Origin of the sequence: Chitinimonas koreensis (assembly GCF_014353015.1) — a bacterium.
In the GTDB taxonomy this organism is placed as follows: domain Bacteria; phylum Pseudomonadota; class Gammaproteobacteria; order Burkholderiales; family Chitinimonadaceae; genus Chitinimonas; species Chitinimonas koreensis.
On record NZ_CP060704.1, the window covers coordinates 3,771,664 to 3,884,305 of the forward strand.

The following is a 112,642-nucleotide window of genomic DNA, read 5'->3' on the forward strand; positions in this document are numbered from 1 at the left end:
CTTGCAGCGCCTGCTGGACGCGGCCGGCCTCGCCCGGCCGGACCGCGCCACGCTGGCCGAAGCCTTGCGTACCCGCACGGCGGCCGACTGGCAGGCCGCGCTGGCGGAAGCCGGCGTGCCGGCCGTCCCGGTCGCCGAAGACCTGGCCGCGCTGGCCCGGGATCCCCGTTTCGCCGCATGCCTGGACCTGGCGGGCTATGCCCGCGTCCGTTCTCCCTGGAGCTTCCGATGAATCCTGCCGGCATCCTCGACCTCATCCCCGCCCCGCTGCGCCGCCAATGGGCCGATAGCGGCCTCTACCCGCAGCAGACGGCATTCCAGATGTTCCGCCGGCATGCCGCGGAACGGCCGCAGCAGCCGGCCGTGCTGTCGCAGGGCGAAAGCGTCGGCTACGGCGAGCTGCTGGAGCGGGCGCGCCGGCTGGCGACCAGCCTGCGCCGGCTCGGCATCGTGGCCGGCGACGTGGTCGCCTACCAGTTGCCCAACGGCTGGCGCAGCTGCGCCATCGACCTGGCGGCCGCCGCATTGGGCGCGGTGGCGGCACCGTTCCCGCCCGGCCGCGGCCGGCTCGACCTCGAAGCCCTGCTCAAGCGCTGCCAGGCGCGCGCGCTGGTGGTGACGCCCGAGCACGGCGGACTCGACCTGTGCGAACTGGTCGAGTCGCTGCGGCCTGGCTGCCTGTCCCTGCGGCTGCTGGTCGTCGACGGCCCGGCCCGGCCCGGCTGGCAGCAGCTCGATGCGCTGCTGCAGGCCGAACCGATCGCCGATGCGGCGCTGCCCGATGTCTGTCCGGACAGCCCGGTGCGGCTGCTGGTCTCGTCCGGCACCGAGGCCGAGCCCAAGCTGGTCGCCTATTCGCACAACGCGCTGCTGGGCGGCCGCGGCCGTTTCCTGCGCAATCTGCACGACGGCGGCGGCGAATTCCGCGGGCTCTACCTCGTGCCGCTCGGCTCGGCCTTCGGCTCCAGCGCGACCTTCGGCGCGCTCAGCTACCTGGGCGGCTCGATCGTGCTGCTGCCCCAGTTCGACGTCGGCCAGGCGATCGCCGCCATCGCGGCGTTCCGGCCGAGCCACCTGCTCGGCGTACCGACCATGCTCCAGCGCATCGCCGCCGACCCGGCGCTGGCCGGCATCGACAAGACCAGCCTGCGCGCCGTGGTGAGCGGCGGCGCGGTGGCCGACGAGGCCACCATCGGCCGCTGCCTCGAAGCGTTCGGCTGCGGCTTCGTCAGCTTGTACGGCTCGGCCGACGGCGTGAACTGCCACAACCGGCCGGGGGATGGCAGGGAGGTGGTGCTGCGCAGCGTGGGCCGTCCCAATCCGGACGTTTGCGACATCCGCATCGTCGACGAGGACGGCCGATCCTTGCCCTACGGCGAGGTCGGCGAAATCTGGGCGCGCGGGCCGATGAGCCCGATGCAGTACGTCAACGCGCCGGAGCTCGACGCCGCCTACCGCGATGCCGAGGGCTGGGTCCGCACCGGCGACCTGGGCCGCCTCGACGGACAGGGCTATCTGCAGCTGTGCGGGCGCAAGAAGGACATCATCATCCGCGGCGGCGCCAATATCAGCACGGTGCAGATCGAGCGGCTCGCCACCGCCCATCCCGACGTCGTCAGCGCCGCCTGCGTGCCGGTGGCCGACGCCGACCTCGGCCAGCGGGTCTGCCTCTGCCTCTACCTGCGCGAAGGCGCGCCGCGGCCGAGCCTGGCCGAATGGACCGATTTCCTGCGCAGCCGCGGGCTGGAGGTGCACAAGCTGCCCGAGTACCTGCGCTACTACCGGCAACTGCCGCTGACCCCGGCCGGCAAGGTGGACAAGCGCAGCCTGGCGCAGGATGCCGCCGGCCTGGCGCCGTCGCAGGCGCAGCCATGCTGACCCCGCTGCCTGCCGGCATGCCGAATGCCGCAGCGGTGGCTGCCGCCGAACTGGCGCAGGCCTGCCGCCGCTTCGTCGACCGGCACATCGTGCCGGCCGAACCCGCGCTGGCCGGCAGCGACGCCGACGGATTGCTGGCCGGACTGGCCGGCGCGGCGCGGCAGGCCGGCCTGTGGGGCGCCTTCCATCCCGGCGGCCGGCTGGATCGCCTGCAGGACTACCTGGCCGTGGCCGAGCAGGAAGGCCGCTCGGAATTCGGGCCGACGGTGTTCGGCAGCGACACCGCGCTCGACGCTCGGCTGCTCGAGCGTTACGGCAGCGCCGCCGTGCGCGCGCGCTTCCTGCCGCCGCTGCTGCGCGGCGAGGCGGTCGCCAGCTATGCCATGTCCGAGCCCGACGGCGTCGGCTCGATGCCCTCGACCATCGCCACCACCGCCCGCCGCGTCGACGGCGGCTGGCGGATCGACGGCCGCAAGTGGTTCATCTGCCGCGCCGACCGCGCCAGCTTCGTCACGGTGGTCGCCCGCAGCGGCGAGGACGGCGGCCGCGCCCGCCTGTCCATGCTGCTGGTGCCGGCCGATGCGCCGGGCTTCCGCATCGTGCGCGAGCAGGCCGTGCTCGGCCGCGTGCAGGGGCAGTGCGAGCTGGCCTTCGACGGGGTCCGGGTGCCCGACGACCACCTGCTGGGCGAGCTGCACCAGGGCCTGACCCTGATGCATTGGCGGCTGGGCCTGGGCCGGGTGCTGCGCAGCGCGCAATGGCTGGGCCTGGCCCGGCGCAGCGTCGAACTGATGCTCGCCCGCATCGCCGCGCCGCGCGGCAGGCTGGCCGACCTGGCCGGCAAGCAGCTGATCCGCCGCCACGTGTTCGAGTCCGAACTGGCGATCCGCAGCGCCCGCGCCCTGCTGGCCGAGGCGGCCGGCCTGCTCGACGACGGCGGCGACGGCGAGGTGGCGGTCAACCTGGCCAAGGTGGCCGCCAGCCGCGCGCTGTGCCAGGCCGCCGACTCGGCGGTGCAGGTCTGGGGCGCCGAGGGCTTGTGCGACCGCTCGCCGCTGTCGGGCATCTACCGCGCCGCGCGGGCGACGCGCATCCTCGACGGCACCGACGAAGCGCTGATCAATGCCGTGGGCAAGCAGCTGATCCGGTCGGGCGCCGGGGTACCGGCATGACCTCCACCCTCGCGCCGGCCGCCGTCGCCCGCCCGCTGCTGCGCCTGCTGGTGGTCGCCGCCATGACGCTGCCGATGCTGATCCTCTATGCCGTCGGCGTGCTGGGGCCGTCGCTGCAGCGCGACCTCGGCATCGGCCTCGCCGCGGTCGGCCTGCTGCCGATGAGCTGCTTCGGGCTGGCCGCGCTGCTGTCGCTCGGCGCCGGCCAGGTGGTGGTCCGGCTGGGTTCGCAGCGGGCGCTGGCGCTGCTGTTCGCCTCGGTCGCGCTGGCCTATGCGCTGCTGGCCGGCCTGCCCGGCCTGGGCGGCGTGATCGCCGCCATCGCCGTCTGCGGCCTGGCGCAGGCGCTGGCCAACCCGGTCACCAATCTGCTGATCGCCGAGCAAGTTCCGCCCGCCGAGCGTGCCGGGGTGGTCGGCCTCAAGCAGAGCGGCGTGCAGTTGGCCGCGCTGCTGGCTGGCCTGCTGCTGCCGACCCTGTCGCTGTGGCTGGGCTGGCGCGGCGCGCTGGCCGGGCTGGCGCTGCCGGCCCTGCTGCTGGCCGCCGCCGCCCTGGCGACCCTGCCGCCGGCCACCGCGGCCGGCCAGCCCTGGCGCTGGCTCGCGCCGAACCGCCCGCTGCGTCTCTTGATGGGCGTGCAGCTGTGCGCCGGCATCGGCCTGTCCGCCTTCGTCACCTACCTGCCGACCTTCGCCGCGGGCGGGGCATGGCGCCGCAGTCGGCCGGCGCCCTGCTGGCCGCCTTCGGCCTGGCCGGCATGATCTCCCGCATCGTCCTGACGCCGCTGGCCGCCCGTTCGCGCGCCGAAGCGCGGCTGCTGTTCGGGCTGCTGCTGGCGGCCGCGCTGGCCGTGCTGCTGCTGCGGCAGATGGCCGCCGGCGAGTCGTGGCGGCCCTGGACCGCCGCCGTCGGCATGGGCCTGAGCGCCGTGGCCACCAATGCGATCGCCATGGGCCTGCTGCTGCGCAGCCCGGCCTTCGGCCCGACCGCCATCGCCTCGGGCCAGTTGTCGGCGGCCTTCTTCGGCGGTTTCGCGCTCGGCCCGCTCGGCTTCGGCGCGATCGCCGCCGCGGCGGGCGGCTTCGCCGCGGCCTGGCAGGCGCTGACCGCCGTCCTGCTGGCCGGCGCGGCACTCGCCGCCTGGCTGGCGCGGCAAAGGCCGGAGCAGCCGTGACGGCGGCTGGCGCACTGCAACCCGACGAATTCTGACCGACCAAGAGGAGCACTCCATGCATATCGACATCCATCGCGCCCTCGCCGCCGGCCTGCTGGCCGCGGCCTTGAGCGGGGCCGCCATCGCCGGCGATCCGGCGCAGGACATCCGCGACGTGATCGGCCGCACCTACGACAAGCCCGACGCCAAGGTGGACGTCGCGCCGGTGGTGGTCGAGCAGGACTACGCCGTCGCCGGCTGGCTGCAGGGCGAACGCGGCGGGCGCGCCTTGCTGCGGCAGCAGCAGGGGCAATGGCAGATCCTGCTGTGCGCCGGCGACGGCCTGCGCAGCGCCGACGGCCTGGTGAACGCCGGGGTGCCGGCCGCCGTGGCCCAGCGCCTGGCGGCACGGCTGGGCGGCGCCGAAAAGGGGATCGACGCCTCGCGCCTGCACCTGTTCAGCCTGTTCGGCAACGAGGGCGGCAACGCCAGTCATCACGCCCATCCCTGACCCGCTCCGCCCCCCACCATGATCAAACCGCACATTCTCTCCCGCTCGATCGCGCTGGCCCTGGCCGGCCTGGCGCACGCCGCCGATGCAGTCCAGGAACGCATCGAGGTGGTCGCCAAGCCGATCGTCGAGGACAACCGCATCGACGACTACGCCGCCAGCTCGGCCGTGATCGGCGAGCGCCAGCTGCGCGACCTGGGCGCCGTCGACCTCGCCTCGGCGCTGCGGCGCGCGCCCGGCGTCCAGATCTCGCGCTACAACCCGGTCGGCGCCTTCGGCGGCGACCAGGGCGGCGCCGTGTTCGTCCGCGGCCTCGGGCTGAGCCGCCCCGGCAGCGAGATCAAGACCTACATCGACGGCGTGCCGTTCTACATGGGCCTGTGGAACCACCCGCTGCTCGACCTGCTGCCCATCAACGGCATGCGCTCGGTCACCGTCTACAAGAGCCCCAGCCGGCCGTCAGCGGCAACAACTTCGCGGCCGTCGACCTGCGCGCCAAGCGTGCGCTCGAAGACGGCCTGCATGGCGCCGTGCGGCTGTCGGCGGGTTCCTTCGACACCGTGGTGGAACAGGCCGAGCTGCAGGGCAAGCACGGCGACGTCGATTTCTCGTTGGCGCAGGGCTACGCCCGCTCCGACGGCCACCGCAGCCATGCCGACGGCGAGCTGAAGAACCTCATGGCGCGCGTCGGCCTGCGGCTGGACGCGCACTGGCGGCTGGAGGCCGGCCTGGTCCAGGTCGACAACCGGGCCGGCGATCCAGGCGACGAGCGCCTGGCCAGCCCGGCGGTCGCGCCGCGCTACGACACCGAGGCGACCCTGCTCTCGTCCACGCTGCGCCATGCGCATGGCGACTGGCAGGGCGAGCTGCGGCTGTACCGCAGCCGCGGCGAGGGCAACTGGCTGGACCAGCCGGCGCCGGACGGCGACACCTACAGCGATTTCCGCCTGAGCGGGCTGCGCTGGCAGGAACGCTTCAGTCCCTGGAGCGGCGGCGAGCTGCTGGCCGGCATCGACCTCGACCGCATGAGCGGCGAGGCCCGCTTCGCCCGCGTCGCACCGGCCCCCGCCAGCCGCTTCGAGGCGCCGGACTTCCGCATCGACTCGCCCTACCTGGCCCTGAGCCAGCGCATGGCGCTGGACGAGGACTGGCTGCTGCAGCCGTCGGCCGGCGTCCGCCACTACCGGCACAGCGACTTCGGTTCCGAAACGGCGCCGCAGGCAGGCCTGGCGCTGATCTCGAAGCGGCTGACGCTGTTCGCCAACGCGTCGCGCGGCGTCAACTATCCGGGCCTGGAGACGCCGCTGCTGGCCTCGCTGATCCCGCCGCTCGGCCAGAGCTGGAAGCAGCTCGACGCCGAACGGCTCGACCATGCCGAAGTCGGCTTCAAGTTCAGCCCCGACGCCGCGACGCAGCTGGACTTGAGCCTGTTCCAGGACGAAGTGAAGAACCGCTACGTGTTCGGATTCCCGCCCGAAGTGCCGCCGCCGCCGCAGTTCATCAACCTCGGCGCCTACCGCATGCACGGCGTCGAGCTGTCGCTGCGGCAGGCGCTCGGGACGGACTGGACGCTGTTCGCCGGCCTGACGCTGCTCGATCCCAGCATCGACCACCTGCCCTACTCGCCCAGGCGGTCGGCGACGCTGGGCCTGAACGGCCAGCTCGGCGGCTTGCGGCTGGCATTCGACGCGCAGTACCAGTCCGAGGTGTGGGCGCTCAACCGGGCGCGGCGGCAGGCGCGGTCAACGCCGAGCAGGTGGCCGGCTTCGCCGTCGCCAACGTCCGCGTCGCCTACCCGCTGGCGGCGCTGGGCCGCCAGGGCGAGCTGTTCCTCGACCTGGAGAACCTGTTCGACCGCCGCTACGGCTACCGGCCGGGCTACCCGATGCCGGGACGGTGGGGCGGCTGGGCCTGGCGGCCGGCTTCTAGCGTCCTGCTCCGCCCGGCGCCTTGGCCCGGCATCGGCGCCGGCATGCGCCGCGCGGCCGCCGGGACCGGCTTGCGACCATTTGCCGCAGGAAGCGACGGCGGCCATGGGCTAGGCTGCTCCGCCCTAGCCCGGGGCCGTTTCCGCGCGCCGGCCGTCGTGCCGCCGCAAGCCGCCCGCGCGGCGTCGGGCGATGGGCCCGCAGGCCGCCTGCGGCGCCCGATGCGGACCGGGCGCGGCCATCGCCCCGCCCGGCGCCGGTTTCCCGCGCCATTTCCCTGGATCAGAAGATGAATACCCCGAAACTGCTCTGCCTCATGATCGCCTCGCTCCCCTGGCCGCCCGGGCCGCGGACGGCGAAGCGGCCGACCGGATCGAAGTGCTCGGCGCCCGCCTCAGCCATCTCGAAGCCGCCGCGCTCGGCACCAGCGACACCGCCCGCTCGCTGGCCGATCAGCCCGGCTACAGCGTGAACGCCGCGGGCGGCGTATCGGCGCTGCCGGCATTGCGCGGCCTGGCCGACGACCGCATCAAGATCCTGCTCGACGGCGCCGAATCGACGGCCGCCTGCGGCAACCACATGAACGCGCCGCTCTCCTACGTCAGCCCCGGCCAGGTCGGCAGCGTGCGCGTGATCCCGGGTCTCTCGCCGGTCAGCCTGGCGGCGACAACATCGCCGGCGTCATCGCCATCCAGTCGGCCGCGCCGATCTTCGCCACGGGCGAGGCGCCGCTCGCCGGCGGCGCGCTGACGCTGCAGTCGCGCAGCGTCGACCACGGCCTGGCGGCCAGCGCCTCGGCCAGCCTCGCCGGCGAGCGCCTGAGCATCGCCTACAGCGGCGCCACCAGCCGCGCCGACAGCTACCGGGACGGCAACGGCGACAAGGTGCTCGACACCCTCTACAAGGCCACCAACCATGCGCTGACCCTGGCCGCCCGCGCCGGCGACGGCATCTGGACGCTCAAGCTCGGCGGGCAGGACATCCCCTACCAGGGGTTCGCCAACCAGTACATGGACATGACCCGCAACCGCAGCGCCTTCGGCAACCTCGGCTACGCGGGCGGCTTCGGCTGGGGCCGGCTCGACGCGCGCGCCTACTGGCAGAAGGTGAAGCACGAGATGGGTTTCTTCTCGGACGAGCGCATGGGCATGATGCCGATGAGCACCGAGGGACGGAACGAGGGCTACCGCGTCCAGGCCGAGCTGCCGGCGGCCGAGGGCGTATTGCGCCTGGGCCACGAGCTGCACCGGACCCGGCTCGACGACTGGTGGCCCGCCGCACCGGGCTCGATGATGATGGAGCCCGACCCTTACCTGAACATCAACGGCGGCCGGCGCGACCGGCTCGCTTTCTTCGGCGAGTGGGAAGGCAAGCTGGCGGATCGCTGGAGCGGCACGTTCGGCCTGCGGCACGAATCGGTCCGGATGGACACCGGCACGGTGCAGAGCTACGGCTGCGGCATGATGTGCGCCGAGGACGATGCCGCCGCCGCGGCCTTCAACGCCGCCGACCGCGGCCGCCGCGACCGCAACCTGGACCTGACGCTGGTCGCGCGCCACCAGGTGGACGACACCTTCGGCTACGAATTCGGCGCCGCGCAGAAGACCCGCTCGCCCAATCTGTACGAGCGCTACAGCTGGGGCCGCGGCACCATGGCGATGGCCATGATCGGCTGGTTCGGCGACGGCAACGGCTACGTCGGCAATCCCGACCTCGCGCCGGAAGTGGCCCGGACCCTGAGCGCCACGGCCGACTGGCGCGCGGCCGATCCGCGCGGCTGGCAGTTCAGCGCCACGCCGTTCTACACCAAGGTGCGCGACTACATCGACGCGGACCGTCTCGGCACGTTCAGCCCGGTCGCCGGTTCCACCAAGGCGCTGCTGCGCTTCGCCAACCACGACGCCACGCTCTACGGTCTCAACCTGGCCTGGCAGGCGCAGGCCTGGTCGTCCGGCGCCTGGGGCACCGGCACCCTCAAGGGCAAGATCGACTGGACGCGCGGCAAGCGCGACGACGGCGGCGACCTCTACCACGTCATGCCGCTCAACGCGCTGGTCGCGCTGGCGCACAGCCAAGGCGCCTGGTCGGGCGAACTGCAGCTGGAGCTGGTCGCCCGCAAATCGCGCGTCGACGAACGCCGCGCCGAGGACGTCACGGCCGGCTACGGCCTGGTCAACCTGCAGGGCCGCTATGCGATCGCCAAGCCGGTCGAGCTGATGCTGGGCGTGCGCAACCTGTTCGATCGCCGGTACGATCTGCCGCTCGGCGGCGTGAACCTCGCCGAGGCGGGCGCCAGCGGGCGCGGCCTCGGCCCGCTGGCGGGCCAGGGTCGCTCCGTCGATGTGGGGGTGGTCGTCAAGTTCTGATGCCCGCCAGGGCACGAGGGCTCGCCCCGTGCCCTGCGCCGGCCGCCACGATTTCCCCTGCCCGGCCTGCGAGCACCCTGCCCTGTCCGGCCGCCGCGACGGCGGGCCCGGCGAGTCGAACCGGAGAACCTGCCATGCCTGCCCAGCCGACCCCGGCCAGTCCCGAATCCGCCCTGTACCGCCGCGTCTGGCGCTGGCACTTCTATGCCGGCCTGGTCTGCCTGCCCTTCCTCGCCCTGATGGCGCTGAGCGGCGCGCTGTACCTGTACAAGGAACCGATCGAATCGCAGGTCTACGCCTCGCTGCGCTCGGTCCCGCCGACGCCGGGGCCGGCCCTCGACGCCGAATCGCTGGTCGCCCGGGCGCTGGCGGCCGAAGCCGGCGAAGCCGTGCGCTACGTCGCACCGGCGCAACCCGGCCGCAGCGCCGAGGTCGGCATCCGCACGGCCCGGGGTTCGCTCACGGTCTACCTCGACCCGGCCGGCGGGCGGGTGCTCGGCCGCCTGCGCGACGACCGGAAGCTGATGGAAGTCGTCAAGCATATCCACTCGCTCGAGATCGCCGGCACGGCGGCGAACCACTGGATCGAGGTGGTGGCCGGCTGGGCGATCGTGCTGGTCGTGTCGGGCGTCTTCCTGTGGTGGCCGCGCGGCCGCTCCGGCGGCGTCTACAGCGTGCGGGGACGGCCCGCCCGGCGCATCTGGTGGCGCGACCTGCACGCCGTCACCGGCGTCTTCGCCGCCGCGGCGATCCTGTTCCTCGCCGTCACCGGCATGCCGTGGTCGGCGTTCTGGGGCGAGCGCTTCGGCGAACTCTCCAACCGCTGGGGCGTCGGCCTGCCCAAGTACCTGTGGGGCGAGAAGCCGGAGTCCTCGCCGCCGCTGGCGAGCCTGGGCGAGGTGCCCTGGACGCTGTCGCGGGCGCCGCTGCCGCAGTCCGGGCCGCACGCGGAGCACGCCCCGACGGGGTCGCCGGCCCAGGCGCCGGCGGCCGGGCCGGCCGCGCCATCCATCGGGCTGAACGAGGCGCTGCGGCTGTTCGCCCGGCTGGACCTGCCCGCCGGCACGCCGGTACGGCTGCCGCGCGGTCCGCGCGGCGTCTATACCGCGACGCTGTTCCCCGACGACGTCCGGGCCGAGCGCGTCGTCCATCTCGACCGCTACTCGGGCGCCGTGCTGGCCGACGTCGGCTACCGCGACTACGGCATCGTCGGCCGCCTGGTCGAGTGGGGCATCAGCCTGCACACCGGCCGCCAGTTCGGCTGGGTCAACCAGCTGGTGATGCTGGCCGGCTGCCTGTCCATCGTGCTGCTGGCGGTCACGGCCGTGGCGATGTGGTGGAAGCGCCGCCCGCGCGGCCGCCTGGCCGCGCCGCCGCGCCGGCCCGGCGATCGCGCGGCGCTCGGCGCCATCGCCGTCGCGCTGCTGCTCGGCCTGCTCTACCCGCTGCTGGGCGCCTCGATGCTCGCCGCGCTGCTGATCGACGCCGCGGTGCCGCAGCGCTGGCACGAACGCTTCGGCCTGTGAGCCGAGGGCGGCCCGGCCCGCCGCGGCGACGCCGCCCCGACGACAGCGGCGCCCTGGCCGGCTAGACGGGCTGCAAGCCCTTGCGGTAGCGCTTGAGCTCGGCCACCGATTCGAATTTCTGCCCGAACAGGCTCGACAGGTTGCGCAGGATGCCGCCCACCACGCGGGCCTCGCAGTCGGCGTCGAACGCGATCTGTTCGTCCAGCCAGCGCTCCAGCCAGGCCGGATCGGGCAAGCGGGACTGGATCGTGTCGCGCGGGAATTCCGCCTGGGATACGTGCAGGTTGGTCGGGTGCAGCGGCTTCCCGGCCCGGCCGGGGCTGGCCATCAGCACGCCCAGCCTGGCGAAGGCGGCGCGTGCCTGGTCGCCGAACCGCGCGACCGCGCGCTTCATGTAGCGGAGGTAGGCGCCGGCGTGGCGGGCTTCGTCCCGCGAGAGCAGGCCGTAGATATGGCGGATGACCGGCTCGGTATGCCAGTCGGCTGCGCGGCGGTACCACTGGGTCAGGCGGATTTCGCCGCAGAAGTGCAGCATCAGCGTATCGAGCGGCGGCGCGGGATCGAAGTCGAATCGGACCGCGTGCAGCTCCGCCTCGCTCGGCATCAGCTCCGGGCGAAACCTGCGCAGGTATTCCATCAGCACCAGCGCATGCTTCTGCTCCTCGAAGAACCAGATGGACATGAAGGCCGAGAAGTCCGAGTCGTCGCGGTTGTCGCGCAGGAACATCTCGGTGGCCGGGAGCGCCGACCATTCGGTGATGGCGTTCATCTTGATCGTCCGCGCCTGCTCGTCCGTCAGGCGCGCGGCATCGAACGCATCCCATGGCACGTCGCTCGCCATGTTCCAGCGGGCCGCCTCGAGCGAGGGAAACAGTTCCTGGTAAAGCATCGTGGTTCTCCGGTCGGCGATTGACCTAGCCCGCGCGGAAGCGGCGCCGCAGCCAGGCGACCGGGCCGCCCAGCAGCGGCATGCGCTGCCACAGCTCCCCGGCCGGGTCCCAGTAGTCGCGGTGGGACACCACCTGCCCCGCCAGGTCGAAATGCAGCAGGCTGCTGCCGTGCACGCGGTACTCGCGCCTGCCCAGGCCGAACAGGAAGTCCCAGCTCACGAACAGCCTGCCGTCCTGGGACACCCGCTCCAGCACGACGAAGCGAGGCGCACGGGTGGTTTCGAACATGTGCCGGAACACGCGCATGATGGCCGCATGCCCGCGCACGTCGTTGAACGGATCGGTGAAGCGCGCATCGGGGTGGTAGTAGTTCGGCAAGGCCTGCAGGCTGTCGGGGCTGAGGCTGGCGTACCAGTCGATCAGCGCGTCCTGCGCGGAGGGAAGGTCGGGCTTCATGTCGGCCTCATCAATCGATCGAGCAGCGCGAAACGCCAGCGGTAGGGCAGCATGCTGGCCCACTTGAGCGGCAGCGTGAAGCGCTTGGGGAAGGCGATCTCGAACCGCCCGGCCCCGAGCCCCGCCAGGATGGCCCGGGCGGCCTGCTCCGGGGTCTGCAGCGAGGGCATGGCGAAGTCGTTCTTCGCGGTCAGCGGCGTGCGCACGAAGCCGGGGTTGACCAGGTAGACCCCGAGGCCGTGCGGATGCAGATCGAGGTACAGCAGCTCGGCCAGGTTGATCATGGCGGCCTTGGTCGGGCCGTACACGGTGGCATTGGGCAGGCCCATGTACCCGGCGACGCTCGCCAGCAGGACCAGGCCGCCGGCCCGTCGGGCCATCATGCCCGGCAGCACCGTGCACAGGCCGTAGTAGACGCCGGAAAGATTGGTCTGCACCGTGCGCCCGGCCTGGGCGGGCTCGAGCTGCCAGGCGCGCTGCGGCTGGTAATCGGCCGCGCAGAACACCACCAGGTCGGGCGCCGGCCAGCGCTCGGACAGCCGTCGCCACGCCTGCGCCCAGGCGGCGGCGTCCGACACGTCCAGCGGCAGGACGCATGCGCCGGGGCAATCCCGGGCGACCGTGTCCAGCGCGTCCTCCCGGCGCGCCGACAGGGCCAGGACGGCCCCCTCCCGCGCCAGCGCACGGGCGAGCGCCGCGCCGATGCCGCTCGATGCGCCCACCAGCCATACGCGTCGGCCCTTCCATTCCTGCAGGCGGGGGTTCAGCGGTCCGGGCCACATGGTCAGCCCGCCTTCCGGAAGAACAGCGTCACCTGCCCCAGCTCGACGCCGAACTTGCGCATGCTGGAGCGGTTGACCATCACTTGCGGATCGATCAGGTACATCCAGTCGTCGAAATCGACCGCATAGGTCTCCCCGTCTACCGGCAGCATGAGGGTGTATCGCCATTGCAGGGCATTGCCCGACTGGACGCCGGCCGCCTCGCCGACGACATCGCCGGCCGTTCCCCGCCAGCGGCCGTCGCCTGCCGGCGTCAGCCGCCACACGCGCTGCTGGCGCGTACCGTCCTGGTAGCGGAAGCTTTCCTCCAGCACCAGCTGGTCGCCCTCGGTACGGCTGGCGATGTCCACCTTGAAGCGCTTGAGCACCTTGCCGTCGCGGTCCTGGAACATGCCCCAGGCCTCCACCGGGCCGGCGAAGTACTGCCGCAGGTCCAGCACCGGCCTTTCGGCCCGGTAGTCCTCCACCCGCTGGGTGGCGCACGAGGTCGCCAGCAGGCCGGCCGCCAGGGCGAGCAGCCCCCGGCCGATCGCCGACCGGCAGGCCGACTGGAAAATCATGACGATCTGGCTCATGTGGATACTCCGGTTCGACACTGCGGAAACGCTTCGCGCAAGCGCGACGAGCTCGCCCAGGCGCCCAGCTTCAGCAGGCAGGGCAGGCCGGCGTAGCAGGCGGCGAGCGCCCAGTGGCCGCGGGCGCCGGGCTGATAGCCGAGCAATGCCAGCAGCGGCAAGGCCAGGCCGGTACTGGCCAGCGCGAGCTTGCCCACCGCCTGGAGGACGCCGTAGGCGGCGGTCAGGGGCAGCTCGGGCCGCAGCCGCCGCGCCAGCAGCACGGCCGGCAGGCAGAGGTCGGCCCCGAGCGCCAGGCCGGACAGCAGGCAGACGACGGCGAATGCGCCCGCCTCGCCCTCGCCCAGGCACGAGGCCCACGCGAAGCAGGCGACGGAAAGCAGCATGCCGCCCCGCCAGGCCCTCAGCGGGCCGATCGCCGCGGCGATGCGCTGCCAGGCGGGCAGGCCCGCGGCGGCGGCCAGGAAATAGAGCGCGAGCGACGCCCCGGCCCATGCGGGCGATGCCAGCTGGTCGGCGACGAAGAACAGGACCAGCGTGGACGGCAGCGCGACGGCGACCGCATTGAGCGCATACGGCAGCAGCAAGGGCCGGACGGCCTCGTCTGCGGCGAGCTGCCACCAGGCCAGGTCCGGCGCGCGCGCCGCGGGCTGCCAGGGTGGCGCGTGGCGCAGCAGCGCCGCCATGCCGACGAACAGGCACAGGGCGAAGCAGATCGAGAAGCCCAGCATGCCCTCGGCCGGCGAACCGGCTTGCCGGAGCCAGGCGGGGAGCAGGCTGGCGGCGCATACGCCGGCCAGGCCGGCCAGTTCGCGCAGGGCGCTGGCCTCGAGCTGGAGGCGACGGGAATCGGACAGGCGCGCTCCCCAGGACAGGTAGGCCAGATTGATCGCGCCATGGGCGGCGCAGCTCAGGAACAGGCAGGCCGCGACCCAGCCCAGGCGGGCAGGATCGCTCAGCGATGCCGGCGGCTGCCACAGCGCGGCGAAGACGACCGCCAGGATCAGCGCCGCGATCGCCAGCGCCTCGCGATGGACGCCGCGCGCGCGATACCGGTCGAACCGGCTGCCGAGCCAGGGATCGAGCAGGGCGTCGAACAGCCGGGTGGCGAACAGCACCGCCCCTATGCCGGCCAGCGGCAGGCCCAGTCCGCGCGTGAAGTAGTCCGGCGCCAGGATGTAGATCGGCATCGCGACCATGGCCAGCGGCGCGCCCAGCAAGGCGTAGGGCCACACCTTCATCGCGCGCCCCCAGCAATGCCTTGCGCAGCGACGGCGCCCGCGTGTTCGGGCTGAGCCAGATATCGAAGAAGGCCCGGGCGAAGGCATCGTCGTCGATGGCGGCGGTCTGCCGATCCCCGAAGAAGAAGCGCGCCCCGCGTCCCGGCAGGTACACGCCGGTCAAGGTGTCGCCGGACGACACGTCGACGAATGCCTGGCGCATCCAGCCGCGCCACGTCGTATGCAACTGGTCGCGCGGCAGCTCGGGATGGAGGTGTTCGATCTCTGCGATGCTCCGCTCGACGAACTGCTCCCGGCCGATGGCCGTGAGGTAGCGCAGCTGCAGCGCGAAGGGCCTGGCCGGCGACACCTCGCCGGCCTCGCTCCACAAGCTCGCCTCGTAGATCCGGAAGCCGAACCAGCGGAATTCGCCCTGACCGACGATGCGTGCCTGCGGCAGCAGCGCCTGCCAGGTGGACGCGCCGGCCGGGCCCATCAGCAGCAGTGCGAGGCATGCCGCGCGCCACATGGATCAGGCCTCGCGCTGGAGCATGAACTGGTAGACGTCGATGCTGCCCATGTCGAAGCCCGCCTCGCAGTACTGGAAATACAGGCGCCAGATGCGGATGAACGCCTCGTCGAAACCCTGTTCCCGCACGGCGTCGAGCCGGCCTTCGAAGCGTGCGCGCCAGCGGCGCAGCGTCTCGGCGTAGTCCCGGCCGAAGGCATGCCGGTCGAGCACGCTCAAGCCCTGCCCGGCCGCGCGCTCGGCGAACACCGCGGGCGACGGCAGCATGCCGCCTGGGAAGATGTATTCGCGGATGAAGTCGCTGCTCGCGCGGTAGCCGGCGAAACGCGCATCGTCGATGGTGATGGTCTGGATCAGCGCCCGGCCGCCCGGCTCGAGCCGCTGACGGACGGTATCGAAGTAGCGCGCCCAATAGCTCTCGCCCACGGCTTCGAACATCTCGATCGACACGACGGCGTCGTATCGGCCGTCCAGATCGCGATAGTCGCGCAGCTCCAGGTTCGCCAGCGCGCCGCAGCCCGCCGCGGCCACGTGCCGCTGCGCCAGCTCCCACTGGGCCTGCGAGATGGTGATGCCGTGCACCTGGATGCCGCGGCGGGCGGCATGGATGGCGAAGCCGCCCCAGCCGCATCCGATCTCCAGCACCCGCATGCCGGGGCGCAAGCCGAGCACGTCGACGATGCGCTGGTACTTGGCGGCCTGCGCCGACTGCAGCGACTGCGCCGGGTCGTCGCCGAAGAGCGCGCTCGAATAGGTCCAGCTCGGATCGAGCCAGAGCGCGTAGAAGGCATTGCCCAGGTCGTAGTGCGCATGGATGTTGCGGCGGCTGCCCGCCCGCGTGTTGCGGCGCAGCCGATGGAGCAGCGCATACCACAGCTTGCCCGGCCAGCTGCCGCCGAAGGCGGACGTCAGCACCGCCTCGTTGCGCAGCGCCAGGCCGATGAGCGCCGTCAGGTCGGGCGAATCCAGCCAGCCCTGGCGATAGGACTCGGCAAACCCGATGTCGCCCGACCGGAGGATGGCGGAGCAGGCGCGCCAGTCCGCCAGGCGCAGTTCGGCGGCGTCGCCGCCGTGGCTGCCGTAGCGCAGGACCTCGCCGCCCGGGAGGTGCAGGGTCAGCGAACCGACCTTCAGGCGTTCGAGCAGGGCCAGGAAAATGCGGCCGCCCGCGGGAATGCGCCCGGCGGCGGGCAGCCGCGCGGCGAGACTGGCAAGCTGGTTCATGCTTGGCTTCCTTCTGTATGGGAATGGCTCAGGGCCTGCTCCGGCGGAGACGGCTTGGCGAAGAACGGCACCTTGCGGTACCAGAGCCGCAGGGCCTGCAGATGGATGCGCGCGACGATGCCGAAGGTCAGCAGGGGCTGGCGCAGCACGGCGCCCCACAGCTGCCGGAAGGTGAACGGCCGGCGCCTGCCGCCGACCGAGGTCCGCAGCAGGAGGCCGGCCCGGTCGAAATAGTCGATGCCGACAAACGCGCTGGCCGCGGTGTCGCGCAGGCGGAATTGATAGCGTCCTTCCACCTGGCAGAACGGAGAAACGTGGAAGACCTTGCGGCATTGCAGCACCTGGCCCACGGCGATGGGCGCGGCGCCCTCGGCCGAGAGCAGGTAGCGGTGCCGTTCGCCGAAGGTGTTGCGCACATCGGCGAGCAGGGCGATCAGCTGGCCCGCCGCGTCGTGGCAGTACCAGAAGCTGACGGGATTGAAGGCATAGCCGAACAGCCGGGGAAAAGTCTGGAGCCAGATCGCCCGTCCGCCGGCAAGCCCGCCTCCGCCAGCAGTCCGCGCATCCAGCGGCCCGGCTCGCCGGCGCCATCGCCGTAGTCGCGGCGGCGCAGTCCGACGAGGTGCGGGCGATCCACGCCGAACCACCAGCGGTCGAGCGCATCGAGGCGATCGACATCGAAGCGCAGGCAGAACACCGGGTAGACGAAACGGTTGCGGACCGGCCGCAAGCGCTCGTGCATCACCTGGCCGCAGAGGAGGAAGGCCGCGTCCATCTCAGCACCTCGCCCAGGCGGGCTGCAGGCCGAAATCGGCCGCCACGCGCAAGGCGGACTTCAGCCCGTCCTCGTGGAAGCCGTAACCGGTCCAGGCGCCGGCATACCAGGTGCGGCGGCGCCCTTGCAGCCCGGGCAGGCGCTGCTGGGCGGCCACCGCCGGGGCATCCAGCAGCGGGTGGGCATAGTGGAAGCAGCAGTGGGCAAGGTGTTCGGCCGGGCGGGCGAACGGGTTGAGCGTGACGACGACCGGTCGCTCGAACGGCAGAGGCTGCAGGCGATTGATCAGGTAGCTCACGCACACCGGTTGCCGGCCGTCCGCCTCGGTACGCCCCAGGTAATTCCAGGCGGACCACGCCTTCCTGCGCCGCGGCAGCAGGGCGGGATCGCTGTGCAGCCAGGCCACGTTGTCCTGGTAGCGCACCGCGCCCAGCACCTCCCGTTCGTCGTCGCCGGGATCATGGAGCAGAGACAGGCTGTCCGGCGCATGACCCGCCAGCACGATGGCGTCGAAGCGCTCCACCCCGTGCGCATGCTCGATCCGCACGCCCGCGGCATCGCGCCGCACGCTGCTGACGGGGCAGGCCAGGCGGATGTCCGGGATGGCGGCGGCCATGCGTGCGACGTAGGCCTTGCCGCCGCCCGACACCGTGCGCCATTGCGGACGGTCGTGGATCTGCAGCAGCCCGTGGTTCTGGCAGAACTGCAGGAACGAAGCGGCGGGGAAGCCGAGGATGTCCTCGGCCGGGCTGGACCAGATCGCAGCCGCCATCGGAATCAGGTAGCGGTCGGCGAAATCCCTGCCGAAGCCTTGCCGCCGCAGCAGGTGCCCGAGCGTTTCGCCGCTCTGCCGCGCGGCCGCGAGGTTGGCCTGCGCCAGGCGGTTGAAGCGCACGATGTCGCGCAGCATGCCCAGGAAGCGCGGGGAGACGAGATTGCGGCGCTGGGCGAAAACGGTATCGAGATTGCTGCCCGCCCACTCCATCGCACCGTCGTCGATCGAAACCGAGAAGGACATGTCGCTGGCGTGCGACTGCACGCCCAGCTCTTCGAACAATGCGACGAGATTGGGGTAGGTACGGTCGTTGAACACCAGGAAGCCGGTGTCCACGGGATGGACCTGGCCGTCGAGGTTCAGGTCCACGCTGTTGGTGTGGCCGCCGAGGTAACTGCCTTTCTCGAACAGGCTGACCGCGTACCGGCGCGACAACAGGTAGGCGGCGGAGAGGCCGGCGATCCCCGCGCCTACGACGGCGATGCGGCTACCGGCCGCGAATGAAGTATTGGCTTGCATGCCCGAGTCCAGGTTGAGGCGGCGACCTGACCGACGATCAGCACTTTGCGGATGGCCGGTGCTAAGATTGATACCAGCACGGAAATAACGCTACCACACAGTAAACGAAATTACCAATGAGTATTCTGAGCAAACTCAGCTTCAAGGATCAGGCCTTCAAACTGCGCGAGGACGCAATCCTCGATGCGACGACGCGCATCCTCGCCAGCAAGGGGTTCGACCTGATGACCATGGACGACGTGGCGCTCGAGGTGGGCATCTCCAAGCCCAGCCTCTACAAGCACTTCAAGTCGAAGGAAGATCTGGTGGCGGAAGCCATGATCCGTCTGCTCGATGGCGCCCAGGACTACTGGGCTGCCATGCCGGCCGACAGCGGGCCGCTGCAGAAGCTGAAGACCCTGCTGGAATGGGCCGTGCGGGTGCGGCTGGCGGGCGGCCTCCCCTTCCTGCCGTCCACCAGCCCGCAGGTGCGCGACATGCTCACGCGCAACCTGCGCTACGTCGCGAAGGTGGTGAAGCTGAACGGCACGCTCAAGGACACCGTCAAGCTCGCCAAGAAACAGGGGGAATTACGGCAGGACCTGCCGGACGACGTCATCCTGTTCAGCTACTACGCCCGCACCTGCGATCCCGCGGTGGAGTATTTGAGGATGTACGCCAAGATGGGCGAAGACGAAATCGTCGGGCATATGCTGCGCGTCTTCTTCGAAGGCGTGCAGGCCGGCTAGGCCCAGGCCGTTCCGCGAGAACGGCCGGGCCCGGCGCCTGCCGGCGCCGAGCGGCCGGCTTCGGCCACGGCGGCGCCAAGGCCGCGGCCGATACGATCGCATCGACTCGGCCGGCTTCACGAGCAGGCTTGCCGGCGGCCCCGTGGAAACTACATCGTCGCGCCGGGACGGCTGCCCCTGCCCGCCGCCAGCGCTTGCATGCCGCCGGATAGACAAGGGGTTACGTGCGATACACGTAAGCCCTTGTCTATCCTGGTACATGGGATCGGCGTCGAACCTGCGACCCTCGCATTGCAAAAGAGGGGCGCCAAACCTGATCCCTCGCTTCAGGCGGGACCGGTCCGTTTGCCACGGCCCCTTCCGGCAATGACCGGGCATATTCAAGCCAAGGCTTGCCGCGGCTCCGCATCGCTTCGGCGCGGAGCGGCCGCCGGGCGCACACACCCCGGCAGCCAACTGGCCTAGCGCCACCGCGATTCGATCTCCTTGTATTTGCCGTCCTTCATGATGGCCTCCAGGCCCTGCCCGAACTTGGCCGCCACGGCTGCGCCTGCAGGCGTGGCCTTCGTAAAGGCGATATAGAGCTCGGGCTCGGCGGTGATACCGACCGCCTTGAACTTTCCGGCGAACTCGGTCGGATGCTTTTCGAAGATGCTGTTCGCGACCTTCTCGTAGGCCACGGCATACTCGACGCGGCCGGCGGCCAATTTACGGAAACCGAGCACGTCCTGATTGCCCAGGCTGCGCTGGATCTTCGGATTCGTGTCGAAAGCCTCGCCGTATTCGTAACCGTTGGTCACCGCGACATTGCGCCCTTCCAGATCCTTGACGCCGATGTTCGACTGGCTGGAACCGGCCGGGGCATAGATATTGATGCGCGCCTTGAACATGGCCGGCTTGTGCCAGACGTAGTCGTTCTCCAGCGTACTGTTGCGGGCGGTGTCGAAGCAGCCCGTGATCTTGCCGCTCTTGGCCTCGGCCATGCAGCGCGCGTAGGGCATGACCTCCAGCCGAACGTCCACGCCGGCGGCCTTGAACGCAGCCGTCACGATGTCGACCGCCATGCCTTTCGCCTGCGTGCCCACCTTGCCGCAATACGGGTACCAGTCGTCTTCCGCGCCGATCACGACGGGCGCCGACCATGCGGACGCGCCCAGCAGGCAGAATGCCAGGAAATACGGTCTCATAAGCGCCCCCACGGCTGCACACGATTCTTCGGGATAGCCGATCCCGGGCATGACCGGACGCGCTGCAGACCAACGGTGATCCGCGATCCGTTCCTGCAGCCTCACCGCCGCGCGGGCAGCGCTCGAGCACGATCGCCGGCCGCAGGTGCACCGGCCGTCGAAGGGCGCCGAAAACGACAAAAGGGTTACGTGCGAGATACACGTAACCCTTTGTTTGTCCTGGTGCCGGAGATAGGAGTCGAACCTACGACCTTCGCATTACGAATGCGCTGCTCTACCAACTGAGCTACACCGGCATCACTGTTTCGGCCGGGGCCTGACAGAGCGCGGCATTCTAGCAACGTTTATCGGCGATGGGAACAGCCGCCGCCGCGGCGGGACAAAAAACCGTGGCCGCCGCCGCGCCCGGCCTTCCGGGCGGGCCGGCGGCATGCGCCAGGACCGCCGCGCCAGCCCGCGGCGACACGTCTATACTGGGCCGCCCGTTCGCCGGGCACGCCCCGATCGAGGAAATCCGCCCATGCTCCGCGCCCTCCTGCCCGTCCTCGCCGTCCTCGCCACGGCACCCGTCGCCGCCGCGCCGGCCGACGAGCTGCCGCTCGACCGCATCCGCCTGCCGGCCGGCTTCAGGATCGAGCTGGTGGCGCGCGTGCCCAATGCGCGCGCGATGGCCTGGGGCGAGCGCGGCACGCTGTTCGTCGGCTCGATGCGCGAGGGCAAGGTCTATGCGCTCAAGCCCGGCAGCAGCCAGCCGCTGGTGATCGCGCAAGGCCTCGACATGCCGGTCGGCGTGGCCTTCCGCCAGGGCGACCTGTACGTCTCGGCGGTCAGCCGCATCGTGCGCCTGCCCGGCATCGAGGGCCGGCTCGATGCGCCGCCCAAGCCCGAGGTGGTGCGCGACGACCTGCCCGGCGACAGCCACCACGGCTGGCGCTTCATCGCCTTCGGCCCGGACGGCAAGCTCTACGTGCCGATCGGCGCGCCGTGCAATATCTGCGACCGCGATGCCGACGGCTACGCCAACATCCTGCGCATGAACGTCGACGGCAGCGGCCAGGAGGTGTACGCCCGCGGCGTGCGCAATACCGTCGGCTTCGACTGGCAGCCGGGCAGCGGCAAGCTGTGGTTCACCGACAACGGCCGCGACATGCTCGGCGACGACATCCCGCCCGACGAGCTCAACCGCGCCGACCGTGCCGGCCAGCACTTCGGCTATCCCTATTGCCATGCCGGCGACATCGCCGACCCCGAGTTCGGCGCCAAGCGCGCCTGCAGCGAATTCGCGCCGCCGGCACGCAAGCTCGGCGCCCACGTCGCCGCGCTGGGCATCCGCTTCTACGGCGGCCGCCAGTTCCCGGCCGCCTACCGCGGCCAGGCCTTCGTCGCCGAGCACGGCTCGTGGAACCGCTCGAAGAAATCGGGCTACCGCGTGATGCGCGCCGTCATCAAGGGCGACCGCGTCACCGACTACCAGGTGTTCGCCGAAGGCTGGCTGCAGGACGAAAAGCCGTGGGGCCGCCCGGTCGACGTGCTGGTCGACCCGGACGGCGCGCTGCTGGTGTCCGACGACCATGCCGGCGCGGTCTACCGCATCCGCTACACCGGCAACTGATTCCCTCCCCCACCCAGAACAGGCCCGCATGACGCCGAACCGCTACGACTGGATCACCCTTGCCGCCGTGCTGCTGGGCTGGCTGCTGGTATTGCACCTCGGCGCCGCCGCCGCGTTGCTGGCCGGCCTCGCCAGCTACACCTTCACCCGCGGGCTGATCGACCCGGCCCGGCTGGGCCGGCTCAGGCTCGGCCGGGCCGGCGTGGCGCTCCTGTTCGCGCTGCTGCCGCTGATGCTGGTCTGGGCCGCCTCGGCCTTCCTCGGCCACCACCTGTCCTCGCTCGGCGACGAGACCGCGGGGCTGTGGCAGCGCCTCCTGCTGCAGGCGGTCGAATTGCGCGCCCAACTGCCGCAGGTACTGGCCGAGGCGATCCCGGCCAGCCCGGCCGAGCTCGAGCACCGGCTGCTGGCGCTGCTGTCGAGCCGCGGCGAGCAATTGATGGCGGCCGGCCGCCATAGCCTCGGGCTGGTGCTGGTCACGCTGTTCGGCTGGTGGCTGGGCCTGGCGGCCGCGCTGGCGACGCCGGCCGAGCCGGCCGGCCCGCTGCTGGCCGCCTGGCGCCGGCGCTGGGCCGGCCTCGCCATGGTGTTCGGCCGGCTGGCGCGCGGCCAGTGCTGGGTGGCGCTGATCAACTCGCTGTTCACCGCGATCTTCCTGTTCCTGATCGCGCCACTGGCCGACTGGCACTTCCCGTTCCGCTCGGCGCTGATCCTGATCACCTTCGTGGTCAGCCTGGTACCGGTGGCCGGCAACCTGGTGTGCAACACGCTGCTGCTGCTGATCGGCCTGGGCGTGAGCCTGCCAGCCGGTATCGGCGCGCTGGTGTTCCTGGTGGTGGTGCACAAGCTCGAATACCTGGTCAGCGCGCGCGTGCTCGGCACCGCCAACCGGCTGTCGGCCTGGGAGCTGATCACCGCGATGCTGGCGGGCGAGCTGCTGTTCGGGCCGGTCGGGTTGGTGTGCGCGGCGGTGCTCTACCCCTATATCAAGCACGAACTGCGGCAGGCGAAGCTGATCTAGCGCGCGGCCAGGAAACAGGTAGGAGCGGCTTCAGCCGCGAATGGCAGGCGCGTTCGCCTGCGGTGATCGATTCACCCATTCGCGGCTGAAGCCGCTCCTGCGGATCGATCGCAGATGCGCCACATATGAATGTAGGTCGGGCATAAAGCCCGGCCTACGATCACGGCGCCGGCGCTACAGCCGCCCCTTGAACGGATGCCCCTCGACCCGCCAGCCGGCCTGGCCATAGGCGTCGACGAAGGCGACCTTGAGCTGGGCCATGCCCTGCGAGCAGAAGAACACCCGGCAGGTCGCGTCCTGCCGGCTGGCGGTGACGAACCAGCGCTCGTCGCCGACCGCCAGGCCCCAGCTGTCGACCCGCTTGACCCACAGGTCGGCTTCGCCCATCGCATCGACGATCGCGACGCGCAACTGGGCTTCGCCCATGGTCCCGGTCTGGTAGATGCGTGCCATGGCTGTCCTCTTTACCCGTACCGCCTTGCCTTCGCGGCGCCGCGATACGAAACTGGTCTGATTCCCATCGGAGCCTAGCATGCCCCTTCCGTTCCACCTCGGCCTGCGCGATCGCCGCCACATGGTCAGCCTGATCCGCGACGGCGCGCAGGGACGCGCGAGCCGCAACGTGCTCGGCATGGCCTATCCGCAGGACATGAACCCACGCCTGCGGGTGCTCGAGCAGTGGGGCATGCCCGATGCCTCGCCGCGCCGCAGCATGCAGGCAACCATCGACCAGCCGCTGCCGCGCCGCCACCAGGTGGCGCTGGCGGCGCAACTCAATCCCGCGCTGCAATCGAGCCTGCACAGCGGTTTCGAACCGCAGCCGGTCGGCCGGCACGAGACCGTGCCCGGGGTGAAGGGCCGCGTGCACCTGGGCCCGCACCACACCCCGCTGCAGAACGGCCTGCCGCCGCTGGGCGAGCACGGGCCTCATCGCGGCGGCAGCGCCGCGCCGTCCGGCCGCGGCCGGCAGTCCGGCGGCGGCAAGCCGTCGGGCGGCGGCCGCCGCTGAATCGCCCGCCCCTCCCCTCACACCTCCTCGATCTCGCGGAAGGCGCTGGCGCCGCCGTCGACCGCGAACGGCGCATGGGCGCGGTTGGTGAACACGCTCTGGAAGGTATGGCCGGTACCGCTGCCGTCGTCGGTGCCGACGGTGTCGAAAGCCGTGTCGATCAGGTTGCGGGTCGAGCCGTGGTGCTGCTCGCGCGCCCGCTCGGCCAGGGTCAGGCTGGTCATCTTGTAGGCCCACTTGCGGCCCTTGGCGGTCAGCCCGGCCTCATCGAAGGCGGCGTTGCCGGCGACCGCGTCGCCCTTGCTGTAGTGCTTGATGCCCTGCGCCACCCGCTGCCGGCGCTGGTCGGCATCCAGGCCGTTGTCGGCGAAATACTTCGCGCCGGCCTTGTCGCCGCCGAGCCGGCGGTCGAGCTTGCGCGACAGCGTCTCGTAATCGTAGGTCCGCTCCTTGCCCTTGATCCTGCTGGTCCAGATCGCCGCGATATCGCGGCCGATGTGGAAGGAATGCACGCCGAGTTCGGATTGGCCGTAGTCGGCCTTGCGGTTGACGGCCGGCACGTTGACGTCGGCCCAGATGTCGCGGACCTCCTTGTCGTGGATGCCGCGGAAGGTGGTCGAGGCATCGAGCACGCCGACCAGCGGGTTCACCGTGTCGGCCTTGGTGCCGGTGAACGGCAGCGCGGTGTAGGCCGACACCCGCTCCAGGCCGCGTTTGCCGGGCACGCCGGCAGTGCCGTGCTGGTTGGCGGTGGTCGGGTCGATGCGGCGGATCAGCTGGTCGCTGTTGCGAAAGAAATTCGACAGGTCCGACGTCGAGCTACTGCCCGTCTTGCGGCTCGACTTGCGGATCGGCAATTCGATCTTGAGAAAGTCGCGATGCTTGCCGCCGCCCGGCTCCTTCCCGCCGCCCCCGCCCTTGCCCCGTCTGCTCATCGGCCCTCCTCGTTCAGTGTGGTCCCGGCCCGCGGCGCGGCCGCCGCGCCGCTCAGGCCGGGCAGGCTTCCGCCGCCAGCGCCAGCGGTGAATCGAGCGCAGCGCACAGCTGCGCCAGTTGCGCCAGCGTCTCCGCCTCCGGCGTGGCCGCACCGGCCTCCAGCGGCAGCGCGAAGAAGCGCAGCTCGTCGTCCGGCGCCTGCAGCGGCGGCAACGCCAGCGGCATGAAGCCGGCGCCGGCCAGCGTGGCCAGCGAACGCGCGTTGTCGGCATAGGCCGAGGTGAACAGCCGCGCCACGCCGTCGGCGCGCGCCTGCGCCGCCAGCATGCGCACCGCCGGCACGGCGTAGCCCAGGCCCTGGTGATCGCAGCCGATCCAGAAGTGGATGAAGGCGCTGTCGCCGTCGCGCACATAGCTGACCTCGCCGACCAGGCCGCTATCGGCGTGCATCAGCGCGAAATTGCGGCGGCCGGCTTCGGCCTGCTGCTGCTCCAGCCAGGCCAGCACCGCGGCCTCGTCGGGCAACGCGGGCAGGTCGACCATCAGCGCGATCTGCGGATCGCGGAACTGCCAGGCGAAGGCCGCGGCGTGCGCGTCGCACAAGGGTTCGAGCGCGAGCTCGGGCCGCTCGGGCGAGCTGCGCGCGGCGGCCGTCAGCGCCGCCTGGGCGGCGATGCGCGGCGCGAGCCGGACGGCCAGCTCGCGCAGGCCGGCCAGATCGGGATCGAGCGCCCTCGCCTCCTCCAGGCAGGCGCGCGCCTGCGCCAGCCGGCCGGCGGCGGCTTCGCAGGCGGCCAGCCAGGCCAGGCCGTCGGGCCACGCGCCGCAGCCGTCGAGCGCGACCGACAGCGCCGCACGCACCAGGCCCCAGTGCTCGATCGCGCCGGCCAGGTCGGCGAAGCGCAAGGCCAGCGCCAGGTTGGCGCCGGTCGGGAAGTAATGCGCCCAGCAGGCGTCGAGCGCCTGCCGCCAGCGTGCCAGCTGCGGCGCGGTCCAGGCCTCGACCGCATCGGCCAGCCCTTCGGGCAGCCGCGCCAGCAGCGCCGGATCGTGGCCGGCCAGCGCCAGCCAGGCCGGCAGCTCGGCGGCCAGCCGCCCGGCCGGCGCAGCTTCGAGCAGGCCGGCCAGCGCCGGCTGGTCGGCATCGGCCTGCCGGCCGGCGCGCTCGGCCAGGCCGGCGAAGGCGCCGGCCAGCAGCCCGTCGCCATCGAACAGCGCCAGGTGCAGCCAGCGGCCGTCGGCCAGCTCCGCCTGGCGCACCCTGGCGCCGCGGCCGGCCTGGCGCGCCGCCAGCGCATGCAGGTTCAACGCGCCGTCGCCCTCGCCGCAGCGCAAGGCCGCCAGCTCGGCCACGCCGGCCTCGACCGCGCACAGCAGCAGGCGGCCGCCATGGGCGACGGCGATCCGCGCCAGCCGCGCGTCGGCCTCCTCGGGCAGGCCGAAGCCGGTGGCGTTGAGCAGCGCCAGGTAGCCGTCGGCCACCGGCCGCCACTCGGACGCCGGCGGCGCGCCGGCATAGTCGATGCGGCCGTAGGCGACGCTGCAGGCGACCGAGGGCAGCGCGGCCAGCCGGCCGAAATCGAGCACCACCGCCGGATTGGCGCCACCGGCCGGCTCGGCCTCGTCGCACCACGGCGCGCCGCCCAGCGCCAGCGCCTGCGCCTCGAACAGGCCGGCCAGCCAGGGATGCGCGCGCAGCCGCGCGCCGGCCTCGGCGTCGATGGGCCAAACCTCGATGCGCCACGGCGGCAGCCGCCACGGCCCGGCGCCGGCGCGCACCTCGAGCGCGTTCAACAGCCGCCACAGCGTCTCGCCGTCGTCGCCGGCCAGCACGATCAGCCGCAAGGGCGCGGCCTCGTCGATCGCGCCGACCACGCAGGCGTGCTCCCAGAACTGCAGCGCGAGGTCGGCGCAGCAGCGGGCCAAGGACGGGCTGCACCAACTGACCGGCGGTTCAGTGGCAGGGTTGGCGATATCGCTCATCGTTCATCCTCCTTGTGAATGCGCAGCTCTTGGGCCGGCACCTCTTCCGCGCAGCGGAGCCGCAGCCGGCGAACCGTCCGGCAGCGGCGGCTCAGTCCTTCAGCGCCTTGGCAGCCCGCACGATGTCGGGCGCCTTCTGGACTGCGCCCGCGATGTTCTCGCCCAGCGAACGCGCCACCCCGACCGCACGGATCTGATTGCGCAGATCGACTCGCTGCAAGGTATCGACCGGTCTCGCCATATCGGCGCGCGTGACACCGGTCGGACGTTTCCACCGCTCCAGGCCGAGCTTGGCCGTCTTGTCCATCACCCGGTCGCTGCGCTTGACGAAATCGTGATCGAGCACCGAGGTCGGCAGGAAGGTCGAATCGTCGTGCAGCTTGAACTTGGTCTTCTTCATCTCGGACAGCCGCTTGCGGCCAAAAGCGCGATACTTCGGGTCCTGCCGCAGATGCTCCTTGATCTGGCTGAGCTTCGCGGCGGCCTCGGGTCCGCTGACCGTGTCGTAGCCGTACTGAGACTTCGAATGCGACGGCTTCCTGGCGAAGTAGGCGTCGTCGCGGAACACCGCCGGCCCCTCGGCCCAGGCGTCGAGGATCACATCCCGGCCGCCGCGCTGGCTGCCGGTCTGCAGTTCGGACCAGACGTGGTCGCCCTTGGTCCACGACACGGTGTCGATCCGCTGCCCGCTCCTGAGCCGGGTGGCATGGCTGTGGGTCGACACGTCGCCGTGCTCCTGGCAGTTGCCGGCGCGGACGAATTCGGCGGAAGCCGCGCCGCTGGCGAAGGGGTCGGCGCCTTCCTTGTCGCGCAGATGGGCACCGATGTCGCGACCGATCACCATCAGGCGCGACGACTTGTGACCGCTCTTCTGGATGTCGGTCGTCACGTTGCCGCGCCCGGAGCTGAGCTTCTGGCGGGTTTCGACCACGGTCCGGTGGGCGTCGCGCAGATTGTCCAGGTCGGCGCCGCCGGTGGCGCGCTTGTCGCTGGACAGCCGCATCATGTAGCCGGCCAGATCCATCTCGTGGCCCTGGATGCCGCTGCCGCTCTTGGCACGCCGGGTCATGTCGCTCAGTTCCTGTCGGCGCTCCACCTGCCGATCCTGCAGGAACACGTCTTCATGCGCCGTCTTGATGGCCGCCCTGAGGGCAGCGACCCTGCCCGGCTTCGGCGCCCCGACCATGGACTCCGAGCCCGAGCGCGAGCGTCCCTCCTGCTCCGGCCGGGTCGGGCCGGGCGTACTGCCGCGTCTTCTCATGACGTTTCCTTTGCGGGTTGCGAGCGAGTCGTCGTCGATCCGGGCCTAGCCGCCCGGCATCGCCAGTTCCTTGAACTTGAAGCCGCCGCCGCTCTTGTTGTTGGGGTGGTAGTGGAAGCGCCGGACCGCACCGGTGGAGATTTCCTGGAAGCGGATCGAGCCCGATCGCTGACGCGTGCCGCCCGGGCTCGCCGTATTGGCCTGGCGGTCGGTCGCGGTCTGGTAGCGGCGGCTGTGGATCATCTGGAAATCGCTGTTCTTGAGCCCGAAGTTGTTGGCACTCGGCATTGCCCTCTCCCTTGCGTGAAAAAACCTTCGCGCCGACGCCGGCGCGGCCTACACATGCATGCGGTCGATGTCCTCGTTGTCGTGCTCGATCGAAAAGGCGTCGATGTGGTTGAGCGAGGCGGTGCGGCGCAGCATCGTGTCGCGGATCAGCGAGGGCCGCGTCTCGTCGCCGCTGTACTCGACCTGGCGGAACTTGCCGAAGAACGGTCCGTTGGTATCGGACTTGTGCATCGAGCTCATCAGCTGTTCCATCCCTGGGTCGTGCCCTGGTTGCCCAGCCAGTTCTCCCCGACCATGAAGTGCTGCTTGTTGCCGTGGTCCGGGTTGATCAGCTGCGACACCGGGAAGCCGTGCGAGCGGTCGTCGGACGACAGCCGCGTGCCCATCGGATCGGGCGTGCCGTCTTCGCCGCGGCCGTTGTTCTTGATCTCGGAGAAACCGAACATCGAGGTCGGCCGCTTCTTGTGGTCGAGCGTGCCGATCACCGACTTCGAGCTCTTGTACTTGCGGAAATGGGCGAGGAAGGGGCCGGCGTCGGCATCCGACAGCCGGACGAAGCCGCGCCCGGTGAATTCCGACTTCACCGCGTTGATCGCCGCCCGCTTGCTCGAGATGCCCGAGGTCACCGCCTGCTTGCGGATCTTGCTCAGCTTGAACTTCACCGTCTGGAAGGCGTTGTTCGATACGCTGAACGCATTCTCCTTGCGCTTGGCCTCGAGCCGGCTGGACACGCGGCTCCCGGTCGCCCCTTGCCGCGATTGCTCATGCTGCGCCTCCCCGGGCCGCCAGCGCCCGCTGGCCTGCGCCCAGGCCGCGCTGAAGTCGGCGCGCGAAGGCCACTGGCCGGTCTGCGCCGCCTGGTGCGCCAGGCCCGCCTCGGCGACGGCGACCGGGCTCACCGGGAATGGGCTCGCCGCCGCGCCCCCACGCCCATGTGCGCCAGCATGTGCTGGTAGGAATCCTCCGCCTGCGCCAACCGCACCCGGTTGTAGGGTGTATTGGCCAAGCCGGCGTTCTGCCTGGCGAAAGCGATGCCGAGCGATTGCAGCTGCAGCGCGGTCGATACGTCGCCGCCGCGCAGCGCGGTCAGCTGGTCCGCGCGATACTGCTCGGCGCTGGACCAGCCGGTCTCGAAGGCCGAGCCGTCGGCCCTGAGCTTGCGGCCGGTGCCGGTCCCGGCGTGCAGGCGGTGCACCTCCCGCGCTTCCTGGTAAGCCGGCAGCGGCTGTTCGACCTCGGCGCGCGTAGCGGCGCCGCGCAACTGGCGCACCGATTCGGCCGCCAGCGGATGTTCGGCCTCATGGCTGGCGCCGCTGACCGGCTGGCCGTAGCGCGCACCCAGCCGGGCCTGCTCGCTGCGCCGATAGCCGTAGCTGCCCGGTCCGTAGCGCCGGCCGGCCCCGGCGCCCGCGGCGGCGGCGCCTGCGAACGAGTCGCCGGCCCCGGCTGCCGCTGCGCCGAACGAACCGCCGAAGGCAGGCGCCGCCGGGCCGGCAAAGGAGGCCGATGGCGAATCGGACATGGCGGAGGCGCTGCCGAACGAGCCGCCGAACCAGGCGGGCTCTGCGACGGGCTGCCGCCGCGCCGGCGCGGCGGCCGCAGCCGGCGACAGCGCGCGCCGCATGCCGCCGCCGGCATAGGCTGGCGGCGGCAGGAACAGCGGCGGCGGAGAGGGCGGCGACGGCAGCGGCCCGCCGCGCGGCGCGGCACGGGCCGCCCGCGTCGCCTGCGCCGGCGCGGCGACCGGCGAAACCGGCCGGCTGCGCGCCGCGCGCCGGTCGTCGCCGCCCCCTCCCCTGCATCGCCCGGTGTTCGTCTCATCTTCCGCTCCCGCCGGTCATTTCTTCTTATAGAACGCACTGGCACCGCCGTCCCCGGCGAACGGCGCGTACTTCTTCGACTTCTCCACGTAGACGCGGTTGAAACCGCGGCCCGCCTTGGAGCCGACCTGGTCGAGCGCCTTGTTGACCAGGTTGTCGCCGCTGCCGTGGTAGGTCTCGCGCGCGCGCTCGGCCAGCGTCACGGTGGTCATCTTGTAGGCCCACTTGCGGCCGCGGTCGGTCAGGCCGGCATCGGTGAAGGCCTTCTCTCCGGCCTTGGTATCGCCCATCGAGTAATGCTTGACCCCCTGGGCGATCAGCTGGCGGCGGGTATCGTGGTCGAGCTTCGATTCCTTGCTCCAGTAGGCCTCGCCCGACTTGCTCTGCTTGCCGCCGCCGAAACGCTTGTCGAGCGCCGGCGCCAGCTTGTCGTAGCCGTAGCCGCGGGCGACGCCCTTCTTGCCGCTGATGAACTGGCCGTAGATGTCGTTGCCGACGTGCAGCGAATGGGTATCGGCGCCATGCGGATAGTCGACCCGCCGGTTGAAGGTCTTCATGTTGTCGGCGGTCCACTGGTTCAGCGCGCCCTTGTCCATGGTCTCCCTGGCCAGGTCCTTCTGCGCGCGGTACTGCTTGCGGCCCTCGAATACCCCGGTCAGCTCGCTGCCCAGCGACTTGAAGTTCAGCGCCTTGTAGCCGGCGATGGTCGCCGAGTCGCGCTTGCCGGGCACGCCCAGGCCGCCGCCCTTGGGCTTGGACTCCTGGATGATGTAGGCCATGTTGGCCTGGTGCTCTTCCTCGCTGATGTTGGGCTTGACCCTCTTGCGATAGCTGGTGGCCTGCGGCTTGGCGTAGGGGTTGGAGTCGTCCTTGAGCTGGATCTTGCTTTTCCGTTTCACTGCTGCAGCCTTTCCATATCCGCACGACTAGGGGTTGACTTTCCAATGCGCCGCCGGGCTCTTGCTGCTTACCGGCTTGCCCTTCACATCGAGCGAGGCCCCTGCCCTTCCTTGCCCGGCCCCTTGCCCTGTGCATGGCCGTGTCCGTGCGGCGTCTTGTCGGCGCCATGCCCTTGCGGGTTGTAGCGCTGATAATTCGAGCCGTCGGGATAGAGGGTGTGCGTGTCCTGCCCTTTTTTGCCGAACGACGCCGTGCTGCCCCCCATCGGCTCGATCAGCGCATTAGGCCCTGGCGCGACGACGAAGCGCTGCACCTCGTGGCCGGTGTTGCGGTCGATGGTCGGCCCCGGCGAGCGGCCGCGCTGCTGCGGCGCCGCCAGCAGCGGTGTCGGCGACGATTTCGACGACTGGAGCAGCAAGGGCGCCGACACCGTCGCCGCAGCGCGGGACCGGCCGGTGAAACTCATCGGGCCCACCCGGGCCGTCGCGCGTCGCATGGCAGTCGCCTCCCGTTACTTGTTGCTCTGCCCCTGTTCCAGCCCCAGCAGCTCGAACACGTTCAGGTTGCCGCCGAACTTGAGGAACATCTCGTGGTAGAGCTCGGCGGTGTTCATGTTTCCCCACTCGACCGCGCGCAGGATCAGGTAGGGCACGGGGCTGTGCGGCTCGAGGCTGGCCAGGTAGTCGGCGATCACCGCGAGGCGGTGGTAGGCGTCGGCGCGGCTGCGGATCGGGCCGTCGCCGCTGCCGTCGTCGCCCTCGCCGCCGTCGTGGCCGCCCGCACCGCCGCCTCCGGCGCCGCCACCGGCCGGCGGCTCGGCCTCGACCGGCTTCTCGTCGCGGCTGCGCGGGCTGGCCAGCCGCACCCCGCGCTTGTACAGCTCGCCGGCGATCAGCGCCTGGATCTGTTCGAGCAGGCCCGCCAGGCCGTTGAGGCTCGGCGCCTCGTCGCCCCACAGCTGGTCCAGCGTGGCGGCCAGCATCTCGATCGCCTCGAGCGCGTCGGCCAGCACGTAGTAGTGGGCCGAGTGCGTCTCGGTGGCGGTCGACGACATCGCCGACTGGAATTCCTGCGCCGTCACGCCCTCGATCTCGGTCGCGCCGTGGCGGCCCTTGGCGCGGATCTGCTCGTTGCGCTTGGCCTGCTCGAAATCGGCCCAGCCGAATTCGCGCGGGCCGCGGCCGGCCACCGTGATCGGCAGCAGCCGCACCTGCGGCAAGAGCTTCTCGTTGACCCAGCGCAGGATGTTGGCGCGGTACTCCTGGTCGCCCTCGTCGATGCGCGGGTAGAGCGTGTCCCAGTAGCGCTCGCACAGCGCCTGCATCAAGAGCATGCAGGCCGGGATCGCCTCGAAGCCGGCCTTGGCGATCTGCGCTTCCAGGAGCCAGGCGGCCAGCTGCAGGTCCTTGCTCTTGCTGATCAGCGCGTGGGCCGCCAGGTCGCTGACCTTGTCCCAGTCGGCCTGCTTCAGCTCGTGGGTCCAGATGCCCATCTGCAGGGTCGAGTCGTCCTCGCGGCGGGCCTCGCGGATCGCGGTGTAGACGCCGTTGCCGCGCACCGACTTGCCGGTCGGGCGGTCCGGTTCGATGGGCAGCAGGAGTTCGTCGAGCGGGATGCCGAGCCGGCTCTGGAAGAACTGCTGCGCTTGCTGGAGGAGTTTGGGACGCATGGGCTACACCCTTACCAGTAGAGCGGCGCGGCGCGCGGCCAATCGCGCGGCAGGACAAGCGGCTGGGCGGCCTGGCTCTTCGGATCGAGCGAATTGAGCCCGACCGCCAGGTAGACGCGCGCTTCCATGCTGCGCGGCGGAGTCGCTCCGTCCTGCAGCGGTACCGTGAATTCGAGGATGCTGCGGCTCGGTTCGAGCGGGTCGACCGCCGGCGCGGCCAGCGGCCGGTGCGCTCCGATCAGCCGCAGCAGGCCCCATTGGCCCAGGCCCGGGAAGCTGGCGGTGACGCCGTCGACCTGCATCTCGCCGCCGCGCGCCGCGGCACGCGGCCGCCAGCTCGACTGGCCGGCCCAGGACAGGTCGAGCACCAGCGCCTCGCCCAGGCCCAGTCGAGCTGGCGGCGCGAACCGGGGAACTCGATCTGGCTGGCGCCCGAGGCGACGCGCCAGCCGATCAGCTGCTCGGCCCCCACTTCGAGCCTGGGCAGCGCGCGGAAGCCGAGGTCGAGCCGCACCGGCCGGCTGCCGTCGGCGGCGGCCAGCGTGGCGGCGGCGAAGTCGGCCACCGCGTCGAGCCGGTCGAGGAAGCGGCGGATCTCGTTCCAGCGCGCCGGCTTGAGGCCGTCGACGGCGCGGTGCAGCGCCTCGCGCTCGCCGGCGTAGTCGCGGAAGAAGTCGCGCGCCACCTTCAGGTCCAGATCGCGCGCGCCGGCGTCGGCGAACGGGTAGCGGCCGGCCAGCTCGCGGTTGAAGCGGTTGGCCAGCGTGCGGTAGCGCTCGTAGGCGTCGGCCTCGCGGCGGTCCTGGCAGCGCCACAGGCTCTGGCCGGTCAGCGCGCGGCGGCGCTGGCTGAACAGGTCGAGCCCCACGCCGCTGCCGCCGGCCTTGGCCAGCAGGGTCGCGCAGTTGTCGTAGTCCAGCGGCGCCAGCGTCTTGCCGATGAAGTTCTCCAGCTCGCCCAGCGCGGCGCCGCCGTCCTTGCCGTCCTTGAAGCGCTTGAGCTCGTCCAGCGTGGCGCGCCAGCCGGCGTTGCCGCCGACCGCGCTGCCGGCCGGGCCGTGGTCGAGGTAGCGCACGAAGGGCTCGGCATAGTTGGCCAGCGCCGCGGCGCGTTCGCGCTGGCCGCTCAGGTATTCCTTGACCTCGGCCGGGTCGCCGAGCTGGTAGACCGGCCGCAGGCCGGCCTCGCCCGGCTCGCCGGCCAGCTTGGGCTGGTACAGCTTGCTGGCCTCGGCCAGCGTGTCGATGCGCGCCAGCATGTCGCTGGCGTAGCCGCGCACGCAGTTGTCGAAATGGCCGGCGCCGTCGGTGTAGTCGATCTTGACCAGCTGGTCGTACAGCTTGCCGAGCGGGTCGACCTGGCGGGCGAAGGCGGTGCTGCGCTTGGCCACCACCGATTCGGCGTCCTCGTCCTCGCCGCGGGCGGCGTTGGGCGAGCGCTGGGCCTCGACCAGGGTGTCGTCGAGCACCGCCCGCAGCTGGCGGCGCGCCAGCCGGTCGTACAGCGGCGCGGCCAGGTAGCCGTCGTCGGTGTTGAGCTTGCGGGCCAGCGCGAACACCTGGTAGTCGCGCAGGTAGCCGCTGGCCTGGGCCAGCTGCTCGTCGCGCCAGCCGGCCTGCACCACCTGGCAGGAGAACAGCCGGCGCGGCTTGACGTGCATGAAGGGCAGCTTCTGCAGCGCGGCGAAGCCGGCCACCTCGGGCAGCACGTCGCGGTTGAGCTCGAAGGTGCCGCCGCTGAGGTTGAACAGCGGGCCGTGCGGCACGAACACCAGCCCGGCCATGCGCGCATAGGCCGGCCTGAAGCAGCTGGCCTGGCTGAACAGCTCGACCGGCGCCTCGACCTCGGCCGGGTAGCCGTGCTGGGCATGCAGCCGCTTCAGCGCCTCGCCGAACGGCGCCGCGACCGACTGGCACAGGTTGGACTTGCGGCCGCTGTCGAGCCAGTTGGCGCGCATCCAGCCGAGCCAGTCCTGGAAGGCGACCACGCCGTCGACGGTGTCGACGTTGCCGCGGTCGAGCTCCTGCAGGAGCTTGCCGCCGAGCTCGACCCGCTCCAGCACCTCGTCGTGCAGCGCGCTGGCGATCAGCCGGATCTTCTCCGCCACCGCGGTCTTGAAGTCGGCCGGCAGCTCCAGCTCCTTGTCGTAGGCCACGTGCACGATGGCGGCGCGGTAGGTGTTCTCGGCGCCGATCACCGGCTGCGGCGGCGGCGCGCCGTAGACCGACTGGGTCAGCATCTCGAATTCGCGCACCTGGCGCTCGGCGTCCTCGCTGCCGCCGCCGGGCCGGGCCAGGTCGCGGAAGGCGTCGAGGTCGCGTTCCAGCTGCACCACGCTCTCGACGTACTGGCGCAGGCGGGCGCGGGCGCCGTCGACGGTGGCGGTGGTGCTCAGGGTGTCGTCGAACTGGCTCGGGTTGGCCGCCACCAGCTGGCGGGCGCGGCCCTCGAGCTGGCAGGCCAGGCTCGGCATCACCACCTCGGAGAAGGCCTTGCGCGCCAGCCACTGGCCGGCCCGGTCGATCACCCGCGAGTCGAACCACGATGCCGGGATGGCGGCATAGCCGATGTCGGCGCGGATCGAACCGATCTTCTCCAGCACCTGGTAGACCGCGCCGCGCTCGATGCAGCGGCCGCTGGCCTGGCTCTGCCGGCTGATCGCGTCGACCATGGTGATGGCCTGCTTCATGCTCTCGACCTGGTGCTCCAGCCGCCAGGCGCTGAAGCCCAGCGCCAGCGTCAGGAAGGCGAAGATCGACACGCCGGCGATCTGCGCCTTGCGGATCAGCTGGTTGCGCGACCAGATGCTCTGCCGCACCGGCCGCGCCAGGCCCGGCTCGCGGAATACCTTGTCGACGAACAGGCCGTCGGCGAAATCGACCTCGGCCTTCTGGCCGGCCACCAGCGTGCCTCCCGACTCCATGCTGCCGGTGAAGTAGACGCCGCGGAAATAGAAGCTGGCGTGGTAGGCGCTGGGCTTGAGCACCGTGCCGAGGAAGCCCGCCAGCGGCCGCCGCAACTGGGCGAAGCGCTGCGGGAACAGGAAGAAGTCGTCGGCCGCCTCGATCTGTTCGCGGGTGGCGGCTGCCTCGATCTGCAGCTGGCGCAGGCAGGTGCCGAGCTCCTCGAACACCAGCCGCGCCAGCGTGTCGGTTTCCTCGTGGTCGTTCGGCGACGGGTTGGACCAGCCCCACAGCTCGCTGCGGCGCGCCTCGGGCTGAGCGCTCCAGAACGCGCCGTAGCCGGCCACGCGGTCGCAGCGGGTGACCACCAGGTAGACCGGCAGCACGAATTCGAAGCGCTTCTGCAGCTGCCACAGCTGGCGGTAGCAGCCGGCGGCCAGCGTCTCCAGCGCGACCGGGTCGGCCGCCTGCAGCATGTCGGCCGGCACCGCCAGCACCACCGCGTCGAGCGGCCGTTCGGGCCGGCGGGTGTCGATCGCGTCGAGCACGCGCTGCCAGCGGCGCGCCTCGGGCGTGCCGTCCTCGGCGGCCGGCAGCCGGCCTTCGGGGTCGATCACCACGCCGCCGCTGCAGAAATGCCACTCGGTGTCCTTCACCGGCAGCTGCTTCTCGCGCAGCAGCATCGCTTCGCGGCGGCCGTCGCCGAGCGAGCCGACCAGGCTCGACTTGCCGCCGCCGGGTTCGCCCAAGAGCAGCACCCAGGGGCTGTGGTAGCGCCATTCGCGCCGGGTGCTCAGGTAGCGCAGCGCGTTCATCGCGCCGTCCAGCCAGCGCAGCATCGCCTGCCGCTGCTGCTTGAGCGTGCCGCCCTCGCCGGCGGCGGCCGCCTCGTCGTCCTTGGCCTTCGGCTTGGGCTTGGCCGCCTGCACGATCACCGGCCGCCGCGCGCGCACCAGCAGCCAGCCGGCCAGCACCACCAGCAGCGCGGCGGCCGCCAGCAGCATCAGCGGGGACAGCAGCCAATCGAGGCCGGCCAGCTTCTCGGTGAACGCGCTCAGGTCCATCCCGCCTATCCTCCGTTGCCCATCAGGGTGTGCAGCAGCGAGGTGATCGGCACCAGCGCCTTGAACCACAGCGCGCTCGACAGCAGCAGGTAGACCACCAGGCCGATCGCGGCGGCGCGGTACCACGGCGTGAGCGGCGCCAGCCGGCGGTCGGCGGCGTCGCCCAGGGTGTAGGCATAGGCCTGCGGGAAGGCCGGGCCGGCCAGCAGGTCGGCCGGCCGCCGCGCGGCGATGAAGCCGAGCAGGCGCTTGCGGTATTCGGCCAGCGCCGCCTGGCCCGAACGGCCGCGGTACTCGCCCTTGAAGCCCAGCTGCAAGGCCAGCAGGAACACCGCGGCCAGTTCCAGCTGCAGCTGGCCCCGGCCGCGCGTGCGCAGCAGGCTGGCCAGCAGCTCGAAGAACATGCGGCCGGCCTCGCGGCGGCGGAACAGCGTGTATTCGAGCAGATGCGACAGCCAGTGCTCGGCGGCCGGCCAGCGCACCTCGAGGATGAAGATCTCGTCGGCCAGCGCCGCCATGGCGAACTGGGCGACGCGATAGGCGCGCTGCTCGGCGTCGCCGGCGTGCTCGGCCACGTCGCGGCCCTGCGCCGCCAGCCGCTGGGCCAGCCGGCCGCTGACCAGCGCGGCGAGGTCGTGCGGGCTCGGCTCGGCCGGCAGGTCGCCGGCGAACATCAGCGCCAGCCGGCCGTCGACGATGGCCTGCTTGCACAGCGCCACTTCCTCGTAGAACTCGGCGAAGCGCCCGATCAGGACGCCGTGCGACCAGTCGGCGTCATGCATGGGGGCCATGCTCCTGGGAATGGGCCGGCGCCACGCCGGCCTGGACCAGGCCGGCCGGCGCGGCCTGCGCGGCGGCCGCAGCCGCGCCGGGCGCGCCGCTGCGGTCGCGGTGCAGCACGATCTCGCGCGGGCCGTGGCCGTCGGCCGGGCCCTGCACCATCAGCGTGCGGCCGGCCTGCATCACCTCGACGGTCTGGTCCTGGTGGTCGATGCGCTGGTTGATCAGCTCGTACAGCAGCGCGCCGTCCGACACGCTGAGCCCGCCGGCGCGGCGCGGCTCCAGGATGGCCAGCTTGGCGCCCGGCAGGCGGCGCAGTTCGAGCACCGGCATCAGCTTGTCGCTGCCGATGCGCGCCTGGGTCATCCACTGCCGCAGGTCGCGGTCGGACTGGCCCTCGCGCGGCCGCAGCTCAATGATCAGCCGGTCCGGCCGCACGCCGTCGGGCAGCCGGCGGGCGAAGCAGGTGTCCGACACGCGCTCGAACAGCATCGCCTCGAACGGCGGGCTGATCAGCGCCAGCCGCGACTCGATGAATTCCAGCGCGGCGACGAAGCCGGCGCGGCAGTCGTCGTGGCGATAGGTCTCCAGCACCGGCGGGGTCGGGTTGGTGCCGAGCGCGGCGAACTGGCCGACCATCGCCGCCAGCGACAGGTAGACGTCGTAGGGATGGGCGACGCGGGTGCGCAGGCGCAGTTCGAAGATCGGCAGCAGCGAGGCCAGGTGGCGCGCGACGAACAGCTGCTGGCGCGCTTCCGTGTCGAGCCGGTCGACGTTGTCGTCGACCCGGCGGGTGCCGGCCAGGTCGCGGATCTTGGCGCGGATGGTCTCGGTCAGCGCCCACAGCCGCGCGTCGAGCCGGTCCTCGCCGAGGAAGGCGCCGGCGCTCATGCGCAGCATCGGCGGCTGGTAGGCGCCGAGCCGGTAGTGGCCGCCGGCGTCGCGCACGATCTCCATGATCGGGCACAGCACGTAGCGCGGCGGCACCCGGTCGCCGGCCTGCAGCGACAGGAGCGGCCGCAGCCGGCCGACCTGCAGCCGGCTCTCCATGGTGTTGTCGTCGACTTCGAGCGAACCGGGCTGCGCCTGGTAGCGCTGGATCGGGCTGCCGACCGAGGCGGCGCCCTTATCGCGCACCGGCACCGCCAGGTAGATGCGCAGCGGCGCGTCGCCCGACCAGTCGGCGGTCTTCAGGTCGAGCACCAGCGCGCTGCTGCCGTCGGCGCCCGGGTACTGCACCACCAGGCCGTCGGGCATCACCGCGTGCAGCCGTTCGATGCGCACCCGGCCGCCGGCCAGCGCGCCCTCGTCGAAGCCGAAGTCGATCAGGCCCCAGTAGTAGGGCTGCAGCATGGTCACCTGGTGGCGCAGCTGGTGGTGCCAGTAGAGGTCGTTCTGCTGCAGGTGCTGCGGCGACAGCAGCATGCCTTCGGACCACAGCACGGCTTCGGGCAGTTGGGCGGAAATGTCCATGTCAGGGCTCCGAGATCACGCTGATCTTCTGGTTTCCGAGGCGCAGCACGGCGTTCCGGATCGCGGTCAGCGCGATCGGGTGCTGGCCGGACTTGGCCTGGTAGCCGGCGTAGACGCGGGCCGCCAGCGCCTTCCTGTAGCCGTCGGGCAGCGCGACCGGGTCGACCACCGTGCCGGGCGGCAATTCGAGCGACACCACGCCGAGCCGGCTGCCGACGCCGTCGAGCAGCGCGCGCTTCTGGTCGAACCATTCGGGCGCGGTCTTGGGCAGCAGCTCCTCGGCCTTGGCGTCGTAGACCAGCACCAGGTCGAGCCGGGTGGCGCTGTCCTGGTTGGCGTCGGGCTCGGCGATCACCCGCAGGCTGCGCAATTCGACCCGGTCCGGCCCCAGGCCGACCCAGCTCATCATGGTGGAGACGCCGCTGGAGACGCTCTTGCTCACGCTGCTGCAGCCGGCCAGCAGCGCGAGCGCGGCGAGGGCGAGGAGGAGACGGCGCGTCATGGCGGTCACCCGATCAGCAGCACGCGCACCTGGGCCGGCGTCAGCGACAGGCCGATGGTGTTGGTGCTGTTCTGGATGTTGAGGGTGGTGAGCCGGGTGGCGAAGGCCGGCCCGTGCAGCACCTTGAAGCTGCCGAGGATCGGCCGGTCCGGCCCGCAGATCATCCCGAGGCGACGCCGAGCATGACGCCGGCGAAGTCGCCCAGGCTGATCGTGCCCTGGGTCAGGATGTTCTCGGCCAGCCCGCCGCCGATGATCAGCTGGAAGAACGACGGGATATGGAAGAACGAGAAGGTCAGGTTCGGGTACGGGATCGGGATGGCCAGCGGCGGCGTCAGGCAGACGTCCGGGAAGCCGAGGTTGAGCACGCCGAGATTGGTGTTGGCGAACATGGCGCTTACCCCAGGCTGATCCGTTCGGCGTCGGCGCGCACGTCCTCGTCCGCCGTCACCATGGTCTGGCGGGCATGCAGCCGGCCCAGGCCCCTGGCCGTCATCAGCCAGTTCTCGCAGCGGCCGACCATGTTGCGCGCGCTGTGCAGCAGGCTTTCCAGCACGTTCAGCGTCAGGTCGCGCGCCGACAGCGTGAGCCGGCCGCCGGCCGAGCTCAGCTCGGCGTCGTGCAGCGAGGCCAGCGACAGGTTGCGGGTGGCGCGCAGCTTGAGCGTCGGCGCCAGCAGCGTCAGGTCGGCGCCGCCGGCCGGCTCGACCTGCAGCGCGGCCGGTTCCGGCCGGCTCAAGAGGTGCAGCACGTAGCGCTCGCCGTCGCGGCCGGCCTGCCACAGCACGCGGTCGCCCGGCTCGGGCCGGACCAGGCAGCTGAGCGCCTGGCGCGCCGGGCCGCCGTCGTCGAGCAGCAGGCGGCCGTCGCCGAGCGACAGCGCGACGGTGGCTTCCTGGCCGGCGGCGAACGCTTCGCGCGGCGACAGGCTGGTGGGGGTGCGGGCAGTGGTCATCATGCTGACTCCAGGCTCAACAGGGGCTGCTGGATCGCCAGCAGCTCGGGATCGGTGCCGCGGGCGCGGCGCAGGCGGGCGTCGGCGAAATCGCTGTCGGCGAACTCGGCGCCGTGCAGGCTGGCGTGGTCGAAGCCGGCGCCGCGGGCATCGACCCGCTCGCCGCGCAGGTGCTCCAGCCGGGCGTATTCGAAATCGGCGCCGCGCCAGTCCACGCCGACCAACTGCGCGCGCTCCCACACCGACAGCCGCAGCCTGGCGTCGCGGAAGCCGCAGTCGGCCAGCCGGGCGCGCACGAACAGCGCGCCTTCGAGCATGGCGCCGTCGAAGCGGCAGCCTTCGAGCCGGGCGTCGAGGAACAGCACGTGCGGCGCGTTGGCGCCGTCGAGCCGGGCGCCGGCCAGCCGGGCGCCGTGCAGGTTGGCCGAGCTCAGCTCGGCGCCGCGCAGGTCGGCCGCGCCGAAGTCGACGCCGTCGAAATTGCAGCGCGGCAGCTGCAGGCCGGCCAGGTCCTGGTCGCGCAGGCCGCAGCCGATGAACATCACGGTGTCGGCGGCCAGCCCGTCCAGCCGCGCCGCGGCGAGATCGAGCCCGTTCAGCACGCACTGGCCGAGCCGGGCGCCGGCGAGGTCGAGCCGCGCCGCCTCGCTGGCGCCGAAGGCGCAGCGCTCCAGCCGGGCGCCGGCGAAATCGGCGTCGTCGAGCCGGCACTTCATCCAGGCGCACAGCGTCAGCGCCACGTCCTGCCAGCTGCTGCCGGCCAGCGTGCTGTCGACCCAGCCGGCGTTGCGCGCGCTGGCGCCGTCGAAGCGCGCGCCGTCGAGCCGGCAGCGCACGAAGCTGGCGGCGTCGAGCCCGGCGCCGCGCAGGTCGGCGCCGCGCAGATCGCATTCGATCCAGCGGCTGTGGCCCAGCGCCGCGCCGCGCAGGTCGGCGCCGGCGAAGTCGCCCTGGTGGAAGGCCAGGTCGTCCAGCGCCAGGCCGGCCGCCTGCCAGCCGCGCTGCTGCCAGCGCTGCAGCGGCCGCGCCAGCCGGCGCGCGCGGGCGATCTCGTCGTGGACGTTCATGCCGGCCTCCCGTGCTTGGCCAGGCGGCGCCGCGCCACCGGGTCGAAATCGGTGCCCTCGATGCGGGCCCGGTAGAAGTCGGCGCCGTCGAGCACCGCCTGGCGCAGCGTCGCCTCGCGCAGGTCGGCCTGGCGGAAGTCGGCGCTGCGGCACATCGCCTGCAGGAAGTTGGCGCCGCGCGCGCTGGCGTCCGCCAGGTGGGCGCCGTGCAGCAGGCAGCGGGCGAACAGGCCGGCGTCGAGCCGGGCGGTCTCGAAGCAGCCCTCGCCGAGGTCGCAGTCGGCGAAGCGCGCCTCGGTCAGGTCGGCGCCGCGCCAGTCGACCCGGCGCCAGCCGCTGTTGATCGCGCGCAGGCCGGCGGCGCGCAGGCCGGCCGCGCTGGCGCCGAGCGCCACGCTGCGCTCGAGCGCGGCGCCTTCCCAGTTGCCGCCGTCGAGCTGCGCGTCGAGCAGCACGCAGCGCAGCAGCTTGGCGCCGCGGAAATCGGCGCCGGCCAGGTCGGCCTTGAGCAGCACGCACATGTTCAGCTGGGCGCCGCGCCAGTCGCTGCCGGCGGCGCGGGCCTCGGGCAGCATGCAGCGCGCCAGCGCCGCGCCGGCGAAGCGGGCGCCGGCGAAGGTCGCGTGCGCCATCAGCGCGTCCTGCAACTGGGCCTCGGCGAAACTGGCCTGGCTGAAGTCGGCCTTCATCGCCAGCGTCTGGCCGAAGCTGGCGCCGTCGAAACGGGCGCCGACGGCCGAGCAGGCGCTGAGGTTGGCGCCGTCGAGCCGGGCGCCGGCCAGGTCGGCGCCGTCGAGCCTGGCGCCGCCGAGACCGGCACCGCGCAGGTCGGCGCCGGCGAGGCAGGCGCCGGTGAGGTCGGCGCGCTCGAAGCAGACTTCGCGCAGGTCGGCGCCGCGCAGGTCGATGCCGGCCAGCGCGGCGCCGCCGAGGTCGCGGCCGACCAGCGGCACGCCGCCGAGCAGCCATTGCCGCACCTGCTCGCCGAGCCAGGCGGCCAGCTCGGCCGACGGCACCGGCTCGGTCGGCTCGACCGCCATGCAGCGCGCCTTGCGGCGCAGCGCCGGCATCTGCCGCACGTTGTCGCGCACCTCGGCGCGGCCCTCGGCCGGCAGCAGGCCGGCGGCGATGGCCTGGTCGAGCTGGGCGTCGATCTCGGCCAGCCGCGGGTCGTCGCCGCCGAGCAGGTCCCAGGCCGGCTCGGCCGCGCGCGCATAGCGGCGGGCGCGCTCGGCGGCCGGGTCGGCCGGCGCCTGCGGCTGCGCCGCGCGTTCGGCCTCGAGCGCCGCCAGCTGCGCCTCGCCGCGCCGCTGCGCGCGCTCGGCCAAGGCGGTCGCGCGCGCGACGAAGGCCTCGGTATCGACCTCGCCTGCGACGATGGCCTCGGGGTCGAGTTCGAGCGTGTCGATCTCGGCCAGCATCGGGTCGATCGGCATGGCATCGGCGTCGACGGCGAAGCCCAGCTCGGCCTGCATCTCGGCCATCGCCTCGGCCCGCGCCGCCCGCTTCCACTCGCGCTTGGCCGCCAGCCGGGCTTCGCTGGCGGCGGCGCGGCGGGCGCGCTCGGCCTCGGGCAGCGCCGGCGCCAGCTGGTCCTCGCGCAGCACGTTGTGGGCCGCGCTGGCCTGCTCGGTGCGCAGCCGCAGCACCTCGTGGTAATGGGCCGGCTCGCGCGGTGCGCCGAGCGGCTCGTAGGCCACCATCACCGCGTCGAGGTCGAGCGCGTCGAGGTCGGCGACCGGCACCTCGCCGTGGTAGATGACCACGCCGAGCATGGCCTCGGGCAGCAGCCACACCGTGTCGAGCGCCATCGCCGCCTCGCGCACCGCGCCGCCGTCGCGCTCGCGCACGAAGGCGCGCGCGGCGAAGCCGGGCAGCTTGCCCTCGATCAGCGCGTGCTCCGGATGCAGGTTCTCCAGCCGGTAGGCCTCGTCGCCGCGCCAGGGGCCGTCGTGCCACTGGTCGGCCGGCGCGGTCTGCAGGAAGCGCGGATCGAGGTCGGGAGCCAGGCCCTGGCCGTCGTCGAGCAGCCAGGCTTCGTCGTAATGGCCGGCCCAGCCCAGCCGCGGCGGCCGGCTCGGGTCGAGCGGGCCGAAGCCGGCCGGATCGAGCGCGCGCACATGGCCGCGCACCGGCTGGCCGGCCAGTTCCAGGTTGGGCATCGCGCCCTCGTTGCTGCCGACCCAGCCGGCCAGCGGGTTGCCGGTGTGGCCGCAGCCGTCGGGATTGCGCGGGTGGCGCGGGCCGCCGTAGGCGCGCGCGTCCTCCAGCGGCATGCGGACGAAGGGCTGGGCCGGCGTGGTGCGGTACCACGGCCCGTAGTACCAGCGCCGGTCGCCGACCACCCGGATGCGCTTGTCGACCTTGCCGATCGCCAGCCGCACCGTCAGTTCGTGGACCGGCTCGCCGCCCGGCGCGTGCGCCGCGCCGGCCAGCAGCACCTCGCCGCGCGGCTTGGCATACAGCTCGTCGATCGGCTTGGCCTTGGGCAGCGCGGCGGTGACCGCCAGCCACTGCTCGGCCTCGGCCAGGAAGCGCGGCGCCGTCTCGCCGAGCCGGAAGAAACCGAGCGCGGCGATGGTGAAGCGGTCCTGGCCGTCGCGCCGGTAGGGGCGGAACAGCAGGCCGAGGCTGAGCGGTTTGACGGTCTTCATGGCGCTTGGCCTCCGAATTCATCCACGCCGCCGATCGCCAGGCGCGATCGAGCGAAGCGAGGCCCCTCTGGCCAACCCCACAAAGTCTCCGACTTTGCGGGGACCCCTGGGCGGCGAGGGCGGGGGGAGGCGGAATGAATCCAGGGAGGGCCGCTGGCCGAGCACACGCTGCCGGCAAGCGCCCGGCTTCGCCGGGGCCTGTGCTGCGAGTCGATCCTGGGCAAAGGCAAGAGTCGTCATGGCGGCACTCAGATCACGATCTTCAGGGCCGCCAGCAACTGGATCACCGGGCCTTCCATGTTGATCTCCGGGTTCGCCGCCTTGTTGGCGAAGCGATAGCCCACGATGCCCAGCGAGATGTCCTCCGACACGCCGAACAGGTTCATCTTGAAATCGACCCCGGTCAGCGAGATGTGCGACGACACCCCGGTCGCCGACATCGCGCTGCTCAGGCCCGTGGCGCTGAAATTGGCGGCCAGGCCGACGGCGTCGTTGCTGTTGTTCACCCCGATGGCGCTGCTGTTGCTCTGTACCGCGATCACGTTCTTCGACACGCTGGTGCCGGTGATGGTGGTGAAGTTGTTGACGCTGCCGTTGTGGGTGGTGGTGTTGTTGCTGGTGGCGTTGACCGTGGTGGTGTTGTTGACCGTGCCGTTGTGGGTGGTGGTGGTGGTCGAGGTGCTGTCCATCGTGGTGGTGTTGGTCACCGCGCCGGTGTGGGTGCTGGTCGAGGTGGTGGCGCCGCCGATGGTCTGGGTGCTGATGTTGTCGGCCTTCATCGTGGTGGTGTTGGTCACCGTGCCGGTATGCGTGCTGGTCGAGGTGGTCACCCCTTCGACGGTCTGGGTGCTGAGGTTGTCGGCCTTCATGGTGGTGGTGTTGCTCACCGTGCCGACGTGGGTGCTGGTCGAGGTGGTGGTCTGCTCGACGTAGAGCACGCTCTCGGACTTGCCGAAGCGGCTGTCCGAATAGCTGATGCGGTGGTTGGCCACGCTCGACTGCACCTTGCCGATGCTGCGGCTGAACGAGGAGCCGAACGACTCGTTGACGCCGAGGATGTCGTCGGCCGGGCCGTAGGGGCCGTAGGTCGCGGCCAGGTCCTGGCTAGCGCCGGCGGCGGCCGACTCGGCGGTCGAGAAGCCGTAGTTGGCGCCCTGGCTGTAGCCGGTGTCGCGGAACTTGGCGGTGTTGTAGGCGTTGGTGGCGATCAGCACCGCACGGTTGAGGTTGGCGTCCGACTTGGCGCCGAACGAGACGTTGACGCCGTCGCTGTAGCGCGCGCCGTAGCTGTTGCCGACGTGGGTGCTGGCGGTCCACGACAGCGGCGAATTCGATTCGAGCGGCGTCACCGCGCGGGTGCCGCCGGCCTGGACGATCTGCTGCAGCTCGGGCAGCTCCGATTCGTCGTTGGCGCGGCTGACGATGACCTGGGCGCCGATCTCGGGCGCGGTCTGCATGTGGGCGGCCAGCTTGACCCAGCGGCGGGTGCCGTCCGGATCGGTGGCCAGCCGCACGTAGACGCCCTGGGCGGTCACCTGGCTCTGGCCGCTGTCGTGGTCGAGGTAGTCCTGGGTCTGCGGCGCGAAGTCGCTCTTCTCGTAGAAGCGCCAGCTGCGCGGCGTGTGGTGGTCCGGGTAGTCGACCACGGTGGCCAGCACCGAGCCCTGCTGGGTATCGGCCAGCGAGAAGGCCGACAGGAGGCCGTCGGTCTCGCTGGCCTCGAACTTGTTCTTGTAGCCGCCGTCGAGGCTGGCCTCGTGCTCGACCTTGGTGAGTACGAATTCCTTGCCGTTCAGCGTCGGCCGCACCGGCATCGGCGAGCTGCCGGCCATCTGGTCCTCGCTCATGGCGAAGCGGTAGCCGGCGCGGAACAGCGCGCAGAAGCTCTCGCCCGACAGCTGGCTGGCGGCCGAGCGGCTGGCCTGGCCGGTCATGCGGGCGAAGCGCTCGGCCTCGAGCTTGTCGCTGCCGTACTGGTAGACCTTGTGCTGGTGGAACACCCGCTCGCTGTCGGCGCCGCCGACCGGCGGCAGGTCGACCGGCGCCGCGTCGAACTGCAGGATCGGCGGCACGCCCTCGACCTGCCAGGCCTCGTACTGCCGGGTGAACACCGCGCGCACCGCGCCGATGTTGAGGTTCTGCCGGTAGCGGTAGTCGCTGATCACGTCGAACTGGCGAGGCCGTTCTCCTGCGTGTCGGTGAACACGTAGCGCAGCGGCCGGCCGCCCATCACCTGGTCGGGATAGTCGGCGCGGTTGGCGAACACCAGCTGGTGGCCGCGCGCGTTCTGGCGGAAGTAGAAGTACAGGTGGGCCTTGCCCATCAGCCGGCGGACGAAGTCGTAGTCCGATTCGCCGGCCTGCAGCCAGTCCTGCTGGCGGCTGATGGCCAGGCTGTCGGCCGCGGCCATGTCGGGCACGATGTGGTGGTAGGCCAGCACGTCGGTCAGCGCCTGCACCACCGTGCGGTCGTCGTAGATCTGGTAGCGGTTGGCCAGCGTCAGCCGGTGCAGCGCCGGCTTCACCGTCAGGTGGTAGACGCCCGGCGCACCCATCGCCAGGCTGGCGACGATGCCGTTGAACAGCGACAGGCTCGGCGCCGGCTTGCCGGCGATGGCGTCCTGGAAATCGCGGTTGGACTGGGCCAGCTCGGTCTCCGGATCGGCCAGCCGCGCCGGCAGGTCGACCGCGAAGGTCACCGGCTTGCCGATCAGCTCGTCGAAACGCAGCGTCTCGATCCGCGCGCGCGACTGCGGATCGCGCTTCCACTGGTCGTTGGCGTGCAGCTCGAGCTGGTATTCGAACGGCTCGGACACGCTTTCGCTGCCGGTGAAGCTGACCAGCCGCAGCGTTTCGTCGCCGATGACGGTCCGGCTGTCGATGAAGATCGCCAGGTGCAGGAACAGCGCCGGTTCGGGCCGCTCCACCGTCTCGACGCGGCCGACGCCGATGGCTTGGAAAGGCGCGTTCATGCGGCCTGCTCCTCGAAGGCGGCGACCAGGAAGCAGGCTTCGCGCTCGCGCGTGCGGTCGCCGGCCAGCCAGGCGGTCTGGCCCAGCCGCAGGCCGTAATAGATGCCGCCGGGCACTTCGCCCGTGCGGTCGATGCGGCGCTCGCGCGCGGTCAGCAGCGCCGGCGGCGCCTCGCCGGCCTTCAGGCGCAGGTGGACCCAGGCGTCCTGGCGGCGCTGCAGCAGGAAGCGCAGCAGGCCGGCCAGCTGCGGATAGGCGTCGGAGGCATTGCTGCGCGGCTTGGGCAGCAGGCGGCAATAGCGCGCGTAGTCGAGCGGGCCGAAGGTCAGCCGCACCCGCGCCGCCTGCATCCAGACCCGCCCGCCGAGCCGGGCCGAGCGGCCCAGCGGCTGCGGCGCGCGGCGCAGCGGCGCCGGTTCGGCCGCGGCCTGGCCCAGCACGGTCCGGCCCAGGCCGCCGGCCGGAGGAGCGGAAACCGGTCCGTCGTGCGCCGGCGCGGCGCCGGCCGGCTTGCCGGCCAGCGTGGTCAGGTCCACCGCCGGCCGCTCGCGCCAGGCGCCGACCAGCGATTCGAGCTGCACCGGCGCGCCGACGAAGCGGCCCAGCACCCGGGTCAGCACCGGCGCGCTGTGGCGCGGGTTGGCCAGGAGGCCGGCGAGGCTGAGCCAGCCGCGCTGCGGCAGGCCCAGCTGGTCCAGCTGCGCAGCGAGGCCGGGCGCCGCCATGCCCATGCTGGCGGCCAGCATGTCGGCCATGTCGGTGCGCTCGGGCGGCGCCGAGTTGAGGCCCAGCCGCGGCGCGGCCTTGAGCCGGTAGCGCAGCACGTTGATGCGGTGGTTGAACAGGTCGAGGAAGCGCGCCATCACCGGCTCCTCGTCGCGCATGCGCTCGAGCATGCGTTCGAACAGCACCGAGGGCAGCGGGCCGAGGTAGCCGGCCAGCGCGTAGTTGCCGGTCTCGACCTCGACCGGGCCGGCGCCGCCGGCCGGCTCGCGCAGCACCCGCACCTCGTGGCCGGGGAAGCCCAGCTCGAGGTTGGCGCGGAAGCGCACCGCGGCGTCGAGCGCCTGGCCGAGGTCGCCGCCGTCGCCGCCGCGCTCGCGCAGCAGCAGCCGCACCAGCTGGTAGAAATCGAAGCGCGTCGGCTCCTCGCGCAGTTGCCGCGTCAGAGGACGATCTGGGCGCCGACCATGGGTGGCCATGTCTTCAGCCTTCCTTTGACGTCATGGGTTTCGAGGCTCAGTTCGATCAGCGTGTTGACGCTGGCGTAGAGCGCGAAGAAGCGGCGCAGCACTTCGGCGAACAGGATCGGGCTGCCGCCCTCGAAGCGCAGGCGGTCGATCCTGAGCGTGATCGCCAGGCCCTCGACCGGCACGTAGCGGCCATCGCGGTACAGGTCCTTCACCACCGGCCGCGCTTCCAGCCCGCTCAGGCTGTCGATCTGCTTGGGGCCGACCATGCTGGCGCGGCCCAGGTGCAGGCCCAGCATGCTCTTGAGCGCGTTCATCGCCTGGGCGCCGCCGGTGAGCGAGAGGTGATTGAGCAGCAATTGCGAGATCAGCGCCCAGGGCTGGCCGCCGATCAGCACCGGCGACTGGTGCGGCGTCGGCTTGGCCGCCACCCGCGCGTCGCGCACCGGGCCCGGCCCCTCGAGCCGCAGCTTGTCGCCCAGGCGCAGTTGCTCGGCCAGCCGGCGGTTGGTGCACAGCGCGCGGCCGCCGATGGTCTCGTCGGCCGGCCGCAGCGTGTCGAAGGCCAGGTCGAGGAAGGAGACGTAGGTCTCGGTGCCGGGCACGCTGCGCAGCACGCTCTCGACCCGGCGGGTGACGTAGAAATAGTCCTGCCGCTCGATCAGGCCGAAGTCGTCGAGCGCGAAGTAAGGCGCCACCGGCCGCGCCGGCTCGCCGGGCCGCACCGCGTAGAGCGAATCGACGCGGTAGATCTCGGTATGGCTGTGATGGGCATGGTCGCCGCTGAGCCGGTATTCGTGCTGGGTATGGTCGAGTGCCAGGGGCTCGATCCGCTGCGGGAACAGGTTGATCAGCGGCACGCAGTTGAGCCGCATGGCGTTGGGGCCGGGGTCGAGCGTCTTGTCGACCGCGCTGGTCAACAGGAACAGCAGCTCGGCCTCTTCGCCGAGGTCGCTGAAATCGAGCCCGGACAGCTCGAAGAACAGGAATTTCTCGGGGAAGGCGAAGTACTCCTGCACCAGCCGGTAGCCCGGATGGGTGACCAGGTCGGTCTCCAGCGCCGCCTCGTGTTCCTCGAAGCCGAGCCAGCGCAGCGCGTCGGCGCCGAGCCGGCGCGGCCGGCTGCTGCCGACCGGCAGCGTCGCCACGCCGGCCAGGTTGAGCGCCAAGAGCTCGTACAGCCGCCAGACCTGGGTGTTCTCGATGTCGAGGTAGAAGCGCACCACCGGCATCGACAGCGCCGACAGCGGTTCGGTGCCGATGCCGCGCAGCCGCAGCTTGAGCACCGAATGCACGGCCGGGTCGTCGTCGAGGTCGTAGGCGGTGGTGGAGACCAGGCCGAGCTCGACCACCCGCAGCGGCACCAGCGGCGTCTCGAAGCAGGTGCGCAGGCGGCAGCGCACGTCGCGGCCGTCGTCGTCCTGCGCCACCGCGTGGAATTCGCGGCCGCGTTCGAGCCAGGCGCCGGTGGCGAAGTTGGCGCCGTCCGGGCGCAGCGTGAGTTCGGCCACCGTGAGGCTGGGGATCGGCGCCTCGAGGTGGGGATAGAGCTGGGCCATCAGCGCGTTGGGCAGCAGCGCCGCGTCGCGGTCGAGCTGGTGGCGCAGGCGGCCGGTCAGGAAGGCGAACGACTGCATCATCAGCTCGACCTGCGGATCGCCCGAACGGCCCTGGCCCAAGGCCAGCGCCTGCGCGGCGGCCGGATAATCCCGGCCGAATTCCACCGCCTGTTCGCGCAACTGCGCCAGTTCCGCCTCGAAGTAATCGCGGAACTCGCTTGCCGTCTGCATGTTGACCCCGTGAAAGGTGAAACGTGATGCGCCGCTGCGCGGCGCGGTGAAACGTGATAAAGCCCTTACCTCAGCCCTCCTCCCAAGCTGCGCCGATCCGCCAACCGAAAACCGTCGACCCCACGCGTCGCAGCCGCACCGATCAGCCCGGCGCCAGCCTGCTCCACGTTTCACCTTTCACTTTTCACGTTTCACAGGCCACACGTTTCACCGCCGTTCCGCATCCACCTGCGTCTCGAACCGCACCACCCCATCCGGTCCGCCCTGGTCCAGCACGCCGGACACCACCACCCGGTAGGGCGACAGCGTGCGGCCGGTTTCCTCGAGGCTGATCTCGATGCCCTTGAGGCGCGGCTCGTAGCGCTCGATCAGCCGCTTGAGCCGCTCGGCGTAGCGGGCGATCGGCGCGCCGCCGGCCGCCAGCGCCGGCGTCTCGGGCATCGCGATGTCGATCAGCGCGGTACCGCCCTGCTCGGCCAGCCACTCGCGGCTGCCGACCAGCCACTCGAGCTGGTCCAGCACCGCCTGCGGCAGCATCGCCTCGCGCGAGCGGGCCCGCGGCGGCGACAGGCGTTCGAACAGGAATTCCATGGCGTGCTTTCCCCTGCTGCGGCGGCAGGCCGGATTCGGCGGCCGGTCGGCCATCGAACGCAGGTCGGGCTTCATGCCCGACAGCGAGCTCGATCGCCGGCGCTGTCGGGCATGAAGCCCGACCTACGGTGATACCCGACCTACGCCGATACCCGACCCGCCGAGCGCCGTCGATCAGTCGGTGAAATCGCCGATCGGACGGTTGCGCGCGATACTCCAGCCGGCCGGCACCACGCCGGCCGTCTTGGTATCGGCCAGCTGCACCGTGTACTTCCACAGGATCTCGGTGAAGTTGAGCTTGAACTGCTCGGTCGGCATGTCGTCGGGGTTCGACTGGAACTGGATCTCGCTGATCATGGCGTCGCGCAGGGCCATGGTCAGGATGTTCGCGGTCTTGTCGCCCGAGTTGCGCATGATGTAGATCATGGTCGGCTGGGTCTTGCCGGCGCCGAGCGGCTTGGCGCGCAGGCACAGGTCGAAGAACTTCACCGACAGCTTGTCGACGTACTTCACGCAGGTGAACTCGGTGATGATCGGCCGGCCCGAGGTGCGCGCCGAGTTCGACACGTCGGTGGTCATCTGCTGCTTGATGCCCTGGTGGATCGAGACCAGCTCGATGAAGGCGTTGCCGCTGAAGGGAATGGCCGGGGTGCCGTCGAAGTTCTGCACCGTCGGGTCGCCGCCCGAGCCCCAGTCGGTGGTGTTGACCAGGCTGCCGCCGGTCGCCCAGCCGTTCGCGCCGCCGCCGCCGGGCCCGGTGAACAGCGTCGCGTCCCCGGGTTGTAACAGGATCAAGTCCATGGTTCTGCCCTTTTCCTAGATTCGTAGATGGGGATGGCCGGGATCAGGCCGGCAGCTCGGCGACCAGCCGGATCGAGGTGGTGAGTTCCTCGAGCTGGAAGTGCGGGCGCAGGAACAGGGTGGCCTTGTAGCTGCCGGGCTTGCCGGGCACCTCGGTGACGCTGATCTTGGCCGCGCTGAGCGGATAGGCCGCCTTCACTTCCTGGGCCGCGTTCTCGTCGAGCAGCACGTACTGCGCGATCCAGGTGTTGAGGAAGGCCTCGACGTTGCCGCGGGTGAGGAAGGAGCCGACCTTCTCGCGCATGATCACCTTGATGTAATGGGCGAAGCGCGAGGCCGACAGGATGTAGGGCAGCATGGCCGAGATCTGGGCGTTGGCGTTGGCCAGGTCGGTCAGGTACTTCTTCGGCTGGTTGGCGCTCTGGCCGCCGAAGAAGGCCGCCTTGCTGGTGCCCTTGCAGTGGCAGATCGCCATGAAGCCCAGATCGTTGAGCTCCTTCTCGCGCCGGTCGGTGATCGACACCTGGGTCGGGCAGATCATCTGCACGTCGCCGTCGTCGCTCTTGTAGGTGTAGACCGGCAGGCCCTCGACCAGGCCGCCGCCCTCGACGCCGCGGATCGCCGCGGTCCAGCCGTACAGCGAGAAGGCGTTGGTGATGCGCTCGGCCAGGATGAAGGCGGCATTGCCCCACAGGAAGTTGGCCGCGGCCGGCACGATCACGCCGTCCTCGTCGACCGGGCGCGGCGGGCTGCCGGGCGGCTGTGCGGCGCTGACGTCTTCCTTGTAGTTGACGCCCTCGCACGGCAGCGTGTCCGGACCGTAGGGCAGCCGGATCAGCACGCGCGGCAGCGCCAGCGTGACGTAGCGCGAGTCCTCGCTCTGGCGGAAGGCGCGCCAGTTGGTCAGCTCGATGCTTTCGAAGATCTTCTGCAGGTCGCGCGGCTTGGCCAGGCTCTCGAAGCTCTCGAGGTCGAACAGCTTGGCGTAGGCCGAGGCGATGAAGGGCGCGTGGCCGGCGGCGGCCACTTCGGCGATCTTCGACAGCAGCGTCATGTCGTCCGGATGGCGGCCGAACTCGTAGTCGCCGACCAGCATGCTGAACGGCTGGCCGCCGTAGGTGCCGTACTCGGCCTCGTAGATCATCTTGAACAGGCCGCTCTGGTCGAACTCGACCGCCTTGGTCAGGTCGTCCAGGAGATCCTTCTTCGAGGCGTTGAGCACGCGCAGCTTGAGCATCGTGCTGGTCTCGGTGCGCGAGACCAGGTAATGCAGGCCGCGCCAGGTGGCCTCGAGGCGCTGGAAGGCGGCCGAATGCATGATCACGTCGAGCTGCAGGCCGAGCGCGCGGTCGACTTCGGCGACGCGGTCGTCGATCAGCGCGGCGGCGCCCTTCTGGTGGGCGGTCTGCAGCGGGGCGGCGACGTCGACGGCGAACTGGCCGAGCAGCTCCATCAGCGTCTCGGTCGACTCGGCGTCGAGCACCAGGCCGGCCGGGCCGACCAGGTCGGCGACCTTGCCGGCCGGCGTCACCTTGCCCCAGCTCTTGGGCTCGGCCGTCGCATCGAACAGACCGACCAGCTCGGTACGCGCGGCGGTGCCGTCGCTGCCCATGTCGGTGACCAGGTCGAGGTAGGCCGCCAGCGGGCCGGCGATCTCGGCCTTGGACTGCAGGAAACGGATGCGGGCGCGGCCGTCGTACAGCGCCTTCATCGGCGCGACCTGCTGGATCACCGCCACCGGGCTGAAGTCGTCCATCTTGTGGAACGCCAGCACGCCGGCCAGGTTGCCGCTGCCGCCCGGCAGCACGTTGGGCAGGGTGCCGACCTTGACCTGCGGCGCGATGCCCTCGAGCACCTTGTTGAAGTTGTCGCGGTCGATCTCGACGAGCTTGCGCTCCTTGAGCGGCGGCAGCGGTTCGGCCAGGAAGTCGCCGTTCAGTTCGGCCAGGATGCCGACGATGAAGGGCAATTCCTTCTTCTCCAAAGCGCCGCCGGTTTCGACGTCGTAGGTAATGCGCACACGCGGTGGACGAACCCGCATCAACTTGTCCTGGATGCTTCCCAACATGGTTTCTCTGCTCCCGTTTCCTGAAAACACCACATCGACCGCGACGCGGCCCATGCGGACAGGCGCGCCGTTCTGGAAAAGCTGGACCGCACCGCACTGGGCGGCCGAACCACGCTGTGCAAGCGGCTGGCCGTGGGTACGGGAACAGGCTTGCGACGGGGCTCCTTGATACAAGTCCCGTGCCAGGTCGTGAAAAAATTACAAAGCATTGATTTCATTGAACCCGACGATACGGACGGATCGGCGGGCGGGTGGTTTTCGACCCACCCGCCGCGAGCGGCGCGGGGTATTCGCAAGGCGGGACGCGCTCCGTAGCGGTAGGACGGATTTGCCGCAGCCTGGGTCGAAAACGACCCACCCGGGCGTGCGGCAGGGATGCATCGCACCGGGTGCGCGAGGATGCCGAACGGACCAGCGCGAAATGGACGGGAAACCGGGGAGGCGCGCGATGCGGCAAAGCCTCCCGTGCAGGGGAAAGGGACGGTGCGCGATCGACAGCAAGGGGGCATCCCAAACGAAACGGGCCGCGATGCGGCCCGTCCAGGGAGAAAGGAGAAAGCAGCGATCAGGCCGGCCTGGCCGCCCGCCAGATCCGCCGCCCGGCGATCTCGACGCACTCGAGCTGGCCGCGCCCGACCAGCGCATCCAGCGCGCGCTCGGTCAGCTCGGGGCTTTCCTCGCCCGCGGCCCAGTCGATCCACCAGCGGTGGATGCCTTCGAGCGTGTCGGCCGCCTGTGGGCGGATCGTCAGGTAGCGCAGGATGGCCGCGGCCACCGCTTCGACGGCATCGAGATCGGGTTCGGCGTCGGTCATGGCTGGCCTCGGTCGAGCGTAAGCGCCGTCGCGCAGCATCTCGCCGGCACGCGGGCCGAACGGCCGGCCGGCAGCGGAAACCCGGCGCAACGCCGGCAAGCCGGCGGGCCGGCCAGGGAGCAGCCCGGAGGAATGCAATCGATGTAGGTCAAATGGAATGGAAATCGATCGTCGAAAGGAATCGCGCGGCGGCCGGCTTCAACCCGGCGTCAGGTCGCCGAGCGATTCGGCCGCCATGCCGTATTTTCGGACCAGTTTACCGAATGCGCTCCGATCCTTGCCAGCCAGCCGCGCCGCCTGGCTGATGTTGCCGCCGGCGCGCGCCAGCAGCTCGCCGACGAAGCGCCGCTCGAACTCGGCGATCGCGCGCGCCTTGGCGTCCTTGAAGCAGTGCCGCGCCTCCGTCCCGGCCGCCTCCTTGCCCAGCCGCTGGCGCGCCTCGGCGCAGTACAGCAGCTCGCCCTCGCTCAGCAGGAAGTCGCGGTGGATCACGTTCTCCAGCTCGCGCACGTTGCCGGGCCAGCGATAGCTGGCGATGAAGGCCACCGCATCCTCGTGCAGCGCGCGCAGCGGCCGGCGGTACTGGCTGCACAGCCGGGCGACGAACAGCCGCGCCAGCTCGACCGCGTCGCCGGCGCGCTCGCGCAGGGGCGGCATCACCACGCTCAGCACGTTGAGGCGGTACAGCAGGTCGGTGCGGAACTGGCGCGCCTCGGCCATCGCGGCGAGATCGGCATTGCTGGCCACCACCACCCGCACGTCGGCGCGCGCCTGGCCGCTGCCGCCGACGCGGCGATAGGTCTTGTCCTGCAGGAAGCGCAGCAAGGCGCCCTGGGCGCGCGGGCTCAGGGTGTCGATCTCGTCGAGGAACAGCGTGCCGCCCTGCGCCTCGCCGACCAGGCCGCTGCTGCTGCGCCGCGCATCGGTGAAGGCGCCGCGCTCGTGGCCGAACAGCTCGCTCTCGAGCAGCGTGTCGGACAGCGCGCCGCAATTGACCGGGATGAAGGGCCGGTCGCTGCGCGGCCCGAGGTAGTGCAGCGCCCGCGCGGCCAGCTCCTTGCCGGTGCCGGTCTCGCCGCCGATCAGCACCGTGGCGTCGACCTCGGCCAGGCGATGCAGGCTGTGCAGCACCTGCTGGAATACCGGCGACGAGCCGGCCAGGTTCAGACGTGACAAGCCATCCATGCTTTCCTCCTCGCCCGCGTGGACCCGCATCCCGCGCAGCGCTTTTTAGTCATCCCGCTTTTCCCGCGCCATCGCCCGATTGCCGGTGTCGATTACGCCGGGAAAACAATCCCTGAAGACGGCGCAAGCGCCGCCTTGTTTTTAAAGAATATCGACGGCGATCTGTCAAATAATCAGTAAGGAAAAAAAACGGACAAAGGTAAAAAGAGGTAACACGAATGGGAAAATCGGCCATGCCGAACGGCCGGCCGATTCGGCGCGAAAGCACCGTTGTCGGACAAGCGTGCGATTCAATCGGGGTCGGCCGCCTTGCCCGTGCGATGTATCGACACGGCCGGCCGAATCGCGATTCGAAACAATTCGGAAACATATTTCATGCCGGCCGCCGCCGACATCGCGCAATCCAATGCGCTACCAGGTCTCGCCGATCGCCGCGTAACTGCCGTTGTTGTTGCGATCCCATTTGCGCTCGCCGGTCATGCCGATCTGCAGCTTGCCGTCGTTTTTCTGCTTGCCGGTGGCGATCGGCGTCAGCTCGATATTCACCGGCGTGGCGCTATCGTTGAGGGTGACCGTGTAGTTGGCGGTCACCGAAGCGAATACCGAATCGGTCGGCGCGATACAGCCGACATAGCTGCGGTTCAGCGTGTAATAGCGCTCGCACAGCTGGCTCGCGGCCATCAGCGCCGCCTGGGCGTCGCTGCGGCGCGACTTGGTCAGGTAGGCCAGGTAGTTGGGCACCCCGATCGCCAGCAGGATGCCGATGATCGCCACGACGATCATCAGCTCGATCAGGGTGAAGCCGCGCGCCATCCGTTTCATCGTTCCCGCTCCATTCCGCATGGGGCCGCGGCGCGGCCAGCCTATCGGATCAATCAATGGACTCCGAAGGATCAATAGACCCTGACGTATTCCTGCAGCACCGTGACGCTGTCGCCGCTCTTGCCGTAGCCGATCGCGGTGACCACGTAGTAGTCCTCGCTGTCCGCGCTGCCGCTCGGCAGCTTGCCGATCACGAAGCTCGGCTGGGTGCGGCTGCCGCTCACGGTCGGCGCATTGGTCTCGCCGCTGGCGAGCTTGCAGTTCTCGCTCGCCGGCGTGGCCGCCAGCGTGCAGGACAGCTTGGCGCTCTGGCCGATCGCCTCGCTCCAGTTGGCCGGCACCCCGCTCAGCGCCGCCAGGCCCAGCTCGTCGCCCTTGGCCGACAGCAGCTTCTCGGCGCGCCGCAGGGCGAGCTCGGCGGCGTAGAACGACAGCGTGCGCTCGTGGTTGGCGCCGGCGATGCGCTCGCTCAGCGTGGCGATGCGGGCGGCGAACAGCACGTACAGCGTCAGCGCGATCAGGAAGATCAGCGTGACGATCAGCACGAAGCCGGCCTGGCCGCCGCGCGATGCGGTCCGATGCCTCATGTCGCCCCCCATAGGGTTTGTTGCGCAGGCTGATGGTGGTGGTGAAGGCGCGCCGCAGCTTGGCGCTGCTGACGGTGGCGACCGCGCCGTCGCAGTCGACCACGGTGTAGCGCTGCGCGCCCTGGAACACGTCGCGGCGGCTTTCCAGCATGAAGCAGGCGCGTACCGACACCACCTTCTTCCACATGTCGGTGCCGGCCATCTGGCTGGCGTCGGGCGCGTAGTAGTGGTCGGCCACGCAATCGCCCTTGGTCGAGCCGTAGTTGCAGAACACTTCGCCGGTGCTGGCCGTGTCGTCGACGCCGAGCTTCCATTGCAGCCCCAGCACGTTCACCGGCGAGCCGGTGCCGCCGATCAGGTCCTTCGCCGCGGCGTCGCCGCTGTATTTGCAGGTGATCTTGCCGTTGCCGCTGTCGTAGGCCAGCGCGATGGTCTGGTTGGCCGGCGGCGATGCGGCGGCGAGCGTGCCGTCGGCGCAGTCGCGCATCGCGGCGTCGGCCTGGAAGGTCAGGGTCAGGGTCTTGCTGCCGGCGGCGTACTGGATCGGGCTGGCGTTCAGCGCGGTCGGCAGCAGCTTGCTCTTGCTGGTGTCGGTGCCGAGGTAGCCGGCCTGGCCGACGATGCGCTTGAGGAAGTCCACGCCGAAACGGCCTTCCTCGGCCAGTTCGGCCTGCCGCGTCTGCAGCGAGAAGGCGCCCTGGGTCTTGAGGAAGACCAGCGACACGATGCCCAGCACGATCAGGCCGACCACCATGCCGACCAGCATCTCGGACAGGGTGAAGCCGCGCTGGCGCGATTTCTGGATGAGATGGGTCATGGCGCGGGGAACTCGACGGAGAAGGTGGCCTGGCTGGCGCCGCTGTCGCCGCTCTTCCAGCGCGTGTTGTCGGTCCAGCTGATCGACACGGTGTAGCGCCCGTTGGCGCGCGCGACCGTGCTGCTGGCGTTGGGCAGCTGCTTGATCGACTTGAGGAACTCCTCCTTGTCGGCCTTGGCCACCGCGGCCGTGGCATAGCCGGCCTCGGCGCTGGCGGTGGCGCAGCTGCCGCCGGTGCAGGGCAAGGCGGTGTCGTCGTAGTGTGCGACGGCAGGCACGCCGGTGGTGTCCGAACCGGCCGGCACCGCGAAAGGCGAGCGGTTGGCGTCGATGCGGTCGGCCAGGTCGGCCGCGATGTCGGCCGCGATGCTGCGGTAGTAGGCACTGGAGCCGGCGGCCAATACCCGGGTCTGGATCGAGGCCAGGCCCAGCAGGCCGATGCTGAAGACCGCCAGCGCGACCATCGATTCGAGCAGCAGGCTGCCTTGCTGATTGTTCATGGAATCGTTCTTCATCGGGATCGCTCAGCAGCTCGGCGTCGCGCTCGCGGCGCTGGCAGGCCGCTGCGGGTCAGGCTGATGGTCCGCGCCGCGCCCTTGCGGCAGACGGTGAGCGCCGGCACGGTGCCGCTGGCGGTGCCGACCGCGCCCTTGAACAGCGCGCGGTAGGACGCGCCGGAGGTCGGATCGCTGAAGGTGTAGCCGTCCAGCGGGCCCGATTTCTTCAGCACCGTGCCGCCGTTGTCGACCACCAGCCAGCCGTTCTTCCAGGCCCAGCCCGAGGCGCCGCTGCACTTGCCGGCATTGGTGCCGCTGGCCGCGTCGGCCGCGCAGAAGGTGACGTCCCGGCCCGAGCGGATCGCCTCGGCCCGCGCCACCCGCATCGCGGTGACGATCTCGGCGCTCAGCCCTGCCACCTGCGCATTGCTGACGTAAGCCGTCATCGCGGGCGCGGCGATCGCGTAGATCACCGCCAGGATGCCGATCACCGTCATGGCCTCGATCAGCGAGAAGCCGGCCTGGCCGGCGCGCAGGGTCACGATGGCCGGCTTCATTGCAGGATCTCGCGCCAGGCCACCGGTGCGACCACGCTCCCGAAGTGCAGGCAGATCTGCTTGCCGCTGACCGGATCGACTAGCCAGGTGCAGTCGCCCGTGCTCTCGGTGGTGCAGCCCTTGATGGCGTTGACGGCATAGCCCTTGCGGCAATCGCCGCTGCTGCCGCCGCCCCCGCTGGCCGCGTCGCTGAGCTTCACCACCCCGACGCTGCTCACGGTCTGCCGGTTGCTGAGCTTGTCGCTGCTGTCGACCTTGTTGTCGCCGTTGATGTCGAAGACGGCCTTGGCCGGCGCCTGCCCGGTCAACAGGTTGAATACCGTCAGCCGCCCTTCGACGCCGGGTGCGCAGGCGTCCACGGTGGTGTCGGCCGGCACCATCGACGGGAACAGCACATAGGGTTCCTTGCGCGTCAGCAGGATCGACGGCGCCGACACGCCGCGCTCGCCGCGGTCGGGAAAGTCGAAGTACCAGCCGACCAGGTCGTTGCGCTGGCTGTCCGGCGCCGTGCTGGTGGTGCGGTCGTAGCCGTCGGCCGATTCGGCCGCCACGCCCTGGGCGGTCAGCTGCGTGCGCGAGCTGGTGATCGCCGTGGCCTGCTCCTTGATCACGTAGGCGGTCTGGACCTGCGAGGCGGTCGCCAGCGTGTCGGCCTTCTCCAGGTACTTGCCGGTCTGGAAGGCGATCCAGATGTCGGGGCTGTCGGTGCCCTTGGTGACCACCTGCGGCTGGGCGGTGATCGGCTGGCGCGTGCCCGCGGCGTCCTTGGCGACGTAGAGCGGGTTGCCGCCGAAGGCGACCTTCCAGTCGGCGGCGCTGGCTGTCGACAGGTCGAACTTCCACAGATTGCCCTGCATGTCGCCGGCGTAGGCGTACTTGGCGCGGCCGGCGGCATCGCGGACGATCACCGGCTGGGCCAGGCCCGCCGGCGCCGCGGCGCTGCCGGCGTTGGTCTCGATCACCTTCTTGCTGCCCGACCATTTGCCGGCCGAACGCGTCAGGTAAAGGATGTAGAGCCGGCCCTTGTAGTCGGCCGCGTTGTGGCCGTTGCCGAACACGATGGCGAGGTTGCCGTCCTGCAGCGTGGCGTATTGCGGCGCGCCGAAGACATGGCCGACATTGACGTCGTCGGCGGCGCCGTACTCGAGCAGGGCCAGCGGATTGGCCGAGGTCTCGGCGAAATTGGCGCTGTTCGACAGATCGAGCACGAACACCCCGCGCGCGCCGTAGCCCAGCCCGCCGGCCAGGTAGCTGCTGCTGCCCGCGCTGTAGCTGGCCAGCCCGCCGTCGACGAAATAGCTGTGGCTGTAGCCCGGCGCGGTCAGCTGGTTGAGCTTGCCGAAGCTCAGGTTGGGCAGGTAGGCCAGCTTCTCCTGCCCGCTGGTGTCGAACAGGTGCAGCATGCCGTCGTTGCTGCCGACCGCGACGCCCTGGCTGCCGGCCAGGCTCACCATCACCGGGCTCGAGTCGACGATGTCGCCGAGCAGCGAATCGCGGTCGCGGAAGCGGCCGCCCTGGCTCATCTCGTAGCTGCGCTTGCCGCCGGTCTGGCTGCCGCGCAGGTAGGCGAGCCGCAGTTGGCCGTCGGCGTCGCTCTCGACCTCGTCGGTCTGCGGGTTCTGCTTCAGCACGGTCTTCTGCGCCGCGGTCAGCGAATTCCAGGCGAACGGGATGCCCTGCCCGATCGCGCTGTCGTAGGTCAGCATCACGCGCTCGGTGGTGCGCGCCGTCAGCAGCGCGCCGGCTTCCCAGTTGGTCTGGGTGTACTGGCCGCTGGCCGGGTCGACCGCCAACTGCTCGAGCGTGCCGACCCAGGTGCCGGGCTTGTAGCCGGCGCGGTAGATCGCCGTATCGGTGCTCAGGCTGCTGCCCGAGCTGGCCGCGACGGTGCCGACCGCCGACGACTCGCCGGCGATCTGGCGGAACATCGCGCGGATGCCGCTGGCCATCAGCGCCGGGCTGGAGACCAGGGTGTAGGTGCTGGCCAGCTTCTGCGACTGGTAGGTCCCCTTGTTCGGGTCGTACCACTCGGTGGTGCAGGCGCTGCCGTCGGCGCAGGTGTTCGGATTGTGGTCGCCGGTCGACAGCCAGGCGTAGTCGCCGGTCTTGGCGGTGGTCTCCGAATCGTCGAAGCCGCCGTACTTGGCCGCGGTCCAAAGCCGCCGCACGTTCAGGTTGTTGCCGGTCGATTCGTTCACGTCGACCACGTAGGTCTTGACCCGGAACGGCGTCTTGCCGTCGCTCTTGAGCCCGTACTGGTTGAGCCAGTAGCTCACGCCGAGCATGCCCATCACGTCGTAGCGCGCGTATTCCGGCGTCTTGGCGTCGGGATTCGAGGCGGCGCTCTTCTCCATGGCGAGCACGTCGGCGGTCCACTGCTCGAGCGTGCGGCTTTCGGTCGCCGATTTCGGCAGCGAGGTCAGCGGGTAGTTCGAGCCGGTCCAGTCGGTCGCGCTGCTGGCACTGCCCCAGGTGTTGTCGTCGCCGAACGAGAGCAGGAAGTTGCGCTGGCAGGCCGGGTAGCGGATCGGCCCCTGCTGCGCGTCGGCGGTGCTGGAATAGTCGGCCGGCGCGGCGACGCTCCAGTCCTTGATGACCGGGAAGCCGTCGGCCTGGGTGGCGGTGGTGCTGCCGACGTAGTCCGGATCGGGCGTCTTCTCGCCGCGGAAATAGCGGGCGATCTCGGCCACCATGGTGCCCATGGGGTCGTAGCTCTTGTAGTTGCCGGTCGCGCCGAAGCGGTTGATGTGGTTGATGATGCCGCTGTTGAGCGCGCCGTCGGTGTAGGCGCTGGCGGTGGATGCGGTCAGCGCCGGGTCGGGGTTGTACCTGAAGCGGCCGTAGGCATCCCATTCGGCGCCGGCGTTGTCGAGGTAGGCGTTCTGCGCCGGCGAGAAGTAGCGCAGGCCCATGTCCTTCACCGGGCTGCGCATCACCCCGCCGTAGGCGTAGCCGTCGCGGCGGTAGCTGAACAGGCCCATGCGCAGCAGCTCGTAGTTGTTCTGGATCTCGCCGACCGGCTTGTAGGCGGTCACCGTCCCGACCTTGTAGCTCTGGCAGTTGGCCTCGTTGGGCAGGCTGGTGGTGGTGTTGCGGTCGCAGACGCGGACCTGCACCCGCCGGCCGTAGACCTTGCTGCCGCCCACTACCGTCACGCTGCTCTTGCCGCTGCTCGGCACCGAGAGGTAGTAGGCCTCCTGGTTCAGCGGCGCGAGGTTGTATGCCCCGAAGGCCCGGTGTAGGCGGCCGACACCGTGCAGGTGTACTTGCCGCTGCCGGCGTCTTTGGACGCACTGCCGGCCAGACAGTAGTAATAGGTCGAGCCGCCGGCCGCGACCTCGGTCGTCACCGCTGCGTCACCGAAATAGGCGGTAGTCTCGCGCGTCTCGACGTAGAGATGGGTCTGGCCCGACTTCAGCAGCGAGGACGGCAGCCACTTGTCCGCATCGAGGATCTTCTGCACGCCGCGGCCGCCGTTGCCGCCGGCATTGGCCGGGTCGAGGTAGGAACGCAGCAGCGCGGTGCGGGTGTCCGAGCCGGCCAGCGGCGTGGTCGAGGTGGTGCCGTTGCTGGTCGCGGCGTATTCGTCGGTGCGGTTGCCGCCGGTCAGCGCCTGGCGGAACAGGTCGATGCCCGACATGGTCAGCCAGTTCATGAAGTTGCCGCTGTAGTAGCTGCCGCCGCATTCGTAGAACTGGCTACCCGACACCGTCGCCAGCGCCGCCGGGACGAACTCGTCGCGAGCAGTGTCGTAGCTGTAGCACTTGGCAGGATCGAAATAGCCGGTCTGGCGCGACTTGTAGGCGGTGCCGCCGCCGTCGTTCCAGTTGCCGCCGGCCCGGTAGGCCAGCATGGTGGTCGGCCATTCGACCGACAGCGCCAGCACCAGGTTGGCGGGAACCTTGCTGTCGGTGAACAGCGGGGTGTTGGAGAAGGTCAGGCCATCGGCGGATACGGCGTGGAGCCAGGGCCCCAGCATGAAGAGCCAGGCGATCGACACGCGAAGCAAGCGATTGGGCATGGGAAAACGAAAGAATATATAGTCGTCGTTTTCGAATCCTAAATGGAAAGGCGTACCACGTGAAGGGTTATCGTTAACAATATATTATTTAATCCCGAACTACACAGGGGGTTCAATGCGTGTGCCGGCCGACCCGCGTGTGGTTCCACACCTGCACCACGCGCGGCAGCGGCTTGATCACCGCCTCGAGCGCGCGCTGCTCGCGCCGGCTGCGCAGGCAGCCGTGCAGCGTGACGTAGCCTCGCAGCGTCTCGACCCAGATGCTGCTGCGGGCGAAGCGCGCATCGGCGCGGATGGCGGCCACCACCGCCGCGTTGGTCGCGTGGTCGTGCTTGTAGGGGCCACCCTCCTCGCACTGGCGGGCCAGCCAGCAGCTCACCCCGCGCTCGTGGCGCTGGTGCGCCTCGCGCCGCAGGTCGGCCTCGTCCAGCACCGGCCGCTTCGGCGCCGGACAGGCCGCGTCGCCGCGGACCGCCTGCTCGAACGGATCGTCGAACGGGTTGTCGTCGGCGAGCGCGGCCGCGCCGGCCGCCACGAAGGCGGCAGCCGCCGCAGCGGCCAGCCGGCACGACAGGGAGCGCGGCGCGCGCATGGCCGGGCCTTACAGGTGGGCGCGGATCACCTCGGCCAGCGTCTTCACGCCCTCCTCGATCTTGTCGGGCGAGGCGTGGCTGAAATTCAGCCGCAGCTCGTTCGACACGCGCGGGTTGGCGTAGAAGGGCTTGCCCGGCATGAAGGCGACCTTGCGGTCGAGCGCGGGCTGCAGCAGGCCATAGCTGTCGATGTCGGCGCGCAGCTTCAGCCAGAAGAACAGGCCGCCCGGCGGGATGGTCCAGTCGGCCAGGTCGTGGAAGTGGCGGTCGAGCGCGGCGGCCATGATGTCGCGCTTCTGGTGGTAGAACTCGCGCAGCCGGGCGATGTGCGCCGGGTACTCGGCCGAGGTCAGGAGCTTGTGCATCGCCCACTGGCCCTGGCGGTTGGTGTGCAGGTCGGCCGCCTGCTTGAGCTTGTAGAAGTGCGGCATCAGGCGCTCGTCGCAGGCCAGGTAGGCCACGCGCAGGCCGGGGATGGCGGTCTTGGAGAAGGTGCCGAAGTGCACCCACGGCGCCTTTTCGAGCCGGGCGCAGATCGGCGCGCGGTCGCAGTCGTCGTAGACCAGCTCGCGGTAGGGCTCGTCCTCGAGCAGCACCACGTTGTGCTGGTCGAACAGCTCGGCCACGCGGCGGCGCGTGGCCTCGTCGTAGCAGACGCCCGACGGATTCTGGAAGGTGGGGATCAGGTAGGCGAAGCGCGGCTTCTCGCCGACGATCTTGCGCTCGAGCTCGTCCAGATCGGGGCCGTGCGGGGTCAGGCCGACTTCGACGAAGCGCGCGCCGTAGAGGCCGAAGCACTGCACCGCGGCGAGGAAGGTCGGCGCCTCGACCAGCACCGGCGTGCCGTGGTCGACGAACAGCTTGGCCGACAGGTCCAGGCCCTGCTGCGAGCCGGTCAGGATCAGGATGTTGTCGGCGGTGACCGGCACGCCGTTGCGGCTCATCTCGGCCGCCACCGCCTCGCGCAGCCACTTCTCGCCCTCGCTCGGGCCGTACTGGCTCAGGTTGGCGGGCAGGCCGTCGAAGTCGAGCTTGGGCATCGCTTCGGGCGCCGGCAGGCCGCCGGCGAAGGAGATCATGTCGGGCTGGCTGGCGACGGCGAGGATCTCGCGCACCAGGGAACCCTGCAGACGGTCGATACGTTCGGAGAACATGGGCGTTCCGTAGTGGGGGGAATGGGAATGCGCCGGGCCGGTTGCGAGCGTCGTGCCGCGACCGGGCCGGCGGCGTCCCGGCACCCTGCCGCACGGCGCGGCCGGCGGCAAGGGACGGTCGCAGCGCGCTTGGAGGCAACCGTACCGGGCTGGAGTCGAACTACATGATCCGGCCGGTCCCGGACCGGGGATCCGACCCGGCGCGGAAACAGGAACTGGAACCGGTGGAGCGTCGATGGAATGCAGGTCGGGATTCATGCCGGCAGCGCCCTCGATGGCATCGCCGCCGGAATGAATTCCGGCCTACCGAAACCCCCGCCTACCGGGGAAAACAGTCCGCACTCGCCTCAGGCCGCCCTGCCCGCCTCGCTCTGCATGCGCAGCAGGCCCAGGTGCAGCTCGGCCAGTTCCGGATCGGGCGGGCTGTCGGTCACGCTGAGCAGCGTGGCCAGCACCAGGGTCTCGAATTCGCGGCCGAAGCGCTCGATGATGCGGGCCGGCTCGGGCACCAGCTTCTTGTCGGTCATCACGCCGAAATTGACGCGGTTGTTGTACGACAGGATCGACACGCCCATGCCGATCTCGCCCGACTGCGGCACCCAGAACTGCAGGTCGTGCACCTGGGTGCCGGCCAGGTAGATCGGCTCGCGCGGGCCGGGGACGTTGGTCATCACCGCGGTCGACTTGGTGCTGAAGTACTCGATCGCCGGCTGCTCGACCGCGTTGGGCAGCGCGCCGACCACGCTCAGGAGGCCCAGCGTGATGATCGCGTCGTAGCCGCCCTTGATCTCCTCCATCCGGCGCTTGACCTCGTAGACGCGCTCGATCGGGTTGGCCACGCCGATCGGCAGCGGCAGGAAGACCAGGCCGAAATAGTTGCCGAGCCGGTCGAGCTTGCTCTCCGGCCGCAGGTTGACCGGCACCGAGGCGCGGATGTCGAGGCCGTCGACCTTCTGGCCGCGTTCCACCAGATAGGCGCGCAGCGCGCCCGCCACGCAGGACAGCAGCACGTCGTTGAGCGAGCAGCCGAGCGCCTTGCCGACGTGCTTCACCTCCATCAGCGGCAGCGAATCGGACCAGGCGATGCGCTTGGCGGTCGAGAGCTTGCCCTTGAACTTGGTGCGCGGATCGGCCGGCATGGCCGCCAGCTTGGCCAGGCCCTGGGTGATGCCGAGGCCGGTCTGGGTGTACTCGGCGATCTTGCCCGGATTCATCATCAGGCCGTAGCTGGTGCCCAGCACCTTGGCGTAGCTCTTGAGCACCCCGGCGTACATCTTGGCCACCGGCCGGTAGAGCCGCATGAACGGGTCGTCCGGCTCGCGCTCGCCGGCGACGAAGCGCGATTTCCGGGGCGCCGGCGCGCTGTCGCCCTCGGCTTCGCGGTCGGTCATCCCGAGCAGCACCTGGATCAGGGCGATGCCGTCGGCGATGCAGTGGTGGATGCGCGCCACCAGCGCGGCGCCGCCCTGGTAGTTCTCCACCAGGTGGAACTGCCACAGCGGCTTGCCGAAATCGAGCGGGGCGGAGATGTGCTCGTTGACGAAATCCTCGAGCTCGGCCTTGCCGGCCGCGCCCGGCAAGGCCACCAGGTGCAGGTGGTTGGCGATGTCGAAGTCCGGGTCGTCTTCCCAGTAGGCGTTGGCGCCGCTGCGCACCACCCGCTGCTTGAAGCGCGCGTAGCGCAGCAGGCGGTTCTCCATCACGTGGCGCAGCCGTTCGAAGTCCATCGGACCGTCGAAGAACATGATGCCGGTGATCACCATCAGGTTGGTCGGCCGGTCCATCCGCAGCCAGGCCGTATCGACCGCCGACATCGCCTCGCGACCCGAGCCGAATAGATTCAACAGCATATGTTTCCGCCCCTGCTTGATGAGTGTGTCTGTTCTATGCCGGCCTAGCGGCCGCTCGCTTGACGTGCCCTGCCGGCCGATTATAGAACACAGCGTGGCGCTGCCCGCCAGCCCTGGCGCGACCCGCAGCGGCATCATCATCCGACGCACACCCGCATCGCAGCAATCCGAAGGCAAGAACAACGAGGAGCCCCACCCATGACTTATTTCGTGACCGGCGCGACCGGCTTCATCGGCAGCAACCTGGTCCAGACCCTGCTGAAGAAGCGCAAGGGCAAGATCTATGCGCTGGTGCGCAAGGAATCGCTGGAAAAGTTCGACAAGATCAAGGCGCGCTGGGGCCGCGACGCAGACCGCGTGATCCCGGTCGCGGGCGAACTGGGCAAGCCGCGGCTCGGCATTTCCGACCAGGACGTCGCCGAGCTCAAGGGCAAGATCAAGCACTTCTTCCACCTCGCCGCGCTGTACGACCTCAAGGCCACCGCCGAGGAGCAGCTCGAGGCCAACGTCAACGGCACCCGCCACGCGGTCCAGTTCGCCGAGGCGGTCGAGGCCGGCATCTTCCACCACACCAGCTCGATCGCCGCCGCCGGCCTGTACGAGGGCGTGTTCTCGGAAGACATGTTCGACGAGGCCGGCAAGCTCAACCATCCCTACTTCCGCACCAAGCACGATTCGGAAGGCCTGGTGCGCAAGGAATGCAAGGTGCCCTGGCGCGTCTACCGCCCCGGCATCGTGGTCGGCAGCTCGCAAACGGGCGAGATCGACAAGATCGACGGCCCCTACTACTTCTTCAAGGTGCTGCAGAAGATGCGGCGCATCCTGCCGCCCTGGATGCCGGCGATCGGCATCGACGGCGGCCGCATCAACATCGTGCCGGTCGACTACGTGGTCGAGGCGATGGACCACATCGCCCACCTGAACGGCCATAACGGCAAGTGCTTCCACCTGACCGACCCGGACGCCAAGCGCGTCGGCGAGGTGCTGGCGATCTTCGCCGAGGCGGCCCACGCGCCCAAGCTGACCGTGCGGGTCAACCCGGCCATCTTCGGCTTCATCCCCTCGATGGTGCGCCAGGCGCTGACCTCGCTGACGCCGGTGCGCCGCGTGCGCGACGCGGTGATGAAGGACCTGGGCCTGCCGCCCGACGTGATGAACTTCGTCTCCTACCCGACCCGCTTCGACAGCCGCCAGACCCAGAAGCTGCTGGCCGGCACCGGCATCGCGGTGCCCAGGCTCGAGGACTACGCCTGGAAGCTGTGGGACTACTGGGAACGCCACCTCGACCCGGACCTGTTCATCGACCGCTCGCTGACCGGCGTGGCGCGCAACAAGGTGGTGCTGATCACCGGCGGCTCCTCCGGCATCGGCCAGGCCAGCGCGATGAAGCTGGCAGCCGCCGGCGCCAAGGTCATCATCGTGGCGCGCGACATGGAGAAGCTCGAGGCGACCAAGAAGGAGATCGAGGCCGAGGGCGGCCAGTGCTTCGTCTACTCGTGCGACCTGTCCAGCCTCGAGGCGATCGACGGCCTGGCCCAGCAGGTGCTGGCCGACCACGGCCACGTCGACGTGCTGATCAACAACGCCGGCCGTTCGATCCGCCGCGCCATCGAGAACAGCTACGACCGCTTCCACGACTTCGAGCGCACCATGCAGCTCAACTACTTCGGCAGCCTGCGGCTCACGCTGGCGCTGCTGCCGAGCATGAGCGCGCGCAAGTCGGGCCAGATCATCAACATCTCCTCGATCGGCGTGCTGACCAACTCGCCGCGCTTCTCAGCCTACGTCGCCTCCAAGGCGGCGCTCGACGCCTTCACGCGCTGCGCCTCGAGCGAGTTCTCCGACCGCGGCATCTACTTCACCACCATCAACATGCCGCTGGTGCGCACGCCGATGATCGCGCCGACCGACATCTACAAGAACATGCCCTTCATCATCAGCCCCGACGAGGCGGCCGACATGGTGGCGCAGGCAGTCATCTACAAGCCGGTGCGGGTGGCCTCGGGCCTCGGCATCTTCGGCCAGATGATCCATGCGCTGGCGCCGCGCGTGGCGCAGATCATCATGAACACCGCCTACCGCATGTTCCCCGATTCGTCGGCCGCCAAGGGCGAGAAGGAAGGCGGCCGGCAGGAGCTGAGCGCCGACCAGCTGGCCTTCATGCAGATCATGAAGGGCATCCACCTGTAGGAAGGACCGTCGCGTCGCCGCGGCGGCGACCGGGGACCATGCAGCCGAGGCCTCTGCCTCCTCCGCATCCCCGGCGTCCGCTGCGGTGATTCCTGCCACACCTCAGGCCCGTGCGGCGCGGGCGAGGTATCGCGGCAAGACGAAAACGGTGTAGAACGGCAACGCAGGCGATCCCGGTCGCCTGCGTTTTTTTCATCGGCGCCGGCTTCCGCCGGCCAGGGCGCCCCGCCCGTCTCGAGGATCCCGCGTGCAGGACATTACCGGACCCCGCTTGCGCCGCCTGTTCGCGCTCGCCTTCGTGCTGCTCGCCGCGCTCCACGCAGCCGCGCAGCCGCTGGTGCTGCGCCAGGCGCGCTTCTGGCCCAGCCACTGCGACGCGCGGCAGGGGCAAGGCGACCTGGTCGCCCTGCCCGACCTGTGGTCCGCCCGCGGCGTGCAGGGCCCGGGCGCCAGCTGCTACCGGTTCGACTTCGCCCTGGAACAGGCGCCGGCCGGCAACTGGGCGCTCGAGCTGCGGCGCATCTCGCGCGACCATACCATCTGGCTCAACGGCCACCTGCTCAGCAATCGCGGCTCGCCGCACAGCACCGCGCCGACCCGGCTCGGCTCGATGGCGCGGCTGGCCGAGATCCCGCCGGCGCTGTGGCGCGACGGCGACAACCGCATCGAACTCGAGGTCTCGACCGGCCAATGGCCGCGCGCCGGCCTGGCCGAGCCGCATGTCGGCCCCGACGAGGTGCTGCGGCCGCAGTTCGAGCTGCAGCGCTACTACGAGCGCTCGCTGCCGCAGGCGATCAACCTCACCACCGGCCTCTTGGCAGTGCTGACGCTGCTGATCTGGGCCTGGCGGCCGCGCGAGCGCGCGCTGGCCTACTTCAGCGTGCTGTTCCTGCTCGGCTCGGTACGCAACTGGTACTACTACGCCGATCTGCCGCTGGTCAGCGCCAGCTTCGGCAACTGGTTCTTCTATGCCGCCCAGGTCTGGACCGCCACCCTGCTGCTGCTGTTCTCGGCCGAGCTGTGCGGCCGCCGCAACCGCCGCCGCGACCTGGCCCTGGTCGCCGCCGCCAGCCTGCTGTGCACGCTGTCGGCCATGGTGGGCGACTCGGCCTGGCTGGAACGGCTGCGCGCCGTCACCTACCCGGTGCTGATCGCCACCCTGCCCACCACGCTGTGGTGGCTCTACCGCGGCGCGCGCGCCGCCGGCCCGCGGGTGTTCGCCGGCGTGATGGCCGGCCTCGCCGTGGTGCTGATCGGCGCGGCGCACGACTACCTGGTGGTCAACGACCTGCTCGGCCTCGAGGCCAACTACTGGCTACCGTTCTCGATCCCGCTGGTGCTGGCCGCCTTCGCCGTCTACCAGCTGCGCCGGATGGTGTCGGCGCTGGGCGAGGTCGAGGAGCTGGCCGACCTGCTCGAATACCGCGTGCGCGAGCGCACCCACGCGCTCGAACTGGCCAATACCGCCAAGACGCGCTTCCTCGCCTCGGCCAGCCACGACCTGCGCCAGCCGATGCACGCGATCAGCATCCTGGTCGCCACGCTGGACCAGCGCATGCCGCGCATCGAGCTGGGCCACGTGGTCGACCAGCTCAAACACGGCGTGCAGGCGATGGAGGAATTGCTCAAGGGCATCCTCGACCTCTCGCGGCTCGACGCCGGCGGCGTGCACGCGCGGCCGACCGAATTCGCGCTCGGCCCGCTGCTCGATGCGATCGAGCGCTCCGAAGCGGCGCATGCGCGCGAGCGCGGCCTGGCGCTGCGGGTGCGGCCGAGCCGCGACTGGGTGCGCAGCGACCCGATCATGCTCGAGCGCATCCTGCGCAACCTGGTCGGCAACGCGCTGCGCTATACCGAGCGCGGCGGCGTGCTGGTCGGCTGCCGCCGCCGCGGCGAGCGCCTGCGCATCGAGATCTGGGACAGCGGCATCGGCATCGACGCCGAGCAGCTGCCGCGGGTGTTCGAGGAGTTCTACCAGGTCGGCAACGCCGCGCGCGACCGCAGCAAGGGGCTGGGGCTCGGCCTGTCGATCGTCGAGCAGTACGCGCGCCTGCTCGGCCACCGGATCGAAGTGCGCTCGCGCCCCGGGCGCGGCTCCTGCTTCGCGATCGAGGTACCGGGCGTCGAGGCGGCGCTGCCGGCGGCCGAGCGCGCGGTGCCGGGGCTGGCGGCGCTCAGCGGCGCCTTCGTGCTGGTGGTGGAGGACGATGCCGGCGTGCGCGAAGCCACCGCGCTGCTGCTGCGCAGCTGGGGCTGCCACGTCGAGGTGGCCGACGGCGCCGACGCCGCGGTCGAGGCGCTCGACCTCCACCTGCGCTGGCCCGACCTCCTGCTGGTCGACCACCGGCTCGGCGGCGAGACCAGCGGCCGCCAGGTGATCGAACTGCTGCGGCTGACCATCGGCGAGGCGGTGCCGGCGATCCTGGTCACCGGCGACGTCGCGCCCGAGGTGCTGCGCGAGCTGTCGGACAGCGGGCTGCCGGTGCTGCACAAGCCGATCAACGCGCTGCAGCTGCGCGGGGCGATGGCGGATGCGCTGGCGGTGGAGACGATGCCGGCGGCTTGAGCGGCTGCCCCGATCTCCCCCGAAGGCTGTGCGCACTCCAGCTCCACGAAATGCGACGGATCGGCGAACCCGCATGCAGGCTTTCGCAGGTCGGGCTTTACGCCCGACAGCGCCGCCGATGAAGATCGCTGTCGGGCATAAAGCCCGACCTACCCTGCGCGTCTGATCGGTCGACGCCAATACCAGGCGATCATTCGGCGGGTGCATGGGCAACGAGAATGCCCGGGAAGGCCGGCAGACCGCGCCTCAGGCCTCGAACCGCAGCCCCAGCCGGCTCGCCGCGATCACCGCCTGGGTGCGGGTGGTGACGTTGAGCACGCGCAGGATCGCGCTGATATGGCTCTTCACCGTGGCCGGCGAGATGTCGAGTTCGCGGCAGATCTGCTTGTTCGACATGCCCTTGAGCACCCGGTGCAGCACCTCGGTCTGGCGCGGCGACAGGCCGAGCTCGCCCGGCTTGCCGCTGCGCAGCGGCGCCGCCACGGGGCCCAGCGCCAGCGCCTCGCACGGCAGGTAGATGCCGCCGGCCAGGATCAGCCGCAGCGCGGCGATCATCACGTCGCTCGAAGCGCTCTTGGGCACGAAGCCCATCGCGCCGTCGTTGATCGCCGCCAGGATCACCTCGGGCTCGTCGTGGCCCGACACCACCACCACCGGCAGCGCCGGATGACGCGCGCGCAGTTCGCGCAGCACTGCGCTGCCCGATTCGCCGCCGAGCTCCAGGTCGAGCAGCAGGAGGTCGGGCCGCATGCCCTCGTCCAGCAGCGTGTGCGCCTGCTCGGCCTGGCCCACGCCGACGATGGCCGCCTGCGGGTCGAGCTTGTGCAGGAGGCTGACCATGCCCTCGCGGAACAGCGTGTGATCGTCGACCAGCAGGATCTTCACGGGCGGCGCCGGCTCAGCCGAAATGCTGCCGAAGGAAGGCGCGCACCTCGGTTTCGATGCGCGGCTTGAGCGCCGACAGCAGGAACCCCAGCCTGGCTTCCACCACCACCTCGGTCGCCGCCACCGTGAGCTGGCCGCTGACGCCGGGCCGCTGGAAATTGAGCACGTCATCGTCCCACGCGTACTCCATGCCGAACTCCTGCTTCATCTGCCGCGCCACCTGCTCGGCCAGGTCGCGGGCCTGCTCGAGGGGCTTGTCGTGCGGATACTGGATGCGAAGGGACATGTCGGGTTCTCCTCGGGAAATGGAATGGATCACGGCGTTTGGATACCGCTGCGCCGGGCGGTGTTCCAATTCTAATGGACGGCCGGCCCGCATCGAAGCCAGGTTCGGCGGCAGGCAGTATCGGCCGGGCGCCGGGCAGGCACATCAGCCAGATGACCGGCCCGAAAGGCTGATTACTGCGCGACGGGCGCGAACGGCTGCGGATCGCCGGCCAGGATGCGTTCGAGGATCGTGCTCTCGCGCCGGCGGATGGTGGCGAGGAAGTGGTCGGCGCCGCCCATGTGCAGGAAGGCCGCCACCCCGCGCTCGAGAAAATCCTGCAGCTCGCCCAGGCCGGCCAGGTGGGCCGGGCCGTGCGCCAGCTTCAGCGCCATCTGCACCAGCGGCTTGCGCACCACCACGTCGAGCTCGTGGCCGAGCCGGTCGACCAGCTCGATCTGCTCGCGCCGTTCCGCCGCGTTGCCGCAGCGGCGATAGGCCTCGGCATAGCTGTCGGCGTCGATCCCGGTCACGCCCATGCGCTCGAACAGCATCTCGGCCAGCTCGGCGTCGAGCCGGTGGCTGAGCCGGTTCAGGTGCAGCGCGCGCTCGATCGCGTTCATCGCACGCTCGGGCAGCAGCCGGCGCATCTTGCCGACCACGCGCTCGCCGTCACGGTCGCGCTGGGAGAAATCGCGCGGGCCGTACAGGTCGGTCAGGAAGAATTCGGTCGCCTGGGCATAGCGCGGATCGTTCGAAAGATCGGCATAAGTGGCCGCCAGGCGCTCGGCCTGCCAGCACGCCAGCAGGTAGCGCTCGCGCGAAAGGCCGCCGGTATCGGTCGGAGAGTCGGGAGTAAGGGACGTCATTGTGGCAAAAAGGGAATTGGCAAAAATCCGACAGCGTCGCATCGGCGCATCAGTTCAAAGCCCGGCGCCAGCGGGATTTGAGCGGTCGGAAGCACAAAATCGCGACGTTGCAATACTGCAACAGTGTGTTTTCCGCACCCAGGCCGTCGAAAAAATACTCAAGAAAAACTGGCACTTAGCGCAACTTGTCCTGAATAATGCGAACCAAGGACGACGTATGCATCGCCGAATTATGACCCCAACTCGATGGGAAGAGCCGCCGACGAGCGGCACGCGGGAGAAACCGAATCACCGTCGGCCGCAGCGCGGGCGACATGCCGAACACACCGCAATTCAACTTTGTCTAACAGGAGCCCACCATGGCCAAGTCGCTGAAGAAAGCATCGGAAGAAAAGCAGTACGCCCACGTCATCCTCGAATCCGCCAACCAGATCTGGCTGGCCGGCCTCGGCGCCTTCGCCAAGGCCCAGGGCGAAGGCACCAAGATTTTCGACGGTCTGGTCGAAACCGGTAAGCAAGTCGAGGAAAAGAGCCGCAAGTCGGCCGAGGAGAAAGTCGTGGCAGTCACCAGCAAGGCAACCGAGACCTGGGACAAGCTGGAACAAGTGTTCCAGGACCGCGTGGCCCGCGCCCTGAACGCGCTGGGCGTGCCCAGCAACAAGGATCTGGCCGATCTGAACAAGCGCATCGACGAGCTGAACAAGAGCGTCAACGAGCTGCTGAAGAAGCAGGCCGCCAAGCCGGCCGCCAAGGCCGAGGAAGCCAAGGTCGAAGCCAAGGCCGAGCCGAAGGCTGAAGCCAAGCCCGCCGCCAAGGCCTGATCGACGGCACGTTCGACCGCCGCGGCCGGCCCGGTCATCCGGGCCTGGCCGCGGGTCGGGCCCGACGGGGCGGTGCGTTCATCGCCCGCCCCGTCGTCGTTCGGCCCGTCCGGCCGGTGGATCTCCAGCCGGAGAACCGGCGACGGGCAGCGCGGTCACGAATTGAGTGACCTGCGCACAGGCAGCCGCGCCGCCATGCCGCCGGCGGACACCGCCCGCGCGTTTGCCTTGCGACCGGTTTCGGTGGATATTCGCGCCCGCCGCGCGGATCGCCGCCCAGCTTCTTCCCCTCAAACCAGGCTGGCCCAGCCTCTCGGAAAACTTCCGCCATGTCGTCACCCAAACGTCCGCACATCGGTCTGAACCTCGCCGCCGGCGGCCCGCTGGGCGCGATCTACGAGGTCGGCGCCCTGTGCGCGCTGGCCGAAGCCATCGAAGGCCTCGATTTCACCAAGCTCGACGTCTATGTCGGCGTCAGCGCCGGCGGCTTCATCTCGGCCGCGCTGGCCAACGGCATCGCGCCGCGCGAGATGTACCGCATCTTCATCACCAACGATTCGCGCTCGATCCCGTTCGAGCCCGACCAGTTCCTGCGCCCGGCCTACCGCGAATACTTCCGCCGCGCGATGGCCATCCCCGAACTGCTGGTCGAGGCGTTCTGGGAATTCATCACCCATCCGCGCGAAGTCGGCCTGACCGGCGCCTTCATGCAGCTGTCGCACGCGATTCCGACCGGGCTGTTCGACAACAGCGAGATCGACCGCTTCCTGACCCGCGTGTTCACCAGCGGCGGCCGCAGCAACGACTTCCGCTCGCTCGGCACCAAGCTCTACATCGTCGCCACCGACCTCGACACCGGCCGCTCGGTCAAATTCGGCGGCCGCAACCACGACCACGTGCCGATCTCCAAGGCGGTGCAGGCCTCGGCCGCGCTGCCCGGCCTGTTCCCGCCGGTCGAGATCGACGGCGACCATTACGTCGACGGCGCGCTCAAGAAGACGCTGCACACCTCGATCAGCCTCGACGAGGAAGCCGACCTGGTGATCTGCGTCAATCCGATCGTACCGTTCGATGCGCGACTGGCGCCGCACGGCCACCCGAACAACCGCGACCGGCTGATCCGCGGCGGCCTGCCGGTGGTGCTGTCGCAGACCTTCCGCTCGATCATCCACTCGCGCATGCGCGTCGGCATGCAGCGCTACGCCAATACCTACCAGGGCGCCGACGTGGTGCTGTTCGAGCCGAGCCACGGCGACGAGGAGATCTTCTTCTCCAACGTGTTCAGCTATGCCGACCGCGAGAACATGTGCGAGCACGCCTACCAGCACACCCGCGAGGATCTGCGCCGCCGCGCCGACGAACTCGGCCCGATCCTGGCCCGCCATGGCTTGGCGCTCGATCACGCGGCGCTCGAGGAAGACCGCTGGCTGTCGCGCAAGGCCCACGCGCGCTACTGGCAGCGCTTCGACGACAAGCCGCAGCCCGAATCCTCGATCGACAAGCTCTACTTCACGCTCGACCAGCTCGACCACTACCTGCACGCCGAACAGGAACACTGAGCCGCAAGCAGCGGGCACGACACGCAGATCCCATGAAAAAAGCCGGCAGATGCCGGCTTTTTTCATGGCGGACCCGCAGCGGCCCGGGAGGACTCAATCCTCGAAGTGCGCCTCGACGAAGCGCACATAGGCTGCATGCAGCGCCTCCATGTGCGTGGTCAGCGAGTCGATGTCGCGCGCCTTCACGGCCTGCAGATAGGTCTGCCGCGACGGCGCGTCGGACGGGCGGCTGCCGCTGATGCGCACCACCTCGGCGTAGTAGCGCGTGGCGCGCTTGAGGTTGGTCTGGATCATCTCGAGCAGCAGCGGCCGGTTGGCCTTGGCCAGCAGCACCGCGTAATACTCGTTTAGCCGCTCCATGAAGAAGGTCGCGTCGTGGCCGCGCGGCGATTCGAGATCCTCGGTCAGCGCCTCGAGCTTGGCGATCTGCTCCTCGTCGATATCGGGCAGCGCGATGCGGAAAGCCAGCGATTCGAGCGCGTTGCGGATATCGGCGATGTCGGCCGCCTCGCCCTTGCGCATGCGCGCGACGATGGCGCCACGATAGGCGAAATACTCGACCAGGCCCTCGACCTGCAGACGTTGCAAGGCTTCGCGCAAGGGGATCGGGCTCACGCCGTAGCGGTTGGCCAGCTCGACCTGCTTGAGCTGTTCGCCGGCTTCGAGCGTGCCGTTGTAGATATCCTCACGGATCGCCTGGACGATCTTTTCAACCAGTGTGCTCATCGCATTGAGAGGCCGGACGGCCCACTATATTAAAAATTGATTAAGCGGCAAGTCTAACAAACTCGCCAGTATTTCTACCGGTACAGTCGTTCCTAATTTTTCCGGATACGACCAGGTAGTCGAAAGCAGTACAGCTCGATGCGGGCCGACATGCCCGCGGGATGGGCTACGCCATGGATCGCCGGCCGCCTGGCGGGTTCCCGCTGCACGGGGCCCCGGCGGCTCGGAAGATCATGCGCCGATGGATTATATATATGCAAAAGCTTTATGCGGAATGCAAGCCTGCACGCCGCCGGCATGTCGCCCTGACCCGGCCGGCATGATGCCGCCACTGCAGGAAGCGGACCGGCCCACCCGGCGCGGGGAAAGACAAAACCATGTACACGTATGATACAAGTTGCTCCCCCAAATGGGTTAAGCTTCAATATATAATCTTCTGTCCATGACAGTACGCTAGTCGCAAGCCGTAGCTTGCGTTGCCGATCGCAAGATGCCTCGCGCAGGCGGCACAAGCCAAGTAATATTGCGTTCCGCCTAGAGGAATTTCCTTGATTTATGCTATGTGCATGAACTAGAACGAAATAGCGGCGTCAAAACAACAAGAGCCGGCCACGCGAGATGCTGATCGACAGCGCGCAGATGGTCGCCGTTAAGACGATGACAGGTACACCTGCGGGAATAAGCCATGAAACTATTCGAGAAAGTGTTCAATCCGCGCGATATCCGCCGCAAGCTTGGCATGAACCAGCAAGAGTTCTGGACCAAGATCGGCGTCACCCAGAGCGGTGGCTCGCGCTACGAAAGCGGTCGCAACATGCCCAAGCCGGTGCGCGAGCTGTTGCGCCTGGTGCACGTCGAGCAGGTCGACCTGACCCGTGTCTGCCGCGAGGATTTCGAGATCATCGAATACCTCAAGGAAAACCACCCGGACCTCTACAAGAGTCTGCAGAAAGCGGTCAAGAACAAGGCCGAATCCGAAACCGGCGCCTGATCGCCGGCCGGATTCCGCCGCAGGTGCGCCGTGGGGGTGCGCCTGCGGCCCACCGTCCGCCCCGCCGTGCGATCCGCGGCGCGGCGGTACGCGTTACAGGCTGAGCTTGACCGGTAATCCCAGCGTCTCGATGCGTGCGGCAAGTTCGCGCATCCATACCTCCGGCGCGCGCGACAAGCGCGGTGCTTCGGGTTGGGTAGATTCGCGTGCCAGGCCGTAGAGCAGCACGCCGGCCGGTTTTGCTCCTTCCGCCATCGCCTCCCCCAATAGATCCAGCCAGGCCGCGATCTCCGCGTCGGTCGGCACTCGGCCGTCCAGCGCGAACATGCAGGTCTGCAGCCAGGTCGGGCAGCGTTCGGTCGCGGCCCGCAGGTGGCGCTTGATCTGCGCCGCCGTCAACGCGACCTGGTTGACCTCGCTGTAGCCCGCGCTCGGCGCGCGGTCGTACTTGAACCAGACCTCGCCATTGAGTTCGCCCATGCGCGCCACGGCCGCCTGCACGGCCGGCTTGTAGAGCTGGCTGCCGTTGGTGATCAGCACGAACTTCAACTGGCCCAGCAGGCCGGTGCGCTGCAACTGGCGACCGACGATCTCGATCACCTCGCCGAACTGCCGGCTGGAAGTCGGCTCGCCATTGCCGGACAGCGCGATGTCGTTGATCCGGCGCGCCTCTAGCGGCACGTTGTCGGCCATGAAGCTGCCATGGATCAGCTCGTCGAGCATCGCGGCCAGCTCGCGTTCGAGCAGCGCGAGATCGAGCACCGGCGCGTTGCCGCGTACCAGCTCGGGCACCTGGCAATAGATGCAGCGCCAGTTGCAGGCATTGTTGGGATTGAGGTTCACGCCGACCGACACGCCCCCGGCCCGGCGCGAAACCACCGGGTAGATGTAGCGAAAGCCGAGGATGTCGCGGCGATGGTCGGTGACCGCGAGCGGCACGACCGGTTTCAGCAGGGATTCCGACACTTATTTCTTCTGTTTCTCGCGCTTGATCGGGAAGATGAGCACGGGCACCGGCGCGTGGCGCACCACGCCCTCGGCCACGCTGCCCAGCAGCAGGTGATCGAGGCCGGTCCAGCCATGCGAGCCCATCACGATGATATCAGCCGGCCAGTCCTGCGCGTCCTCGATCAGCGCCGTCGAGATCGAGCCGCCCCAGATTTCCAGCAGCGCGGTCTCGGCCTCGACGCCGTTGTCGCGCATCAGGCCCGCCGCCGATTCGAGCACCTTGCGGCCCGCCTCGCGCAGATTGCCCTGCAGTTCGCCGACGTCGACGAACTCGGCGCCGCCCCAGGTGAACTGGGCGAGGTCGATGACGTGCACCAGGCGCGTGCGCCCGTGCTGCTCGCAACAGAACCTGGTCGCTTCGACCAGCGCCTGGCGCGAGGTGTCGCTGTCGTCGACCGGTACGAGGATGCGTTGGTACATGGCTGACTCCTTGGCTGGGTTCGGTCCACCCTGTTCCCACTATAGCTAGCGGCCGGTTGCTCGGCAGGCGCGGCGCGGCTTACACTGGCCCGCCACGCCACCCGTCTCCGCGCTCCATATGGCCCGCGTCAAGCTCGATCTGCCCGATACCTTCCCGTTCTGCACCACGCTCGAGATCGGCATCGGCCACATCAACTACGGCGGCCACCTGGGCAACGACTCGGCGCTGACGCTGGTGCACGAGGCCCGCCTGCGCTTCCTCAAGTCGCTCGGCTTCGGCGAACTCGACATCGCCGGCCGCGGCCTGATCCTCACCGACGCGGTGGTGGTCTACAAGGCCGAAGCGTTCTGGGGCGAGACGCTGGTGGCCGAAGTCGCCGCAAGCGACTTCAACAAGTACGGCTGCGATTTGCTCTATCGGTTCCGCAAACAGGCCGACGGCCGCGACGTCCTGCACGCCAAGACCGGCGTCCTGTTCTTCGATTACGCTGCACGCCGCCCCGCCAGCGTCCCGGCAATCTTCACGGAAGCACTGGGACTCGACCGAGGGTACAAGTCCAGTACAAGCGTGGAAAATACAACTGATTGAATGACCCGCACGTGGTCATCAGCCCCACGAACGAGCGTCAGCGAGGCCCCCTCGCGGCGGCGAGGGCGGGGGAGTCGGAATGAATCAGGGGAGAGCCGCTGGTTCAGCACGCGCCGAACGCGAGCGCCCGGCTTTGCCGGGTGCCTGCTCTGCAGCTTAGATCCACAGCGAACAGAGCCAATACCAAACAGGCTCGACGGAGACAACGAGATGAAGAAATACAGCCCCAACAGTCCCGAAGCGATGGCTCGCCTCCTGGTGATGCTGATCATGAGCGACGGCAACGTGGACCCGCGCGAGATCGACAGCCTCGAGACGCTGAACATCTACGACGCGCTCGACATCAGCCGCACCGGCTTCATCGAGGTGCTGCACCAATATTGCAACGATCTCTCCGACGAGGCCGACGAAGCCGGTCAGATCCACCTGGTCGACCGCGAACGCATCGACGACCTGCTCGAGACCGTGACCGAGCCCAAGAAGCAGCTGCTGGTCGCCACGCTGGCGCTCGACATGACCAAGGCCGACCGCTCGCTGTCCGAGCCCGAGCTCGCCATCTACACCCATATGCTCGAACGCTGGCACCTGACGCTGGACGACATCGAGTCCGCCTACGCCCGCTGATCTCCGCTTCCCGGCTCGTTCCCCGCGGCGCTGACCGCCGCCGGCCGCCATGCCGGCCGGCATCGCCTATGCTGGAAGGCACGGCCCGATCCGTCGGTGCCGGCCGAGCGCCCGCATCCGACGGGCGCCGCGAGACGAGAAGAGGAGACCGGCACGATGAGCACTTTCCGCGCCTTTCACGACAGCCCCGAAGCGGCCGCTTTCGGCACGCTCGGCCGCAAGTTCGCCGTCCTGTTCGCGCTGCTGGCGATCGAGGCGGCGCTGCTCTGGCCCCTGTTCGGCCACGCTGAGGCGACGCTGCTGCTGGCCGCGTCGGCCGTCTTCATCGGCGCCATGGTCTGGTACTACAACCGCCGGATCGCGCTGCCGCTGCGCCGCATGCGCGAGGCGATCGACGAGATGGCGCGCGGCGAGGGCGACCTGTCGCGCGATCTGCGCATCGACAGCCGCGACGAGATCGGCCAACTGGCCGCCGCCTGCAACCGCCTGCTGGCGCGCCAACGCCAGACGCTGGCCGAGGTGCAGGGCCTGACCGTCCGGATCGCGGTCGAATCGGCCCGCTCGCTGCGCAACATCACCGATTCCACCGCCAGCGCCGAACAGCAGTCGCGCTTCGCCGAGGCGGTGCTGGCGGCCAGCGACGCCGCCACCGGCCGGCTCGGCGAGGTCGCGGCCGAGACCCGCCAGATCGCCGCCACCACCACGCAGAACCTCGAGGTCGCCCGCACCGCCCATGCCGAGCTCGGCGAGGTGAGCACCCACATCCACGCGATCGGCGCCGAGATCGGTGAATTCAGCCGGGTGGTCGACGGCCTCAACGGCCGCTCGGCCAGCATCAAGCAGGTGGTCGACCTGATCAAGGAGATCGCCGAGCAGACCAACCTGCTGGCGCTCAACGCCGCCATCGAAGCGGCCCGCGCCGGCGAAGCCGGCCGCGGCTTCGCGGTGGTGGCCGACGAGGTGCGCAAGCTGGCGGAGAAGGTGCGCGGCGCCACCGAGGACATCTCGGCCAATATCGACGCCATGCTCGGCGACGTCTCCACCACCCATGCGCGCACGCTGTCGATCAGCCGGAGCGCCGGCATCACTCGCGCCTCGGTCGAGCGCGCCGCCGGCCATTTCGGCAAGCTGGTGGTCGATTTCGAATCGTCCAGCCAACGGCTCGGCGGCATCGCCGGCCACGTCGACGAGTTCGCCGAGACCAATGGCGAGATCAACCAGCGCGTCGCCCACATCCACGCCGACAGCCGCACCATCGCCGAGCGCATGCAGCGATCGGCCGCCGCCACCCGCGATCTCAGCGGCGTGGCCGACGAGGTGCAGCAGCTGGCCGGCCGCTTCGTGCTCGGCCAGGGTCCGCTCGACGCGGCGCTGAGCCGGCTGCTGGCGGCGCGCGACGAGATGGCGGCCGGCATCGCCGCGCTGGCGGCCGAGGGCGTCGAGGTGTTCGACCAGCGCTACCAGCCGGTGGCCGGCACCGATCCGCAAAAATACCTGACCCGCTACGCCGAGCGCTTCGGCCCGGTGTTCCAGCCGCGCTACGACGCACTGGTCAAGGCCACGCCGGGCGGCAAGTTCTGCCTGCTGGTCGACGGCAACGGCTACGGGCCGAGCCACAACAGCTGGTATTCCAAGCCGCCGACCGGCGACCGGGCGACCGACCTGGTGAACAGCCGCCACCAGCGCATCTTCAACGACCCGGCCGGGCTGCGCGCCGCGCGCAACCAGCAGCGCTTCCTGCTGCAGACCTATGTGCGCGATACCGGCGAGATCATGACCGAGCTCGACGTGCCGGTCTGGATCGGCGGCCGCCATTGGGGCGCGCTGCGGCTCGGCTTCGATGCCGCGACATTGCTGGCCGAGCCGGTGGGCAGGAAGCCGTAGATAGCCTCGTCGCCGTCAAGCGGCAGCAGCAAGCACAACGGCCGGACTTTCACCGCGGAGGACGCCAAGGACGCGGAGGAAGGCGGGCACCTTCCGGACGACGGCTCCTTCTCGCCACGCGCAGGAGCGGCTTGCCTCTGTGTCCTCGGCGTCCTCCTCGGTGCATCCTTGTTGGTCCGGGAGATCTGGACTCAGGCGCTACTCCGAGGCACGCCAAGGCCCGGGCACCGCAGCGGCCGCGGAACACGAGCGATTGCTTGGTAAAATCGGCGGCCTCCGACCCGGAATCCCACCGATGACCTCATCCCCCCGTTTCACCGGCAGCGACCAGTACATCGCCACGCCCGACCTGATGCTGGCGGTCAACGCCGCCATCACGCTGCAGCGCCCGCTGCTGATCAAGGGCGAACCCGGCACCGGCAAGACCCTGCTGGCCGAGGAGATCGCCCGCTCGCTCGGCAAGCCGCTGATCAGCTGGCACATCAAGTCCACCACCAAGGCGCAGCAGGGCCTGTACGAATACGACGCGGTGTCGCGGCTGCGCGACGGCCAGTTGGGCGATGCGCGCGTGCACGACATCGGCAACTACATCGTGCGCGGCAAGCTGTGGGAGGCGTTCGAATCCGATCGGCAGGCGGTGCTGCTGATCGACGAGATCGACAAGGCCGACATCGAATTCCCCAACGATCTCCTGCGCGAACTCGACCGCATGGCCTTCGACGTCTACGAGACGCGCCAGACCGTCAGCGCGCGCCACCGGCCGATCATCGTGATCACCAGCAACAACGAGAAGGAGCTGCCCGACGCCTTCCTGCGCCGCTGCTTCTTCCACTACATCCGCTTCCCCGACCGCGACACGCTGCGCGCCATCGTCGACGTGCACTACCCCGCCCTGCGCGAAGATCTGCTGCGCGAGGCGCTCGAGCTGTTCTACGCCGTGCGCGAACTGCCGGGGCTGAAGAAGAAGCCGTCGACCTCGGAGCTGCTCGACTGGCTCAAGCTGCTGCTGGCCGAGGGCGTCGAGCCGGCCGCGCTGAAGGTGAGCGAAGGGCTGCCGCCGCTGTCGGGCGCGCTGCTGAAGAACGAGCAGGACGCCAACCTGTTCGAGCGGCTGATCAAGATGGTGCGCGCCCGGCAGGGCTGACGCGCGCGGCGGCCCATCGTCGAAACGGCTTCGGCCGCGAGTGGCCGTCGCCGCACCGGTCGCCATTCGCGGCCGAAGCCGCGCCTACAGGGTGCACCGCGTAGGTCGGGCCTTATGCCCGACGGCGACCTCGATCAACGGCGCCGTCGGGCATAAAGCCCAACCTACCGATCGGATCGCAGCCCTGTATTGCTTGCACGGGCAGCCGCACCAAATGCGATCGACAGGGCGGCGCTCCTGGATGCGCGGCGGCGCGACACAGGCAAACTTGGCCGCAATGCCCACGGCAAGCGAGAATACGTCCGTTCTCCAACCCCGCCCCGGCGGCCATGACCGGCACCTTCCGCAAGATCATCCACATCGATTGCGACTGCTTCTACGCCTCGGTCGAGATGCGCGACGACCCGAGCCTGCGCGGCCGGCCGGTGGCGGTCGGCGGCAGGGCCGAGCAGCGCGGCGTGATCGCCACCTGCAACTACGAGGCGCGCGCCTTCGGCGTGCGCTCGGCCATGGCCACCAGCCAGGCGATGCGGCGCTGTCCGCAGCTGGTGCTGCTGTCGCCGCGCTTCGACGTCTACCGATCGGTGTCGCGCCAGATCCACACGATCTACCGCGACTTCACCGCGCTGGTCGAGCCGCTGTCGCTGGACGAGGCCTACCTCGACGTCAGCGAGTCGCCGCAGCACCAGAACAGCGCCACCCGCATGGCCCATGAAATCCGCGACCGCATCCGCGCCGAGGTCGGCATCACCGCCTCGGCCGGCATCGCGCCCAACAAGTTCGTCGCCAAGATCGCCAGCGACTGGAACAAGCCCGACGGCCAGTTCCTGGTGCGGCCGCAGGACGTCGACGCCTTCGTCGCGGCGCTGCCGGTCGGCAAGCTGTTCGGCGTCGGCAAGGTCACCGCGGCACGCATGAACGAACTCGGCGCGCAGACCTGCGCCGACCTGCGCGACTGGCCGCTCGAGCGGCTGACCCAGCATTTCGGCCGCTTCGGCCTGCGCCTCCACGACCTCTGCCGCGGCATCGACGAGCGGCCGGTGAGCACCGACCAGCCGCGCCGCTCGCTGTCGGTCGAGACCACCTATGTGCACGATCTGCCCGACCTGGCCGCCTGCCGGCGCGAGCTCGAACCGCTGATCGCCGACCTCCATGCGCGGCAGAAGCGCAGCAGCGACGCCAGCAAGCCCTACAAGGCCTTCGTCAAGATCCGCTTCGACGATTTCACCCACACCACCGCCGAATGCCTGAGCAGCGCGCCCGACGCCGAGGTCTGGAGCCATCTGCTGCAGGAAGGCTGGCAGCGCCAGCGCAAGCCGGTGCGGCTGCTGGGCGTGGGTTTCCGCTACGAGGACGAGGAACGCGGCATGCACAAGCAGCTCGCGCTGTTCGACGGCGGCCAGGACGAGGCGCTGCCGTGAACGCGCCCAAGCGCTGCTTCCCGCCGGTGGTCGATGCCGGCACGCGGCTGCTGATCCTCGGCAGCCTGCCCGGCGAGGTCTCGCTGGCCCACGCGCAGTACTACGCGCATCCGCAGAACCGCTTCTGGGAGCTGGCCGGCGCGGTGATCGGCCAGGACCTGCGCGCGCAGGACTACGAGGGCCGGCTCGCCACGCTGCTGCGGCACGGCGTCGGGCTGTGGGACGTGGTGGCGCAGGCGCGGCGCGCCGGCAGCCTCGACAGCAGCATCCGCGACCATGTCGGCAACGACCTGGCCGCGCTGCTGGCGACGCTGCCGCAGCTGGCGGCGATCGCCTTCAACGGCGGCACGGCGGCCACCCTCGGCCTGCGCCAGCTGGGCGACACGGCGCAGCGCTACGCGATCTTCCGCCTGCCCTCGTCGAGCCCGGCCCATACGCTGCCGCTGGCCGACAAGCTGGCGGCGTGGCAGGCGCTGAATGCCGTGCTCGCGCCCCGTGGGGCCCAAGATGCCGCCGTCCCCTAGAACCCGGCATGAGCTCGAATGCCGCTGATCGAAGAGCTGTCGAGCGTAGCGAGGTCCCCCGCCGGCGGGCGGGGCGGAGGGGTGGGATTCGATCAGAGCAAGCCGCTGTTTCAGCACGGATCAATGACAAACGCCCGGGTTTCCCCGGGCGCTGCACTAACCGTCGGCCAGGCATGTCAGCTCGTCAAGCGCTCTTAGGCTTGGCGTAGCACATGATGACGCGCCGCGTGGACGAGATGCCGCCCGCGCCGCGCGTGCCGTGCACCAGCGCCGGCGTGTAGCCGGTCGGGCACAGCATGGCGTCGGTGAGCGGGTTCTTCTTGTCGCCGTTGTCGCTGTAGAGCCCGCCGAACAGGTAGGGCACCGCGGCGCCGGCGGTGTGGCGCCGGTAGCAGTAGGACAGCGCGTGCTGGTTGTTCACCGTCTCCGCCGTGAAGCCGGCCGGGCAGCTGCTGCCGCCGGTGATCGAATTGACGATCGCGTAGGCGCCGTCGTTGTGGTCGGTCCGGCCGTACATGCCGCCGAACTCGGCCACCGGCTCGCCGTCGCCGGTCGGGCGGCCGCAGTAGAAGGCCTGCCAGTCGACGTTGTAGGTGCCCTTGAATTCATAGGCGGTGTAGCCGGCCGGGCAGCTGGTGGCGTTGGTGAGCGGGTTGTCGAAGCTGCGCTCGCCGATGCCGAACATGCCGCCGAAATCGAGCCGCAGCATGCGCGCCGTCTTGCCCGGTTCGTTCTTCAGCGCGTCCAGCGACTGCGCCCACTTGTCCAGCACCTCCTCGGTCGCCGGCCAGTCCTTGTCCGCCACCGGCGCCTGGGCCTTGCGCACGTTGTCGAAGTAGGGCTCGCGGTAGCCCTCGCAGCGGGCCAGCGCGATGCCCTCGTCGCCGTCGGCCTGGGAGCCGGGCTGGCGCTTCTGCACCGCGCTGTCGGTGTAGCCGGTCTCGTAGGTGGTGATCAGGTTCCACGGCAGGCCATGCACCCGCTTCTGCTTGACCGCGCAGTCGGAGATCATGCCCAGCCGCTGGTTCATGGTGCCCAGCCGCCGTTCGTTCATGGTCTTGCGCACGTGCGCGCCGGCGGTCTGCAGGTGGGCGATCAGCACGGCGCGGATCGCCGCGTCGTCGCTGGGCTTGAGCTTGCGCCGCAGCTCGAGCCGGTTGGCCTTGATCTGGGCCGCGGCGATGTAGAGCTGCAGGCCCGGCGCGATGTACTCGGCCATCCCCTGCGGACCGGTGCGGGCCAGCGTGGTATTGACGCCGTTGATGGTCGAATCGGCGCTGACGCGTGCTTCGAGCGTGGTCGGATCGGCACCGTTGCGCCATTCGGTCTCGTAGTCGTTGAGGCTGGTGGTGGCCGCGGTCAGCGCCGCGCTGTCGCCGTCGAGCACGCTGGCGATCAGCTCCTTGCGCACGTTGGCGCTGATGTCGGCCAGCAGCTTCTCGGTGTCGATGGTCTTGGACGGGAACAGCAGCTCCTTGGCCGCGCTGCCCAGCACCGACTTGAGCAGGCCGCCGGCCATGTCCTTGACCGCGTCGATGGCCGGGTTCTTCAGCGTCGGCCTGGCCGGGGCCGGCTTCTTCGCCTTCTTGTCCTTCTTCGCGACCTTGGCGGCGGCGACCGGCGCCGGCTGGTCGGGCTGCGCCGGCGGCGTCGCGGCCGATGCGGCGAGGCTGCCCGCGGCCAGCAGGGGCAGCAGCACGGCATGCAGCCTGGTTCGATTGTTTTTTTGCATCGATCGAGTCCTTTTCTCCATCGGGTCATTGCCATTGCCATTGGCATTTCCCGCCGTTTATCCATACGGTGGGTCAATACCGCTTTTTTGACATCGGCATGCAGCGTGGAGAAATTCGCCGTGCCGACATCGATTCGATCGATTGCGCCGCGCCGGTTTATCGCTTGCTCGATAAAAACCGGAATACGCCCGACTGATGTCCAGTCCATGCAATCAGCCGGCCATGCGCGGATTCAAGCCCGGCCGGAACGGCCGGGGCCAGCCTGCAGGCCGGCGCTGAGCAAGGTAGAGGGCGCCCGCGGACGCTGCCGATCCATTCCGCCTATTTATGGAATTCGCAAGCCGGGTTTAATCGGCCCGCTGTTCTATAGCCGGCCCGATCGGCTTATTCAAGCCGGGCAGGTTTCACCGAGGTATTAATACCCGGCCGATATTGTCGGAATGGAAAAACCGGGGCGATTGCCGCGCGAAAGGCATCGGTCGGCAATCGGGCGATCCAACCGTGATACCCGCGACCGCCGCGGACAAGCCGATGGCGGCGCGACCGCCGCGACGGGCTAGAGTGAAGTGAGCCGCCGTTCCGTAAGCGGTCGCGCCGCCGTGCGACCAAGCATCCATCCCCTTGCCGGAGCCTGCCATGACCCGATACGCCGTTCTTCCGCTGCTCGCGCTGGCGCTGCTCGGCCCCGCCTTGGCCGCCGGGCCGATCGACGCCGCCTATGCCGCCTACCAGCGCGGCGACCTCAGCGGCGCGCTGGCGCAGTACCGCAAGCTGGCCCAGCGCGGCGACGGCCTGGCCCAGTTCAACTACGCGATGATGCTCAAGCGCGGCGAAGGCCCCGGCGGCGGCGTGGACTGGTTCCCCTGGCTGCAGAAGGCGGCCGAGGCCGGCGTGATGAACGCGGCCTATGCGCTGGGCCTGGTCTACGAGAACGGCGACGGCGTGAACCGCTCGCAGCCGGACGCCACGCGCTGGTTCCGCGCCGCCGCCGAGAAGGGCCATACCCAGGCCCAGCTGAGCCTCGGCACCCAGTATTTCCTCGGCCGCGGCATCGAGCGGGACTACCGCGAGGCCGCCCGCTGGTACGAGGCGGCGGCCGAGGGCGGCGACATGGCGGCGCAATACCTGATCGCCTCGATGTACGAGCACGGCGACGGCGTCGAGGCCGACCGCGCCCGCGCGCTGAGCTGGTATGCGGCGGCGGCGCGCCAGGGCGACGAGACGGCCAAGCTCAAGGCCGAGGCGCTGGCGCGGGGGAAGTGAGCGGGATGGATATGCGTCGATGCGGCGGTCCGCGTCATCGTCACGCGAACGTAGGTCGGGCTTCAGCCCGGCAGCGACCTCGGTTCGCAGCGCTGTCGGACTGAAGTCCGACCTACGCGGCCAGGCCTTGTAGGAGCGGCTTCAGCCGCGAATCGGCGAGCGCCCGCAGAACCGGTGAGCGATCGCCGATGCGGCAGTAGAACGCTGAACCGGTTCGCGGCTGAAGCCGCTCCTACATCGCTCCTGCATCGCTCCTGCATGGCATCCCAGGTCGCCGGCGCCGCGCCGACGCGGCCCGGATCGCGCGTCAAGCCAGCCGGAAACTCGCCGCCGCCTCGTTCAGCTCGCGTGCCAGCGCATCGAGCTGCTGCACCGATTCGCGGGCCGCGGCGATTGAGGCGTCGGCCTCGTCGACCATCTGGGCGATGCGCTCGATATTGCCGGCGATGCTGGTGCTGGCCAGGCTCTGCTCGCGCATCGCCTCGGCCACCTCGCGCACCTGCCCCAGCGTGCCGTCGACGCTGTGCCGGATCTCGCGCAGCGCCGTCTCGGCGCGCTCGGTGCGCGCCACCCCGCCGTCGACCGAGCGGCCGACCTCGTCCATCTTGCCGGCCACCGAGTCGGTGTCCTGCTGCACCGCCTGGGTGGTGCGCACGATGTCCTGGGTGGCGACGCCGGTGCGCTCGGCCAGCTTGCGCACCTCGTCGGCCACCACCGCGAAGCCCCTGCCCTGCTCGCCGGCGCGCGCCGCCTCGATCGCGGCATTGAGCGCCAACAGGTTGGTCTGGTCGGCGATCTCCTTGATCACCGCGGCGATGCTGTCGATCTGGCGCGAGCTGTCGACCAGGCCGCGGATCAGGTTGGCCGCCGCGGTCACGTCCTCGGCGATGCGGCGGTTCTCGCCGACCACCTGGCCGGCCAGCTGCTCGCCCTCGGCCGCCAGCGCGGCCGAATTGCGCGAATTCTGCTCGGTGGCGTGCGCGCTGTGGTTGACGTGGTCGATGCTGACCGACATCTGCTCGACCGCGGCGGCGGTGGCCGAGGTGGCCTCGGCCGAGGCGTGCGCGCTGTGCGCGATCTGCTGCATCTGGCCGGTCAGCTCGGCCGAGGCGCGTACCAGGATCGCCGAGGCGGCGTTGAAGCGCTCGACCAGCTTGCGCAGCCCCTGCTGCATGCGCTGCATGGCGGCCAGCAGGCTGTCGCTGCCGCCCTCGACGCGGATCTCGCGGCTCAGGTCGCCGCCGGCGATGCGCGCCACGATCTCGGCCGCGTAGCCCGGCTCGCCGCCGAGCTGGCGCAGGATGCCGCGTCCCATCGACAGCGTGAGCCCGCCGACCACCAGCACCAGCACGCCGCCGATCAGCAGGAAGCTCAGCGCATAGCGCCAGAACAGCGTGTCGATGTCGTCGATGAAGAAGCCGATGCCGACGGTCCACTGCCACGGCTCGAACTTGAGCACGCCGTTGAGCTTGGGCAGCAGTACCTTGTCCTTGGACTTGGGCCGCTCGGTCTGGATCACCACCAGCGCCGGGTTGGACTGCTGCAGCGCCTCGGCGTAGACCGCGGTCGAATAGCGGCCGTCCGGCACCTTGGAGCCGAGATCGACCTTGCCGATCCGCTCGGTCTTCGGGTGGATCAGCATCACGTTGTCGCCGTTGCGGGCGAAGAAGTAGTTGTCCTCGCTGCGCAGCGCGCCGAGCGCCTGGGTGGCGCGCGCCTGCGCCTCCTCGCGGCTCAGCTTGCCGGCGGTCTCGAGCGCCTGGTACTGCTTGAGCATGCCCTCGGCCAGGCCCAGCAGCATGGTGATCTGGCCGCGGCGTTCCTCCATCATGGTCTGGCGCAGCTGCGCCAGGCCGAAACCGGCGATCAGCAGCAGCCCGAGCACCGCCGCCGCGATGATGATCCATACCCTTTGCCTCAACAGCATGTCCTTCCCCTCCCGGATTGATCCATGCGTACCCGGGTCGCGCGAGGTGCGGCGCCGGGCCTCATGGATTGAATAGGATATATCCGGGCCGAGGACAAACACGTTTCAGCCGATCGGCCTGCGCGGGCCATCGCAAAAGCAGCCAGGCAAGCCGAACGCGGACGTGCGCGATGCAGGAGCGGCTTCAGCCGCGAATGGCGGTTTCGTCCGCCGGCAGGCAGATCCACGATCCGCGGCTGAAGCCGCGCCTGCGCCGAGCCTCCGTTCGATGTTTCTCGCCGACACGCAATGAGCGCAACGGAACGTGCCGAAGCGCCACTGGCAGCGAGGCTCCCCCGCGGCAGCGGGACGGGAGGGGTCGATTGAAACAGGGGCCGAGCCTTCGTCCAGCACTCGTGGACCGCGAACGCCCGGGTCTCCCGGGCGCGCCCACCGCCGGTAACCCATGACGACCGGTTCAGCCCGTCACGGGCTCAGCCTACCCGGGTAGCACCACAGCGCGGGACCGAGCGCGACGGCCTCGCTCGGCACGAAGCGGTGGACCTTGCCGTCGCGCTCGAAGCTGCAGGCCTCGCCCGGCGCCAGCGCCGCCGCGCCGAGCAGCATGCCGGGCCGGTAGTCGTTGACCGGGCCCGGCGCGAGGTAGAGCGCCGGCAGCGACTCGTGGGCGATGATCAGCCGCACCGCGTCGGCCTCCTGCGCCAGCCAGCGCACGGTGACGAACAGGCCGCCGTCGGCCTCGCGCTCGGCCCGCGCCAGCCGGCCCGGCCACCAGCCGCGGCCCGGCAGATGCAGCGCCAGCAGGCCGCCGGCCAGCAGCGGGCCGGCGTCGGCCGGCAGCAGCAGCGCGGCGCCGGCGTCGTCGGCATCGACGATCCGGACCGGCCGCAGGAAGGGATCGTGGGCCGGCAGGCGACCGCCCTTCTGGCCGAGCAGGCCGCGGATGCGCAGGAAGTCGAAGGCCGCCACCGCGTCGTGGATGCGCGCCACCGCGCCATTGCGCGCACGGCCCGGGCCGTCGCGCCAGGCCGTCGCCAGCCGGATCAGCAGCTTGGCGGTCGTCGCCGGTTCGAGGAAACCTTCCGGCACCCGGCCGAAATCGTAGGCGGCGCTGGCTTCCTCGGCGGCGGCCGCCGCCTCCTCCAGCCCGTAGCACAGCGCCGGCGCGGCGCTGCTCGGCCCGCCCCAGCCGACCAGGCGGTGCGCCTCGGCCGCCTCGATGTCCATCACCAGCGGCGTGGCGCGGTGGAAATCGGCCGCCAGCCGCACCGCCGGCGCCAGCTGGCGGCAGCACCAGGCGACCGGCGCCACCTCGGCCGCCTCGACCACCGCCAGGCCGTCGTGCAGCAACAGCAGCGTGGCCAGCGAGCGGGCCGGTTCGCGGTCGGCCGCCAGCACCGTGGCCGGCAGGCCGCCGTGGCGGACCAGCGCGAGATAGAGGCTGGCCGCGCTTTCCCAGCCGACCTGGGCAGCCTGCGGATCGAGCAGCGCCCGTGCGGTCAGCGCCAGGCCCTGCCACAGGAAGTGGCCGGCGGCCTGCTCCTGCAGTTCGAGCAGCCGGCCGGCGCCCTTCTGCAGCGCCACCGATTCGCGCACCGCCTCGATATAGCCGGTGTTGGCCAGCTGGTCGGCCAGCAGCGCCAGCGCGCGGCCGATCAGCTCGCGCCGCACCGGGTTGTCGCCGCCGCTGGCCAGCTCGGCCAGGCCGCGCTCGGCCCACTCGCGCGCCACCGGGCCCAGCAGCGCCACCAGCCGGCGCGCGGCCGGCCCGCCGGGCGAGCTGGCCAGGCCTTCGCGCAGCACGCGGTTGAGCGCTTCGAGCGCGCCGCTCACCGGCTGGCCGGGCAGGCGCTCGATCACGCCGCGGGCGGCCTTGATCGGCGCATCGGCCTGAAACACGGGCAACAGTCGTTCGAACATGGCGGTATCGGTACGGGGCCGGCAGGCGTGCCCGGCGGCAGTCAGCAGCGCCTGGCCTTGCGGCAGGCCGCGGCGTGGGCGGATTCGTAACGGTCAAGGATAGCGCGGGTTTCGCCTGCGTCCACCATCGCCGCCAGCGCGGCGTCGAGTTCGGCCCGCCGCTCGAGCCAGGGCGAACCGAGGCCGAGCGCCATCCGGCGCATGACCGGATTGGGCCGCACCCACTCGGCCGGCCGCACCCGGCCGGCGAAGCGCGGGTCGCCGACGATGGCGGCCGCCACGTTGGCGCCGACCGGCACCACGTCGAGCCGGCCGGCGGCCAGCTTGCGGAAATTGGTCTCCACGTCGGGCGCCTCCTGCTTGTCCAGCCGCGCGTCGCCGTCGAATTCGTCGAAATAGCGCACGCCGCGCACCACGCCGATGCGGCGGCCGACCAGGTCGTCGTAGCCGCGCAGCGGCCGGCGGTCGCCGACGCGCTGGTAGAAATAGGTTGGAGAGGCGGCCGCGTAGGGTGGTTCCAGCAGCACAATCGACGCCACGCGCTCGGGCGTCATCGCCAGCCCCATGGTCACGTCGGCCGAGCCCTCCTGCAGCATGCGCAGGCAGCGCACCAGCGGGCATTCGACGATGTCGAGCCGTACCCGCAGCCGATCGGCCAGCCGCTGCAGGATCTCGACATGGGCGCCGCCGAAGCCGCCTGGCGTCACCTCCATATAGGGCGGCAAGGGGCGCAGCGCGAACACCAGCTTGTCCGGCCGGGCCGCGTCGGCAGCCGCCGCCGCCATGCTGCCGGCGGCCAGCCAGGCCAGCCAGGCCAGCAGGGCGGCGAGCGCGGGGCGCATGGTCAGGCCCGCAGGAATTCGGCCGCCACCGCGATCTGGTCGGGCTGCAGGAAGGTCGGCGCATGGCCGACGCCGTCGAAATCGACCCAGCGGGCGCGCGGGCCGCGCTCGCTCATGGCGCAGGCGGTCTCGGCACCGAGCAGGTCGGACTGCGCGCCGCGGGTCAGCAGCACCGGGCAGGCGATGCGGTCGTAGAAGGGCCACAGGTCGACGTCCTTGCCGTCGACGCCCTGGCGGAAGGGCACCGCGATGCCCGGGTCGTAGTTGAGCCGCCAGCCGCCGGCGCCGTCGGGCTTGAGCATCACCTCGGTCAGGAAGGCCCACTGCGCGTCGTCGTGGGGGCCGAACGGCGCCGAGACCGCGCGGATGTAGGCCTCGGCCGCCGCCCGCGTCGGCAGCGGCGGCGCCTTGCCGACGTATTCGCCGATGCGCGCCAGCGCGGCCGCCGACAGCAGCGGGCCGACGTCGTTGAGCACCAGCCGCTCGACCGGGGTGCCCGGCAGGGCAGCCAGCAGCATGCCGATCAGTCCGCCCATCGAGGTGCCGAGCCAGGCCACCCGCGGCACGTCGAGCCGGGCGATCAGCACCAGCATGTCCTGCACGTAGAGCGGCAGCTGGTAGCCCAGCGGATCGCGCAGCCAGTCGCTCTCGCCGCGGCCGACCACGTCGGGCGCCACCACCCGGAAGTCGCCCGCCAGCGCTTCGGCCAGCCGCTCGAAATCGCGTCCGTTACGGGTCAGGCCGTGGGCGCAGACCAGCACGCGCGGATTGGCCGGGTCGCCCCATTCGCGGTAATGCATGCGGTAGACGCCGCTGTCGCGGCCGACGAGCACGTGGGACTGGCGGGGAGCGGTCATGGCGGACTCCTGAGGAATGCTCCGTTATAGCCGGTCTCGCTGGCCGCAGCGATAGGGGACATCCTGATATGGTTGATTAGCGCAACCAAATGGTTGCAATATACAACCATTGCTTCCCCCGCTCGAACGCCGGTTCGAGCCCCCGCCACCGCTCAAGGAAAACCGCCATGCCCACGCCCGCCCCGGAACAGGTCGAACAGATCCGCCACGCCTCGCGCCGGCTGGTGCGCGAGCTCGGCTTCATGCACGACGAGCTGGCCGAATCGGGCCTGTCGGCCTCGCAGGTCCATGCCCTGATCGAACTCGACGGCGGCGAACCGCTGCCCGCCTCGGTGCTGGCCGAGCGGCTGATGCTCGACAAGTCCTCGATCAGCCGGCTGGTGACGCGGCTGGCCGAACTCGGCCTGATCGCCAGCGGCACCAGCGAGGCCGACGGCCGCCAGCGGCCGCTGAGCCTGACCGAGGCCGGCCACGGCCGGCTGGCGCGCATCCATGCCTTCGCCCGCCGCCGGGTCGAGGGCGCGCTGGCCAAGCTGGCCGAGCCGCAGCGGCAGGAGATCGAGCGCGGCCTGGCCGGCTACGCCGCGGCGCTGGCCGACGCCCGCGAGTCGGCGCCGGCCGCCGCGACCGAGCTGATCGACGGCTACCGGCCCGGCTGCCTGGGCCGGATCGTGGCGCTGCACATGCGCTACTACGCGCGCACCATCGGGCTGGGACGGGTGTTCGAGAGCCGGGTGGCGGCCGGGCTGGCCGAATTCCTGCCGCGGCTGGAGCGGCCGGGCAACCGGCTGTGGACGCTGTGGCAGGGCGGCCACCTGGCCGGCTCGCTGGCGATCGACGCCGAGGATCCGGACGGCGCCCACCTGCGCTGGTTCATCGTCGACGACGCGCTGCGCGGCCAGGGCTGGGGCCGCCGCCTGCTGGCCGAGGCGCTGGCGCACTGCGACCGCATCGGCTGCGCGCAGACCTGGCTCGATACCTTCGCCGGGCTCGACGCCGCCCGCCACCTGTACGAGGCGGCCGGCTTCGAGCTGACCGAAGCGCGGCCCGGCACGCAATGGGGGCTGGCGCTGACCGAACAGCGCTTCGTGCGGCCCAGGCCCGCCGCGGCGGGCCGCTGAGCAGGGCCCCGGCTCAGCCGCCCTGCCCCGCCTCGCCCAGCGCGTAGTCGGCGGTATCGCGCTGCAGGCTGCCGTGCGGCGCCGCGCGCAGGTATTGCGCCGGCCAGCCGGCCGCCACGCCGAGCTCGGCCGCCGCGTGCAGCGGCCAGTACGGATCGCGCAGCAGTTCGCGGCCCAGCAGCACCAAGTCGGCCCGGCCGCCGGCGACGATGGCCTCGGCCTGGCGCGCCTCGGTGATCAGCCCGACCGCGGCGGTGGCGATGCCGGCCTCGGCGCGCACCCGCTCGGCGAAGCCGACCTGGTAGCCCGGCGCCAGCGGGATGGCCGCCTGCGCGGCGCTGCCGCCCGAGGAGACGTCGACCAGGTCGACGCCGAGCGGCCCGAGCCTGCGCGCCAGCGCCACCGTCTCGTCCACGCTCCAGCCGCCGTCGACCCAGTCGGTGGCCGACAGCCGTACCAGCAGCGGCAGATGGGCCGGCCAGACGCCGCGCACCGCCTCCACCGTCTCCAGCAGCAGCCGGATGCGGTGGTCGAAGCTGCCGCCGTAGCCGTCGTTGCGGCGGTTGCTCAGCGGCGACAGGAACTGGTGCAGCAGGTAGCCGTGCGCCGCGTGCAGTTCGACCAGCTCGAAGCCGGCCGCCAGCGCGCGCCGGGCGGCGTCGGCGAAGGCCTGCGGGATGGCGGCCAGCGCGGCGCCGTCGAGCGCGGCCGGCTGCGGGTAGTGATCGGCGAAGGCGATGGCCGACGGCGCCACGACCGGCCAGCCGCCTTCGGCCGGCGGCACTTCGCCGCTGCCCGACCACGGCCGCCGGGTGCTGGCCTTGCGGCCGGCATGGGCCAGCTGGATGCCGGCCACCGCGCCCTGCGAGCGGATAAAGGCGGTGACGCGCGCCAGCGGCGCGACATGGGCGTCGGACCAGATGCCGAGGTCCTGCGGGCTGATGCGGCCTTCGGCCAGCACTGCCGAGGCCTCGAAGATCACCAGGCCGGCGCCGCCGACCGCACGACTGCCGAGGTGGACCAGGTGCCAGTCGTTGGCCAGGCCGTCGTGGGCGGCGTACTGGCACATCGGCGAGACGGCGATGCGGTTGGGCAGGGTGACGTCGCGCAGGGCGAGCGGCTGGAACAGGGCGGACATGGCTGGGATCGAGGGCAGGTGAAGGAGACGGTTGGAGCGTAGCGCGCCCGCCGAGTTGCCGGACGGCCGCGACGCCGGGCGCCCGACTGGCCGGGTCGCCGCGCCGATACAATCCATACCCGGCGGGCTGCGCTGTATCGTGCGGCGGCCGGGGCGATCGGCGATGATGCGGCCTCTTCCCTCGCTCCCCGGAATCCCCATGCGCACCGGCATCCTGTTCGCGTCCGCCGCCTATTTCATCTGGGGCCTGCTCCCGCTCTACCTGCGCGCGCTCAAGCACGTGCCGGCGATGGAGATCCTGCTGCACCGCATGATCTGGTCGCTGGTCTTCCTCGCCGTGATCCTGGCGGTGAAGAAGCACTGGGCCTGGCTCAAGCCGGCGCTGTCCGACCGCCGCGTGATGGGCCGCTTCCTGGCAAGCGCCGCGGTGCTGTCGGTCAACTGGTTCATCTATATCTGGGCGGTCAACGCCGGCCGGGTGGTCGACGCCAGCCTGGGCTACTTCATCAATCCGCTGGTCAACGTGATGTTCGGCTACGTGCTGCTGCACGAGCGGCTGCGGCCGGCGCAATGGGCCGCCATCAGCGTGGCCGCGCTCGGCGTGCTGTGGCTCACCGTGCAGGCCGGCCAGCTGCCGTGGATCGGCCTGTTGCTGGCGGCCAGCTTCGGCACCTACGGCTTCCTGCGCAAGACCGCGCCGCTCGGCGCGCTCGAGGGCCTGTCGATCGAGACCCTGCTGCTGACGCCGTTCGCGCTGGCCTGGCTGGGCTGGCTGACGTCCCAGGGCCAGAGCGCCTTCGTCAACGGCGACGCCCATACCCACTGGCTGCTGATCGCCGCCGGCCCGATCACCGCGATCCCGCTGCTGCTGTTCGCCGCCGGCGCGCGGCGCATCCCGATGACGCTGCTGGGCCTGCTGCAGTACATCGGCCCGACGCTGCAGATGGGCCTCGGCGTGTTCCTGTGGCACGAGCCGTTCAGCCAGGCCAAGCTGATCGGCTTCGCGCTGATCTGGTCGGCGCTGGTGCTGTATACGCTGGAGAATTTCTGGGTGGGGCGGCGGCAGCGGCTGGCGGCTGCTTAGGCGGCGGCCTGGATGGCCATGTCGGATGTCATCCCCGTCGATCGATCGGCGACACGCCTGGTAGGTCGGGCTTTATGCCCGACAGTGCTGCCGATCGAGGTCGCTGTCGGGCATAAAGCCCGACCTGCCAGGATTTCTCCGTAGGAGCGGCTTCAGCCGCGAATCGCCAAGTATCCGCCACCGGCCGGGCGCCCGCCTCGGCCATGCGCGGCTGAAGCCGCTCCTACAACTACCGCTCTATTTCCAAGCCGCTGTCGGGCATAAAGCCCGACCTGCCAGGATTTCTCCGTAGGAGCGGCTTCAGCCGCGAATCGCCGAGTATCCGCCACCGGCCGGGCGCCCGCCTCGGCCATTCGCGGCTGAAGCCGCTCCTACAACTACCGCTCTATTTCCAAGCCGCTGTCGGGCATAAAGCCCGACCTACAAGGATTTCTCCACAGGAACGGCTTCAGCCGCGAATCGCCGGGTATCCGCCACAGGCCGGGTGCCTGCCTCGGCCATGCGCGGCTGAAGCCGCTCCTGCAACTACCGTTCTATTCCTAGGTGGATCGTGCCGATCACTGCTCGCCCGGCCGGTACCACAGCTCGGCCCGGTTCAGCGGCGTGGCGGCCGGCAGCAGCGGGTTGCGCAGCTCGATCACCCGCCGGCCGGCCACGTCGAGTTCCTTCAGCGTGCCGCTGTAGGCCTGGCGGAACAGCGCCTGCAGGCTGCCCTTCTTCACCGCGCGCTCGAGCCCGGTCTGCAGCGCCTGCGCCAGTTCCGGCCGCTGGCGGCTGACGAAGAAATACATCGCGGTCGGATAGCGGATCAGCACCGAGGGCTCGATCGCCAGATCGAGGTCGCGGTGATTCGACCACTCGTCCTTCACCTCGATCAGCGAGCGCGGGAAATAGTCGAAGCGGTCGGCCGCCAGCATTCGGAACAGGCTTTCGTACTGGTCGGTGGTCGCCACCTTGAGGCCGTTGTCGCGCAGGATCGCGGTATCGGGCCAGTCGTGCATCTGGCCGGCCTCGAAGGCCTTGAGATCGGCCAGGCCGTGCACCGCGCCGAACAGGCCGATGCGCGCGCGCCGCACCAGGCCGACGCGCCAGCCGAGCAGGCCGCGGTCGAGCGGGATGCGCACCGGCAGCAGTTCACGCTCGCGCTCGACGCTGGTCATGGTCCAGACCAGGTCGACGATGCCCGAGTTGCGCCGCATCTCGTCGAGCGCGCGGCTCTGCACCATCACCATCTCGCTCGGCCGCGGCTGGTAGTCGGTGCCGCTCTCGCGGATGGCCAGGTCGAGCACCGCCTGCATATAGGCGTAATGCGGGTCGCCGGCCTGGGCCTGGTGGCGCAGGTAGATCAGCGGCCGCGCCGTGGCGGCCAGGCAGCAGGCCAAGAGGCACAGGGCCAAGCAATAGCGCATCGCAGTCTCCTCGGTCGGACTGCTTCACACTATAGCCGCACGCCTATAATCGGCCGACCGAAACCCTTTGGATGCCCCGTACCGTGCATTTCGAACACCTGGTCCAGATCAACGATCCCACCAACCCGCTGCTGGCCCCGATCAGCCGCGACCAGCTGTGGCGCGGCCTGATGCGCCGGGTCGAACAGCCGGGCGAATTCCTGGTCGGCGTCGAGCACGTCGCACTGGCGGTGCGCAGCGCGCAACTGATCGAGCGCGAGATGCTGCTGGGCAAGCTGCGGGTGGTCGACCGCATCAGCCTCGAGCCGGGCCGCAGCATCCACTTCGATACCGCGCCGAGCGAACAGCACCAGGGCGGCAGCTTCACCATGACCATCGAGGAGCCGAACCCGGGCGACCTGTTCGTGCGCTTCTCCTACCGCACCGCGCTGCCCGACGGCGTCGGCACGCCGGACAGCGCGGCCGGCGACGCCTATTTCGCCGACTACGTGAAGGCGGCCTACCGCGACACCGACGTCGACGGCATCCGCTGGATCCGCGAGCTGGTCGAGACCGGCGAGCTGTAAGGCCGCGCGCCGACAGCCGCCCGGTTTGCCTCGTAGGTCGGGTTCTACACCCGACAGCGACCTCGGCCGGCGACGCGGTCGGGTATAGAACCCGACCTACCGGCCGCCACCATTGCCGATTCTTGCTGCCGTAGATCGGACTTCAGTCCGGCAGCGCCCTCGACCACCGGTGCTTTCGGGCATAAAGCCCGACCTACGAGTGCGCAACCGGCCTGCGAATCGGGGCGGCAAACGCGCCCTCGTCAATTCCATCATGCAAAGCGAACGGCCCGCCGAATGGCGGGCCGTTCGCATGCTCGAATCGCAGCGATCACTTCTCGACGAAGGCGCGCTCGATCACGTAGTCGCCCGGCTCGCCGATGCGCGGCGAGACCTTGAAGCCGCGCGCATCCAGCAGCGCGGCGGTGTCCTTCAGCATGCTCGGGCTGCCGCACAGCATGGCGCGGTCGGTCTCCGGGTTCAGCGGCGGCAGGCCCAGGTCCTCGCACAGCTTGCCGTTCTCGATCAGGTCGGTCAGCCGGCCCTGGTTGCGGAATTCCTCGCGCGTCACGCTCGGGTAGTAGATCAGCTTGTCGCGGATCACCTCGCCGAAGAATTCGTTCTTGGGCAGCTCGTGCTGGATGTAGTCGGCATAGGCCAGCTCGTTCACGAAGCGCACGCCGTGGAACAGGATCACCTTCTCGAAATGCTCGTAGGTGTCCGGATCCTTGATGATCGACATGAACGGCGCGAGGCCGGTGCCGGTGCCGAACAGGAACAGGTTCTTGCCGGGCTTGAGGTCGTGGATCACCAGCGTGCCGGTCGGCTTGCGGCTGACCAGCAGCTCGTCGCCGACCTTGAGGTGCTGCAGCCGGCTGGTCAGCGGGCCGTTGGGCACCTTGATGCTGAAGAACTCAAGGTGTTCCTCGTAGTTGGCGCTGGCGATCGAATAGGCGCGCATCAGCGGCCGCTCGTTCACCTGCAGGCCGATCATCACGAAGTGGCCGTTCTCGAAGCGCAGCGCCGGATCACGCGTGGTGGTGAAGCTGAACAGGGTGTCGTTCCAGTGATGGACGCTGAGGACGCGTTCGGTGGCGATCGTGGACATGGGCGAAGATGAGAATGGCTGTTATTAGGCAGACCGCGATTCTAGCAAAACATTAGAACTTTCCTCCACACATTCAGGTATTTGCAATCGCCCGAATGGAATAAAAGGCTCCACCTTGAGCAAGATCAAGCCCATGCGACGGGCAATAAAAAAGGCGGGAAATCATCCCGCCCCAGCTTGATCGCCCGTTTCAGGGCCTGTTTCGCGTCGCGCCGCCGCGTCTTTTCGTCCTTGTCGTGCACCCCGGCATTGCGCTGGCGCGCGGCCAGCGCGACGGGGTTTCTCGGCTTCGGCAATTTGATCTTGATCTTCATGGCTTTCTCCTGAGTATCGGACACCGAACGCGCGGCCGCGTTCAGCCCTTCACGCACAGCACCTGCTTGAGCGTGTGCACCACTTCGACCAGGTCGGCCTGGTTGGCCATCACCGTGTCGATGTCCTTGTAGGCGGCCGGGATCTCGTCGACCACGCCGCCGTCCTTGCGGCATTCCACCCCTTCGGTCTGGGCGGCCAGGTCGAAGCGGTCGAAGCGCCGCTTGGCCTCGCTGCGGCTCATGCGGCGGCCGGCGCCGTGCGAGCAGGAGCAGAACGACTGCGGATTGCCCAGGCCGCGCACGATGAAGCTCTTGGCGCCCATCGAGCCGGGGATGATGCCGAGCTGGCCGGCGTGCGCCGCGATCGCGCCCTTGCGGGTGATGAACAGCTTCTCGCCGAAGTGGATCTCGCTCGCCACGTAGTTGTGATGGCAGTTGATCGCCTCGTCGTCGAGCGTGAAGGCCGGCAGGTGCGGCCGGATCGCGTCGACCACCCGCCGCATCATCTCGCGCCGGTTGGTCATGGCGTAGTCCTGGGCCCAGTCGACCGCTTCGACATAGTCGTCGAACAGCGCCGAGCCAGCGCCGAAATAGGCCAGGTCGCGGTCGGGCAGGTTGAGCTTGTGGCGCTGCATGTCCTTCCTGGCCGCCTCGATGAAGTAGCGGCCGATCACGTTGCCGGTACCGCGGCTGCCCGAGTGCAGCATGACCCAGACGCGCTGCGCCTCGTCCAGGCACAGCTCGATGAAGTGGTTGCCGCCGCCCAGGGTGCCGAGCTGGCAGATCCAGGTCTGGGCGAACTGGCGCTGCATCTTCATCAGGCCCGGGTGCTTGCCGACGATGCGGTCGAGCCGGTCGTCGAGCGGCCGCGCGGCGCGCTGGTGGGCCGAGCCGCGCACCTTGTCCCAGGCGTGCTGCTCGAAACCGGCCGGCACGGCGGCCTCGATCGCCGAACGCAGGCGGGCCAGCGTGTCGGGCAGGTCGGCCGCGGCGAGCGAGGTGCGCACCGCGTTCATGCCGCAGCCGATGTCGACGCCGACCGCGGCCGGGATGATGGCGTCGCGGGTCGGGATCACCGCGCCGACGGTCGCGCCGATGCCCAGGTGCACGTCGGGCATGGCGGCGACGTGGCCGCGCACGATGGGCAGCGCGGCGACGTTCTTCAGTTGACGGATGGCATCGGGTTCGATGTCGTCGGTCCAGATTTTCACCGGTACGCGGTCGCCGGCGAGGGTCTTGAGGATAGGCATATGGTCTTGATTCCTGCCGCCCCGCCCGCGTTCATGCGGTTGGGCGGGACATGAAAAAGCCCCGGTGGTGGCCGGGGCTCTTCGGAGCGGCCGGCGCAAGGGGCGATGGACCCAAGCGCCGCAGGCGGAATCGGGGTCAGCGCGTGTTGGCGGGAGAAACGGGGTAGTGCATCGGCGGGGTCTCCTCTATGGCTGGGGCGTTGATCGGAAGCGCATTTATCTACGAGCCTGCTCGATCGGTCAAGTGTTGCAGTGCAGCATTCAGCCCGCGCCCCGCGCCAGCGCCGCCACCAGGTAGTCGATGAAGGCGCGCAGCTTGGCCGGCGGCAGGCGGTTCGGCGGGTAGAGCAGCCAGGCGGTGCCGGCGTAGCCGGTCAGGTGTTCCCACTCCTCCAGCACCACCTCCAGCTCGCCGGCGGCCAGCGCCCGGCGCGCGGCGAACTCCGGCAGGCTGGCGATGCCAAGATGGGCCAGCGCGCCTTCGAGCCGGATCTCGCTGTGGTTGGCCACGTAGCGGCCGCGGACCTTGACCGCCACCTCCTCGCCGCCGCGGCGGAAGCGCCAGCGCCGGTCGCGCTCGTCCTCACCGAGGTAGAGGCAGCTGTGCGCCGCCAGTTCGCGCGGATGCGCCGGCCGGCCGTGTTCGGCCAGGTACTGCGGACTGGCGCAGGCCAGGTGGCGGACCGGCATCAGCGGCCGGCCGGCCAGGCCCGGCGGCGGCGCGTCGGTGATGCGGATGGCGAGGTCGATGGCCTCCTGGTACAGGTCGACCGTGCGGTCGGTCACCACCAGTTGCAGGTCGACCGCAGGATGGGCGCGCAGGAAGGCGGGCACCAGCGGGTGCACCACCTGGCGGGCGAAGGCCTTGGGCAGGCTGACCCGCAGCAGGCCGCGCGGCAGCGCGCCGTCGGCGTCGCCGAGCGCCAGCACCTCGCGCGCGGCGGCCAGCAGGTCCTGGCAGCGCGCATGGGCGATCGCGCCGGCCTCGGTCAGCCGCAGCTTGCGGGTGGTGCGCTCGAGCAGCCGCACCTGCAGCCGCGTCTCGAGCCGCGCCACCTGGCGGCTGACCGCCGACGGCGTGATGCCGAGCCGGCGCGCGGCGGCCGAGAAGCTGCCGGCCTCGACCACGCAGGCGAAGGCGGCCATGTCGGGCAGGCTGTCCCATTGCTCGTTCGTTCCCATGGCGCACAAGTCTCGTTCCGGATGCACGGATTATCGCCTTATCGGGCGCAATCGATAATCCCCTCCTCCTCATCAGTATCGGAATCCGCCATGACCACCCTCCGCCTGCCCGCCCCCGCCGCGCTGCTGCGCCTGTCCGACGCCCTGCTGCTGCTGGTCGCCCTGGTCTGGGGCACCAGCTACGGCGTCGCCAAGGGCGCGCTGGCCCACTACCCGGTGCTCGGCTTCCTGGCCGTGCGCTTCGTACTCACCTTCGCGCTGCTGCTGCCCGCGCTGCTGGCGGCCAGCCGGCGCGAGCGGCGCGATGCGGCGGCGGCCGGCCTGCCGCTCGGCGCGCTGCTGCTGGCGATCTTCCTGTGCGAGACCTTCGGCGTGGCGCTGACCCAGGCCGCCAACGCCGCCTTCCTGATCAGCCTGTGCGTGGTGTTCACGCCGTTCGCCGAATGGTGGCTGCTGCGGCGCCGGCCCGACGCGACGGCGTTCGGCTTCGCCGCCGTCTCGCTGCTCGGCGCGGCGCTGCTGGCCGGCGGGCTGGAAGCGCGCTTCGGCCTGGGCGACGCGCTGATGCTGGCGGCGGCGGCGCTGCGCGCGGTCACGGTCTGCCTGACCGCCCGCTGGCTGCAGGGGCGGCAGGCGCCGGCGCTGGCGCTGACCGCGGTGCAGTCCGGCGTGGTGGGCCTGGGCTGCCTGACCCTGGCCGCCCTCACGCGCCCCGGCTCCGCCGGATGGGGCCTGCCGCCGCTGCCGGCGGCGCCCGGCTTCTGGCTGGCCGCCGTCTACCTGGTGCTGGGCTGTACCGTGTTCGCCTTCTTCGCCCAGAACTGGGCGCTGCGCCACTGCGCGCCGAGCCGCGTCGCGCTCCTGATGGGCAGCGAACCCTTGTTCGGCGCGCTGTTCGCCTTCCTGTGGCTGGGCGAGCGGCTGAGCCCGGCGGCCTGGTGCGGCGCCGGCCTGATCGTGGCGGCCAGCGGCTGGGCCACGCTGCAGCGGCGCCCGGCGGCCTGAACGGCGCGCTTGCGGCGCTCCGGCGCAGCGGCTATAGAAGGTTTGACCAAGCGCCGAGGCTCCTTGCAGCGCCGCGGCCACCAAGAACCGGTGATCGATCCCGTCACCAGGAGGATTTACCGTGGACACGCCGTCGCCGACGGCGGCTCGAACGCTCCTTCCCCGCCCCCTCCGCCGTGCCGCGAACCTGTCCTGCGCGCTCGCCGTCGCCGCCGGCCTGGCGCCGGCCGTGCCCGCGGCCGTACCCGCGGCCGAGCTGGCCGACCTCTCGCTCGAGCAACTGGCCAACATCACCATCGCCTCGGTCTCCAAGCGCCAGCAGCGGCTGGCCGAGACGCCGGCCTCGATCTATGTGATCACCAACCAGGACCTGCGCCGCGCCGGCGTGGCCAGCCTGCCCGAGGCGCTGCGGCTGGCGCCCAATCTGCAGGTCGCCCGCAGCGGCGCCAGCCAGTACGCGATCAGCTCGCGCGGCTTCAATGCCACCACCGCCAACAAGCTCCTGGTGCTGATCGACGGCCGCGCGGTCTACACCCCGCTCTACGCCGGGGTGTTCTGGGATGCGCAGGACGTGGTGTTCGAGGACATCGACCGCATCGAGGTGATCAGCGGCACCGGTTCGACGCTGTGGGGCGCCAACGCGGTCAACGGCGTGATCAACGTGATCACCCGCCGCACCGAGTCCACCCTCGGCGACTTCGTCCAGTTCGCGGCCGGCAATACCGAACGCCGCTTCTCCGCCCGCCATGGCGCGGCATTCGGGCAGGGCGGCAGCTACCGGCTGTACGCCAAGCGGATCGACCGCGACGCCGGCGAGCGCGCCGACGGCAGCGGCCAGTCCGACGGCTGGCGCCGCAGCCAGGCCGGCTTCCGGGCCGACTGGGGCACGACCCGGTCCGGCGTCACGCTGCAAGGCGACGCCTACGCCGGCACGCTCGGCCAGCCGCAGTCCGACGGGCTGGACATCGGCGGCGCCAACCTGCTGGCGCGCTGGCGCTGGGCCTTCGACGCCGGCGCCAGCCTGCGGCTGCGCGCCTATCTCGACCACACCTCGCGCGACTACTCGGGCAACTTCAGCGAGAAGCTCGATACCGCCGACCTCGACGGCCAGTACAACCGGCCGATGTGGGACGGCGGCATGCTGACCGTCGGCGGCGGCATGCGCCAGGCGCGCGACCGGGTCGAGCACGGCGCGGCAGGCGCCTTCCTGCCCGAGCGGGCCACGCTGCGCTCGGCCAATCTCTACCTGCAGGGCGAGCTGCCGCTGGACGAGGCCTGGCGCCTCACGCTCGGCGGCAAGGCCGAATACAACGGCTACAGCGGCATCGACTGGCTGCCCAGCGCACGGCTGGCCTGGCAGCCCGAGGAACACCTGCTGCTGTGGGGCTCGCTGGCGCGCGCGGCGCGGGCGCCGTCGCGCATCGACCGCGATTTCTACGTCCCGGCCCAGCCGCCCTACCTGCTGGCCGGCGGGCCGGATTTCGAGTCCGAGATCGCCAACACGCTGGAGCTCGGCGGCCGCGCCACCTTCGCCGACGACCTCAGCGGCTCGCTCACGCTGTTCTACAGCGACTACGGCAAGCTGCGCAGCGCCGAGCAGGTCGCCCCCGGCCGCTACGTGTTCGCCAACCGCATCAGCGGCCGCAGCTACGGCCTGGAAGCCTGGGCCAACTACCAGCTCGACGCCGACTGGCGGCTGGCGCTGGGCCTGGTCACGCTGCACCAGCGCTTCCGCCACGACGACGGTGGCAGCCCGCTCAAACAGGGCAACGACCCGCGGCTGCAGTGGACCGCCCGCGTCTCGCGCAATTTCGACGCCAATACCGAGTTCGACCTGATGCTGCGCCGCGTCGGCGCGCTGCCGAGCCCGGCGGTGCCGGCTTATACCGCGGTCGACCTGCGCCTGGGCTGGCGGCCCGATCCGCGCTGGGAACTGTCGCTGACCGCGCAGAACCTGTTCGACCCGGGCCATCCCGAGTTCGGCACCCGGCCAGCCGCGGCGAGATCGCCCGCAGCGTGACCGCCGGCCTGGCGGTGAGATTCTGATGCGCGCCGCCGCCCTCGTCCCGCGCCTGCTGCTGCGCCTCGTGGGCGGCTTCGCCGCGCTGCTCTGCCTCCTGGCGCTGCCGGCCGCCGGCGCCGCCGAGGCCAACAACGAGTACCAGCTGAAGGCGGCCTACCTGTACAAGTTCGCCGGCTATGTCGAATGGCCCGCCAGCGCGCTGCCGCAGGGCGACATGCCGATCGCCATCGGGGTGATGGCGGCCGACGAGCTGGCCGCGGAACTGGGCCGCCTGCTGCCCGGTCGCACCATCAACGGTCATCCGCTGGAGCTGCGCCGGCTCAAGGCCGGCGACCCGCTGACCGGCTTGCACATGCTGTTCGTCGGCCGCGCCGAAGCGGCCCGGCTCAAGCAGCTGCTGGCGCCGGCGCAGGCCCTGCCGATGCTCACGGTGACCGAGAGCGAGGGCGCATTGGGCCAGGGCAGCATCATCAATTTCGTCCAGGTCGACCGCTACGTGCGCTTCGAGATCGCGCTGTGGCCGGCCGACCGCGGCGGACTCAAGCTGAGCGCGCGCCTCCTGGCGGTGGCCCAGCAGGTCAGGACCGAGGGGCCTTGATGTCGAACTTCGGTATCCGCTCGATCCGCTTCAAGCTGGTGCTGACGGTGCTGGCGACCACCTTCGCCGCGCTGGCGGTGGCCGGCGCGGCGCTGATCTACAACGACGTGCGCGAATACCGCCGCGAGCTGGAAAGCGAACTGATCACCCAGGCCGACATCCTCGGCCAGGCCAGCGCCGCCGCGCTGGAATTCGACGACGCCCGCGTGGCGCAGCAGAACCTGGCCCTGCTCAAGGCCAAGCCGGCGATCCAGGCGGCCGCGCTGTACACCGCGCGCGGCAAGCTGTTCGCCCAGTACCCGAGCGCCACCGGCGCCCAGGCCTTCCCGGCGCTGCCCTCGCTCGACGGCTTCCAGCAAGGGCCGCAGAGCCTGTCGCTGTACCGCCGGGTGGTGAACCGCGACGAGATCCTCGGTACCGTCTACCTGCGCGCACGCTACGACCTGAGCCAGCGCCTGCGCGACTACCTCGGCATCCTGGCCGGCGTGATGCTGGCCAGCCTGCTGGTCGCGCTGGCGGTGGCGCTGCGGCTGCAGTCCTACGTGGCGCGGCCGATCCTGTCGGTCAGCGCGGTGGCGCGCCAGGTGGTGCAGCAGCGCGACTTCAGCCTGCGCGCCGCGAAGAACAGCGACGACGAGATCGGCTACCTGGTCGACGCCTTCAACGACATGCTGGCCGAGATCGGCCGCCGCACCGAGGCGCTCGAGACCGCGCGCCATGCGCTCGAGCACGAGATCGCCGAGCGGCGCGAGGTGCAGAAGGCGCTGCAGGACAGCGAGCGGCGCAACCGCCTCCTGGTGTCGGCGATGTCGTCGGTGGTGTGGAACTGCGACGCGATCGGCTGTTTCGCCGGCGAGCAGGCCTCGTGGTCGGACTACACCGGCCAGAACCAGGACGATCACCACGGCCTGGGCTGGCGCCAGGCCTTCCACCCGGAGGACCAGGCCGCGCTCGACCGCGCCTGGGCGCAGGCGCTGGCCCAGCCCGATTCGTTCGAGCTCGAGGCGCGGCTGTGGCACGCCGCCTCGGCGCGCTACCGCTACGTCAGCCTGCGCGCCGTGCCGTTCACCCAGGACGGCGACCGCGTCAACGAGTGGCTCGGCACCATCACCGACATCGACGACCGCCGCCACGCCGAGGCCGAGGTGCGCACGCTGAACGCCGAGCTGGAGCAGCGGGTGACCGAGCGCACCGGCCAGCTCGAGGAGGCCAACCGCGACCTGGAGAGCTTCAGCTATTCGGTGTCGCACGACCTGCGCGCGCCGGTGCGCGCGGTGGCCGGCTTCTCGCACATGCTGGAGAAGCGGCTGGGCGACAAGATGGACGAGGAGAGCCGCCGGCTGTTCGGCATCATCGTCAGCGAGGCGGCCCGCATGGGCCAGCTGATCAACGACCTGTTGGCCTTCTCGCGGCTGGGCCGCCAGGCGATGCAGTTCAAGGAGGTCGACATGCGCACGCTGGCGCGCCAGACCTACGAGCAGCTGCGCGGGCCGCAGCCCGATACGCCGATCCAGTTCCAGCTCGGCGCCCTGCCGCCGGCGCAGGGCGACCATGCGCTGCTGGGCCAGGTCTGGGTCAACCTGCTGTCCAACGCGATCAAGTTCAGCAGCAAGCGCGAGCAGCCGGTGATCGAGGTCGGCGCGATCGCCGACGACGAGAAGTACACCTACTACGTGCGCGACAACGGCGCCGGCTTCGACGCCACCTACAAGGCCAAGCTGTTCGGCGTGTTCCAGCGCCTGCACGCCGGCAGCGAATTCCCCGGCACCGGGGTGGGCCTGGCGCTGGTCCACCGCATCATCACGCGCCACGGCGGCCAGGTCTGGGCCGACGGCGCGCCGGACCAGGGCGCCACCTTCTATTTCACGCTTCCGAAGGAGTCCAGCCATGGAAGAGTTTGAGCAGATACGCATCCTCCTGGTGGAGGACAACCCGGTCGACGCCGAGCTGACCATGTACGGACTGCGCAGCGACAATCTTTCCAACACCATCGTCTGGGTCAAGGACGGCGACGAGGCGCTGGACTACGTGTTCCGCCGCGGCGCCTACGCCGGCCTGCAGGACCCGCTGCCGGGCCTGGTGCTGCTGGACCTGAAGATGCCGCACGTGAGCGGCACCGAGGTGCTGGCGGCGCTGAAGGCCGACGAGCAGACCCGGCGCATCCCGGTGGTGGTGATGACCTCGTCGCAGGAGGAATGCGACATCATGAAGAGCTATGACCTCGGCGCGAACAGCTACGTGGTCAAGCCGGTCGATTTCGAGGGCATCACCAGCGTGGCCAAGCAGACCGGGATCTACTGGATGGCGGTGAACCGCCGGGCGCCGCACTGAGCCGCCCGCCGGCCGCGGCGGGCCGGTCGATGAGCTAATCTGAGCCGAGCAAGGCGCGCAGGATCGGCGGCGCCGACCGCGGCCGCACCGGAGGATGCCATGGAACTCTCGCTGGACTTCACCCGCAAGCCGACCATCCTGGTCGTCGACGATACGCCGGACAACCTGTTGCTGATGGCCAATCTCCTGAAGGAGCACGGCCGCTACGTGGTCAAGGCGGCCAACAACGGCGAGAAGGCCTTGCGCATCGCCCGCGCCGATCCGCCGCCGGACCTGATCCTGCTCGACATCATGATGCCGGGCATGTCCGGCCACGAGGTGGCGCAGACGCTGAAGGCCGATCCGGCCACCCGCGACATCCCGGTGATCTTCCTGACCGTCATGTCCTCGACCGCCGACGAGACGCGCGGGCTCGAACTCGGCGCCGCCGACTACATCACCAAGCCGATCTGTCCGCCGGTGGTGCTGGCGCGGGTCGAGACCCAGCTCAAGGTCAAGGCCGCGGCCGATTTCCTCAAGGACAAGAACGACTACCTGGAACAGGAAGTGGCCCGGCGCACGCGCGAGGTCATGGCCATCCAGGACGTGACCATCCACGCCATGGCCTCGCTGGCCGAGACGCGCGACAACGAGACCGGCAACCACATCCGCCGCACCCAGCACTACGTCAAGGTGCTGGCCGAGCATTTGCGCGACCACCCGCGCTTCCGCCACTTCCTCGACGACGAGACCATCGGGCTGCTGTACAAGTCGGCGCCGCTGCACGACATCGGCAAGATCGGCATCCCCGACCGCATCCTGCTCAAGCCCGGCCGCTTCACGCCGGAAGAGTTCGAGATCATGAAGACCCACACCACGCTGGGCCGCGACGCGATCGCGCACGCCGAGCAGCAGCTGGGCGCCGACGTGGATTTCCTGCGCCTGGCCAAGGAGATCGCCTACGGCCACCAGGAGAAATGGAACGGCTCGGGCTATCCCGAGGGCAAGGCCGGCGACGACATCCCGATCTCGGCGCGGCTGATGGCGGTGGCGGACGTCTACGACGCGCTGATCAGCCGGCGCGTCTACAAGGAAGGGATGTCGCACGAGGACGCCGTGCGCATCATGCTCAACGGGCGCGGCAGCCATTTCGACCCGACGTGCTGGACGCCTTCATGAGCTGCCTCGACCGCTTCCAGGCCATCGCGGCGCAGTTCGCCGATTCCGACCACGACATCGCCCGGAAGGCCGAGGCGCTGCAGTTCATCGCGGAAGCGCCCTGACCGGCGCAACCGGCATCCCTGGCGGCCCCTCTCCTTCGCGGACCACACGGCGTACCCATGCGTTCACCCCTGCAGATGCTGGAGCGCCTGCCGCTCCGCCACAAGCTGGCCGTCGGCTTCGTCTCGCTGCTGCTGCTGTCGCTCGCCCTCGGCATCCAGAGCCTGCAGACGCAGTCCGACCTGAACCGCGACCTGCAGCGGCTGCGGCAGGAGGGCATCGGCGGCATCGCCCGCATCCAGGAAGCACGCATCCACTTCTCGCGGATGATGCTGGCGATGCACCGCGCGGTCGGCGCGAGCTCGGAGGGCGAGCGCGAGGAAGCGCTGCAGCAGATGGACGAGGCCCGGCAACAGGTCCGCCATGCCCTCGAACTCACCCGCCCGACCCTGTTCAAGCCGGAGAACGTCAAACGGCTGGAGCAGTTCGAAATACGCTTCGCCCGGATCCAGCGGACCGTCGCCGAAGCGCTGGACCTGGCCAGGCAGGGCATGCCGGCCGAGGCCGCGTCGCTGGTCGAGAGCGTCGGTTTCCGGGAGCTCGACCGCGGCGCCGACCGGCTGCTCGGCGACATCGCCGCCGTCAAGGAATACGGCGCCGAAGATACCACCCAGGCCATCCAGGACTTCGCCAGCCGCCGCAGCAACCTGACCTATGCCCTGCTGCTGGGCGGGCTCGGGCTGGCGCTGGCCTTCGCCTGGCTGATCAGCCGCTCGATCCGCCGCCCCATCGGCCGCGTCAGGAACGCGGTCGAGGAGCTGGCCGCCGGCCGGCTCCAGCAGGTCATCCCGCATACCGACTACCGGAACGAGACCGGCGACCTGGCGCGCGCCATCGCCGCGCTGCAGACCGAGTCGATCCAGCTCGAGGCCCAGCGCTGGATCAAGGCGCAGGAGGCGGCGATCCAGGCCGAGCTGCAGCAGGCCGAGACGACCGAAGAACTGGCGGCGCGCTTCTTCAGGCCGCTGGCGCCGCTGCTCGAGGTCGGCCAGGGCGTGCTCTACCGCTGGGACGGCGAACGGCAGCGGCTGCTGCTGGCCGGCAGCTACGCCATCGGCGCCGATCACGTACCGGCCGGCGAGATCGAGCCCGGCGCGGGCCTGCTGGGCCAATGCGCCAGCGACCGGCAGCCGCGGTCGATCAAACAGGGGGAGAACGGCCGGCGCCTGCGATCCGCGCTCGGCGAGGTCGCCCTCGGCGAAATCCTGGTCCTGCCCATCCTCAGCGGCGACCGGCTGGCCGGCGTGCTGGAACTGGCCTGCTTCGACACGCCGGACGGCACCGCGCGCGCGCTGCTGGAGCAGGTGCTGCCGCGCCTGGCCGTCAGCATGGAGATCCTCGACCGTTCGCTGGCGGTGCAGAGCCTGCTGGCGCAGACCCGCCAACAGGCCGACGCCATGGAGGCCCAGGCGGCGCGCCTGGAGGAGCAGGCGGTCGAGCTGGAGGCCCAGCAGGCCGCGCTCAAGGAAACCGAGGTCTGGTTCCGCGGCGTGGTCGAATCCGCCCCGACGGCATGCTGGTGGTGGACGAGCGCGGCAAGATCGTGCTGACCAACACCCAGCTCGACGGCCTGTTCGGCTACGCCCCGGGCGAGTTGACCGGCCTGGCGATCGAACAGCTGGTGCCGGCCGCGGTGCGCGCCCGCCACGTGCAATTGCGCGGCAGCTTCATGGCCGAGGGCAGCACCCGCCAGATGGGCGGCGGCCTGACGGACCTGCAGGGCGTGCGCAAGGACGGCAGCACCTTCTCGGTCGAGATCGGGCTGGCATCGCTGCCCGCGCTGGGCGGCCAGGGGCGGTGCGTGTGCGCCTCGGTGCGCGACATCAGCGAGCGCAAGCGCGCGGAAGAAGAAGTGCGGCGCGCCAAGGAGATCGCCGAAGACGCCACCCGCGCCAAGAGCGAATTCCTGGCCAATATGAGCCACGAGATCCGTACCCCGATGAACGCCATCATCGGCATGAGCCACCTGGCCCTGCGCACCGAACTCGACAAGAAGCAGCGCAACTACATCGAGAAAGTCCACCGCTCGGCCGAGAACCTGCTGGGCATCATCAACGACATCCTCGACTTCTCGAAGATCGAGGCCGGCAAGATGACGATCGAGCACACCGACTTCCGGCTCGAAGACGTGATGGACAGCTTCGCCGGCATGGTCGGCCTCAAGGCCGAGGACAAGGGGCTGGAGCTGCTGTTCGACACGGCCCCGGACGTGCCGACGGCGCTGACCGGCGATCCGCTGCGGCTGGGCCAGATCCTGATCAACCTGGGCAACAACGCGGCCAAGTTCACCGAGCACGGCGAGATCGTGGTCGGCATCGAGCTGGCATCGGCGGAGCCGGATTCGGTGGAGCTGCATTTCCGGGTCCGGGACACCGGCATCGGCATGACGCCCGAGCAGTGCGAGCGCATGTTCCAGTCCTTCAGCCAGGCCGACAGCTCGACCACCCGCAAATACGGCGGCACCGGGCTGGGCCTGGCCATCTCGAAGCGGCTGGCCGAATTGATGGGCGGCCGCATCTGGGTGGAAAGCGAGCTGGGCAAGGGCTCCACCTTCCACTTCCACGCGCGCTTCGGCCTGCAGCGCGATCCCGCGCCGCGCCGCATGTTCAAGGCCGACGAGCTGCTCGGCCTGCGCGTGCTGGTGGTGGACGACAACGCCAGCGCGCGCGAGATCCTCTCGACCATGGCGCGCAGCTTCGGGCTGGAGGTGGACATGGCCGGCAGCGGCCCGGCCGCCCTGCAATCGCTGAGCGAGGCCGAGCGCAAGCAGCTGCCCTACGACCTGGTGCTGATGGACTGGAAGATGCCGGGCATGGACGGGGTGGAAACCGTGCTGCAGATGCATGCC

At 70.3% G+C, this 112,642-nt stretch carries 103 protein-coding genes, 1 tRNA gene and 3 pseudogenes (2 of these 107 running past the window's edge); 39 read left to right on the forward strand and 68 right to left on the reverse strand.

Features of this window, described 5'->3' with window-relative positions:
* From H9L41_RS15690 to H9L41_RS15730, 11 genes are all read left to right on the forward strand, one after another.
* Positions 1–232, forward strand: the 3' end of a protein-coding gene (locus H9L41_RS15690) for a CoA transferase (RefSeq protein WP_028444618.1). The gene continues 1,586 nt to the left of window position 1, outside the view; 232 of the gene's 1,818 nt are visible here — the last part of the coding sequence; its start codon lies beyond the left edge, outside the window; its stop codon occupies positions 230–232.
* Positions 229–1,878: a class I adenylate-forming enzyme family protein gene (locus H9L41_RS15695; RefSeq protein ID WP_028444619.1), complete on the forward strand. Its 1,650-nt coding sequence runs from the start codon at positions 229–231 to the stop codon at positions 1,876–1,878. Before H9L41_RS15690 ends, H9L41_RS15695 begins: the two co-directional genes overlap by 4 nt.
* The gene (locus H9L41_RS15700) at positions 1,872–3,050 is read left to right on the forward strand and encodes an acyl-CoA dehydrogenase family protein (protein WP_245589156.1); all 1,179 of its coding nucleotides are present in this window, start codon (positions 1,872–1,874) and stop codon (positions 3,048–3,050) included. The genes H9L41_RS15695 and H9L41_RS15700 overlap by 7 nt, the downstream gene beginning before the upstream one ends.
* Positions 3,047–3,811, forward strand: coding sequence for an MFS transporter (locus H9L41_RS24990; protein WP_265583805.1), 765 nt, complete (start codon positions 3,047–3,049; stop codon positions 3,809–3,811). Before H9L41_RS15700 ends, H9L41_RS24990 begins: the two co-directional genes overlap by 4 nt.
* Positions 3,757–4,224 (forward strand): hypothetical protein, encoded by a 468-nt coding sequence (locus tag H9L41_RS24995; protein WP_265583806.1) that lies wholly within the window; start codon positions 3,757–3,759, stop codon positions 4,222–4,224. The genes H9L41_RS24990 and H9L41_RS24995 overlap by 55 nt, the downstream gene beginning before the upstream one ends.
* A gap of 55 nt (positions 4,225–4,279) precedes the next feature.
* Entirely contained in the window at positions 4,280–4,714 is a 435-nt protein-coding gene (locus tag H9L41_RS15710; RefSeq protein ID WP_034605879.1) for a copper uptake system-associated protein, read from the forward strand.
* An 18-nt stretch (positions 4,715–4,732) separates the two neighbouring features.
* Complete coding sequence (locus H9L41_RS25000; protein ID WP_265583807.1) at positions 4,733–5,383, forward strand: TonB-dependent receptor; 651 nt, start codon at positions 4,733–4,735, stop codon at positions 5,381–5,383.
* 8 nt (positions 5,384–5,391) lie between these two features.
* A complete protein-coding gene (locus tag H9L41_RS25005; RefSeq protein ID WP_265584062.1) occupies positions 5,392–6,756 on the forward strand; it encodes a TonB-dependent receptor plug domain-containing protein in 1,365 nt (454 codons plus the stop codon).
* 264 nt (positions 6,757–7,020) lie between these two features.
* Entirely contained in the window at positions 7,021–7,392 is a 372-nt protein-coding gene (locus H9L41_RS15720; protein WP_187523463.1) for a TonB-dependent receptor plug domain-containing protein, read from the forward strand.
* Between the two features lie 134 nt (positions 7,393–7,526).
* Positions 7,527–9,008, forward strand: coding sequence for a TonB-dependent receptor plug domain-containing protein (locus tag H9L41_RS15725; RefSeq protein ID WP_187523464.1), 1,482 nt, complete (start codon positions 7,527–7,529; stop codon positions 9,006–9,008).
* Positions 9,009–9,142: 134 nt separating this feature from the next.
* Complete coding sequence (locus tag H9L41_RS15730; RefSeq protein WP_028444624.1) at positions 9,143–10,534, forward strand: PepSY-associated TM helix domain-containing protein; 1,392 nt, start codon at positions 9,143–9,145, stop codon at positions 10,532–10,534.
* Positions 10,535–10,595: 61 nt separating this feature from the next.
* Here H9L41_RS15730 and H9L41_RS15735 read toward each other — a convergent pair whose 3' ends face one another.
* From H9L41_RS15735 to H9L41_RS15775, 9 genes and pseudogenes are all read right to left on the reverse strand, one after another.
* Complete coding sequence (locus H9L41_RS15735) at positions 10,596–11,423, reverse strand: ferritin family protein (protein ID WP_028444625.1); 828 nt, start codon at positions 11,421–11,423, stop codon at positions 10,596–10,598.
* Positions 11,424–11,448: 25 nt separating this feature from the next.
* Positions 11,449–11,880 carry a nuclear transport factor 2 family protein gene (locus tag H9L41_RS15740; RefSeq protein ID WP_028444626.1) on the reverse strand — a complete coding sequence of 144 codons (432 nt, stop codon included), beginning with the start codon at positions 11,878–11,880 and terminating at the stop codon, positions 11,449–11,451.
* Positions 11,877–12,602, reverse strand: a complete 726-nt coding sequence (locus tag H9L41_RS15745; protein ID WP_265583808.1) for an SDR family NAD(P)-dependent oxidoreductase — start codon at positions 12,600–12,602, stop codon at positions 11,877–11,879. The genes H9L41_RS15740 and H9L41_RS15745 overlap by 4 nt, the downstream gene beginning before the upstream one ends.
* A gap of 62 nt (positions 12,603–12,664) precedes the next feature.
* On the reverse strand, positions 12,665–13,237 hold the full coding sequence (locus H9L41_RS15750) for a DUF3833 domain-containing protein (protein WP_245589157.1): 573 nt from the start codon (positions 13,235–13,237) through the stop codon (positions 12,665–12,667).
* The gene (locus H9L41_RS15755; protein ID WP_265583809.1) at positions 13,234–14,457 is read right to left on the reverse strand and encodes an MFS transporter; all 1,224 of its coding nucleotides are present in this window, start codon (positions 14,455–14,457) and stop codon (positions 13,234–13,236) included. The genes H9L41_RS15750 and H9L41_RS15755 overlap by 4 nt, the downstream gene beginning before the upstream one ends.
* An 88-nt stretch (positions 14,458–14,545) precedes the next feature.
* Positions 14,546–14,986, reverse strand: a pseudogene (locus tag H9L41_RS26250) (chalcone isomerase family protein); the annotation flags it as partial.
* Between the two features lie 3 nt (positions 14,987–14,989).
* Positions 14,990–16,210, reverse strand: coding sequence for an SAM-dependent methyltransferase (locus tag H9L41_RS15765; protein ID WP_034605880.1), 1,221 nt, complete (start codon positions 16,208–16,210; stop codon positions 14,990–14,992).
* Positions 16,207–16,985, reverse strand: a pseudogene (locus H9L41_RS15770) (DUF1365 domain-containing protein). Before H9L41_RS15770 ends, H9L41_RS15765 begins: the two are co-directional and overlap by 4 nt.
* Position 16,986: 1 nt before the next feature.
* Complete coding sequence (locus H9L41_RS15775) at positions 16,987–18,279, reverse strand: NAD(P)/FAD-dependent oxidoreductase (protein ID WP_028444633.1); 1,293 nt, start codon at positions 18,277–18,279, stop codon at positions 16,987–16,989.
* A 116-nt stretch (positions 18,280–18,395) separates the two neighbouring features.
* Here H9L41_RS15775 and H9L41_RS15780 point away from each other — a divergent pair, with 116 nt between their 5' ends.
* The gene (locus H9L41_RS15780; protein WP_028444634.1) at positions 18,396–19,007 is read left to right on the forward strand and encodes a TetR/AcrR family transcriptional regulator; all 612 of its coding nucleotides are present in this window, start codon (positions 18,396–18,398) and stop codon (positions 19,005–19,007) included.
* A 461-nt stretch (positions 19,008–19,468) separates the two neighbouring features.
* On the opposite strand, the gene H9L41_RS15785 is transcribed toward H9L41_RS15780, so the two are convergent.
* Both H9L41_RS15785 and H9L41_RS15790 read right to left on the reverse strand, forming a co-directional pair.
* Entirely contained in the window at positions 19,469–20,245 is a 777-nt protein-coding gene (locus H9L41_RS15785) for a substrate-binding periplasmic protein (protein WP_084299731.1), read from the reverse strand.
* A gap of 169 nt (positions 20,246–20,414) precedes the next feature.
* Positions 20,415–20,490: transfer RNA gene (locus H9L41_RS15790), tRNA-Thr, on the reverse strand.
* A gap of 224 nt (positions 20,491–20,714) precedes the next feature.
* Between H9L41_RS15790 and H9L41_RS15795 the strand changes: the two genes are divergently transcribed.
* Both H9L41_RS15795 and H9L41_RS15800 read left to right on the forward strand, forming a co-directional pair.
* The gene (locus tag H9L41_RS15795; RefSeq protein ID WP_028444636.1) at positions 20,715–21,806 is read left to right on the forward strand and encodes a PQQ-dependent sugar dehydrogenase; all 1,092 of its coding nucleotides are present in this window, start codon (positions 20,715–20,717) and stop codon (positions 21,804–21,806) included.
* Positions 21,807–21,834: 28 nt separating this feature from the next.
* A complete protein-coding gene (locus H9L41_RS15800) occupies positions 21,835–22,827 on the forward strand; it encodes an AI-2E family transporter (protein ID WP_051318655.1) in 993 nt (330 codons plus the stop codon).
* Between the two features lie 174 nt (positions 22,828–23,001).
* Here the strand turns inward: H9L41_RS15800 and H9L41_RS15805 are convergent, their stop codons facing one another.
* Positions 23,002–23,280: a 7(1) septoil knot domain-containing protein gene (locus H9L41_RS15805; protein ID WP_028444637.1), complete on the reverse strand. Its 279-nt coding sequence runs from the start codon at positions 23,278–23,280 to the stop codon at positions 23,002–23,004.
* 79 nt (positions 23,281–23,359) lie between these two features.
* Here H9L41_RS15805 and H9L41_RS15810 point away from each other — a divergent pair, with 79 nt between their 5' ends.
* Positions 23,360–23,836, forward strand: coding sequence for a hypothetical protein (locus H9L41_RS15810; protein WP_028444638.1), 477 nt, complete (start codon positions 23,360–23,362; stop codon positions 23,834–23,836).
* 17 nt (positions 23,837–23,853) lie between these two features.
* Here the strand turns inward: H9L41_RS15810 and H9L41_RS15815 are convergent, their stop codons facing one another.
* The 29 genes from H9L41_RS15815 to H9L41_RS15945 all read right to left on the reverse strand — a co-directional run bounded on the left by H9L41_RS15815 (position 23,854) and on the right by H9L41_RS15945 (position 55,500).
* Complete coding sequence (locus H9L41_RS15815; protein ID WP_028444639.1) at positions 23,854–24,771, reverse strand: hypothetical protein; 918 nt, start codon at positions 24,769–24,771, stop codon at positions 23,854–23,856.
* A gap of 52 nt (positions 24,772–24,823) precedes the next feature.
* Positions 24,824–26,755 (reverse strand): GNAT family N-acetyltransferase, encoded by a 1,932-nt coding sequence (locus tag H9L41_RS15820; RefSeq protein ID WP_034605882.1) that lies wholly within the window; start codon positions 26,753–26,755, stop codon positions 24,824–24,826.
* A gap of 91 nt (positions 26,756–26,846) precedes the next feature.
* A complete protein-coding gene (locus tag H9L41_RS15825; RefSeq protein ID WP_187523465.1) occupies positions 26,847–27,851 on the reverse strand; it encodes a hypothetical protein in 1,005 nt (334 codons plus the stop codon).
* A gap of 210 nt (positions 27,852–28,061) precedes the next feature.
* Positions 28,062–28,304, reverse strand: a complete 243-nt coding sequence (locus H9L41_RS15830; protein WP_028444642.1) for a hypothetical protein — start codon at positions 28,302–28,304, stop codon at positions 28,062–28,064.
* A gap of 48 nt (positions 28,305–28,352) precedes the next feature.
* Positions 28,353–28,544 carry a hypothetical protein gene (locus H9L41_RS15835; RefSeq protein ID WP_187523466.1) on the reverse strand — a complete coding sequence of 64 codons (192 nt, stop codon included), beginning with the start codon at positions 28,542–28,544 and terminating at the stop codon, positions 28,353–28,355.
* On the reverse strand, positions 28,544–29,203 hold the full coding sequence (locus tag H9L41_RS15840) for a hypothetical protein (protein WP_187523467.1): 660 nt from the start codon (positions 29,201–29,203) through the stop codon (positions 28,544–28,546). The genes H9L41_RS15835 and H9L41_RS15840 overlap by 1 nt, the downstream gene beginning before the upstream one ends.
* Complete coding sequence (locus tag H9L41_RS15845) at positions 29,200–29,826, reverse strand: hypothetical protein (protein ID WP_187523468.1); 627 nt, start codon at positions 29,824–29,826, stop codon at positions 29,200–29,202. Before H9L41_RS15845 ends, H9L41_RS15840 begins: the two co-directional genes overlap by 4 nt.
* A gap of 315 nt (positions 29,827–30,141) precedes the next feature.
* Entirely contained in the window at positions 30,142–31,023 is an 882-nt protein-coding gene (locus H9L41_RS15850; RefSeq protein ID WP_028444645.1) for a hypothetical protein, read from the reverse strand.
* 83 nt (positions 31,024–31,106) lie between these two features.
* Entirely contained in the window at positions 31,107–31,520 is a 414-nt protein-coding gene (locus tag H9L41_RS15855) for a hypothetical protein (RefSeq protein WP_187523469.1), read from the reverse strand.
* Positions 31,521–31,535: 15 nt separating this feature from the next.
* Positions 31,536–32,693: a type VI secretion system protein TssA gene (gene tssA, locus H9L41_RS15860; protein ID WP_028444647.1), complete on the reverse strand. Its 1,158-nt coding sequence runs from the start codon at positions 32,691–32,693 to the stop codon at positions 31,536–31,538.
* An 11-nt stretch (positions 32,694–32,704) separates the two neighbouring features.
* Complete coding sequence (locus H9L41_RS15865) at positions 32,705–32,995, reverse strand: hypothetical protein (RefSeq protein WP_187523470.1); 291 nt, start codon at positions 32,993–32,995, stop codon at positions 32,705–32,707.
* The gene (locus tag H9L41_RS15870; protein WP_187523471.1) at positions 32,932–36,660 is read right to left on the reverse strand and encodes a type VI secretion system protein; all 3,729 of its coding nucleotides are present in this window, start codon (positions 36,658–36,660) and stop codon (positions 32,932–32,934) included. Before H9L41_RS15870 ends, H9L41_RS15865 begins: the two co-directional genes overlap by 64 nt.
* A gap of 5 nt (positions 36,661–36,665) precedes the next feature.
* Entirely contained in the window at positions 36,666–37,442 is a 777-nt protein-coding gene (locus H9L41_RS15875) for a DotU family type IV/VI secretion system protein (protein WP_051318656.1), read from the reverse strand.
* Positions 37,435–38,913 (reverse strand): type VI secretion system baseplate subunit TssK, encoded by a 1,479-nt coding sequence (gene tssK / locus H9L41_RS15880; RefSeq protein ID WP_028444649.1) that lies wholly within the window; start codon positions 38,911–38,913, stop codon positions 37,435–37,437. The genes H9L41_RS15875 and tssK overlap by 8 nt, the downstream gene beginning before the upstream one ends.
* 1 nt (position 38,914) lies before the next feature.
* Positions 38,915–39,415, reverse strand: a complete 501-nt coding sequence (locus H9L41_RS15885; protein WP_051318657.1) for a hypothetical protein — start codon at positions 39,413–39,415, stop codon at positions 38,915–38,917.
* A 5-nt stretch (positions 39,416–39,420) separates the two neighbouring features.
* Positions 39,421–39,579 carry a PAAR domain-containing protein gene (locus H9L41_RS25010; protein ID WP_265583811.1) on the reverse strand — a complete coding sequence of 53 codons (159 nt, stop codon included), beginning with the start codon at positions 39,577–39,579 and terminating at the stop codon, positions 39,421–39,423.
* The gene (locus H9L41_RS25015) at positions 39,576–39,806 is read right to left on the reverse strand and encodes a PAAR-like domain-containing protein (protein ID WP_265583812.1); all 231 of its coding nucleotides are present in this window, start codon (positions 39,804–39,806) and stop codon (positions 39,576–39,578) included. The genes H9L41_RS25010 and H9L41_RS25015 overlap by 4 nt, the downstream gene beginning before the upstream one ends.
* A 5-nt stretch (positions 39,807–39,811) precedes the next feature.
* Positions 39,812–40,372 (reverse strand): DUF3540 domain-containing protein, encoded by a 561-nt coding sequence (locus H9L41_RS15895; RefSeq protein WP_028444651.1) that lies wholly within the window; start codon positions 40,370–40,372, stop codon positions 39,812–39,814.
* On the reverse strand, positions 40,369–41,436 hold the full coding sequence (locus H9L41_RS15900; RefSeq protein WP_051318659.1) for a pentapeptide repeat-containing protein: 1,068 nt from the start codon (positions 41,434–41,436) through the stop codon (positions 40,369–40,371). The genes H9L41_RS15895 and H9L41_RS15900 overlap by 4 nt, the downstream gene beginning before the upstream one ends.
* Positions 41,433–44,090 carry a DUF2169 family type VI secretion system accessory protein gene (locus H9L41_RS15905; RefSeq protein ID WP_051318660.1) on the reverse strand — a complete coding sequence of 886 codons (2,658 nt, stop codon included), beginning with the start codon at positions 44,088–44,090 and terminating at the stop codon, positions 41,433–41,435. Before H9L41_RS15905 ends, H9L41_RS15900 begins: the two co-directional genes overlap by 4 nt.
* A 248-nt stretch (positions 44,091–44,338) precedes the next feature.
* A complete protein-coding gene (locus tag H9L41_RS15910; RefSeq protein ID WP_265583813.1) occupies positions 44,339–46,255 on the reverse strand; it encodes a contractile injection system protein, VgrG/Pvc8 family in 1,917 nt (638 codons plus the stop codon).
* Positions 46,252–47,061, reverse strand: coding sequence for a contractile injection system protein, VgrG/Pvc8 family (locus H9L41_RS25020; protein WP_265583814.1), 810 nt, complete (start codon positions 47,059–47,061; stop codon positions 46,252–46,254). The genes H9L41_RS15910 and H9L41_RS25020 overlap by 4 nt, the downstream gene beginning before the upstream one ends.
* A complete protein-coding gene (gene tssG / locus H9L41_RS15915; protein WP_028444652.1) occupies positions 47,058–48,263 on the reverse strand; it encodes a type VI secretion system baseplate subunit TssG in 1,206 nt (401 codons plus the stop codon). Before tssG ends, H9L41_RS25020 begins: the two co-directional genes overlap by 4 nt.
* Positions 48,227–50,041, reverse strand: coding sequence for a type VI secretion system baseplate subunit TssF (tssF, locus tag H9L41_RS15920; RefSeq protein ID WP_028444653.1), 1,815 nt, complete (start codon positions 50,039–50,041; stop codon positions 48,227–48,229). The genes tssG and tssF overlap by 37 nt, the downstream gene beginning before the upstream one ends.
* A gap of 207 nt (positions 50,042–50,248) precedes the next feature.
* On the reverse strand, positions 50,249–50,632 hold the full coding sequence (locus tag H9L41_RS15925; RefSeq protein ID WP_157461798.1) for a GPW/gp25 family protein: 384 nt from the start codon (positions 50,630–50,632) through the stop codon (positions 50,249–50,251).
* Between the two features lie 174 nt (positions 50,633–50,806).
* Positions 50,807–51,433 carry an Hcp family type VI secretion system effector gene (locus H9L41_RS15930; protein ID WP_028444655.1) on the reverse strand — a complete coding sequence of 209 codons (627 nt, stop codon included), beginning with the start codon at positions 51,431–51,433 and terminating at the stop codon, positions 50,807–50,809.
* A gap of 43 nt (positions 51,434–51,476) precedes the next feature.
* A complete protein-coding gene (gene tssC, locus H9L41_RS15935) occupies positions 51,477–53,501 on the reverse strand; it encodes a type VI secretion system contractile sheath large subunit (protein WP_028444656.1) in 2,025 nt (674 codons plus the stop codon).
* A gap of 565 nt (positions 53,502–54,066) precedes the next feature.
* Positions 54,067–54,315 (reverse strand): hypothetical protein, encoded by a 249-nt coding sequence (locus H9L41_RS15940; RefSeq protein ID WP_028444657.1) that lies wholly within the window; start codon positions 54,313–54,315, stop codon positions 54,067–54,069.
* A gap of 198 nt (positions 54,316–54,513) precedes the next feature.
* Positions 54,514–55,500: a sigma 54-interacting transcriptional regulator gene (locus H9L41_RS15945; RefSeq protein ID WP_028444658.1), complete on the reverse strand. Its 987-nt coding sequence runs from the start codon at positions 55,498–55,500 to the stop codon at positions 54,514–54,516.
* Positions 55,501–55,518: 18 nt separating this feature from the next.
* Here H9L41_RS15945 and H9L41_RS15950 point away from each other — a divergent pair, with 18 nt between their 5' ends.
* Positions 55,519–55,680, forward strand: a complete 162-nt coding sequence (locus tag H9L41_RS15950) for a hypothetical protein (protein ID WP_157461799.1) — start codon at positions 55,519–55,521, stop codon at positions 55,678–55,680.
* A 231-nt stretch (positions 55,681–55,911) separates the two neighbouring features.
* Here H9L41_RS15950 and H9L41_RS25025 read toward each other — a convergent pair whose 3' ends face one another.
* The 10 genes and pseudogenes from H9L41_RS25025 to H9L41_RS15990 all read right to left on the reverse strand — a co-directional run bounded on the left by H9L41_RS25025 (position 55,912) and on the right by H9L41_RS15990 (position 66,398).
* Positions 55,912–56,322 carry a type IV pilin protein gene (locus H9L41_RS25025; protein ID WP_028444659.1) on the reverse strand — a complete coding sequence of 137 codons (411 nt, stop codon included), beginning with the start codon at positions 56,320–56,322 and terminating at the stop codon, positions 55,912–55,914.
* 71 nt (positions 56,323–56,393) lie between these two features.
* Positions 56,394–56,909 carry a pilus assembly PilX family protein gene (locus H9L41_RS25035; protein WP_051318663.1) on the reverse strand — a complete coding sequence of 172 codons (516 nt, stop codon included), beginning with the start codon at positions 56,907–56,909 and terminating at the stop codon, positions 56,394–56,396.
* A gap of 79 nt (positions 56,910–56,988) precedes the next feature.
* Positions 56,989–57,726, reverse strand: a pseudogene (locus H9L41_RS26255) (PilW family protein); the annotation flags it as partial.
* Positions 57,723–58,226 carry a type IV pilus modification protein PilV gene (gene pilV / locus H9L41_RS15960; RefSeq protein WP_169730129.1) on the reverse strand — a complete coding sequence of 168 codons (504 nt, stop codon included), beginning with the start codon at positions 58,224–58,226 and terminating at the stop codon, positions 57,723–57,725. The gene pilV and the pseudogene H9L41_RS26255, both read right to left, overlap by 4 nt.
* Positions 58,227–58,237: 11 nt before the next feature.
* Entirely contained in the window at positions 58,238–58,780 is a 543-nt protein-coding gene (locus tag H9L41_RS15965) for a GspH/FimT family pseudopilin (protein ID WP_187523474.1), read from the reverse strand.
* Positions 58,777–61,959 carry a pilus assembly protein gene (locus H9L41_RS15970; protein ID WP_187523475.1) on the reverse strand — a complete coding sequence of 1,061 codons (3,183 nt, stop codon included), beginning with the start codon at positions 61,957–61,959 and terminating at the stop codon, positions 58,777–58,779. Before H9L41_RS15970 ends, H9L41_RS15965 begins: the two co-directional genes overlap by 4 nt.
* A 23-nt stretch (positions 61,960–61,982) precedes the next feature.
* Positions 61,983–62,801 (reverse strand): hypothetical protein, encoded by an 819-nt coding sequence (locus tag H9L41_RS15975; RefSeq protein WP_187523476.1) that lies wholly within the window; start codon positions 62,799–62,801, stop codon positions 61,983–61,985.
* A gap of 112 nt (positions 62,802–62,913) precedes the next feature.
* Positions 62,914–63,393 carry a BON domain-containing protein gene (locus tag H9L41_RS15980; protein WP_051318664.1) on the reverse strand — a complete coding sequence of 160 codons (480 nt, stop codon included), beginning with the start codon at positions 63,391–63,393 and terminating at the stop codon, positions 62,914–62,916.
* A gap of 9 nt (positions 63,394–63,402) precedes the next feature.
* Positions 63,403–64,548, reverse strand: a complete 1,146-nt coding sequence (locus tag H9L41_RS15985) for an aminotransferase-like domain-containing protein (RefSeq protein WP_028444664.1) — start codon at positions 64,546–64,548, stop codon at positions 63,403–63,405.
* Positions 64,549–64,895: 347 nt separating this feature from the next.
* Positions 64,896–66,398: a WS/DGAT/MGAT family O-acyltransferase gene (locus tag H9L41_RS15990; RefSeq protein ID WP_051318665.1), complete on the reverse strand. Its 1,503-nt coding sequence runs from the start codon at positions 66,396–66,398 to the stop codon at positions 64,896–64,898.
* A 198-nt stretch (positions 66,399–66,596) separates the two neighbouring features.
* On the opposite strand from H9L41_RS15990, the gene H9L41_RS15995 reads away from it, so the two are divergent.
* Both H9L41_RS15995 and H9L41_RS16000 read left to right on the forward strand, forming a co-directional pair.
* Positions 66,597–68,588, forward strand: a complete 1,992-nt coding sequence (locus tag H9L41_RS15995) for an SDR family oxidoreductase (protein ID WP_028444665.1) — start codon at positions 66,597–66,599, stop codon at positions 68,586–68,588.
* A 271-nt stretch (positions 68,589–68,859) separates the two neighbouring features.
* Complete coding sequence (locus H9L41_RS16000) at positions 68,860–71,154, forward strand: ATP-binding response regulator (RefSeq protein ID WP_051318666.1); 2,295 nt, start codon at positions 68,860–68,862, stop codon at positions 71,152–71,154.
* 246 nt (positions 71,155–71,400) lie between these two features.
* On the opposite strand, the gene H9L41_RS16005 is transcribed toward H9L41_RS16000, so the two are convergent.
* The 3 genes from H9L41_RS16005 to H9L41_RS16015 all read right to left on the reverse strand — a co-directional run bounded on the left by H9L41_RS16005 (position 71,401) and on the right by H9L41_RS16015 (position 73,173).
* Positions 71,401–72,039: a response regulator gene (locus tag H9L41_RS16005; RefSeq protein WP_028444666.1), complete on the reverse strand. Its 639-nt coding sequence runs from the start codon at positions 72,037–72,039 to the stop codon at positions 71,401–71,403.
* A 13-nt stretch (positions 72,040–72,052) separates the two neighbouring features.
* A complete protein-coding gene (locus tag H9L41_RS16010) occupies positions 72,053–72,325 on the reverse strand; it encodes a polyhydroxyalkanoic acid system family protein (RefSeq protein ID WP_034605883.1) in 273 nt (90 codons plus the stop codon).
* 173 nt (positions 72,326–72,498) lie between these two features.
* The gene (locus tag H9L41_RS16015) at positions 72,499–73,173 is read right to left on the reverse strand and encodes a DUF8198 family protein (RefSeq protein WP_051318667.1); all 675 of its coding nucleotides are present in this window, start codon (positions 73,171–73,173) and stop codon (positions 72,499–72,501) included.
* Between the two features lie 359 nt (positions 73,174–73,532).
* On the opposite strand from H9L41_RS16015, the gene H9L41_RS16020 reads away from it, so the two are divergent.
* Together H9L41_RS16020 and H9L41_RS16025 are read left to right on the forward strand one after the other, a co-directional pair.
* Entirely contained in the window at positions 73,533–73,994 is a 462-nt protein-coding gene (locus H9L41_RS16020; RefSeq protein ID WP_084299750.1) for a phasin family protein, read from the forward strand.
* 329 nt (positions 73,995–74,323) lie between these two features.
* Positions 74,324–75,553: a patatin-like phospholipase family protein gene (locus H9L41_RS16025; RefSeq protein WP_034605884.1), complete on the forward strand. Its 1,230-nt coding sequence runs from the start codon at positions 74,324–74,326 to the stop codon at positions 75,551–75,553.
* Between the two features lie 93 nt (positions 75,554–75,646).
* On the opposite strand, the gene H9L41_RS16030 is transcribed toward H9L41_RS16025, so the two are convergent.
* Positions 75,647–76,279 (reverse strand): GntR family transcriptional regulator, encoded by a 633-nt coding sequence (locus tag H9L41_RS16030; RefSeq protein ID WP_051318668.1) that lies wholly within the window; start codon positions 76,277–76,279, stop codon positions 75,647–75,649.
* A gap of 685 nt (positions 76,280–76,964) precedes the next feature.
* Here H9L41_RS16030 and H9L41_RS16035 point away from each other — a divergent pair.
* On the forward strand, positions 76,965–77,270 hold the full coding sequence (locus H9L41_RS16035; RefSeq protein ID WP_028444668.1) for a helix-turn-helix domain-containing protein: 306 nt from the start codon (positions 76,965–76,967) through the stop codon (positions 77,268–77,270).
* 93 nt (positions 77,271–77,363) lie between these two features.
* Here the strand turns inward: H9L41_RS16035 and H9L41_RS16040 are convergent, their stop codons facing one another.
* Positions 77,364–78,236, reverse strand: coding sequence for a radical SAM protein (locus tag H9L41_RS16040; RefSeq protein WP_211236796.1), 873 nt, complete (start codon positions 78,234–78,236; stop codon positions 77,364–77,366).
* Positions 78,237–78,698: a universal stress protein gene (locus tag H9L41_RS16045; protein WP_028444670.1), complete on the reverse strand. Its 462-nt coding sequence runs from the start codon at positions 78,696–78,698 to the stop codon at positions 78,237–78,239. It lies immediately after the preceding gene.
* Positions 78,699–78,816: 118 nt separating this feature from the next.
* Between H9L41_RS16045 and H9L41_RS16050 the strand changes: the two genes are divergently transcribed.
* The 6 genes from H9L41_RS16050 to H9L41_RS16075 all read left to right on the forward strand — a co-directional run bounded on the left by H9L41_RS16050 (position 78,817) and on the right by H9L41_RS16075 (position 84,884).
* Complete coding sequence (locus tag H9L41_RS16050) at positions 78,817–79,287, forward strand: acyl-CoA thioesterase (protein WP_051318669.1); 471 nt, start codon at positions 78,817–78,819, stop codon at positions 79,285–79,287.
* A gap of 210 nt (positions 79,288–79,497) precedes the next feature.
* A complete protein-coding gene (locus H9L41_RS16055) occupies positions 79,498–79,911 on the forward strand; it encodes a tellurite resistance TerB family protein (RefSeq protein WP_028444671.1) in 414 nt (137 codons plus the stop codon).
* A 156-nt stretch (positions 79,912–80,067) separates the two neighbouring features.
* A complete protein-coding gene (locus H9L41_RS16060) occupies positions 80,068–81,795 on the forward strand; it encodes a methyl-accepting chemotaxis protein (RefSeq protein ID WP_028444672.1) in 1,728 nt (575 codons plus the stop codon).
* Positions 81,796–82,090: 295 nt separating this feature from the next.
* Positions 82,091–82,939 carry an AAA family ATPase gene (locus H9L41_RS16065; RefSeq protein ID WP_034605885.1) on the forward strand — a complete coding sequence of 283 codons (849 nt, stop codon included), beginning with the start codon at positions 82,091–82,093 and terminating at the stop codon, positions 82,937–82,939.
* A gap of 329 nt (positions 82,940–83,268) precedes the next feature.
* Positions 83,269–84,360 carry a DNA polymerase IV gene (dinB, locus tag H9L41_RS16070; protein WP_028444674.1) on the forward strand — a complete coding sequence of 364 codons (1,092 nt, stop codon included), beginning with the start codon at positions 83,269–83,271 and terminating at the stop codon, positions 84,358–84,360.
* Positions 84,357–84,884 (forward strand): DNA-deoxyinosine glycosylase, encoded by a 528-nt coding sequence (locus tag H9L41_RS16075; RefSeq protein ID WP_028444675.1) that lies wholly within the window; start codon positions 84,357–84,359, stop codon positions 84,882–84,884. Before dinB ends, H9L41_RS16075 begins: the two co-directional genes overlap by 4 nt.
* Positions 84,885–85,068: 184 nt before the next feature.
* On the opposite strand, the gene H9L41_RS16080 is transcribed toward H9L41_RS16075, so the two are convergent.
* Positions 85,069–86,616, reverse strand: coding sequence for a hypothetical protein (locus H9L41_RS16080; protein ID WP_028444676.1), 1,548 nt, complete (start codon positions 86,614–86,616; stop codon positions 85,069–85,071).
* A 637-nt stretch (positions 86,617–87,253) separates the two neighbouring features.
* Here H9L41_RS16080 and H9L41_RS16085 point away from each other — a divergent pair.
* The gene (locus H9L41_RS16085; RefSeq protein WP_051318670.1) at positions 87,254–87,880 is read left to right on the forward strand and encodes a tetratricopeptide repeat protein; all 627 of its coding nucleotides are present in this window, start codon (positions 87,254–87,256) and stop codon (positions 87,878–87,880) included.
* A 307-nt stretch (positions 87,881–88,187) separates the two neighbouring features.
* Here H9L41_RS16085 and H9L41_RS16090 read toward each other — a convergent pair whose 3' ends face one another.
* The 4 genes from H9L41_RS16090 to H9L41_RS16105 form a co-directional block, all read right to left on the reverse strand.
* On the reverse strand, positions 88,188–89,807 hold the full coding sequence (locus H9L41_RS16090) for a methyl-accepting chemotaxis protein (RefSeq protein ID WP_028444678.1): 1,620 nt from the start codon (positions 89,805–89,807) through the stop codon (positions 88,188–88,190).
* 465 nt (positions 89,808–90,272) lie between these two features.
* A complete protein-coding gene (locus H9L41_RS16095; RefSeq protein ID WP_028444679.1) occupies positions 90,273–91,727 on the reverse strand; it encodes a hypothetical protein in 1,455 nt (484 codons plus the stop codon).
* A 41-nt stretch (positions 91,728–91,768) separates the two neighbouring features.
* On the reverse strand, positions 91,769–92,569 hold the full coding sequence (locus H9L41_RS16100; protein ID WP_051318671.1) for a substrate-binding periplasmic protein: 801 nt from the start codon (positions 92,567–92,569) through the stop codon (positions 91,769–91,771).
* A gap of 2 nt (positions 92,570–92,571) precedes the next feature.
* Complete coding sequence (locus H9L41_RS16105) at positions 92,572–93,426, reverse strand: alpha/beta fold hydrolase (protein WP_034605888.1); 855 nt, start codon at positions 93,424–93,426, stop codon at positions 92,572–92,574.
* A gap of 167 nt (positions 93,427–93,593) precedes the next feature.
* Between H9L41_RS16105 and H9L41_RS16110 the strand changes: the two genes are divergently transcribed.
* Positions 93,594–94,547 (forward strand): bifunctional helix-turn-helix transcriptional regulator/GNAT family N-acetyltransferase, encoded by a 954-nt coding sequence (locus H9L41_RS16110; protein WP_028444681.1) that lies wholly within the window; start codon positions 93,594–93,596, stop codon positions 94,545–94,547.
* A 13-nt stretch (positions 94,548–94,560) separates the two neighbouring features.
* Here the strand turns inward: H9L41_RS16110 and H9L41_RS16115 are convergent, their stop codons facing one another.
* Positions 94,561–95,685, reverse strand: coding sequence for an NADH:flavin oxidoreductase/NADH oxidase (locus tag H9L41_RS16115; protein ID WP_051318672.1), 1,125 nt, complete (start codon positions 95,683–95,685; stop codon positions 94,561–94,563).
* Positions 95,686–95,884: 199 nt separating this feature from the next.
* Between H9L41_RS16115 and rarD the strand changes: the two genes are divergently transcribed.
* Complete coding sequence (gene rarD, locus H9L41_RS16120; RefSeq protein ID WP_028444682.1) at positions 95,885–96,769, forward strand: EamA family transporter RarD; 885 nt, start codon at positions 95,885–95,887, stop codon at positions 96,767–96,769.
* A 557-nt stretch (positions 96,770–97,326) separates the two neighbouring features.
* Here rarD and H9L41_RS16125 read toward each other — a convergent pair.
* Positions 97,327–98,178 carry a transporter substrate-binding domain-containing protein gene (locus tag H9L41_RS16125; RefSeq protein ID WP_034605889.1) on the reverse strand — a complete coding sequence of 284 codons (852 nt, stop codon included), beginning with the start codon at positions 98,176–98,178 and terminating at the stop codon, positions 97,327–97,329.
* Between the two features lie 71 nt (positions 98,179–98,249).
* On the opposite strand from H9L41_RS16125, the gene H9L41_RS16130 reads away from it, so the two are divergent.
* A complete protein-coding gene (locus H9L41_RS16130; protein WP_051318673.1) occupies positions 98,250–98,744 on the forward strand; it encodes an SRPBCC family protein in 495 nt (164 codons plus the stop codon).
* 310 nt (positions 98,745–99,054) lie between these two features.
* On the opposite strand, the gene H9L41_RS16135 is transcribed toward H9L41_RS16130, so the two are convergent.
* From H9L41_RS16135 to H9L41_RS16150, 4 genes are all read right to left on the reverse strand, one after another.
* Positions 99,055–99,831, reverse strand: a complete 777-nt coding sequence (locus tag H9L41_RS16135) for a ferredoxin--NADP reductase (RefSeq protein ID WP_028444684.1) — start codon at positions 99,829–99,831, stop codon at positions 99,055–99,057.
* 125 nt (positions 99,832–99,956) lie between these two features.
* Positions 99,957–100,145, reverse strand: coding sequence for a hypothetical protein (locus H9L41_RS16140; RefSeq protein WP_034605890.1), 189 nt, complete (start codon positions 100,143–100,145; stop codon positions 99,957–99,959).
* A 41-nt stretch (positions 100,146–100,186) separates the two neighbouring features.
* Positions 100,187–101,395 (reverse strand): RtcB family protein, encoded by a 1,209-nt coding sequence (locus tag H9L41_RS16145; protein ID WP_028444685.1) that lies wholly within the window; start codon positions 101,393–101,395, stop codon positions 100,187–100,189.
* 261 nt (positions 101,396–101,656) lie between these two features.
* Positions 101,657–102,577 (reverse strand): LysR family transcriptional regulator, encoded by a 921-nt coding sequence (locus H9L41_RS16150; protein ID WP_028444686.1) that lies wholly within the window; start codon positions 102,575–102,577, stop codon positions 101,657–101,659.
* Positions 102,578–102,667: 90 nt separating this feature from the next.
* Between H9L41_RS16150 and H9L41_RS16155 the strand changes: the two genes are divergently transcribed.
* The 8 genes from H9L41_RS16155 to H9L41_RS25050 all read left to right on the forward strand — a co-directional run.
* Positions 102,668–103,582, forward strand: coding sequence for a DMT family transporter (locus H9L41_RS16155; RefSeq protein ID WP_051318674.1), 915 nt, complete (start codon positions 102,668–102,670; stop codon positions 103,580–103,582).
* 229 nt (positions 103,583–103,811) lie between these two features.
* Positions 103,812–105,602 (forward strand): TOL_0244 family TonB-dependent receptor, encoded by a 1,791-nt coding sequence (locus H9L41_RS16160; protein WP_187523477.1) that lies wholly within the window; start codon positions 103,812–103,814, stop codon positions 105,600–105,602.
* Between the two features lie 25 nt (positions 105,603–105,627).
* Positions 105,628–106,203, forward strand: coding sequence for a TOL_0243 family YfiR-like periplasmic protein (locus H9L41_RS16165; protein WP_051318676.1), 576 nt, complete (start codon positions 105,628–105,630; stop codon positions 106,201–106,203).
* A complete protein-coding gene (locus H9L41_RS16170; RefSeq protein WP_051318677.1) occupies positions 106,203–108,104 on the forward strand; it encodes a sensor histidine kinase, YfiR-like protein-associated in 1,902 nt (633 codons plus the stop codon). Before H9L41_RS16165 ends, H9L41_RS16170 begins: the two co-directional genes overlap by 1 nt.
* Positions 108,091–108,534, forward strand: coding sequence for a response regulator (locus tag H9L41_RS16175; RefSeq protein WP_028444689.1), 444 nt, complete (start codon positions 108,091–108,093; stop codon positions 108,532–108,534). The genes H9L41_RS16170 and H9L41_RS16175 overlap by 14 nt, the downstream gene beginning before the upstream one ends.
* A 99-nt stretch (positions 108,535–108,633) precedes the next feature.
* A complete protein-coding gene (locus H9L41_RS16180; protein WP_308419525.1) occupies positions 108,634–109,692 on the forward strand; it encodes a response regulator in 1,059 nt (352 codons plus the stop codon).
* A 161-nt stretch (positions 109,693–109,853) separates the two neighbouring features.
* Positions 109,854–111,344, forward strand: coding sequence for an MCP four helix bundle domain-containing protein (locus H9L41_RS25045; protein WP_265583816.1), 1,491 nt, complete (start codon positions 109,854–109,856; stop codon positions 111,342–111,344).
* On the forward strand, positions 111,308–112,642 hold the 5' portion of the coding sequence (locus tag H9L41_RS25050; protein WP_265583817.1) for a PAS domain-containing hybrid sensor histidine kinase/response regulator. Its footprint extends 1,332 nt past the window's final position; 1,335 of the gene's 2,667 nt are visible here — the first part of the coding sequence; its start codon is at positions 111,308–111,310; its stop codon lies beyond the right edge, outside the window. Before H9L41_RS25045 ends, H9L41_RS25050 begins: the two co-directional genes overlap by 37 nt.

Bases quoted from the DNA above. Each gene is read 5' to 3' on its own strand.
- H9L41_RS16175 (WP_028444689.1), top strand. From the start codon at position 108,091: ATGGAAGAGTTTGAGCAGATACGCATCCTCCTGGTGGAGGACAACCCG.
- H9L41_RS15695 (WP_028444619.1), top strand. From the start codon at position 229: ATGAATCCTGCCGGCATCCTCGACCTCATCCCCGCCCCGCTGCGCCGC.
- H9L41_RS16170 (WP_051318677.1), top strand. From the start codon at position 106,203: ATGTCGAACTTCGGTATCCGCTCGATCCGCTTCAAGCTGGTGCTGACG.
- H9L41_RS15815 (WP_028444639.1), bottom strand. From the start codon at position 24,771: ATGAGCAGACGGGGCAAGGGCGGGGGCGGCGGGAAGGAGCCGGGCGGC.
- tssA (WP_028444647.1), bottom strand. From the start codon at position 32,693: ATGCGTCCCAAACTCCTCCAGCAAGCGCAGCAGTTCTTCCAGAGCCGG.
- H9L41_RS16115 (WP_051318672.1), bottom strand. From the start codon at position 95,685: ATGTCCGCCCTGTTCCAGCCGCTCGCCCTGCGCGACGTCACCCTGCCC.
- H9L41_RS15940 (WP_028444657.1), bottom strand. From the start codon at position 54,315: ATGACCGACGCCGAACCCGATCTCGATGCCGTCGAAGCGGTGGCCGCG.
- H9L41_RS25045 (WP_265583816.1), top strand. From the start codon at position 109,854: ATGCGTTCACCCCTGCAGATGCTGGAGCGCCTGCCGCTCCGCCACAAG.
- H9L41_RS15830 (WP_028444642.1), bottom strand. From the start codon at position 28,304: ATGCCGAGTGCCAACAACTTCGGGCTCAAGAACAGCGATTTCCAGATG.
- H9L41_RS16055 (WP_028444671.1), top strand. From the start codon at position 79,498: ATGAAGAAATACAGCCCCAACAGTCCCGAAGCGATGGCTCGCCTCCTG.
- H9L41_RS15990 (WP_051318665.1), bottom strand. From the start codon at position 66,398: ATGCTGTTGAATCTATTCGGCTCGGGTCGCGAGGCGATGTCGGCGGTC.
- H9L41_RS15735 (WP_028444625.1), bottom strand. From the start codon at position 11,423: ATGCTTTACCAGGAACTGTTTCCCTCGCTCGAGGCGGCCCGCTGGAAC.
- H9L41_RS24995 (WP_265583806.1), top strand. From the start codon at position 3,757: ATGGCGCCGCAGTCGGCCGGCGCCCTGCTGGCCGCCTTCGGCCTGGCC.
- H9L41_RS15765 (WP_034605880.1), bottom strand. From the start codon at position 16,210: ATGAACCAGCTTGCCAGTCTCGCCGCGCGGCTGCCCGCCGCCGGGCGC.
- H9L41_RS16080 (WP_028444676.1), bottom strand. From the start codon at position 86,616: ATGCAAAAAAACAATCGAACCAGGCTGCATGCCGTGCTGCTGCCCCTG.
- H9L41_RS16025 (WP_034605884.1), top strand. From the start codon at position 74,324: ATGTCGTCACCCAAACGTCCGCACATCGGTCTGAACCTCGCCGCCGGC.
- tssK (WP_028444649.1), bottom strand. From the start codon at position 38,913: ATGGACATTTCCGCCCAACTGCCCGAAGCCGTGCTGTGGTCCGAAGGC.
- H9L41_RS15800 (WP_051318655.1), top strand. From the start codon at position 21,835: ATGACGCCGAACCGCTACGACTGGATCACCCTTGCCGCCGTGCTGCTG.
- H9L41_RS16100 (WP_051318671.1), bottom strand. From the start codon at position 92,569: ATGCGCCCCGCGCTCGCCGCCCTGCTGGCCTGGCTGGCCTGGCTGGCC.
- H9L41_RS16045 (WP_028444670.1), bottom strand. From the start codon at position 78,698: ATGTACCAACGCATCCTCGTACCGGTCGACGACAGCGACACCTCGCGC.
- H9L41_RS16030 (WP_051318668.1), bottom strand. From the start codon at position 76,279: ATGAGCACACTGGTTGAAAAGATCGTCCAGGCGATCCGTGAGGATATC.
- H9L41_RS25015 (WP_265583812.1), bottom strand. From the start codon at position 39,806: ATGTTCGCCAACACCAATCTCGGCGTGCTCAACCTCGGCTTCCCGGAC.
- H9L41_RS15945 (WP_028444658.1), bottom strand. From the start codon at position 55,500: ATGGATGGCTTGTCACGTCTGAACCTGGCCGGCTCGTCGCCGGTATTC.
- H9L41_RS15930 (WP_028444655.1), bottom strand. From the start codon at position 51,433: ATGGACTTGATCCTGTTACAACCCGGGGACGCGACGCTGTTCACCGGG.
- H9L41_RS25020 (WP_265583814.1), bottom strand. From the start codon at position 47,061: ATGAACGCGCCTTTCCAAGCCATCGGCGTCGGCCGCGTCGAGACGGTG.
- H9L41_RS15905 (WP_051318660.1), bottom strand. From the start codon at position 44,090: ATGAAGACCGTCAAACCGCTCAGCCTCGGCCTGCTGTTCCGCCCCTAC.
- tssC (WP_028444656.1), bottom strand. From the start codon at position 53,501: ATGTTGGGAAGCATCCAGGACAAGTTGATGCGGGTTCGTCCACCGCGT.
- H9L41_RS15925 (WP_157461798.1), bottom strand. From the start codon at position 50,632: ATGGAATTCCTGTTCGAACGCCTGTCGCCGCCGCGGGCCCGCTCGCGC.
- H9L41_RS16035 (WP_028444668.1), top strand. From the start codon at position 76,965: ATGAAACTATTCGAGAAAGTGTTCAATCCGCGCGATATCCGCCGCAAG.
- H9L41_RS25035 (WP_051318663.1), bottom strand. From the start codon at position 56,909: ATGAGGCATCGGACCGCATCGCGCGGCGGCCAGGCCGGCTTCGTGCTG.
- H9L41_RS15855 (WP_187523469.1), bottom strand. From the start codon at position 31,520: ATGCGACGCGCGACGGCCCGGGTGGGCCCGATGAGTTTCACCGGCCGG.
- H9L41_RS15810 (WP_028444638.1), top strand. From the start codon at position 23,360: ATGCCCCTTCCGTTCCACCTCGGCCTGCGCGATCGCCGCCACATGGTC.
- H9L41_RS16145 (WP_028444685.1), bottom strand. From the start codon at position 101,395: ATGCCTATCCTCAAGACCCTCGCCGGCGACCGCGTACCGGTGAAAATC.
- H9L41_RS15820 (WP_034605882.1), bottom strand. From the start codon at position 26,755: ATGAGCGATATCGCCAACCCTGCCACTGAACCGCCGGTCAGTTGGTGC.
- rarD (WP_028444682.1), top strand. From the start codon at position 95,885: ATGCGCACCGGCATCCTGTTCGCGTCCGCCGCCTATTTCATCTGGGGC.
- H9L41_RS15785 (WP_084299731.1), bottom strand. From the start codon at position 20,245: ATGCCCGGGATCGGCTATCCCGAAGAATCGTGTGCAGCCGTGGGGGCG.
- H9L41_RS16095 (WP_028444679.1), bottom strand. From the start codon at position 91,727: ATGTTCGAACGACTGTTGCCCGTGTTTCAGGCCGATGCGCCGATCAAG.
- H9L41_RS16065 (WP_034605885.1), top strand. From the start codon at position 82,091: ATGACCTCATCCCCCCGTTTCACCGGCAGCGACCAGTACATCGCCACG.
- H9L41_RS16135 (WP_028444684.1), bottom strand. From the start codon at position 99,831: ATGTCCACGATCGCCACCGAACGCGTCCTCAGCGTCCATCACTGGAAC.
- H9L41_RS15865 (WP_187523470.1), bottom strand. From the start codon at position 32,995: ATGCAGGTCGACGGCGTCACCGCCAGCTTCCCGGGCCTGGGCCAATGG.
- H9L41_RS15740 (WP_028444626.1), bottom strand. From the start codon at position 11,880: ATGAAGCCCGACCTTCCCTCCGCGCAGGACGCGCTGATCGACTGGTAC.
- H9L41_RS15780 (WP_028444634.1), top strand. From the start codon at position 18,396: ATGAGTATTCTGAGCAAACTCAGCTTCAAGGATCAGGCCTTCAAACTG.
- H9L41_RS16105 (WP_034605888.1), bottom strand. From the start codon at position 93,426: ATGACCGCTCCCCGCCAGTCCCACGTGCTCGTCGGCCGCGACAGCGGC.
- H9L41_RS15995 (WP_028444665.1), top strand. From the start codon at position 66,597: ATGACTTATTTCGTGACCGGCGCGACCGGCTTCATCGGCAGCAACCTG.
- H9L41_RS15885 (WP_051318657.1), bottom strand. From the start codon at position 39,415: ATGACGCGCCGTCTCCTCCTCGCCCTCGCCGCGCTCGCGCTGCTGGCC.
- tssF (WP_028444653.1), bottom strand. From the start codon at position 50,041: ATGCAGACGGCAAGCGAGTTCCGCGATTACTTCGAGGCGGAACTGGCG.
- H9L41_RS16060 (WP_028444672.1), top strand. From the start codon at position 80,068: ATGAGCACTTTCCGCGCCTTTCACGACAGCCCCGAAGCGGCCGCTTTC.
- H9L41_RS25025 (WP_028444659.1), bottom strand. From the start codon at position 56,322: ATGAAACGGATGGCGCGCGGCTTCACCCTGATCGAGCTGATGATCGTC.
- H9L41_RS24990 (WP_265583805.1), top strand. From the start codon at position 3,047: ATGACCTCCACCCTCGCGCCGGCCGCCGTCGCCCGCCCGCTGCTGCGC.
- H9L41_RS16165 (WP_051318676.1), top strand. From the start codon at position 105,628: ATGCGCGCCGCCGCCCTCGTCCCGCGCCTGCTGCTGCGCCTCGTGGGC.
- H9L41_RS25010 (WP_265583811.1), bottom strand. From the start codon at position 39,579: ATGATCTGCGGGCCGGACCGGCCGATCCTCGGCAGCTTCAAGGTGCTG.
- H9L41_RS16090 (WP_028444678.1), bottom strand. From the start codon at position 89,807: ATGCTGTTGAGGCAAAGGGTATGGATCATCATCGCGGCGGCGGTGCTC.
- H9L41_RS25005 (WP_265584062.1), top strand. From the start codon at position 5,392: ATGGCGCGCGTCGGCCTGCGGCTGGACGCGCACTGGCGGCTGGAGGCC.
- H9L41_RS15710 (WP_034605879.1), top strand. From the start codon at position 4,280: ATGCATATCGACATCCATCGCGCCCTCGCCGCCGGCCTGCTGGCCGCG.
- tssG (WP_028444652.1), bottom strand. From the start codon at position 48,263: ATGGCCACCCATGGTCGGCGCCCAGATCGTCCTCTGACGCGGCAACTG.
- H9L41_RS15700 (WP_245589156.1), top strand. From the start codon at position 1,872: ATGCTGACCCCGCTGCCTGCCGGCATGCCGAATGCCGCAGCGGTGGCT.
- H9L41_RS16140 (WP_034605890.1), bottom strand. From the start codon at position 100,145: ATGAAGATCAAGATCAAATTGCCGAAGCCGAGAAACCCCGTCGCGCTG.
- dinB (WP_028444674.1), top strand. From the start codon at position 83,269: ATGACCGGCACCTTCCGCAAGATCATCCACATCGATTGCGACTGCTTC.
- H9L41_RS16015 (WP_051318667.1), bottom strand. From the start codon at position 73,173: ATGACGTCCCTTACTCCCGACTCTCCGACCGATACCGGCGGCCTTTCG.
- H9L41_RS15975 (WP_187523476.1), bottom strand. From the start codon at position 62,801: ATGCCCAATCGCTTGCTTCGCGTGTCGATCGCCTGGCTCTTCATGCTG.
- pilV (WP_169730129.1), bottom strand. From the start codon at position 58,226: ATGAACAATCAGCAAGGCAGCCTGCTGCTCGAATCGATGGTCGCGCTG.
- H9L41_RS15870 (WP_187523471.1), bottom strand. From the start codon at position 36,660: ATGGACCTGAGCGCGTTCACCGAGAAGCTGGCCGGCCTCGATTGGCTG.
- H9L41_RS15965 (WP_187523474.1), bottom strand. From the start codon at position 58,780: ATGAAGCCGGCCATCGTGACCCTGCGCGCCGGCCAGGCCGGCTTCTCG.
- H9L41_RS15805 (WP_028444637.1), bottom strand. From the start codon at position 23,280: ATGGCACGCATCTACCAGACCGGGACCATGGGCGAAGCCCAGTTGCGC.
- H9L41_RS16020 (WP_084299750.1), top strand. From the start codon at position 73,533: ATGGCCAAGTCGCTGAAGAAAGCATCGGAAGAAAAGCAGTACGCCCAC.
- H9L41_RS15835 (WP_187523466.1), bottom strand. From the start codon at position 28,544: ATGAGCTCGATGCACAAGTCCGATACCAACGGACCGTTCTTCGGCAAG.
- H9L41_RS16110 (WP_028444681.1), top strand. From the start codon at position 93,594: ATGCCCACGCCCGCCCCGGAACAGGTCGAACAGATCCGCCACGCCTCG.
- H9L41_RS16150 (WP_028444686.1), bottom strand. From the start codon at position 102,577: ATGGGAACGAACGAGCAATGGGACAGCCTGCCCGACATGGCCGCCTTC.
- H9L41_RS16125 (WP_034605889.1), bottom strand. From the start codon at position 98,178: ATGCGCTATTGCTTGGCCCTGTGCCTCTTGGCCTGCTGCCTGGCCGCC.
- H9L41_RS15750 (WP_245589157.1), bottom strand. From the start codon at position 13,237: ATGAGCCAGATCGTCATGATTTTCCAGTCGGCCTGCCGGTCGGCGATC.
- H9L41_RS15875 (WP_051318656.1), bottom strand. From the start codon at position 37,442: ATGCATGACGCCGACTGGTCGCACGGCGTCCTGATCGGGCGCTTCGCC.
- H9L41_RS16050 (WP_051318669.1), top strand. From the start codon at position 78,817: ATGGCCCGCGTCAAGCTCGATCTGCCCGATACCTTCCCGTTCTGCACC.
- H9L41_RS15900 (WP_051318659.1), bottom strand. From the start codon at position 41,436: ATGAACGTCCACGACGAGATCGCCCGCGCGCGCCGGCTGGCGCGGCCG.
- H9L41_RS25000 (WP_265583807.1), top strand. From the start codon at position 4,733: ATGATCAAACCGCACATTCTCTCCCGCTCGATCGCGCTGGCCCTGGCC.
- H9L41_RS16155 (WP_051318674.1), top strand. From the start codon at position 102,668: ATGACCACCCTCCGCCTGCCCGCCCCCGCCGCGCTGCTGCGCCTGTCC.
- H9L41_RS15985 (WP_028444664.1), bottom strand. From the start codon at position 64,548: ATGTTCTCCGAACGTATCGACCGTCTGCAGGGTTCCCTGGTGCGCGAG.
- H9L41_RS15775 (WP_028444633.1), bottom strand. From the start codon at position 18,279: ATGCAAGCCAATACTTCATTCGCGGCCGGTAGCCGCATCGCCGTCGTA.
- H9L41_RS16130 (WP_051318673.1), top strand. From the start codon at position 98,250: ATGCCCCGTACCGTGCATTTCGAACACCTGGTCCAGATCAACGATCCC.
- H9L41_RS15845 (WP_187523468.1), bottom strand. From the start codon at position 29,826: ATGTCCGATTCGCCATCGGCCTCCTTTGCCGGCCCGGCGGCGCCTGCC.
- H9L41_RS16180 (WP_308419525.1), top strand. From the start codon at position 108,634: ATGGAACTCTCGCTGGACTTCACCCGCAAGCCGACCATCCTGGTCGTC.
- H9L41_RS15895 (WP_028444651.1), bottom strand. From the start codon at position 40,372: ATGATGACCACTGCCCGCACCCCCACCAGCCTGTCGCCGCGCGAAGCG.
- H9L41_RS16010 (WP_034605883.1), bottom strand. From the start codon at position 72,325: ATGTCCCTTCGCATCCAGTATCCGCACGACAAGCCCCTCGAGCAGGCC.
- H9L41_RS16085 (WP_051318670.1), top strand. From the start codon at position 87,254: ATGACCCGATACGCCGTTCTTCCGCTGCTCGCGCTGGCGCTGCTCGGC.
- H9L41_RS15730 (WP_028444624.1), top strand. From the start codon at position 9,143: ATGCCTGCCCAGCCGACCCCGGCCAGTCCCGAATCCGCCCTGTACCGC.
- H9L41_RS15795 (WP_028444636.1), top strand. From the start codon at position 20,715: ATGCTCCGCGCCCTCCTGCCCGTCCTCGCCGTCCTCGCCACGGCACCC.
- H9L41_RS15980 (WP_051318664.1), bottom strand. From the start codon at position 63,393: ATGCGCGCGCCGCGCTCCCTGTCGTGCCGGCTGGCCGCTGCGGCGGCT.